We start from the raw sequence: 113,258 nt of genomic DNA, 5'->3' as shown, positions 1-113,258 counted from the left end.
CGCAAGATAGTTCTGACACATCGTTAAAAGTAAGAAGCTCATCCTGAGGTCGGTTGTGCCAGTAGGGTAATGGCTTAACAGAAGGACAGATTCAAGATGAGCTTCAGGTGAATTACATTGCCTGTGACATAAGCTAAAGGCAGTGATGAAACTTAGGGTAAAGTATGAATGAGCATGTGGTTCTAAAATTTCTTGATTAGCTGGATATATTTTTCGGTACATATCACATTCGGTAGTAAAGATGCATTTTTCTGCACACCTAGGATACCCAGACAGTCTTCAATAAATGAATGGGCTTATCATCATGATTTCTCATCTTGACCATCATGTTCTGACTACCCGCGCTCGGCAGGCTTGTGTCGAGTTCTATCGCGACGTGCTTGGTATGGAAGTGATTCTGTTCGGTGCAGACAGAACGGCACTTAAATTTGGGCAGCAGAAAATCAACATCCATGAATATGGCAGGGAAATCGAGCCAAAGGCACATCTGCCAGTGCCCAGATCTTTGGACTTATGCTTTATCGTCCGGTTACCAATGGCAGAACTGCTTACCCACCTCAGAACTCACAACGTTGCTATTGAAGAAGGGCCTTCAAGAAGAATTGGCGCGTGTTGGAGTATTGAGTCCGTGTATCCTCGCATAATGTGAAGCAGTTCACGCTCGTCTCGCCGCAGCAGATTATTACTGGTTGATAGCGAAACATTTATGACTCCTCGTAATGCGAAACGGTAACGTTTCTCGTGTCTCTGCAACAAGATTCCTGTGTGAGAAAACGAGGGTATCATGAATAAAAATTACTCTATGAGCTGCTTGTTCTTCCTGTTTTTCTTTATCGGCTGGGGCTGCTGCTACCCCTATCTGTCGCTGTGGCTGACCGAAACCATCGGTATCAGCTATACCGACGTTGGTCTGGTTTATTCGTTTACCGCCATCATCGCGGTTTGCGTGCAGCCGCTGTTCGGTTTTATCTCCGACAAGCTGGTCTACCGTAAACACCTGATGTGGATGCTGGCCATCATCATCACGCTGTTTGCCCCTTGGTGGATCTACGTTTTCGCCCCGCTGCTGAAGTACAACGTTATTCTCGGCGCGCTGGCGGGCGGGGTGTATATCGGGATGGCCTACGGCGCGGGCTGCGGTATCTGTGAAGCCTATATTGATAAAGTCAGCCGCGCCTCCGGCTTCGAGTTTGGCCGCGCGCGCATGTTTGGCGGTATTGGAGCAGCCATCGGCACTTTTGCCGCCGGCAAGCTCTACGGTATCGATCAGAACATGATTTTCTGGCTGGCCAGCGCCGCTGGCGCCTGCCTGCTGCTGATAGTCTGGAAAACCAAGGTGGATACCTCCGGCACAGCCGGTCAACAGCAAATGAAAACCACCCCCGTCACCTTTCACGACGCGGTGGCGCTGCTGAAGCTGAAAAAGTTCTGGTTTTTCGCCATCTATACGATCGGCGTCGGCGCGGTCTATGAAACCTACGACCAGCAGTTTGCCATCTACTACAGCCACTTCTTTGAGAGCAAAGCGCGCGGCGCGGAAGTCTTCGGCTATCTGACCACCGGGCAGATCTTCCTCGATGCGGTAGTCATGTTCTTCGCCCCGTGGTTCGTCAATAAAATCGGTCCGAAAAACGCCCTGCTGTACTGCGGCATGATCATGAGCCTGCGCATCATCGGCTCGGCCTGGGCGATTGGCCCGGTTTCCATCAGCCTGATCAAACTGCTGCACGGCTTCGAGAGTTCGGTGCTGCTGGTGGCCGCGCTGAAATATATCGCCGCCAACTTCAATCCGCTGCTTTCCGCCACCGTTTATCTGATTGGCTTCCAGTTCGCCAAGAGCTTTAGCTCTATTTTCCTCTCCACCGGGATTGGCCATATGTATCAGAGCATGGGTTTCACCAGCAGTTACATCGTGCTGGGCGGCATCGCCCTGTGCTTCACCCTGCTCTCCTTTATCACATTGGATAAGGCGCGATTTTTCGCCCTGCAGACCGCAACCACACACTAATGACACGAGGTAACCGCATGTCTGATTTATATTACGGTGTCGCTTATTACGACGAATATATGCCGGAGGATCGCCTTGCGCAGGACATCGCGTTGATGCGAGAGACAGGCATCAACGTGGTGCGCATCGCAGAATCTACCTGGAGTACGCTGGAGCCGCAGGAAGGCGAATATCATTTCTACCACATCGACCGCGTGCTGAACGCCATGCACCAGGCGGGGATCGCGGTGATTATCGGTACGCCGACCTACGCGGTACCGGCATGGCTGGTGGCGAAGCACCCTGACATTCTGGTGACCACAGCCGAAGGCCAGCAAAAGTACGGCCCGCGGCAGATTATGGACATCGTGAACCCCACTTTTCGCCGCTATGCAGAGAACATTCTCCGCACATTGATGGCCCATGTGCAGAATCATCCGGCGATTATCGGCTGGCAGTTGGATAACGAAACCAAGCACTACGACAACGTCGGGCGCTATATGCAGGAAGGCTTTGTGCGCAGCTTGCAGGAAAAATATCCCAGCCTCGATCGGTTGAACCGCGACTTCGGCCTCGACTACTGGAGCAACCGCATCGACAGCTGGGATGACTTCCCGCCGGTAGAAAACACCATCAATGCCAGCCTCGCCTGCGCGTTCTCGCGCTATCAGCGCCAGCAGGTCACTGAGTATCTGGCGTGGCAGGCAGAGATCGTGCGCGAGTACGCGCAACCGCACCAGTTCGTCACCCACAACTTTGATTTCGAATGGCGCGGCTATTCGTTTGGCGTCCAGCCGCGCGTGGACCACTTTGCTGCGGCCAAAGCGCTGGATATTGCTGGGGTCGATATTTATCACCCCAGCCAGAAGCATTTAACCGGACGAGAAATTGCCTTCGGCGGCGCCATTACCCGCGGGCTAAAAGGCGGCAATAACTACTTCGTGCTGGAAACCCAGGCGCAAGGCTTTGCCCAGTGGACGCCATTCCCCTGCCAGTTGCGGCTCCAGGCCTTTAGCCACGTGGCGTCGGGCGCGGCGATGGTCTCGTACTGGCACTGGCACTCTATCCACAATTCATTTGAAACCTACTGGAAGGGGCTGCTGAGCCATGACTTTTCCCGCAACGCGACCTGGCAGGAAGCGACCACCATCGGCGCTGATTTCGCCCGACTATCGCCTCAGCTAGCGGGGCTGCGCGCGGAAAACGACGTGGCGCTGCTGATTAACAATGAAGCCATGGATGCGCTCAATCAGTTCCGCCCCGGCGACGCGCAGGGCAACGTCTATAACGATATTTTCCGCCGCTTCCACGACGCGCTGTATGACCACAATATCGCACTGGATATCATCAACGACGTCACCGAGGTGACGTCGCGCTATAAAACACTAATCGTACCCGGCCTGTACGCCGCCGATGATGGTCTGCTCACGCGGATTAACCGCTACGTTGAGCAAGGAGGACGGGCGCTGATTGGCTTTAAGTCAGGCTTCAGCGATGAAAATGTGAAGGTGCGCAGCAGCGTGCAGCCGGGTATTCTGCACAGTGCATGTGGCGTCACCTACAGTCAGTTCACCCTGCCGGAGGACGTGACCGTTGCCGCCTGTACTTCGACCCTGGACTGCCGCGAACACAACGCCGCCGAGCTGTGGATGGAGCTGTTAACGCCTGCGCCGGGTACCCGCATGCTGCTGCGCTATCAGCATCCGGCCTGGAGCGAGTATGCGGCGGCGACCGAAGCGGACTACGGCAAAGGCCGGGCGCTGTACGTTGGCTTCCTGCCGCACAAGGCGCTGATTAGCCAGCTGTTTGACACCCTGACCGACGGGCTGGAACTCCGTTCGCGCTCGTCAGCCTACCGCTATCCGTTAATTACTAGGACCCTGCGTAACCGCGACGGCAAACGCATTCACTTCCTGTTTAACTACAGCGGCGATAGTCAAGAGATGCTCGCCGAAACCAGCGGCACCGAGCTGTTAAGCGGTAGAACGGTGACGCTCGGCGAGCCATTGCGTCTCAAAGGCTGGGAATTTAGTATCATTGAAAGTTAACGGCAACGGGCGGAGGAGTTATGGAGTTAGATATCAAAGCGTTTTTGCACTTCTCACCATTGATAAAAACCTTCACCTTCAACGCCTGGGTCGTCGCTGGCTTTACGCCTATTACTCGCGGTTCAAAGCTCGACTACTACATCAACCGCCCGCAGGGGATGAAGGGTTATATCATCAACCTGACCCTGCGCGGCCAGGCGCGCGCGAAGGCGGGAGAAGGGGCGCTGCTGTTTGGCGAAAACGAACTGCTGCTGTTTCCGCCTGGCGTGCCACACCACTACGGGCGCGATGAGCACAGCGAACATTGGGACCACCTGTGGATCTACTTTATTCCACGTCCTTACTGGGTCGACTGGCTGAAGTGGGACCACACTACCCATAGTATTGGCAAAACCACGGTCAACGATCCCCAGCAGCAGCAGGCGCTACGCGATCTTTTTTATGAGGTTATCCATCACCACAATGATACCGCCCCGCTCGCCGAAGCGCTGGCGATGAACGCGCTTGAGAGGCTCATTTTGAGCTGCTTCCAGCTACAGCCGATCAGCAACCGCCATGCCCACGACCCGCGCATCAACGCCATCTGTGATTACCTGAACGAAAATATTGCCCAGGAGATGAAAATTGAGACGCTGGCAGCGATGGTTTTCCTGTCGCCTTCCAGACTGGCGCACCTGTTTAAGAATGAGTTAGGGCAGACCATCTACGCCTGGCGCGAGATGCAGCGGGTGAGTCGGGCAAAGTGGCTACTGCAGACCACCACGCTGCCGCTGAATAAAGTAGCGCTGTCGGTCGGCTATAGCGACCCGGTCTACTTCACGAAGGTGTTCCGCAAACACAACGGCATTCCGCCGGGGGAGTACCGCAAGCGCTATGCGGCGATGAAGGGCTAAAAACATCAACGGCTCCCATTCGGAGCCATTTTTAATCCTGCCGCATCGTGTTCATTTTTTATAATAATGAATCATTGTTATGAAAAGTCTTGTGATCATAAATATTGATATCCGAAATGCATTGATGACGTGCTGCGGTGAGCGTTATAGTAATGAAATGCTGTTTGCCGCGTCGGTAAAACTTAATGACTTAGGTTTTAATGCAGCAGCACTTTCCAGCGCAGCGGCATATTCCGCCAGTGAACCTTTATTAATATCGAACAGACTTGCGTAAATGGCATTTATTTCCTCACTGGTGTACGTGACTCAACAAAGGCCTGACGGCTTGTCTCTTTACTGACCTGTACGGGTTATCTGTCAGGAGATTCAATTCTGTTTTCTCACAGGAGCTCTGTCATAGCTGAAAAAGTTAACTTCCGGAAAAACAAACCGGAACCGACTTAATCGTGGTGGTGTTCGCGCAGCCAATAGTGTCCTGTATATTATCGCGAAGGGTAGATTACGGAAAGACGCGAGAACACAGGAATATGTGGCAAAGCGGGTAGCAGAAGGTTATTCTAAAATGGAAGCACTGCGTTGCCATAAGCACTATATTTCGTGTGAAGTCTAAACGCTGCTGCTAAATCAAAATCGGAAGATCAACAGTACCCAAATAATGACTTCACTCTTAGAAGGGCGTCCAGGGCAGCCAGTACTGCTGCGACACTAGGCAATGGGTCTGTCGAGCCAATAATCTGGCACCGAGCATGAGCCGGCGTGGCAGCTACAAGAATAATGCTTTGGCTGAATCGTTCCTCAGTTCGCTGAAAAAAGAACGGATCAGAAAACGTATCTATAATACCCAAGATCTGGCCCGGACCGATATCTTCGATTATATTTAAGTCTTCTATAATCGATCCCGGCGCCTAAGTCATCTCATCGGCGTCAGCCCGGAGGCCTTCGAACAGGCCTCGTTGTGAGGACAGAATTTTTCTTTGGGGGTAAACCCACACTTATCACTGAATAGCCTGTTTTATTTCGCAAATGTCACAGGCACAGTTAGCATATCGATATCTTTCACTTCCGTGCTGTAGATGTGCTGCTTGCACGCCGGACAGCATCGAAAACCATAATATTCATACTGGCATAGTACGCAGAAATAATATTTTTTTGAGGGCTCAGCGGAGGCTGAATCATCACGTTCCAGCATTGCATTAACTGCCTGCTCAAAGGCTGATATCGGTTTGTCCTGAGAAATAACCCGGTATTCACAACGCATTAAATTGCGTTCGTCAGCATCTTCCATGTCATGTTCGAAATAACCGCCGCTATCATGCGTCCAGTGCAGACGCAGGGGATTGTTGCAGGAGCGGCAGTACTAGGGCCCCCTTGAACGCGGAGACAGGTCCCGGATGTAAGTGACTTCGCCCTTGTGGTCAAGGCCGGTACGAATGGTGCGAAATTGCATGGTGTCAATCCTGTAATGATGTCCAGATAGCAAGCGGCAGATAACGTAGGCTCATTCGGTGCAATGTTCGGTACTGTGCTCACCGGTACGGCAACTCAGGCAAAACCGTTCACCGTTGTAGTGGCTATTTCAGCCAGAACAATGCCATTCCGCCTTGCGCACCAGCGGTAAGACATCCGGCACATAGCGACACAGCATGCGCACCCGCCTGGCTTCCTTAGGCTTAGGGAGTACATACGGACAATGGTGGCGTCCGTTCTCCGTCAGGTCTTCCCATGTGTGTTCAAACCATGGGAGGTTAGTACTCCATTCAGGGTGGAATACCAGCGCACTGCCGCAGAGATGGCAGGTGTAGCGGTCGTAAGGATGAAGCTGTGCATTGACCGCGCCCGTGAGACGCTTATTACCATCAAGCGCGATAAAAGATTTGGCGTAAATCGTCATAATATTGGTTCTTTGGCGGATGACGCGCAGGGCTAAGCCGTCCCAAGAAGAGCATCAGTGCAGGTCATACGACTGATGAAGTTAAATCAGGTGGGAGATGTGATTGCGTTCGATAGATTACTGACGGGACTGCGCGATGCGTTGCTGTAGCCAGGCTTCCACTTCGCTCTGAAGCCAGCGGGAGCTTCTGCCCAGCTTAATGGGCTTTGGGAACTCACCCAATGAAATGAGCTTGTAGAACCACTTGTCCGTAAGTCCCGTTAGCTTCGTGATGAACCGCATATCCACCAGTTGGTCATCGAGCAAAGAAATTTGTTCTGTCATGGTGCTGTCTTCCATTGTGGGATTACCCTGAGCTGGTGGTTGATCGCTCGTTACCACCAGCCCTTCCACATCAATGGATTGATACGTAAAAAAGTGCAGAACGTGAGTTACAGCGTGCGAGGACGCCCCAGTCCGCTTGGCGGTGGTACTTCACTGGCTCCGTAGTGATAGTGACCGTGTTTTTGCTCTTCTTTGGTGAGATAGCTGATGATGTAGCGCAGGTTATCGATGGCTTCGGTATCATCGTAGTTCACTGGCTTATCAATACTGACGTCATAAGTGGACTTGTATTCGCAGCGGTTGTAATAGCCTTCTCGTTGCGTTATTTCCCGCCATATTGTTCCGACTCTCTCAGCTATTGGGTAGGTAGCCTGGTTAAGGTGCCTGTCGAGATAGAACACGATATGGGCATGGCAGCCGTGGTCTACAGAGTTCTCGAGTACCCAGAAATTCCCAGCCAGATTTGTGTGTTGCAGGGTGCGCTCAATCAGTACACGAACTTCTCGCTCTGTTTCGTTCCATGAATGACGTTTATAGCGCTCTGTACCTTTCTGATAGAACAGGTCGAGTCTGAGTGCCTGTATTCGGGAGTATCGGTTCAGTAGCTGATTCAGGTGGTCATTGAGTAGAGAAAGTAGAAACCAGTTCATCGTGTATCTGGAATTAAAAGGGTAGGGTGTGTGCATTGATTTATCCTTTGTCAGGTGGAGTACAAAGGATTGGGATGAGATGTAATTTTTAAGAGAAGTGGGGATACGGCAGATAAAGGGAACCGTGTATCCAGGGGAATACAGGCAGGGTTGCTTGTTGGAGAAGGTGCTATGAACAGGGTGGTATAGAAACAGGGAGTCCCCTTTAATTATACTAAAAACCCAAATGTTCATATCTGCTGTTGAGCGATTCTAATGAGGTGAACAGAGGGGATTCATAGAGTAAAAACCACAGGAATAACGCAGTAAAATGTCAGAGTGTTATCACAATAAAATCAGCAGGATATCAGTTAAAAATCAGTCATTCTTCAGGTCTGTGACTCGCCTCCATCTACCAAAAAGATGTCCATGTTAATCTCTTTTCGGAAGCCAGAATCAGAGGGATGAGACGATGTTGCATTACGATATGATCCGCTACGAGATAATGTACTTAAAAACGCTTGATGGGTTTTTAAATACTGATCACTCGTTACTGTGCAGTACTTATGATACGCCGGATCAGTTTCGACATTTGATCTCTCAGATACTTGAACGGCATTTTTCTGGCGATCAGGACAGAATCAAAGCTGCGCGGAAAACACTTAAAGAATGGGCCGACCTGCAACTGATTGATAAAGATTATTTTGATTGTTTCAAAGGTACACCAAGAGCATCGTGGTTTGCTCACCATTATATTTTTGAATATCCAGTATTACCTGCAGGGTTGACACTTGGTGGGTTGGGGAATGACGCCGGTTGTTCAGGTGGTTTTAATTCTCTTTTAATGGACGATAATATCTTCACCAATTTTGATTTCTCTAATTTGAATATCGATTTGGATGATATTGATTGGGATCTGATAACAAATCCACAGGCCACTGCTTCGAAAAAACCGAAACGCGTTTTCTCCCGATTTTATCTGAACGCGGGAGCTTGTACCGCTCTGTACAACCCCTCCCCGGTAACTGAGCGTGAACTCATCAATGGTGTGATGAGATACATTGATGAAGCTCCATGCTCACTTGGAGATAAGATCTCTTATTTCAAAAAACTGCATGAGCGCTGGCTTGAGCAATATGATTTTTTTCTGACAGATTTTGACTGGATGTCACGTGATGATGAAACTCAGTTAGTTTATCTCTGGGACTATCTCAAAGGAAAAGGACGAATAGCGGGTTATCTTCGCCCTTATAATACGTCTATGCGTTATGACATGATTATTGCGGCTATAGATGTGTGGAACGTCCAACCTGAAGAGAAGCTGGAGTTTATTGAGAAGATGAAACATGCCTGGCAAGCGGCGAAATCTTATCGGCGATCTGCTAAATAGCGTTGTGATCTCAGTGGTTTCTTCGTCTGATTTCTCAGTGCTGTTATGAATCTGAATCGACTAGGGTTCTCTAACTACTCCCTCTTGTCCCGTTACGTACAGAGTACATAGCTGAGGTATGAAAATTAGAACGATTAATTCTGGCTCGAAGCGTGCAGGCTAGCTGATCTGAAGGTCCGCAATGAGCGAAAAACGGACTTTCAAATCCGAACCGGTTCAATTGATTAACCTTGGTTGTCAGTTAAGCCATCGTTAACATGAATCCGATCGGAAATTCCTTATCGAATTTTTTACAAATACGCAGTGGCAAGAAAGATAGATTCTGGCTCATGACAAGCAGAGTGGTTCATTTGTATAAAGAGACTTCGCCTTCAGGACGCGTTTTGAACCTGCGATGCATCCACAGGTATTGCTCAGGGGCACGGAGAATTTCACGCTCGATGATCTTGTTCATATAAGCTGCTGCGGCGACCTTGTCTTCCCCTGGATAGCCTGACAACGGATTGCTGATATACATGTGATAACCTTTTTTATCGCTACGTCGAATCATGCTAAGTGTGATCAAGTGTGCACCAGCTAGTTTTGACAGAGCATACGTTCCGTTCGTCGTGGCTGCTTTTTTTACCGAGAAAAAAGGTGCAAAAACGCTTCCTTTAGACCCATAATCCTGGTCTGGTGCAAACCAAACGGCTTCACCTGCTTTTAGCGCATGAACAAAACCTGATAAATTACGTCGATTAATCATAGCCTTATTTGAACGCATACGCCCTTTTGTCTGTACCCATTCCATTAATGGATCATTGTGTGGGCGATACGTTGCCATCATAGGATGGCATAACCCCATTACTCTTCCACACAACTCAAGGGACATAAAATGAATCCCGACAACCATTACTCCTCTTGTCGCACCGGTCAGGTTTTCAAGCCCTTCGACATCAAACCATTTTTTGACTCTCGCATCGCTCCAGAACCAAGCCATTCCTGTTTCCATCAGTCCCAGCCCGAGAGAAACAAAGTTTTTATTGACCATCTGACTCCGGGCAAACGGTGTCATCTCGGGAAAGCACAGTTCGATATTTCTAATCGTAATTCCTTCCCGACGTTTCAGAAAGGGTCTGGATATTTTTCCAAGGCCAGAACCCAGAATATGTAAAACCGGGTAAGGAAGTTGAACGAGAAGCCACAGCAGACCCAAACCAGACCAGGTAAGCCAGTGGCGAGGATGAAGTAAATTATGAGTAAAAGTCTGTGCCATAAATTTCCTTAATGCTAATGAAGGTTATAACGCAAAAGGAAAACAATGAGGCAATTCGTCTTTGGCGATACATTTTGTTTGAGGCAATTTAAATTCATCTAAATTCAGAAAAAATAATTTTGCAATGACTGGTAAAGAATTTAAAGAGTCAGGAATGAATTGTAAGCCAGCAAAGTTATTCTATTATAAATCCATGATTTTATCATTGATACTCAAGAAATTGTCTTCTTGATTCATCATCATCAAGGTACTCAAAAGAAAGAAGGCGAATTTTGGTAAGTTTATAAAACCACTCACAATCGTTTCGTTGAATAATTTCGCCTGGTTTGAAACATATCCCGGATGCCACCCGGATAATCGCATATTTACCATTACTAAACCTGACCCGGTGAATACAGAAAGGTTGACCGGCCTGCCCGTGACAGCTGCTTGACAGGATATGTCCTTCAATAAAAACAGATTTTTTAGATTTCATTATCATACCCTCGACAACTGCAGTACAGGAGGAACGTTGTCATTTTCCGACATCACTGACGTTAAGTGGCAGAAGCTGATCAGCCGCCGATACACCAGCATTCTGAAGGTCTGAACAACAGTCCGCAGGCAGGGCACTCAAGAACCGCATCTTTTCTTAGTTTACCTGCTTTCTGATCGGCTCTGTGCGCGCATACCGGGCAGGCAACATGAACCGGTCTTTCTTTAAAATACCTGAGCCCATTTGTATAAGACATAAATAATTCTCTGAGGAATATAGTAGTTATTATACGCTTTAATATAAAAATAGCTGGCATGAGTTATGTTAAGTTGTGTCTGAATCAGGATATCAGATATTGAAAATTGAACGTCTCATTTATGGTATACTACCCTTCCGTGAGAAATTTAAGATGAAATCAGAAGACACCCTTGACTGGTATCCGGCACAACTACCGCCTGTGAAAATTATTCTTGGCGAAGCCGTGCTGGCTGTGGGTAAACAGGGCCGACCGATTAATACCCGCACCTTGCTGGAATACCTTCAGGTCATGCAGGACAAACAAAAAAGGCGGGATGACAAAATCGCCATGCAGACTGCGATTAATGTTCTCAGGGATAATCAGCGCATTAACGGCAGACGTTAACGCACCTCCGGGATCAGTGTCAGTTCTGAATGATCTCAACCGTGTGGTTTTGTCCATCATCCTTCAGCGGTATTCTGTCATCAGGGAGGAGAACACCATCCAGCGTCACGCAATATTCTGCATCGCCGCGTGAAACACTAATCTGATAATGGCTTTCACCATATTGATATGCCATAGAAAAAGACGACCACTCATCCGGTAACCTGGCATGAACACTAAAGTCAGTGCCGGAACGTTTTATCCCCAGTAATTCCTCGGTAAGTAAACGCCAGGCCCAGCCTGCGGAACCGGTATACCAGCTCCACCCTGCACGTCCGATATGGGGAGCGACGCTGTAGACATCAGCACTCATGACATAAGGCTCAGCTTTATAAATCCCGACAGAGTCCGCATTCAGGGTATGATTTATAGGGCTGAGCATTGACCAGAGTTGCCAGGCGCGTTCGGCATTCCCCATTCGGGCAAAGGCCATCACTGCCCAGATGGCGCCATGCGTATACTGCCCTCCGTTTTCCCGCACGCCGGGCAGGTACCCCTGTATGTAGCCCGGATTTGGACCGTGTCCGTCGAAAGGAGGCGTTAACAGTTTGATCAGCCCTCCTTCGTTATCCACAAGGTGCTTATCCAGCGCCTGCATGGCCTTTGCGCACCGTCCCGGGCTCGCGGCGCCGGACAATACAGACCAGCTCTGCGCAATCGCATCAATCCGGCAGTCCTGTGAGGTTTTCGATCCCAGGGGAGTACCATCGTCAAAATACCCGCGGCGGTACCATTCCCCATCCCAGGCGTGGGCTTCGAGATTACTTTGCAGGCGCAGAGCCTGTGAACGGCACATCGCGGCGACGCTTTCATCCAGCCTGCGCTCCGCCAGCGCTGCAAACCGCTGCAAAATGTCGTACAGGAAGAAGCCCAGCCAGACGCTTTCACCTTTGCCTTCGATACCCACCCGGTTCATCCCGTCATTCCAGTCACCAGCCCCCATCAGCGGCAGGCCATGCTCCCCGAAGCGAAGTCCATAGTGAATAGCTTTGACGCAGTGTAACCAGAGTGTCTCTTCGGTGCCGCTGATGACCGGCGTGTCATAGACAGACTCTTCACCAGGCTGAAGCGAGCGTCCCTCCAGATAAGGAATGCGTATTTCCAGTGCATCCATATCCCCCGTCGTTTCAACATAGTGGCAAACAGCAAGCGGCAGCCAAAGATAGTCATCGGAACAGCGGGTACGCACACCGTTGCCGTGTGGCGGGTGCCACCAGTGCTGCACATCTCCCTCGATAAACTGCCGTGATGCACAGAGTATTATCTGTTCACGCATCCGGTTCGGAGCAGCGTGGCTCAGAGCCAGCGTATCCTGCAGCTGATCGCGAAAACCAAATGCACCGCCAGACTGATAGTAGCCACTCCGGGCCATAAGACGGCAGGCGACCGTCTGATACAACAGCCAGCCATTAACCAGTAAATTTACGGACGTGTCGGGGGTGTTAACTACGATTTTATCGAGCACATTGTGCCAGTGATTATGAATCCGGTTCAGCTCCTGGCGGACCGTATCCTCGTTCATGTAGCGGGCCAGCGTCTCCTGAGCACAAACATCATTCTCCTCTGCGCCGAGGATAAAAATAAACGTCCTCTGGTCCCCGTCAATTAATGTAACCGCCGATTGCACCGCTCCGCAGGGATCCAGACCGGCCCCCGTCTTACCAGAAAGCTTTTGCAGTTTCATGGCCGAAGGGGCGTGAAGGGAACCATTACGGCCAATAAACTCCCGGCGGTCCCCTGTCAGAGAACAGTCATTACCGCTGACGGCAAAAAATGCAGTTCGGCCGCCACCATTATCACCATAAAAGTTATTCGCAAGCACCCCGCAGCCGGCGGGCGTTCTGGCCACATGTGTCACAATGTGAGGGGCTGAGCGCGTTCGTGTTTCTCCGAGCGTCCACTCTACATAGCCTGTGACGGAAAGTTGACGTGTCCGTCCCGAAGAGTTACTGAGCGTCAGGAGCACCAGTTTAACCGGATCTTCTTCAGCAACCAGGACCGTCAACTCGCTGTCTATACCACTCTCACGATGGGCAAAAACGCTGTAGCCAAAACCATGGCGGGTCAGGTAATCACCGTGTCCGCGAACAGGTAAAGCCGTCGGCGACCAGCACTCCCCGCTCTCTTCATCGCGCAGGTAAAATGCCTCGCCGCTGCGATCGCTCACCGGATCGTTCTCCCACGGCGTCAACCGGTATTCATGGGCATTCTCATACCAGGTATAGGCCTGCCCTGCCTCTGAGATCACGCTGCCAAAACGGGAATTTGCCAGTATGTTCGACCAGGGAGCCGGTGTAAGCGCATTTTCCCGAAGGACGATCTGATACTCCCGCCCATCCTGAGAAAATCCACCGTACCCATTGAAATGGCATAACTGACTGGTATCAGGGCTCCAGTCCGTATGTTGATTACGCTCGCGCACAGCACGCGGAATGAATGCCCTTGCCGGCGATTTCAGGGTATGAATACGCTGGTTAAGCTGCTCAATAATACCCCCTGCGCGGTCATCAAGATAAAGACAGGCCACGCTCATCAAAAGCAACTTATCCTCAGCGGAGAGATGCTCACCGTTGCGGACAAAAAGCCCGCCCTTTTTATCCAGCAGACTGGCTTCAGACCCGGCATAAATTAACTCCATAATCTGATTTTGTAATCCCTGCTGGTAGCCGCCGGGGCTGTTATTCAGGATAACCAAATCAACATTCAACCCTTTCTGTCTCCAGTAACGATGTGCCTGAATCAGTGTGGTCACTGAGGTGATACTTTCCTCGCTGGTTATACTCAGCAGCACTATCGGCAGATCCCCTGAAATTGCCCAGCCCCACAGTCCGGACTGGCCACGCCGGTTGCGGCCGATCGCCTGTCCTTCGGCGCGCAGCTCCTGGACAGGGTAAAGCACAGCGCTGGCGAGACAATTGAACAACGTGGCATCATCTTCACTGGCGTTCATCTGGCGCAATACCACCAGACTGTGAGACCAGGCCAGTTCAAAGACGCGATCGGCGATAGGGTAATCGCGATATTTCTCCAGCAACGCCAGGCTCTGCTGACGGGTCTCGCTGATGCCATAAATGATATCAATCGTAACCGGCTGCCCCGGCTGCAGAATGATGGCGTTGCGAATTGCCAGTATCGGATCCAGCACCGAGCCCGACGTGTTGCTTAGCATCCCTCCCGTCTCTATTGCCTGGGCATTCTCAGGGTTTCTGCCACGTCCAATAAACCTTGCCCTGTCCGTTTCAAACGACACGTTATGTCGGTTATCGCCATGCACCACCATCATGTGAAACAGGCAAGGGCCCGGTTCATCCGGTGAGCGCGGGCGCCGGTGGCAAAGAATAGCGTCACGCTCAGGAGCCAGCTCAGTCTGAATAAACAAATTGCTGAATGCCGGGTGTGCCAGATCGCTGGCATCAGGTGCCAGTACCACTTCAGCATAGGTTGTCAGCTCCAGAGAGCGAGGCTTGCGACCACGATGAATCAGTGTGAGCCGTCGCAATTCAACATCATCCTCCGGAGAGATCACCACCTGAGTTTTGACGCTGAGTCCCCCGAAGCTGCATCTGAATTCTGCCCCCGCATCGGTGAACAACACTTCCTCGTCTTGTCCGCTGGTGTAGCCTGTCGGTTGCCAGGTATTGCTCCACACATCTCCCGTCTGGGTATCGCGGATGTAGCAGAATGCTCCCCAGTTATCACGGGTGGTATCACTGCGCCAGCGCGTTAGTGCAATATCCTTCCAGCGACTGTAACCACCGCCCCCCGCAGTCAACATCAGATGATAATGGCCGTTGGACAGCAGTTGAATATCCGGGGCGGGAGTATCCACGCTATAGAAAATACGGGGTTCATAGCGGACGGGTTTGACCCTGCCCTCATGAGATTCAAAATGACGGCGCGGACTGTACAGATCGACCGCATCCGGCACGCGCTCCTGTAACAGCAGACTCGCTGACCGGAATACCGTGCTGGACATAAAGCGTTCAGTCATGGGGGCGTCAAGCAGCACATGAGCCAGCGCCTGAAATGCCATACCCTGGTGATGCGCCATCCAGGACTGTACCACCGCATAGAGCTGACCGGTTGCAAGACGTGAGGGGGTATAGTCCAGCGCTTCATAAAAACCGTATTCTCCGCGTGCACCATTTTTTTGCAGCCTGAACAGGTTCTCACAGGCTCTCTGTGGGGAAACCATCAGGGCCAGCAGCGTGGCGTAAGGAGCAACAACCATGTCATCGGCAAGTCCCCTGCGCAGACCGAGCCCCGGTACGCCAAATGCCTGATACTGATAATTATGCTGAACATCAAAAGCATGATAGCCAGACTCTGAAACACCCCATGGTACCCCGCGTTCTTTCCCCCAGTGAATCTGGCGCATAACCGCCGACTGACTCATTTCATCGAGCAAGCTGCCGGGCCAGGTGGGCATCACTAGATTCGGCATCAGATATTCAAACATGGATCCGCTCCATGACATCAGGGCAGTTTCATTATCAATCGTGGTAAACAATCGACCCAGCGCGTACCAGCTTTTAAGAGGCAGCTGATTAGTCGCAATGGCAAGAAAACTGGTCAGGCGGATTTCAGACGGCAGGAGATCGTAGTGGCTCTTGTCAGGCATATTGGTGTCACAGTTATAACCGACGCTGAGCAGACTGGTTGCTTCACTGTACAGAAAGGCGAAATCCATCCGGGCATGCTCATCCAGCCGCTGTTCCAGCTCGGTGATAATATTGAGTCGCATTCGGGCCTGCTCCGCCACTGACGCCGGAGCCATTCCTGTACCGGTTAATGTCGGACGGGCAAGCTCGCTCAGCGTCGGCAGCGTCTGTTCATTCCAGGATGCAGGCAACCAGCCAAGCAACAGAGACCACTCATGGCAAAGCTGAACCAGTTGATGCTCCAGATGTCCAGCCCAGCGCATCTGAAGAGGAGATCCCTGATGACATGCGCTGGTCAGATGGTTGCACTGGGTGCGCATGCTTTTCAGTTCGCTGAAAAGCGCCTGCGGAGAGAGCGACACCGCGTTCAGGCAATGCTTGCGCAGCAGTCTCAGGCTGTCAGGTGGGTTCTTACCCCACTGTTTTTCCAGAATATCCAGCGTATCGTTCAGTCCTGCCAGTATCTGTTGGTTGCTTAAAACAGGCTGATGACGCATGGCGGACAGACCTGCACGCAGGGTCAATAAATGCCCGGCCATATTGCCGCTGTCGACGCTGGAGATATAGCGTGGACTTAGGGGGACCAGCGTACGGGTGTCATACCAGTTGTAGAGATGGCCCCGGTAGTGCTCCATTTTATCCATCGTGTCGAGCGTGAGCGACACGCGCCGGAGCACCTCTCCGCCAGGCAGGTAGCCAAAGTCCCATGCCGTCAGGTTAGCCATAAGTGAAAGACCAATATTGGTAGGAGAAGTTCGGTGTGCCACCGTCGGTTGTGGTATTTCCTGATAATTATCAGGCGGAAGCCAGTTCTCTTTTGCTGTGGCAAATGTTTCAAAAAAAGCCCAGATTTCACGGCTTGTCTGGCGTAACAGCTGTTTTTGTTCCTGGTTAGGCGAAAAAACCTTACGCACGGGCTGGCGACTCAGCCAGCTCATCAGCAGTGGTGCCACACACCATACCAAACCGATCGGTAACGCAATCCCCAGCAGCTGTGGGGCAAATTGTCCGGTCAGTATTGTCAGCGCCACGCCACCGGCAACGTTCAGCCACATCGCCTGATAAAAACGTGCAACAGTGGGTCTGGCCTGACTGCTGTCCTGGCTGTGGCTGACCCACTGGCTGAGGTGACGCCTGTTTATCCCCAGTCGCCATAGCGTCACGGCGATCGCTTTCAGCGAATATCCGGCTTCGTGCGGCAGTATCGCAAAATTAAGGCTGATACCTGACAGACGCTTTAGCGCGCCCGCCCCCACCAGTAACAGATGCGGCTTCACGCGGCGACGCAGAGGTTTATGCAGAAGGTCGTGGCTAATGCAGAGGATGGTTGGCAACAGCCATATCAGCAACAGTATGCCCAGCCAGTAAACCGGATTGGGTACCCAAAGCAGAGTGAAGAACAGCAATACCAGTAAGGAGGGGGCGACCAGACTGCGACGTAGATTATCGAGTAATTTCCAGTAAGAAAGCGCGGTCAGCGGATTCCTGCCCCGGGTTCCATCGGCTTTTCTGACGCGTGGTTTCAGCCAGTTAAGTAGTTGCCAGTCACCCCGGATCCAGCGTGAACGTCGTGCAACATCCGACAGATAATTATTAGGATACTGTTCGTACAGTAATACCTCGCTCAGCAGACCCGAACGTGCATAGCATCCTTCAAGCAGATCGTGGCTGAGTACCAGATTTTCTGGGCAGATGTTGGTAGTGGCCTGCATAAAAATATCAACATCGTAAATCCCTTTGCCCACAAACGAGCCTTCCCCAAAGAGATCCTGATAGATATCCGAAGACATCATCGAATAAGGGTTATTGCCCGGTACGCTGCTGCGCAGGGCTGCGTAACGCCCCTGACCGTTGCGTGGTATCTCCTCCGCAAGACCGGGCTGTAAAATACCGAATCCTTTGACAACCCTCTGGCGTACCGGATCATACTCAGGCGTATTCAGCGGATGCGCCATCGTCGCGACGAGTTTGTGTGCCGTATCGCGCGGGAGCACCGTATCGCTGTCCAGGGTAATGACGTATTTTATGTGACCCGGTAAAAGGTGGGCAGGCATCTCTGCAACGCTGACGAATTGCGTTCCGGGATGGCGCAACCAGCTGTTCAGTAACGCCAGTTTTCCCCGCTTGCGTTCATAGCCCATCCACGCTCCTTCCGAGGGGTTCCATTCAGGCTGGCGATGTAACAGATAAAAACGTGGTCGGCCGGAGGGGTAGCGGCGATTAAGCGCCTGCGTATCGGCGATAGCCTGTCTGAGCAGCGCGTGACTTTCCGGCGAGGGTTCATTTTCAGAATCAGCAAAATCAGTGAGCAGCGCGAACCTGAGATTTTCGTTTTCATTCCCTAACCAGCAGACTTCAAGACTGGTGAGGAGCTGGCTGAAACTTTCGTGGCTGGTCAACATGCAGGGAATGACTAACATGGTGGCACTGTCAGCGGGAATCCCGGCTGAAAAATCCATCCCCGGCAAGGGTCGAGGAACGCGAAAACGGGTGGTTGCATCACTGAGTAAATCGCTCATTAACTGAGTCAAAGCGATAATCAGAGGCAATATCACCGCGATCAACAGCCAGTCTGTGCCCTGCATGGCGGTTTCGTGCAATATTGCTGCGGTCGCTGCGGTTGTCAGCAGCGTCAGGCTTCCAATCCATGACAGCAGGGTTATTCTGTTGAAACTGTGCCGCAAGCGTAGGAGCCTTGAGGCGTCTGCCAGGAGATGAATATCCAGCGCCTGTCGACCTTCGCCCGCAAGATAATAACCAACATGATGTTCCGGTGTATCGGGCGCTTTTTCCTCTGAAAACGCCAGCACTTTCTCTGCAACCTCAGGCTCGCTGAGACCGCTGTCTCTGGCCAGAACCTCCACTACGTGCCGGTAATGATCCCGGGTATTGAAGTGCATCCGGGGATAGATGCCGGCAGGATCATTGCGTAATGTCTGTTCGACAACGCTTATCGTTTCGGCGAAATCAGCCCAGTCCGTTTCACTCAATAATCGCAGGCCCGCAATGCTGTTACTTACGGACAGCTGGCTGGCGGCAAGCTGCTGATTGAAACTATGTATGAGAACGTCAGTGGTGATCCCCTGTTCCCGAAGGCACTGATCAACCCAGGTCAGAGGTAACGACAGCGCGTTGCCATGCCCCTGCAGGCGCCGCACCAGCTCTGCGACAAACGCACTGGTTAACGGAGGCCGGGAGCGCGCCATATCGGCAACCACCATGATTAAATCACCAGGCGCACTCTCTGCGCATTCGACAATCCTTGTTATCCACGTATCGGCAAGGTTTCTGTCTTGCTGCGCTTTTATCACTTCCATACTGATACGACGAAGATTTTCAATCAGCGCCAGGCGCAGCATTCCCGGTAACGCCCAGACTTCACCCAGCGTCAGCGGCGTCACCTGTTGATAGGCAGTGAGATAGCTGGTCAGGCTGGCGGCATCCCAGCGGCCATCGCCGTGAGCAATAGCCTCTGATGCAATATGATAAATTCGTGGGCAATTCAGCGGCGATACCAGCGACGGAAGACCTTTGCCAAAGCTTTTCGGCAGATGCTGGCGGACAGTGCGGATTTGTTCCTCAATCAGATAATAATTGTCCAGCAGCCATTCACCAGCGGGCATGATACTAGTCTTTTTACCCGCGTTAAGCTCATAGCAGTTTTGGGTAATGACGGCCTCATTGTCGCCAAGCCGTTTCAGAAGATAATAAGGATGCTTATCCGGTGATACTTTATGAGTCCGCGCCAGCTTCTGGCCGTAGCGTTCCATCTGGACGGTCGAAAAGAGTTCTGACCGCGGCGAGCTTTCACCGGCAGGATCGTTCGCCGAAAACGTTATGTTTTCGGCAGCATTCATCAGTATACGGGAGCGGTTAAACCACGCTCTGGGGATCATTTTCATAGCATTGCTCTGATGCGACGTTAGCGCGCAGGAGCAGTTGCGAAATCAGTTCAGAAACGTTCTCTCAGGATGGGCGTCAGGCATCAGGGATTTAACAGCTGCCGGAATCTAACATAAGTATAGGACATGAGCTCTGTTCTGCGGTTTTGGTCGAGCTAGCGTCGGGAGATAAACAGAGCCTTACATCCGGGGCAAAGCATGGTCTGGTTGAGCCGGATTTTTGACAACGGTTGTACTGATTTTAAGCCACAAACAGGACAGGCAGCTGTGGCAGTAGACGCACTGCTGAAGAATTTCATTGCGTAATTGATAACAGACATAACCATTAACCTTTCAATGAATGAGCTTCACCGTACCACATGTGGTTAAGTTTTAATCTATCTATTTTGACACACTGAAAATCAGGAAAGATAAATGTTCGCAGCCACAGGCCCCCTGAGACCGTTTATCCGGCAAAATTCTATGCGCCTTCCACGGATGAGTAATTCTGATTCGCGGGAGTTAACGGATGAAATGTGAAGCAGAACGTCTTTTCTTCCATCAGATGGGATGATGAGGCCTTTACCACTAAGAATGTCAAAGCTTTTGACAATTCCTGTCATTTTATGGGACAAGTCAATTCCTTATTAAAAACTCGTAAAGACTATACATTGAAAATGGCATTCAGCCATTTTTATTTTCCCAACAGGACCTCTGGACGGCTAAAATATAATTTTCTTATAACGATTCCTTGTGCCTTAATGAATCCCATCAGTTCGATGCACTAATGAAAGTTAGATATTTTCCGGGCAGTTCTCATTACCAGGCGCTATCGTTGATATCCCCTCTTTTTGAGTCCATACGTTTACTATCAATACAATGATGCATAACTGGAGTCAGTATGACCTATAGAATTACAGGCCTGGTAAAATGGTTTAACGAAGACAAAGGTTTTGGCTTCATCTCTCCTCTTGATGGCAGCAAAGATATCGTTGTCCATTTTCCTAAGCTTAATGTCGACAACTTTAAAACTTTATTTGAAGGACAGAAAGTTGAATTCGCCATTCAGATCGGAGACAAAGGTCCTGCTGCTGCAAACGTAATACTTTGCGATAAATAAATCAATGTGGGTTTGCGATAACGATGAAGGATTATCCCTGAGTAGACAGACCCATAACTTAAATCAGTGGAAAATCGTTTATTCTTAATATCTGATCAGCATACTTTTCACAATTATGAGTGCGCTGACCGATGTTATGAAGTGCAGGACTAATGCATAAAAATTTTAAAAGCACAAGCTAACCGCAAGTTAAATAAGAAGTGCGTAATGGCTTTGACCTTAATGGCATCTGCCAGTTAACACCCACAAGAGAACAGGGTAATAGAATATGATTAAAGTCCTTGTTTTCTTTAATGCTGAATCCTGTAAAGTCATGACCGTTCTGGAAGGTATATCCTCTATCAGGCAGGAATATCCAAACGGTGAAGATACACATCTTCGGATTATGTCTGCAGGTTTTCCTTCCTTAACTGGCGATCATGGCATTGTTTACGTGGCTACTGACAGGGAGTTAACGTCACAGGAGATATTTGATGCGGCCAGGAAATATTTATAGCATTTTTGTTATGCTCTCTGATTCACGTTTAATTGCATGCTTACCCTATTTATCAGAATCGAACAAAAAATGAGTTAAAAAAATTTATGGCCTGCTAACAGCAGGCTTTTTTTTTACATTTGAAAAAAATACAGGTGTCTATCCCCTGTGTGCCATCTTGCCATTTGTGAAAAAACTTACTAAGCGGCGGCGCTAATTCACTAAATGTCTCTCCTGATTTAAAACTCATCAGGTATGACTGAAGCAATAAGTTATGAGGGTATAAAAAGGCTCTTCGGATGACTCCTGGCATCATCGTTTTAAGTACCTTTAAAAATGCATGGACATTTCGTAGGGGTTAGAATTTAGTTCTTGCACATTCTTCTTGATTTTGTCTTGCGATAAGAGATTTATATCAGTAGTCTAAACCTCGTTAATAACAATATGTACCAATCGGATTAAAATGCTCAGTAAGAGAAATCGGGTTGATGAGCAACCGTCGATATTGGTATTTGCTGAACAACGAAAAAATTTTTAAAGGTCTCTTTATGTCAGATGCTCTTACACAGTTAAACAATATCCGTACCTTACGCTCTCAGACTCGTGAAATGTCATTAGATGTGCTGGAAGATATTCTGGAAAAGTTTAAAATTATTCTTATAGAACGACGAGAAGAAGAGACATTACGTCTTGCAAATGAAAGTCAGCGCCGCGATAAACTGGAAACACTTCGTCAGATGATGCTTGATGAGGGTATCGACCCCTCCGAACTTATGGCTGCTATTGGCTCTCCGGGTAAGTCTAAAAGGACGCGCTCCCCCCGCCCGGCGAAGTATCGATATACTGACGAAACTGGAGAGTCAAAAACATGGTCAGGTCAGGGGCGAATGCCGAAGCGGATCTCAAATCTGATTGCTGAAGGTGGGGAATTAAAAGATTTTGAAATCAGCTAAAAAAAGCCGGGTATAACCCGGCTCTTTTTTGTATAGGCCGCAAGTTGCCTTAGAGAATAGTCGAGAAACATTTAGTTCCGTCGATGTAGCCGAGGCGCTGTTTAAAATCACAGTGCTGCTTAAGGGACAAACCGGTTATCTTGCAGATCGTTACAGCGAGCGAAAAGAGAGCCATCAGGAGCTTTCATTCCGAGTCAATCAGGACAAAAAATAACGTATGTTCTTCGTGAATCCATACTGCATGAGCTTAACAACGTCCGTTATTGGCACTCAGCAGACATCTTTTAGTTCTGCGCTGCACAATTTCCTTTACGTGTTAATCTAAAATTCCAAATAATTTCAGATAGATATTATCTCCGTGAATCCCTGCCTTCCTGACTGGAAAGCGGGTTTTTTATTTTTCACGCTGAGACTACTGTATGAATAAACCTGACGGCCTTCAGGCCTTTGAACAACCGCTCGCGTCGCTTCCGCGCATGCTTCGCCAGCTTATTCTTGAACGTATCCAGAACCTGACCCATTACGAGCCGGTGATTGGCATCATGGGCAAAAGTGGTGCTGGTAAATCCTCTCTCTGCAACGAACTTTTCCGGGGCGAGGTGTCCCCGGTGAGTGACGTGAACGCCTGTACTCGCGACGTACTGCGCTTCCGATTGCGCAGCGGTCGTCACAGTCTGGTGATTGTCGATTTACCGGGGGTAGGTGAAAACGGACTACGGGATCAAGAATACCGTGCTCTGTACTGTCGTATGCTGCCGGAGCTGGACCTGGTGCTGTGGGTCATTAAGGCCGATGATCGGGCACTAACCGTGGACGAGCAGTTCTGGCACGGTGTGATGCAACCTTACAGGCAAAAGGTACTGTTTGTGATTAACCAGGCTGACAAAATCGAACCCTGTCATGAATGGGATACTCTCACCAGCAAGCCTTCACCGCACCAACTGGGAAATCTTAAAGCGAAGCAGGCTGCAATTATGGCAATGTTTAAACCGCATCATCCGGTCTGTGTGGTGTCCGCCAGGACTGGATGGGGCATTGAGGATATGGTGGCAAACATGATGTGTTGTCTGCCTGACCGCGCCGCCAGCCCGGTGGTGACACAACTGCAAGGGAGACTCTGCACAGAGCCGGTAAAGTCGCAGGCCCGTGACAGTTTCGGTGACGCTGTGGGCCGTGTTTTCGATACGGCTGAGTCATCGTCATTCCTGCCTGCGCCATTGAAAACGGTGATTCGTAGCGTGCGTGATGCGGTGGTGTCGGTCGCACGGGCCGTCTGGGACTGGATATTCTTCTGATATCGCAATTTTCTCTGCGAATGATGAACTGGTTGTTAATGATTTGTTGATTGTGGACATGTCCTTTCCAGTGCGTTTTATCATCAATTAAATCAGGCGAAGCATCATTGTCTGTCAGACGAGCGCCCACAAGGCTGGACTGCTCATAAAAAATAGTTCCGATGTTGTCCATACCCTGTCCACTCCTTCCTTTAAAGTAATCAGTATTAATTCAGAGAGTTAACTTCTCAGGAGAAATCTTTCATGACGCTTCAGGAGCGGCGACATGACCGGCTTGCTGTCAGGTTGTCGTTGATTATCAGCCGCCTGGTGTCCGGTGAAACTCTGTTTATTCGCAAACTGGCAACTGAATTTGGGGTGTCAGAGCGCACGCTGCGTCGTGACTTTCGGGAACGTCTGATGTATCTCGACCTGGATTATTACCAGGGGCAGTGCAGTCTGCGCTCGGATATTCACAGTACGCGGCAGGAAATAGATATTCTGACCTTTGCTCACCGCACGGGGCTGGCCGGGGTTTTCCCTGGCTTTGACCGGCGACTGATCAGCAGCCTGCTGGACTGTGATGATCGACCCTGTCTGGTATGGCATCAGGACAGACCTCATCCCCCGGCAGGAAAGCTCTGCTTCTACAGGCTGGTCAGAGCTATTTCGGGATGTCAGCGCATCACCGTTCTGACTGAAGGGGAGCGTCATGAGGCCATCGCACCTTACCGGCTAATCGCTCTTGACGGTTACTGGTATCTTGTCGCTGAACATAACAGGCAATTACGTGTCTTCCGGCTGGATGAGATTCATCTGGTAAGGCCATCGCGGGAAACATTTATTCGCAGTGAGCTTCTCTATCAGCTGTCGGAGGACAAACATTTTATCTCTGCCTTACCTCATTTCCGTTTTATTCAGCAGTCGCTGAATTCATTTTCTCCATCAGAAAGTCGGGGGCAATCCGGACAAAGTGATTAGAGATGGTCTCCACAATTGAATGTAAGGTTAATCTAATGAAAAAATTGAAATTAATGTCTTTACTGCCAGTCATGTTTTTTCCCTTACTTATCGCAGGTAATGCTCACGCAGCACGTCCTTATAGCGGGTTCCTGCCTGCGGCAGTGAATAATAAAAGTGGGAATATATTCTGGTGTGATGCCCACCGACAGGTCAGTAAACTGTGTACAGCGACGGAAGTGGATTCAATGGGATGGTTTATTGTTGTTCGCTCGAAACCTTCCAGAGATTGTCCGGGGGGAATATGGGGGTGGATCACTCCCAGTAAAGACGATGTGGCAACAGGGTATACCATTACGCCAGGTAAAGAATTCAATCTCACCATGAAGGATATGTGCAGTCCCGATATGAAAGTAACGTTCCGCCCGAATAAAAAGGACCCTCGTTATGACGATCTTGTCGGGATTTATGCCGGGAAAGAAGCGTTTCGCTACAAACAAATAAAATAATCCAACTGTTTTTTCATTACTTTATTGTTTTAAACAACAAAAGCTTTATTACATGATTTGAGGACAACATTATGCGACTGCCTTACGTAATATTTACATTAGCTATGCTGGCTTCTGTATCAACAGCACAGGCTATTCCCAATATGTGGACGAGTGGTTTTGGGATGGGCGTGACCGAATATATCATTACCAGCCCGGAGAAGGTGGTGTTTAATCTGAACTGTACTGGCAATCCGGATGCGCAGAATATTCTGCAACACGGTGTTGATCTCACTCTGCCTGATGGAACATCAGTAAGTTCTCATGACGACGGGACGGAAATAACGGTGGTCATGGATAACAGTCAGTTCTCATTACCTTCATCCCTCGGCTGGGGGAATGGCGATAATGCCTGGGTGTCATTTATTGACGCACTGGGGCAGGCAGCAAATTTCGATGTTTATGTCAGCGATAAAAAAGTAGGCACTTTCAGTCCGGGTCTGAAGAATACGCAAAAAGAGCTGTCTGACCTCAGTGAGTGCCGGACCACACACTACAGCGATTAGTTAATTACATTTCAGTCCTCTCCACCTCGCAACACACCAGCACCAGATAGCAACAGGCCATGCTCCTTCGGGAACATGGCCTTTTTGTTTTTATTTCATTATCAGATAAGGAGTTAGCTATGCGATTAGCCAGCCGCTTTGGTCGTATAAACCAGATACGCCGTGACCGGCCTCTGACCCACGAAGAGCTGATGAGTCATGTCCCCAGTGTGTTCGGGAGTGACAAGCATGAATCTCGTTCAGACAGGTACACCTACATCCCGACCATTACCATCCTCGAAAGCCTGCAGCGCGAAGGTTTTGAGCCGTTCTTTGCCTGCCAGACAAAGGTTCGCGACCAGAGCAAGCGGGAACACACCAAACACATGCTTCGCCTGCGTCGTGCCGGTCAACTGACCGGACATCAGGTGCCGGAAATCATTTTGCTCAACAGCCATGACGGCTCATCAAGCTACCAGATGCTGCCGGGGCTGTTTCGAGGCGTCTGTACCAACGGCCTGGTCTGCGGTCAGTCATTCGGAGAAGTGCGGGTACCGCATAAAGGGAATGTCGTCGAGAAGGTGATTGAAGGGGCTTACGAAGTGCTCGGTGTGTTTGACCGGGTTGAGGAGAAGCGCGATGCAATGCAGTCACTGGCACTGCCAGAACCAGCCCGTAACGCCCTGGCGAATGCCGCGCTGAAGTATCGCTTTGGTGAAGACCACCAGCCGGTCACGGTATCGCAGTTACTGACCCCTCGTCGCCGGGAGGACTACAGCGATGACCTGTGGACCGTATACCAGCGCGTGCAGGAGAACCTGATGAAAGGTGGATTGTCAGGGCGAACCGCTCAGGGGAAAAGCAGCCGCACCCGTGCTGTTACCGGTATTGATGGCGATGTGAAGCTCAATCGCGCCCTGTGGGTAATGGCAGAAAACATGCTCGATTTTTTCGGGCGTTAAACAACAGTTCCGGCATAAGGAGATAGTTTAATGAATACACATAACCTTCAGTTCGCTGAGCAGGCAGCAATTACTGCCTCAGTCGTCCCTGACGAGTTACGAATTGGTTTCTGGCCGCAGCACTTTGGCTCTATCCCGCAATGGATAACGCTTGAGCCTCAAATCTTTGCCTGGATGGACCGCCTGTGTATCGATTATCACGGCGGTATCTGGAACTTTTCGACGCTCAGTAACGGTGGCGCTTTTATGGCTCCCGAGTCAGAGCAAGATGAGAAGTGGACATTGTTCAACAGCATGAACGGCAATGGCGCAGAGCTTACCAGTGAAGCAGCAGGGATAGTCGCCTGCCTGATGGCATACAGCCACCATGCCTGTCGTACCGAATGCGACACGATGACTGAGCATTATTATCGCTTACGCGACTACGCGCTGAACCATCCGGAGTGCAGCGACATTATGCATCTTATCGACTGAGGAATACCTGACATGAATACCGCATTATCCCCGGTGTCATTACAGCCTGAACTTTTCCAACTGACGGTTATGGCCCAGCATGGTTTCCTGCTCCCCGCGACCTCCGGATTGACACCCTATGCCCAACGGACCATCCGCCGCGCTATCAACCTGCTGGATAAATATCTGCGCCAGCCTGGCATATCCTTTACCTCAAGTACGGCAGCACGTGACTGGCTTCGGTTACATCTGGCAGGACAAGAACGGGAAGTGTTTATGGTGCTCTATCTTGATAACCAGCACCGTTTATTGGAGAGTGAAACGCTATTTGCCGGTTCGATTAACCATGTCCAGGTCCATCCTCGAGAGGTAGTGAAGTCAGCGCTTCGCTTCAATGCTGCAGCTGTTGTGCTGGCGCATAACCATCCATCCGGTGATCCGGAGCCCAGTCAATGTGACCGCAACATTACGGGCAGGCTTGAAGAAGCGCTGGCACTGGTTGATGTGAACATACTCGATCATCTGGTTGTCGGTTCAGATGGCATTGTGTCGTTTGCAGAGCGAGGCTGGATATGAGGGCACTTCAATGAAATCTACTGATTCAGAGAACGATTCATTTCTCAAGTGGAGTCTGAATCGTAATGTGACACCTTGCTTTGGCGCTCGTCTGGTACAGGAGGGAAACCGACTGCACTATCTGGCTGACCGGGCCAGTATCACCGGTAAGTTCAGCGAAGCAGAATGTCTTAAGCTGGATTTGGCATTCCCGCATTTTATCAGCCAGATGGAATCGATGCTGACTACTGGTGAAATAAATCCTCGCCATGCCCACTGTGTCACCCTGTACCACAATGGTTTCACCTGCGAAGCCGATACCCTTGGCAGTTGCGGCTACGTATACATCGCCGTTTACCCCACTCATTGTTAACTACTTTCACAAGAGCAAATATGAAAACTCTACCTGCAACAACTCCGCAGGCGGCGACGCTATGTCTGTCGCCTGTGGCAGTCTGGCAAATGCTGCTTGCTCGCCTGCTGGAACAACATTATGGCCTGACGCTAAACGACACGCCGTTCAGTGATGAAAAGGTAATTCAGGAACATATCGATGCCGGTATATCTTTGGCCGATGCCGTTAATTTTCTGGTAGAAAAGTACGGGCTGGTTCGTATTGATCGCAGGGGATTCGACTGGCTAGAACAGTCCCCATATCTGCGGGCAGTCGATATTCTGCGGGCGCGACAGGCAACTGGTTTATTGAAAAGAAATCGTATTAGCGCGGCACGGTGAACATTGGGAATAGCCTTCCTGATTCACACTGCAGCTTTCCTTACTTATTTACTCATTCCAAAAAGCACCTGCCGATGCTGGTTGGTGCTTTTACTTATATGGACGAGATATCATGCAAATAGAAGCTGTAATTTTTACTGGGCACATTATCGCAAGTACAATCCGGGAATGCTGGGCCGTCGTTGTTGATGGTTTTGACGCATGCGGCGAACAAGCTTATGATCCAGCTTAATTTCTTTTCCTCATGAAGGGACGGGTATGGGCAACAGAATGTGGATGATCCGCGGTGACGGCGGCAAGCTCTATGACGATTTTCGCGATAAGCAAATTGTAGGCATCGGTTGGTCTCAGCTGGCTCCATTAGTCAAACCCGGCCTGTCCCGAGCTCAGTTACTCGCCTTATACCAGGAGGCAGATCCATTAGCAAAACTGGGAACTGCGCGTTCTGGTGCATCGCAGGTCTGGCGTTTTGTGAACGAAATCCAAAAGGGTGATTGGGTTATTACCTATTCGCCAGCCAACCGTACTTATTTGCTAGGCAAAGTTACTTCAGATTTCCAATATCATCCTGAATGGGTGGAAGAGGGGATGGGAATCGCTCGACAGGTTAAATGGAATACTCAAGAAATTGATCGCGATCGACTGTCTGTTGCTACCAAGAATACATTGGGTTCTACGCTGACGGTTTTCCAGCTTCCAGAATATGCGCTAGAAGAGCTTTTGCAGGATAAGAAACCCACTGTAGATGTGATTACACAGAATCCAATTGCGATGGATGAAGATGAGGTCGTTTCTGATCCGCTTCGCGATGTGGAGTCGTTGGCGCGTGAAGGTATTAAAGATCGAGTTAATGGACTCGATCCGAAGGAGATGGAGTATCTGGTTGCAGGAGTTTTACGCAGCATGGGATATAAAACACAGGTGTCTCCTGTGGGTCCAGATCGTGGGAAGGATATCATCGCATCACCTGATGGATTTGGATTTGAGAATCCACGTATCGTCGTTGAGGTAAAACATCGCAGGGAGCAAATGGGGAGTCAGCAGATTCGCAGCTTTATCGGCGGTCGCCATAAAGACGATCGCGGGCTTTATGTCAGTACGGGGGGCTTTACGAAAGATGCTCGCTATGAAGCCGATCGTTCGACGATACCTCTGACGCTCTGGACGCTTGATGATCTCGTCCGTGCGCTTATTGAGAACTATGAGCAAGTCGATATCGAGACCAAACTTTTGGTCCCTCTGAAGAAAACTTTCCTTCCTGCCTGAATCTTGCTTTGATAGCCATATCGGTGTTCTACTGGTATGGCTTTATAACCACTTGCAATGTCTATTTTTCGTACGGATTTTAACTTGTGGGTACAAGTGCGGGTATAACTATTTATTCCTGTTTATAAACAATATTGATATCAGTCTAATAGGTGTGCAATTCGAGTCCGGCCTTCGGCACCAAAAACGATTGTGATAATCGGAAAACCTACAACAATCAATACGTTGTACAATGAAGCTGGACGTTGACGGCAACTACAAAATGGCCGCATCTCCGGCTTTTTTTGTTTATAAAGCCTCGGGCCGGATCTTTTCACTCACTCCCTGTTTTGTCAATCTCTCTCCACGCAACTTCTGAGCATCTCGACATTGTGTTCAATATAGCTGAGCGTCACCTTAATATCGCGGTGGCCGAGTAGTTTCTGCGTGACATACAAATTTTGCTCCGGTTTCTGCATCAATTCTGTGGCCACGGTATGACGGTAGCGATGTGATGAAAACCGGCTGTGGCAGGCATCGCTGAGTTTGGCAAAGAAATAACTGACCTGATTTTCTGTCATCGGTTTACCCTGGCGCAGCGTCCGCCGACTGAAGCGGTTGATGTTGAACAACTGATCGTCAGCCCGTATTCCTCTTGTTTTAGCTTCTTCAAGCAGATGCTCCAGATAGGGTCGAAGCCGGGAGGCAATGGGAACGATATGTTCATCATGGCTTTTGCTGCCTTCGCTCTGAATAAACAGCGTGTCATGGACCAGATCGACATCCTTAATGCGCAGATGGATAAGCTGGTTCAGCCGGATAGCGGTGTAGTTGAAGGTTTCAACCACGGTCAACCAAAACCATGCAGGATACAAAGGTGAACGATAGCCGCGCTGCATTCTCTCCCGTTCGATAAACTGGTTCAGCACTTTGCGGGATGCGAGGATTTGCTCGCGGGTCAGGGTTTTCTTTTTCTTACGGGATTCCCGCAGTGATGTTTTCTGGAATGGATTGATGAACTGCTCCAGTAATCCCTGTTCAATCGCGAAGTTATACAAGGCCCGCATATGGCGCATATAGTGATTCCAGCTCACCGGCTTGATACATCGCACATTTAGCAGGTAATGACGCCACTCCAGCACCATATGCGGTGTGACTTCGGCGGGTAACACGTTGCGCCAGTGGGTAAACTGATTTACTGCCGTGCAATAGCAGCTCTGGGTATCAGGGCGTAGCAGGCGGGCAAAAAAATACTCTTCCAGGAGCTGTTCAAAGGTCATGGGTGTCTTCTCCTTCACTGAGCAAGAGATGAGGGTTATTAAAGGGAACGTCATCTCCAAAAAGCGGCGTGGGATCGTCAAGCAGATATCCCTTCAGACGTGAACAACGGCGTGGGCCGACAACGGCGCAGTGCCAGATGTTGAGGCCGTTTTTTTGTTTTCGGTGAAGATTCAGGTTCTGGAACTTCTTCTGTACCTCCCGCCAGTATTCTTCTGGGACATTCTGACCGCAGGTGCTAAGCCAGAGTTTGAAAATACCGGGCGTCACCAGAAACACCGACCCGGCGACGGTATGAATCCGGGCGTTAGGTTCATTGACTTCCAGATGTTGGGCCTGAACGTTACGCACCAGCCACTGCCAGAATGCTTCGCCTGAAAGTAGGGCATCGTTCTGTTCGGGTTGAGGGGATAGTTGTTCTACTACCGCGTCCGTTGCAATCACTGCTTCTGTCTCATTCTGGACTTCCGCTATTGGCGTAACAGTTCCACTGAATGTTGCGGGCCGCTGTTGTGGATCTTCCCAAATCAGCGAAGGAGAAAAGCGCAGCAGCGTAAGCTCACTGCTCCAGCCGCCGCTGGCCTCAATCCGGCAATGCCAGATGGCTTTATCCTCACAGGGAATAAGCAACTGGTGTGCCTGCATCTCGTCGAACAGCCGCACGTTATGTTGTGGTACGGCGTCAATCCCCTGGCGCAACAACCAGCCACGCACTGCATCGGCAGCGTTCTTGCTGACCAGCCACAGCGCCTCTTCCGTCAGCCAGCCGTCAGAACCGCCGTTCGGGTTGTTGAGCCGGAACTCATGCGCCAGCAGGTCGCGCAGGGCCGCGATGATTTGCTGCGGCAGCGAGGTTTGTGGACGATGGATAGCCTTAACTGGATCGCCGCCGAGATTAAATGCCACCGACGCCCGGTCGGCTTTCTGCACCAGTTCACCTGCCAGCCCGGCATACTGATATTGCCCGTTCAGGCAGTGAAGCAGGGTGGATAAGGCAACTGAATCAGCAGCGAGCCAGTCTAGGCTTTCCGGTGGGAGAAGTTGGGTAAGCAGAAGGGCTGCCGCAGCCGGATGGCGCAGATAATCACGTTGCGGCAGATAGCGAAACCGATAAGGCTGGGTTAGCGGGCCATGCCATGGAAACCAGCGTTGCCCGCTGGCATCTTCCACCTCAATATCGGTGATGAGTTTGCCTAGATCGTGCAGCAGCGCGGCGTAGATGATAACGGTGGTCCAGCGTTCGGACTGAGCAGCCTGATCTTCCGGCGCTGCATCAGGCGGAAAAAGATAACTCTGCCGCAGTCGTGCGGCATAACAGGCGGCTTCAAGGCTGTGATCGAGCAGACCGCCCGCGTGGGAATGGTGGTGGTTTTCCGAGGCCGGAAACAACTGCGCCAGTTCTGCGAAGCGGTGGACTGGTATCAGCCAGAAGCGTTCAAACAGTGAGGCGGGAAGGGCGGTGCTCTGCCGAATAAACTGGATCAACTGTTGGCGGGTAGTTTCAGCCAGTAGCGTTTGCGCGGATTCAGGATGCAGCCATCCCTCCGTGACGTCTGGTTCGCCAGTGGATGGTGTAGTGTTTTGCTTTTTGCGCGTCAGCCATATCCGCATAATGGCCTTTTCCCCTTTTTCGGGTAAGCCCGTTACCCCTTCACTCTCTTCCCCTTCACCCTTTGGATTTTGCCTTTTGGTGCCGTCAGATTTGGGGCGAAATTGTTTATTGGGCAGCGCAAATTTATTGAAGTGGAGAAAAACGGCAGAGCAGGATGCTCCGCCGTTGATATGAAGGTCATGCGCTCAGCGCTAACGGCTGCTGTGCCCGTTCAAGCAGATATTCACAGGCATTACGCGCTAATCCGCTGGCGCGGAAAATCGCTTTTTTGTCCTGCTGCAACACCTTCAGCCACGATGCGATGTAACTGTCATGTTGTAGCTTCGACTGGATGCCAACATGAGCACACAGGAAAGCCGCTCCCATTTCGGCGACCAGCTCTTCAAAACTGTACGTCGGATCGCCGAAGGTATGCTTTCCGGCAGTGATGCCATCCCGGTTCAGCCGTGAAGCGTGTCCGGTAGCGTGCGTCAGTTCATGCAGCAGCGTGCCGTAATAATCCTCACGTGAGGCGAACTGCTCAGGATGCGGCATGATGATGCAGTCGCGCCCCGGCGAGTAATACGCCCGGTTCTGGCGTCGGTGAGTGATCACCACCGCACTTTGCCGGGCAACCTGCTCAGCGGTGGCGATAGGATCATCGACCATCACGACAGGCTGTGAAAACGCCTCCGGCAGTCCTTCACATTGCTGAATATTGAACAGCCGGAACTCGCGTACTACGGCGTAGGATGTCAATTTAGGGTCGCCGTCAGCATCAAGAACCGTATTTCCGTTGCTGTCCACTACCTCGCGTTGCTGGGGCAGATAAAACACGGCCAGTGTGGATTTTTCGTTCTTGCGGATGTTTCCGCCTGCATTGCGAATTTGTGTGAAGGTCAGCCAGCGATCGCTCTCATATCCCTGTCGTTCTGCGCTGTTCCAGAGCAGAGGAATATTGATGCCGTGATAAAACCGCCCGGACAGGGCATTCATCGGCACCACCGGTTCCCCTTCCCGCCACGGGCGAACCCAGGGGATCACGCCTTTCTCTAGCGCGGCGATAATTTCATCGGTGACTTTCTGGTAAAGATCGTTGCTTCTGTTCATAAGCGTAACCTCATGATAAAGAAGCCGGGTACGACGCTCCCGATCGGGAATCGCCCGGCACGGGTAGTGAAGAATGCTGAGGTAATCAGCTGGTGTGAAGGGCAGTAACCAACAGGTGGTCATCTTCAATGATTAAGCGCAGCGGCGTCATCAGCGGTACATTGCTGCTGCCGTCTGCGGGCAAACAGTACAGACCGAAATTGATACTCTTACGGTCCGGGCCTGCGCTTTTGAATGTCAGTATGGTCGCGACAATCAGGTTTTCGAGGCGGTCATCTTCCTGAGAGGGATCGGGTGGAAAACTGACTACCTTTTCCCAGGCCTCAGATGAGATAGACAATGATAAGGAAGTTGCTTCAGTGATGGATGAAGTTGGCATAGTATTTCTCCAGTGATGAAAGCAGAGAAACACCGCCCGACAGGGAGGAATTCCCTGCATGGTGGGGTAGAGGATGTATCAGGCGCTAAGCGCTGTCCGCGAGGATGATACGGAGCGGACGAAAAGGCGAGCCTCACCGGGTAGGGTGGCAACCTTAAGGCTCTGGTTGCGGACAAATCAGTTTGAATTATGCACAACTTTGGTTATTGAGCAATAGGGTAATTTACTCGTGATTAAAGTGAACTATCTGGTTTTATTGAATATATTGTTACTACTGTAACAGATTATGATTGACGTCTTAGAATGTACACTCAGATGCGCTATACGGTAGAATTGTGTCTACAAATGCTCAAATGCGCTGAAAACCTGAAACATTTAACAGCAAAAGAATTTTGTAAGGGATAGATTTCTCGTGCGAACTTAAGAATCTCAGTCCCTTTGAGACTCTGTGTTACTTGGGCTGAAAGTAGCTGAGAAAACACAGATTTGATTTTAGAAAACTTGATAAATTTACAAGGTATTCAATACCATATGAATCTCTACTATAAAACAGAACTTGGAAAGCTTTATCTTGGGGACTCTCTTGATGTCCTTAATGACGAGGACATCAGTAAATACGTAGGGAAAGTAAACCTCATCGTTACATCACCACCTTTCCCATTGAATAATAAGAAAAAATATGGAAATGAGATAGGCGAAGCATACCGAGAATGGTTTAAAAAACTGACACCTATATTTAATCAACTCCTTGCTGATGATGGTTCACTTGTCATTGAGATAGGTAACGCTTGGGAACCGGAGAGGCCTGTGCAATCAACTTTGCACTTAGAATGTTTGTTTGAAATGACAAAACAGAAGAATTCTGAGCTCAGATTAATTCAGGAGTTTATTTGCTATAACCCTGCAAAATTGCCATCTCCTGCTCAATGGGTCACAGTTAATAGGTTGCGTACTGTTGATAGCTATACCCATGTTTGGTGGCTTGCTAAGACTGATTATCCGAAAGCAGACAATAAAAAAGTCTTACGGCCTTATAGTAAAAGTATGCGAAAACTATTAGAGCGCCAAACCTACAATGCTGGAATGCGACCATCTGAACACAAAATTAGTGAAAAAGGTTTTCTAAAGGATCATGGTGGAAGTATATCCCACAATTTTTTTGAACTTGAGCCTATAGATGAATCTCGAGAGGTTCGATTACCTCATAATGTAATGTCTTTTTCAAATGTATCATCTAATGATTTTTTTATTAGAAAATGCAAGGAAATGGGTATTAAACCTCATCCAGCACGAATGAATAAAGGTATAGTTAATTTCTTTATCGATTTTCTAACAGATGAAAACGATCTTATATTTGATCCTTTCGGTGGTAGTAATACAACGGGATTTTGTGCAGAATTAAAAAAAAGAAGATGGTTAGCAATAGAAGCGGATGAGAAATACGCAGAACAATCAAAAGTCAGATTTGAAGACCCTGAATTGAAAAAGGAAATAGTATGAATTTAAATGCGGCTTTATCAACAGATTTATTAAAAGAAGGTAGAAATAAGGAACAGTTTGTTGGTCGACCGTTCTATTTATCTTATGATATTGCTAGGCTGTTAGTTTGTGATGCCTGGAAAGCACAGGTTAAAGGGATACCAGCCGGTTGTTTTCTACTTGCATTTTACGATGGTGAAGACGGTGTTGAAGAGGCAGTATTGCTTAGGGCACTTTCTCAGACAAAACTCCCTACTGATAATGATGTAATATCATCAATGATAGAGTATTACAAGGATAACTTAGATATATCAGGGCGAGCTGGTAGTTTGAAAGGCGGGAAGTTAGATGAATTTACACGTTACGAATTTAGTTTTTCAGGTTTAGAATGTAGGGTTCTTGGAGTATTTTATAGAACACAGAAAGGTAATATAGAATTTGGTGCTGACCTTGAGAACTTTTATGCAGCTAATAATTACACTGTATACAAAGCCAATAGAGATGTTCTTGAGTTTATAGTAAACCAACGAGATGATGGCGGTTTAGTTGGTCAGGACTCTGAATTTAAAATTGGTAGCGTAAGATATTCATCTAGCCGTAGACATCAATCTCAAGAGGAAAATGTTAATGTATGGGTAAATCCTAAAGATTTTTTAGGAAAAAGGTCTGCTATGTTTGGGATGACCCGTACTGGTAAGTCGAATACTGTAAAGAAAGTGATAGAAGCAACAGAGGAAATTTCAAGAAAAGCTTTAATACTATTGGATTCAGCTTCTCCTGAAACATCTGAGTTTACATCTTCTGGAAGTCCAACATTTCCAGTAGGGCAGATTATATTTGATGTGAATGGTGAGTATGCAAATGCAAATAGACAGGATTCTGGAACAGCTATATATGATTTATATAAAGAAAAAGTTTATAGATATAGTGTATTAGAGAAAAATGATTTTAAAGTGATGAAAGTTAATTTCTTTAAAGACATTGAAAGTGGTTTTAGTCTTATATCTAGTTACTTTCAAGAGCAATCTTTAGGGGGCGACTATGTTAACAACTTTATTGCTGTTAGTTTTGAAAAACCTGAAAGCACAAATCTGAATGGTTCAGAATGGACAAGATATAATAGATTAGTTGCTGCCTATAAATGTTGTTTGTACAGAGCTGGTTTCAAGGCGCCAAATGGTGAAAAAATTAGATTTACTGGAGCGGCAGAAATTAATGGTGAAATCCTAGAGGGTAGAGTTTTGGATCCTAAACAAGGATTAACCCTTGAAGAGGCTTGTACATGGTTTGAAAGAGTATGGGAACAGTATGACGAGCTCAAGTTTTTTAAAGATTATATAAATAAGAAAGGATATGAATGGGCAAATGATGATTTAAAATCAATGATGGTATTTTTAACGACTTACAAATTACCGGGTAAAAAAAATCAAGTAAGTGGTTATAAGAAAATTCGTGTAAAACAATTGCATAATTTACACACTACAAGTATGGATGAATCGTTTGAAATAGAAATTCCTCGTCTGCTACAGCAAGGGAAAATTGTTATTGTTGACTTGTCACAGGGGGAACCGGTAGTTCAGCGATTATTCTCTGAGAAAATTTGCCGTTCTACATTTAACATCTCTATGGATCGCTTTATCAATAACCTTCCAAATAATTTTATCCAATTTTATTTTGAAGAGGCGCATAACTTATTTCCTAAAAAAGATGATAAAGATCTTAGTCAGATATATAACAGAATTGCAAAAGAAGGAGCTAAGCTACACTTAGGGATGATATATGCTACTCAAGAGGTTAGCTCTATTAGCTCGAATATATTAAAGAATACACAAAACTGGTTTATCGCACATCTAAATAATATTGATGAAACAAAAGAACTTGAGAAATATTATGATTTTAAAGATTTCACACATTCATTAGTTAATTTTTCTGCAACCAATGATAAAGGCTTTGTTAGGATGAAAACTTATACAAATCCTTTTATTGTTCCAGTCCAAATTGATCGTTTTTTAGCTAATAAGGGTATGTGATGAGCTATAATGCAAAAGGCAACCGCCCATTCGAGTGGGCTAGTAAATCACAGCATACTCATGTGATCAATGATCCTTCTGTTCAAAACTTGATGAAACGATGTAAATTCCCGTCTACCAATGAAGAGTCGAAAAAAGATGTCCTTGAGCATTCTATTGAAATAAATACAGGTGCATCTAGAGACGTAACGACCATCATAGCTGTCGATGGTGGTTATACTGAGGTAACTGTAAGGAAAAATTATCCGAGCTCGAAGGTTGCATTCTTTCAATTTGGTGGACTGGAATTTAGTTTGGATGACTTAAAACAGTTGGGGGATTATCCCTTTATCCATCCAGAAAAAATGGAAAAATTTAAAAAACTAGCAAGATTTAAACTTGCTATCCCTACAAAGGCAACGTCTTTAGATTCTCTTTCAATGGTTGATTCTGTCAGAATACCTATAATTGAATTTTTTAATGAGAGTAGGGACGGTAAAAAATATATAGATACACTTAAGTGGTTGGTATTTCATGAGTTTAAAAGGAAAAGCATTGATTGTGATTCATCTCTTCACCAAATAACATTTGGGAGTTTGCCTAAACGGAATGGTGAGATATTTAAAGATGTTGTTGTTAATAAATTTGATATAGATGGTCAAGGGTATTTTGTCTATGGTGGGGAGACATTTAATCTTATTGATATTTTAAGGTTTCATGAGGTTGTAGATGAGGAATTAGGGGCTAGCGGTATTTTAGGATACTTGACGAATGTGATTGAGCATATAATTATTGTTCATTGTATAAAAGAAATTGTAACTCGGAAACCTTCATTTTTGAAACGATTTCTTTTCATTAAAGATGGTCCTTTAGGCTTTTTTGGACAAACGGCGAAATTGCATAAAGATATGAGGGAGTTATGTAATTTATATATTGATGAGCATTCGCTAAAATTAGTCGGCTTAGAAAAATCAGGTTCTTTTGTTGAACATGCAGAGCAAATCTCTTCTGGAGATAGTGCTTGTTTGCTAAAAGGTCAAGCGCTGCCACTTTTTAATAATTATATTTATAAGCATATACTTCCTGGCCCTTCTACTGAAGAGGAATTAGATAAGGTTCCTCCATATGCCTCAACTTCCTATTACAGTGGAAAATTGATTTATCGTAGCAAATCGGATAGGGTTTGGGTTTTAACTATACCTATTAAAACCAGTGAAGAAATAAAAAAGTTAAATAGAAATTCATTTTCTAATTTAGATGAAATTCTTAATGTTGTTGAACATCTGAAGTGTGACATGTATGAGAATGCTATTGTCCCTATCGCGTTAGTTAATCAGCTAGTATCTCTTGCAAATCATCCATCTTCTAATATGTTAGAAAAATTTGCCATTCAATCAATGAATGAATAAGTGCACAAAACCTTAGGGATGAAGGTGAATTAATGTTCACCTTCATGCTCTGTTAAAATAACTAAGTGCATATAATTTTTTTCTTTAGATTATTAGGTATATTTATTAGAACTATTGTTTATTCACAATAATCATCCCCCCAGCCTTCCCCCCACTATCCTGCGCCACCTTAACCCCACCTGTCAGTGTTCCATTCACCGCCACGCCAACCCTCACTCCTGCCCAAGTCATAGCACCCAGCCAGAACGTCGGCAGCACCAGAAACATCGACCCCATCACCAGATTGATAATTACGTCATCCTGCGTATTCTGAATCCCGGCCAAATTTCAGCTACTGTGGGTATCGCTGTTGTAGAGTACATCCAGCAGCCAGCTATCGAGCCACCTCGCCAGTTCCCACCAGAAGGTGAGAAAGAACAGCGCAAACTGCACAAACGTTAGCGTCATCACCGCCTTCACATCCCATGCCGAACATAGTGTTACCAGTGGAATACAGATCACCAGCGCCATTTGCAGTAGCGCCTGTACCATCGGTAACGCCTGGCGCACGCTGTCGAATGCCGGGAACGCCGCTATGCTACCGAGGATATTTCCGGCGCTGGATGCCAGCCGGGTGGCTGCATTGGCGACAGTGCCATCAACATTACCTCCATAGCCTGGATAAACGCGCCCGTTCTGCGATACCTGCATATTGCGTTCACTGACCAGCGAGCGCAGCACAGCCTCTTCATATGCCGCTTGCGGCAGACCGATCTTTTTAAACGCTGTCCAGATATCCGGGGCCGGGAGTTGCAGGAGTCGGGCCTTCAGCCCAACGGTGTCGTCGCCCACCATTGTTTGCAGGTGGGGTAGCCGCCAGCGCCAGTGTCGGCCAGCCCGGCATCGCGTGATGCGCTATACGACCAGTCGCTATGTGGTGAAAGTGCATGATCGGTATCGTAGTAACCAGCCGTGTTGAGAAAGTACGATGATCCCACCCAGGCCGTATCGTCACTGGTGTCATCGTCCAGCTCTCCAGTGCGAAATTTCAGACGGGCGCGGGAAGGGGCATAACACTCCTCAACGAAATCCCGCAGTTCCTGAGCCAGAGCAGGATCCTTAATCCGGGTGTGCTGCACCTCAAAACGGATCTGGCGGAGGTCCGGCTGGCAGGGCAGGGTAGCAATCGTTGCGCTGGTGATGCCTTTGCTGATCACATGAATAAAGTACCACCAGACCGGGACGGCGGCGGTTTTACCGCCCAGCGAGTTAATAATCGGCTGATAGCCGGTATCGGCGGGTTGCGGTACTGACATCCCGCACTGCTTCGAGCGTGTGGTGTCATATTTGATGGTATCGAGGTCGATGTTCAACATTGGCACGCAGGTAAACATAATGACCAGCAACGAGGTGTACATCAGGTGCTCGGTCCATACCAAAGAAAGCGCGGCTTTATTGCCCTCATCCGCCCCCTGGCTTCTGGCCTGTAGCCACAGCGCCAGCAGCTTAATCAGAGCAGTGGCCGGGCGAATAACCCGGTAGCACTGATCGCATTCCATAGCCCGTTATTGACCACCAAGTCGAAAATATTCCAGCTAGCTGTAGGTCGCCACCTGAACACCTCCAGCACGATAAACCACTGTGCGATGCGGCGAGTCGCCGGGCGATACGGTGGGAATTGGTCATACAGACGCCAGCCCACGCAGGAAATCGTAGCGTACAGCGTTATACGCCAGAGTAACGGATCGCTGCGGTTAATCTGCGGCGAGTAACCTGAAGCCAGGTAAACTGTCGCTGTGATGCAAGCAGCAGGGAGCCGGACAGCATCATCCGTTTCATTGCGTATCCCCGCTAGTTGGTTTGCTGAGATCGTCCACCCGCTTGTTGGCGTCGTCTTCTACGCCGACGGCTTGGCCTTTGTTCTTCGCTAAAGTTGTCTGGCGCTCAGGGATGGTGAGCGCTGCGTTATTGGTCTACGCTCGGTGCCTCTTTCATACCACATGTACAAGCTAAAAATGCCTATTGACACAGAATGCCAAAATTTTCTAATGTATTAATAAGGTTCGCGCAGACCGGTCAGCCTGTAGACAAATTTGCCATCGCGCATATCTAACATCTAGCTTTATCAGAGCACTCTTTTCCAGCTCTGTGTTTACAGGCCGCAGGGTATTACATAAAGGAAATGATATGCTCTCAGAATTAGCATTCAATGATGATGTCATTGATCTCCCGCCTCCAGAGAAAGAACAGCTACGCAAACATGCTCGTTTTCTCAGAAATCACTGTAATGTTCCTCTTGGTCATGCTCAGGAAATGGTTGCCTGGTTTTACCATTTCAAAAGCTGGAGTGATCTGACCGCCCGGCATAGTCAAACGACAGATATTATCGCCGAGAATAAAATAGCAGAAGTGCGAGAATCTCTGCAATTGCATAGAAACAACATATCTGTTGCGGAGTTGGCAGAGCTTTCAGCTCTCAATGCGATGCCGGGAACGCTAACTGAAGCTGTGGTGAGCAATCGCATCGCTCAGCTTAACCAGCATGATCTCATTTTGCTTTACCGCTATATTTATGACGAAGAGTATTGGGGAACTGCCGTACCTGTATCCTGGTCTAAAGGTTTACGAAGAGCGGACCGTTGCCTAATTTTATTGGCTAAGACAATAGGCGAAAAAGGCAAGGCCAGCAGAATTAATCCACATCTATATTTCCCGTGGTTTGGCCTGCGTATGTATGGTTACTTAGAGGTTAATGGAGCCGAGCTAAATTATGATTGCACGGAGCTGGATAGCTACTTTTTCCCCACAATTGATCGACTCGATGCATTATTTCGTAGGGAATGGTTTGTACCATATTTTATTGGATTTGCTAGCTATCTCTTACAGACGTTGGAACTATCCGGCTATGTAGGCCGCTTGTCATTTGGAAGAGTTCATAATGAAGGTTTGATTGAAAAAGCGATCAGCGGAGTAAATGGTAAGCAATTTCATTACACAAGATACAGTCTTAATGGTAATGAATTAACTGACGGGCCGATTGAAAAATTGGTTGAAGAACTGCTTGCAATGGGAGGGCGTATCAACCCAACCCTGCAACGTATTGAATTTAGTTTTGGTAAGGAGGTTTGACAGTATGGATTTAAATCTCCTGACAGAACTAAAAAATGCCTCACCTTCCGCTTATGGTGTGCTTATCATTGCATTTGTACTTTGCACTCTAGCCCGGCAGGAGTGTTTGTCCCGTTTGTCATCCCGTCAATCCTTTTGTTTATTGATGACGGCAATTAGCCTCATTGGCATAAAATCGTTTCTGCTTTAATTAATAGATTATCGTTTATGATACAAAGTATATTCTTCGACTAAGCCATAAAGGCGCCTTGGGTGCCTTTCTCAAATAATTGATGTTAGCTCTTTCATTGCTATCCTAGAATTTTTATATCTAAAAAATGCCAACCAACTACCGTATGATTTCTGAATCCCACTCGCATTTTTTAAATTTACCCCACCAAAAAACGCTGTATTTATATTCAGCCCTGTATAATACACATCAGAAATTACGCCGAACGGCAAAGGAAGTATCAGAGAAATTTAAAGAGAGAATTCGCGATATGAAGGTGCTGCAACACCCCCATACCGCTAACCACAAGCAACTACTAAGGAGTTGAAAATGGCTGCGCCGAATTTTAAGCCAGAGTTTACGGTTTGCAAAACAGAATCAGACGCTTTCACCGGTATGATTGAAAACCGCGAGCTGGTACGCAAAAACAGCACCCGCCGACTTCACGGCAACCAGACCAGTGCCGCGCCCGTCCATCCCCGCGCAGAAACGCCGGAAGCAAGCTCCGCCTGCTGTGAACTCTATGCCCGGATAGATAATAAATATCTTCCGCTGGGGGGAGACTGGTTAACCCGGGCAGGGTTTATCAGCGGTATGCCGGTTAAAATCCGGGTGATGAAAGACTGTATTGTGATCACGCCGCAGCATACAAGAGAATTATGGGGATGCCTGGAAGGGATGAGTGTGGTGAATATCAATAAACAAAAAGTCGCTCAGTGGTTAAAAACATTTCCAGGGGCGTTAAATGATACGGGCGATATCCCGGTGATTAAACGCGGGTGAACGTGACGGAATCCGCGTTCATATTATTCTGAGCCGCCTTAATACCTGATGCGTGAAGGCGGTATAGTCGTTAAGGCTATACCGCCTGTTTCAGGCTATCGGGCAATCAACGCAAACACCCCCCAGCCAAAGTACTCTCGTGTGTAGGTGACGTGGCGTTTGGGCGCAATTGTCAGCTCCGCGCGAACTTCTTGTGCAAAGTCATCGTCAGGGTTTTCCGCCAGCCAGCGACGCAGGGTCATCCATTTCGCCGCTTCGTATCTGTCCCAGCCTTCCTGATCTGCCAGGACCATTTCCACCAGGTCATAGCCCTGTGCGTCGAACGAGGCGACCAGGTCGGGCAGGGTGAGAAAGTCTGCGATGGACGAGACGCCGCAGGCCTGGGCGATCTCATCGCTCGCAGGAACCTGACGCCAGTAAGGTTCACCGATGAGTATCATCCCGCCTGGCCGGAGGCTTTTTGCCAGTAGCGCCATTGTTCCGGCGACGCCGCTGGCAATCCAGGAGGCGCCTACGCAGGCCGCCACATCACATTTTTCATCTGCAATGTATCCGGCCGCGTCGTCATGAATAAAACGCACGTGATCGCTGACGCCGAGTTCGTCAGCACGGCGCGTTGCCTGTTCGGTGAAAAGTCGGCTCATGTCGATGCCGGTGCCGGTAATGCCATGATCGCGCGCCCAGGTGCAGAGCATCTCCCCCGAGCCGCTGCCGAGATCGAGAATGCGTGTGCCTGGCTTCATGCGTAACACGCGGCCCAGCGTGGCGTACTTTTCCGGGGTGAACGGGTTATGAATGCGGTGTTCGCTTTCGCTGACGGTAAAAATACGTGGGATATCCATCATCCTCTCCTTAACGATTATCTGGCTGGGCACGAACGCTGTTCAGCCCGGTCGTGTTAATGCGGTAGGGCTGACCGTTGACGGACTTGATCAGCTTTTTGGTTTTGAGTTTTTTGAAGACGGCGAGCGTGCAGTCGGCGAGCAACAGCCCTTCGCGGCTGTAGCATTCAACGGCGGTGACGCGGCCTGAGCTATCGCGGACGTGCGCAATACGTCCACCTTTGGCGAGAACGTGTAAGGTACGTTGTTCCTGACGGGATAAATTCATACTGGAAAACCTGTTTAATCATCATGTGCAAAACGTGCAAACACACCGCGGTGTCCGCATTCGATTTCGGCGCATTGATAATCAGTCCGGCCTGAAAGGTCGGGGAGCTGATTATCGGATGATGACATTCTCCAGCATCAAAGCCTCGGGTTGAGTTGAGAGGTATTTACGGGGTGAATAATATCACCTGTTTATTTTAAGGGAATGGTCGGGTGGGAAAAGTGTGATCCAGGTGGAAGCTCAGGCAGCGCCATCAACGGATCGTAGAACCGGATGGCGCGATGTAAATCAGCTGAGATCGTGCAGCGCTTTATCCATGGCCGGAGCGAGACTGAAATCACTAAACTCGACGGCTAAGCCGCTGCGTTCGGGCGTGCAGCACATGACACCGACTTTCACTGGCCCCAACGGAAAATGGCATAAACGCAACAAAGGCCACGACAGCCCGTCTGCTGAGTACTGTAACCGCAACGCGTCTCCCTTGCGGGTCAGGCGAAGCCAGAACTCCCGGGGGTTACCCGGGAAGATTCCGGTTGCCCAGTCGGAGGCCTGTAACGTCAGTACGCTGCCAATGGCCGGCGCGCCATCATTGTATTCAATCCCGGCCTTGAGCCAGTGTTGCTCGTCCGACATCAGCATGATCCCCGCCTGGTCATAGAGCGTGCTGAAATCAGCGCGGATGTTAGTCTGAAACGTGAAATCACCCGCCGCGTCAGTCGCGTAGATGTGGCCCGAGAAACGCTCGAATCCGTACCACGTATGGCGCCAGAAATCGGTGTGGTCGTCTGTCACGACCGATAACGTGTTGTTCTCGCTATGCCATTCGGCAGGTTCGTTTATCCAGTAAAATTCGTTTTGCATAATGTCCCCAGGTGACTGTCAAAAGGTCGTCGGTATGCGGCCTCTCTTGCTCAACAGGATTCGCGCCTGAGCCAGGGGCTCTCGACCAGCACCTTATCCCGGTGGGTGTCGCCATTGATAATGTGCAGGGTACTTAAGCGCCCAATCTCATAATGCGGCAGCTGGACCGTGGATAACGGGGGTAAAAACAAATTTCCGATGCCGACAAGATTATCGTAGCCAAGAACAGCAATATCCTGTGGGATTCGGACCCCCTGCGTTAACAGCGTCTGATACACCATGAAGGCAATACGGTCGTAAACTTACAGGGAGTCACGGTGATGCCACAGACGGTGCCGCTGTATGATCTTACTGAACTTTCACGGCTTTTCCGTCTACCCAGACACGGCTGATGTTATTTCGCCTGGCGTTAAAGATGATTTTTTGCAGTTTATCTTCAGGCTGGTCTTCAGCAGGATGAATATAAATATCGCTTCCTGCAGCCCGGGTATCGATAACGATGGCATCGAACTGGTATCCGACCTCCAGCTTTCCTACAGGCAGCTCAAGCACGCCACCCGCACCGGCTGTCGCCAACCAGAATGCTTCCTTGAAGCTGACTGCCGAGCCTGGTCTGCCGCGGTGTTCCGGTTTGATACGGGCATCGACGCCATCATTCAGGGCTTTACTGGCGGTGATGGCATGGCGACAGGCATCAAAAACCGAGGGGCTATGGCCACCGGCAATATCGGTGCCTAACCCGACGTTCAGACCACGGTCCAGCATTGCTCGCAGAGGGAATACTGCATTGGCAAAATAGAAATTTGAAAGGGGGCAGTGCGCGACGCCAGCCCCGGTTTTCTTAATCAGGTCAGCATCGTCATCTTCAATGTGGTTTGAATGCGCGAGGATGGTTTTTTGGGTCAACAGGCCAAAATCACGCAGCGCCACGGTGTCCGTTTTCCCCAGGCGTTCTTTGACGTAACCATGTTCCCAGTCACTTTCTGAGCAATGGGTTTGCACGTGGCAGCCTGTTTCTCTCGCCACTGTGCCCAGTCTTTTCAGCAGGTCGTCCGTGCAGGAGGGAATAAACCGCGGGGTGATAACCGGGAGCACACGTTTTGCCGTATTGCCGGGTAACTCTGCGACAGCGCGAATAAATGCACGCGTTTCCGCCTCGGCCGATGCCGCCGTTTCGTCCCGATAATAGTCAGGGCACTGAGAGGGATCGTCCATCGCGACGCGGCCCACCAGGGCGCGCTGCCCCTGGGCCAGGCATATGCGGGCCAACTCGACGCTGCTTTCAGTGTGCAGGGTGGCGAAGTAGACGGCGGTGGTGGTGCCGTTCGCCAACAACGCGCTGACCAGTTCCGTATAATTTCGGCGGGCAAAATCGACGTCGGCGTATCGGGCTTCCAGCGGGAACGTGTAGTCATTCAGCCACTTCTCAAGCGGTTTATCCAGCGCCTTGCCCATCTGAGGCCACTGCGGGGCGTGGACATGCAAATCGATCAGGCCGGGCAGAAGATACTGGTCAGAAGAGAGTTCAGTGAGCTTACCCGCTTTACGGGCGGCGTCACGTACGTGCCGGAACGCGTCATCGTTATGTTGAATAATATCCACAATGGTACCGCTACCGTCGATACAGAACAGCGTGTCGGTGAAGTGAATCACATTTTCCTTTGATTTCGCCGTATAGCCCTGCGCGCTAACAACCCGTTGCCAGGGGAATGCGTGGTAGGTATTCATCTGTTTGTCCTTTTTCACGATTATGCTGAAGGGAAAATATCCCGGATGGCAGTAGGATTTTTTCAGGTCGCAGGATCCTGAACTATCCAGACCCCCGTGTTCTGCCTGATATCCGGTTTAATGGCGCCCTGGCGCTGGTTGTAGACAAAGGTGCCGGTGCTGTCGCTAAGGCAGACGAGCGTGAGGGTAAACAGCGTCGTCTGGCCCTGAAAATCCTCCTCTGCTTCCAGAACGCCTACGCTGTGTGCCAGGCCTGTTTGGCTTTTAAAAACTTCATAACGGTATTTCCCTTGCACCTTATTGCCTGTGCGCAAGATATGGCTGGTATACGTATCGTCAGTGAACTCCAGCCGGAGCAGGCTATCGGCATTAGGGTTTTGCACAGACCATAGCGGACCCGTTTTATTGATAAAGATTTTGCCGGAGAGCGTCTCCGGTACGTTGCAGGTCGCCTGAGCAAATAGCGGAAGCGCCAGCAGTGCTGAAAGTAATGTTATCCTGAGTTTCATCTTATTTGTCCATATCTTTGCCGGAGGAGAGGTAGGGTATCTTCCGTGCATTCATTTTTTATTCGTTAAAAATCCTGGCACAAAAATGAAATACATCAATAAATCGAAAGGTTAATAAGATGGCGAAAGTTGAGGCTATTAAAAAGATAGCAATGATTTATTCCGCTGGGCATGCTTTATAAGCCGAAGGGTGGATGCGGTAATGTGTCTGGCAGGGCATGATTAAGCAAAATGGCGAAATGACTGTTGTCTTATTGTCGGTTTGAATAGCTTTTTTATCGCGGCATTTTTCATATACTTCGTGTTGTGGTGAATCCCCCTGTGCGGTGGGGCATAATTTATAGGTTAACGTCATTATGCGGGCTTTGCTCACCGGGAGGCACCCGGCACCACACTGTTCTATTAAACGTTTATAAAAGAAGGTAGATATAACATCGCCACGACCCATATGAATAAGCCAGGAATTTTCAAAGGCCACGGCTCAAGGATAGCTATGCAAGCAAATGCACCTACCACGAGCAGAGGGCCTGATAACACGTTCAGGATCCCACCTAAAGTAAGTATCTTTCCTGGCAGTAATCTATTGAGTACTAATGAAATAATGTAAGCACTCATAGTAATGATGGAAAAGGCGATTGTTTTATCATGCCATGTGTCGAATTCAATCCAGCAAAGACTATAGGCAAAAATTAAATATGAGCAAAGAAGCAGGTTTATAATTGGGATGGTAAACTTACTCATATGACCCTGCCGTAGTGTTTGTTTTTTGGTTTTTCTATTGTTATTTTCTCAGTCTTGCGTGTATATCTGTGTCCGTGTCAACGATACCATAAACCCGATATCCATAATCTTGCGGTGCAGATAGCCCTCCCTTTATAAGTCCAGTCACGGTATCAGACGAGGAGATTATATTATATAATCTCCTCGCTATATCTTCTACGTCAGCCATAGTATCTCTTTAAATCTGTTATAAAGAGTAATATCAATGTGATATTAATGAAATTAAAGCAATTTATATAATCTACACAAGAAATTAAGAATTATTAGGGGCATTAATATTATCTTAAATGAGACAATAAGCGGTTTCATGCCAATCCCACGCACTCCACCGCTCAAACTAACTTAACTAAACACCGGCACCCCCAGCCCAACCTTCACCTCCTTCAGCGTCTCCTGCGTCACCGCCTGCGCCCGTTCCGTGCCGCACTTCAGCATCGCCATCAACTCCCCTTTATCCTGCATGTACATCGCTCTGCGTTCCCGCATCGGTGCAATCAGCTCCTGCAGGCACGCTTCCAGCTCGTTCTTGCATGTCCGGTCACCCAGTCCGCCCGCCTGATAATGCGCCTTCATCGCTGCCACTTTGGCTTTGTCCGGATGAAACGCGTCGAGGTAGGTAAACACCACGTTTCCCTCAATCTGCCCCGGGTCGCTCACCTTCAGGTGGTTCGGGTCGGTGTACATGGCGCTGACCGCACGGTGAATCGTCTCTTCACTGGCAGAAAGGTGCAGGGTGTTGCCCAGTGATTTCGACATCTTGGCGCTGCCGTCGATGCCGGGCAGGCGGCCGGTGTCGCTGAGCATCGCTTTGCAGTGGCGCAGCACCGGGGCAGGCAACAGGCTGTTCATCTTGTGCACAATCTCATTGGTCTGCTCAATCATCGGCAGCTGGTCGTCGCCGACGGGGACGCACTCGGCTTTGAACGCAGTGATGTCCGCCGCCTGGCTGATGGGGTAGGCCATAAAACCGACCGGCAGCGAGCGGGCAAAGCCTTTCTGCGCAATCTCATTTTTCACCGTCGGGTTACGCTCGACGCGGGCGACGGTGACGATATTCATATACAACATTGTCAGCTCGGCGAGAGCGGGCAGGGCGGACTGCAGGCAGAGTGTCGTCAGGTTCGGGTCGATGCCGGCGGCGAGGTAGTCGGCGAGCACTTCAGGGATGTTGTCGCGAATTTTTTGTGGGTTGCTGCCGTTGTCGGTCAGCCCCTGCAGGTCGGCAATCAAGACATACTGGTTATGCGTCTGCTGTAGCGCCACGCGCTGGCGCAGCGAACCGACGAAATGGCCCAGGTGCAGCGGGCCGGTTGGGCGGTCGCCGGTGAGGATGGTTTGAACGTTCATAAAGACTCCTTAATGTGCAATTGCCGAAAGGGGTCTTAGAAATGTGAAAGCCGCCTTTCGGCGGCTATCTGAAAATGGGAAAAACTACTCCGTGCCGCCTTTAAGAAGGCAGCCACCAGCGGTTTACGGTGAGCACGGCGTGGTTTATGTTCATGAAGTTACCGTACCACGTCTGGCGCAAAAAACAAAAGGGCACGTCATGCTGCAATCACTCAACCATCTGACCCTCGCGGTCAGCGACCTGCAAAAAAGCGTTACCTTCTGGCACGAGTTGCTGGGGCTGACGCTGCACGCCCGCTGGAATACCGGGGCCTATCTTACCTGCGGCGATCTGTGGGTCTGCCTGTCGTACGACGAGGCGCGCCAGTATGTGCCGCCGCAGGAGAGCGACTATACCCATTACGCGTTTACCGTGGCGGAAGAGGATTTTGAACCGTTCTCGCACAAGCTTGAGCAGGCGGGCGTTACCGTCTGGAAGCAGAACAAAAGCGAGGGGGCATCGTTCTATTTTCTCGACCCGGACGGGCACAAGCTGGAACTGCACGTGGGCAGCCTCGCCGCGCGGCTGGCGGCGTGCCGGGAGAAACCCTATGCCGGAATGGTCTTCACCTCAGACGAGGCTTGATGTCCGTACCTTCAGCCTGCCCGCCAGCGTCACGTGGGTGGCGGCATCTTCCTGATTGCACAGGTACTCCACCGCCAGCCGTCCCAGTTCGCTGTAGGGGAGCTGGATACTGGTCAGCGGTGGGGTGAGTTGCTCGGAGATCTTCTGGTCGTCGTAGCCCGCCAGCAGCATATCCTGCGGGATGCGCACGCCGTTCACCGCCAGCGCCTGATAGCAGCCAATCGCCAGCCAGTCGCTGGCGCAGAAGATGGCGTCCGGGCGTTCGTCCAGCGCCAGCAGAGAGGTGGTGGCGGTAAAGGATTCGCTGAACTGCCAGTTGGTCTGGCGCACCAGACTTTCGTCACAGGCTAAACCGGCCTGCTGTAAGGCGGCCTGATAGCCGGCCAGCCGCTGGCGGGAGGCCTCCATCCAGCTCTCGCCGGTGATGTGAGCGATACGCGTTGCACCGCAGGCGATGAGGTGTTTGGTCACCTGGAAGGCGTTGGCGTAGTCGTCCGGAATAAACGACGGCAGCAGCGGCGAACCGGGGTCGCGCTGATTGAGCAGCACCAGTGGAATGCGGGTGCAGTCCTGAAAAGCGGTCATGTCGACAAGGGTGGTAACGGGGGAGGCGAGGATGATCCCCACGCAGTTACGCTTCTCCAGCTGGCGGATAATGTTCAGCGCCAGCTCTACGTCATCACCGTAGTCGTACACCGTCAGCAGCGCTTCGTTGCGCCATGCGGCTTCCCGCGCCTGACTGATGGCATCGATAAAGGGATCAAAGCTTTGCAGGGAACTGACCAGCAGGGCGATTTCCTCCTGGTTGCGCGGGGCGTGAATGGCAGGCAGGCGGTCATAACCGAGCTCGGTCGCCACGCCGATCACCCGCTGGCGGGTCTCGTCGCTGAGCTTGATGTTACGGGACTGGTTGAGCACCAGCGATACCGTCGCCTGCGACACCCCCGCCGCCCGCGCAATATCGTTCATCGTGACTTTTGTTTTTCGCTTCATCCGTCCTCTCCCTCTCGCGACACCGCATCATACCCTAACTGTTCGCTTACGCGCCGTCGATCACGTTTCTTATTCGCGCCTGCATGAACTTTGTGAAGGCTGTCGCTTTTCGGAGCGTCATGAATTGCGCATTTATCCCGCAACTAATATTTATTAGCTAAATATTATCAGTAAGAGGACGCGTAATGAAAGAGCAGTGGAGCAGGGAGCAGGCGCAGGCGTGGTATCAGCAAAAAGGCTGGCTGTGTGGGTTTAACTATTTACCGTCGACGGCGGTGAACTGGACCGATATCTGGCAGGAAGAGACCTTCGATGCCGATACCATTGACCGCGAACTGGGCTGGGCGGCGGAGGCGGGCTACAACACCCTGCGCATCAACCTGCCGTTTATTGTCTGGGAACACGACCGCGACGGCCTGATGGCGCGCATCGACACGTTTCTGGCGATGGCCTACAGCCACGGGTTCAGCACCATGCTGACCCTGATGGACGACTGCGGTTTCTCCGGCGATGAACCGTATCTGGGGCCGCAAAAGCCGCCGGTGCCGGGCAAGCACAACAGCCAGGCGGCAGCGAGCCCGGGGCGCGATAAAGTCTGCGATCCCGACTGCTGGCCGCAGATTGAGCGCTATATCCGCGACGTTATCCGCCAGTTCCGCGACGATGAGCGCGTACTGCTGTGGGATCTGTATAACGAGCCGGGCAACCGCGGCATTTTTGCGACCGGTACGCAGGAGGTGCAGTACGACGCGAAGCTGGAGACCTGCGCGCATGAGCTGATGAAGCTGGCGTTCCGGTGGGTGCGTGAAGAGGATCCCACTCAGCCGCTCACCGTCTGCGCGTGGCGTCTGCCGGCGGAAGAGGAGGGCGAGACGTTTTATCAGCATCCGCTGGATCAAACCGCGCTGGCGCTATCCGACGTGGTGAGCTTCCACGCTTACACCAACACCGGACGCATGACCGCGATTATCCAGCAGCTGCAGGCGCTTGGGCGGCCAATCTTCTGCACCGAATGGCTGGCCCGCCACGTGGGCAGCACCCTCGAGGAGCAGCTCCCGCTGATGTACACGGCGAAGGTCGCGCCGTATCAGTGGGGGCTGGTGCGCGGTAAAACCCAGACGTGGCTGCCGTGGCCGGTGGTGATGAAGGAGTCTACGGACTACTGCCGCCTCTGGTTTCACGACGTCTTTGAGGAGAACGGTATCCCGTTCTCGCGCAGTGAAATGGCCTTAATGAAGAAGCTCCGTAAGATCGCCCCGAAAGCGCAGGGCTAATAATATCGACCCGGAGGTCTGCCGCCGGGCAACCAGGTACGCACTATGGCAATGACAATGAAAATACCGTCTCGCGAGTTGTGGTCTTATTTTGGTTATGGATTAGGTCAGTGTTTTAGCTTTGGTTTAGTGGGTTCGTTTATTAACTATTTTTACACCGACGTGCTGGGGATTTCGGCGCTGGCGGCGAGTACCATCTTCCTGATTGCCCGCGCGTGGGATGCGGTTCACGACCCGCTATTTGCCAGCATAATGGACACCATTAACACCCGGTTCGGCAAGTTTCGCCACTTTTTGCTGATCGCCCCGTTACTCATTACCGGCGTCACGCTGCTGTCGTTCTATAAAATCGAAGCGGACATGACCACCAAAATTCTCTACGCCGGGGTGACGTACATTCTGTGGGGAACGCTGTACGCCATCTCTGATATCCCGTTCTGGTCGATGTCGTCGGTGATGACTAATGACTCCGGGCAGCGCACCCGCGCGGTGACGGCGGCCATGCTGGGGGTTAACGCCGGGATCGCCTGCGCCAACATTTTCTTCCCGAAACTGGCGGCGTTCTTCGCCCAGTACAGCAACGACAAAGGCTATTTTATGGCGGCACTGGTGATGATGCTGGTCGGCCTGCCGCTGATGCTCAACGGCTTTATGCAGATTAAGGAGCGTGTGCCGCCGAGTCCGGAAAAGGTGACGATACGTGACACTTTTCATAACCTGCGCCAGAACAAGCCGCTGTTTATCGTTCTGCTGTCGTTCTTCTTCTGCGTGTTCCATAACGTGGCCGGCGGCCTCTACATCTACTTCTTTATCAACAATATGGGTGACGGCAGCCTGCAGATGGCGATCGGTGTGATGGGGATTATGGCGGCGGTGGTGTGTCTCGTCGCCCCGATGCTGACGCGCAGAATGCAGAAGCGGAAGCTGTTTATGATCCTCTGCGGACTGGATGTCGCGGTACGCGTGGTGATGTGGTTTGTGGGCTATCAGCAGACGGCGATGCTGTTTATCCTGCTTGGCCTGAGTACGCTGTTTGTGATGATGTCCAACATTCTCACCTCGTCGATGATTGCCGACACCATCGAGTATGCGGAGTACCACACCCACAAGCGCTGTGCGGCGATCACCTTCTCCGGACAGACCTTTACCGGCAAGATGTCGGTGGCGGTCGGCGGTGGGTTAATCGGCGTGTTTCTGACGATGATCGGCTATGTCCCGCAGGCGCAAACCCAGAGTGACGGCGTGCTGTCGGGGCTGTTCTTTGGTATCTGTCTGCTGCCCGCCATCGGCTCGCTGATCCGGCTTGGGTTTATGTCGCGCTTTACCTTTACCGAGGAGAAGCATGCGGAGATTTGCCGGTTGCTGGCGGAACGTCAGCACGAGAAAGCGCAGCAACGTGAGGGCGAGGAAAATCTGGTGCGCCCGGCCACGGTGAATTAAACATTAACGCCTGCATGGCAGGCGTTATGTCTTTTACTCTCCTGTGAGCTCAATCCGGTTGCCGTCCGGGTCCGCAATCACCGCCTCATAAAACCCATCCCCGGTCATGCGGGGGGCGCTGAGCAGGGTGCCGTTTGACTGCGCCTGCGCCGCCATACGGTCCACCTCAGCCTGGCTGCCGACGTGAATGGCGATATGTGCCCAGCCAATAAACTCCGGATGAGCCGGGGCGTCGGGCAGGTCCGGAACCGTCATCAGTTCAAGGGTTGGACCGCCATCCAGGGTTATAAAGTGTGACGCAAAGCCCGGGCGATTTTTGCTGAGGTAGCGTTCATTACGGCGTCCGCCAAAAACCGTTTCCCAGAACTGTACCTGTGCATCAAGGTGTCGGGTCCAGAGTGCAACATGGGCAATGTTCATTGTTATCCTCGCGGTGAGTGCTGATTGACAGAGCACGCGCAGTGCAACATTATGCGCTTTGATGCTCGGTTTTGTTATTTTAAAGGACTTATAATGCTCGATTATGCTGCTTTTCCGGAGCAACGACAAGCGCTGATCCGTCAGATCCTTCAGGAGAGCGGAAGGGTGGTGTGCACCGAACTGGCGACACAAATGAAGGTCTCCGAGCACACCATTCGCCGTGATTTACATGAGCTTAGCAAAGAGGGCTTCTGTAAAAAGGTCTACGGTGGCGCGGTACTTCAGCTGCCGGATGCGGGGACATTTAGCCGCCGCGAGCAGGAAAACAGTGCACAAAAAGCCACAATCGCGCAGAAAGCGGCAACGCTGATCAAGGCAGGTGGCTGTATCTTTATGGATACGGGCACCACCAATCTGGCGCTGGCGAAAGCCCTTCCTGCCGAACTCAGCGTGACGGTGGTGACCAACTCCCCGGCCATCGCGACCACGCTGCTGCAACATCCGCTGTGCGAGGTGATCATCACCGGCGGGCAGATCCAGCGGGCGTCCGGCGCGACGGTGGGTGCCACGGCTGCAAGCCAGCTTGAGGGGATTATCTTTGATCAGGCCTTTATCGGTGGCTGTGCGATGGATCCTGAGATGGGGCTGACCGGCTTTGATTTTGCCGACTGTGCGTTCAAAAAAGCGGTGATCGCCCAGAGCAACCAGACCATCGTGGCGTTGACTGCTGACAAGCTTCCCGGCGTGGCGCGCTTTGTCGTGGCAAAGAGCCGGGACATTGATGTGCTGGTGGTGGACGCGAATATTAAACAGGACGTTATCGACGCGTTTGCGGCGCAGGATGTTCGCATTGTGCGCGCCTGAGGACTTTGACCGGTAAAACAGGCTACACTCTGGTTTTGAGCGCTAAATGCTGAGGACATAACAATGCACTACACACTGAAAGAAGGCGATAAGGATAAAGCGGAAGGGTCAAACGGCGCGGGCGCGCTGCAGCAAAAACTGCTCGAGTCCCGCTCGATTGTTATCTCCGGTGAGATCAACCAGGAACTGGCGCAAAAAGTCATTACCCAACTGATCCTGCTGCAAAGCGTGAGCAACGATCCGATCAAGCTGTACATCAACAGCCAGGGTGGCCACGTGGAAGCGGGTGATACCATCCATGACTTCATCAAGTTCATCCGTCCGGACGTACACATCATCGGCACCGGCTGGGTGGCGAGCGCCGGGATCACCATCTTCCTGGCGGCGAAAAAAGAACATCGCTACTCTCTGCCCAACACCCGCTTTATGATCCACCAGCCGCTGGGTGGCGTGCGTGGTCAGGCGACGGATATTGAGATTGAAGCGCGCGAGATCATCCGCATGCTGGATCGCGTGAACAAGCTGATCGCTGACGCCACCGGCCAGCCGCTGGAAAAAGTGAAAAAAGACACCGACCGCAACTTCTGGATGTCTCCGGCAGAAGCGCTGGACTACGGCATTGTGGGTAAACTGATTACGCATTATGACGATCTGAAGCTGGATTGATCCCTCAGGGCCGGACGTTTGCGCCGGCCTTCTCCTCTCGTTTGACCCATGACAAGTTCCCCCTTGACCGTCTCCCCTATAATCGCGCCTGTTTACCCTCTCACTGGTGCTACCCATGGCGTATCAACTGAACCTGAACTGGCCGGAATTTCTTGAAAAATACTGGCAGAAACAACCCGTAGTGCTGAAAAATGCCTTCCCTGATTTTGTCGACCCGATTACCCCTGACGAACTGGCAGGGCTGGCGATGGAGCCTGAAGTCGATAGCCGTCTGGTCAGCCATTCCAACGGTAAATGGCAGGCCAGCAATGGTCCGTTTGAGCACTTCGATGGCCTGGGCGAAACCGGCTGGTCGCTGCTGGCGCAGGCGGTGAACCACTGGCACATGCCCGCAGCGGAGCTGGTGCGCCCGTTCCGCGTCTTGCCAGACTGGCGTCTGGATGACCTGATGATCTCCTTCTCTGTCCCTGGCGGCGGCGTGGGCCCGCATATCGATCAGTACGATGTGTTTATCATTCAGGGGATGGGAAGCCGCCGCTGGCGCGTGGGTGACAAGCTGCCAATGCGCCAGTTCTGCCCGCATCCGGCACTGCTGCACGTTGATCCGTTTGAGCCGATCATCGACGAAGATCTGGCCCCGGGCGATATCCTCTACATTCCACCAGGCTTCCCGCACGACGGCTTTACCCACGAAACGGCGCTCAACTACTCCGTCGGTTTCCGTGGGCCGAACGGTCGCGATCTGATCAGCAGCTTTGCCGATTACGCGCTGGAAAACGATCTGGGCGGCGAGCACTACAGCGATCCGGATCTGACCTGCCGTGAACACCCTGGACGCGTGGAACAGTACGAGCTGGATCGTATTCGCCAGATGATGATCGACATGATCAGCAAGCCTGATGATTTCACGAAATGGTTCGGTAGCTTTGTCTCGACGCCGCGCCATGAGCTGGATATTGCCACCGCGGAACCGCCATACACGGCAGAAGAAGTGCTTGATGCATTGCAGGGGGGCGAAACGCTGTCTCGCCTGAGCGGTCTGCGCGTGTTGAATATCAACGGCAGCGTCTTCATCAACAGCGAACTGCTGGAAACGGTAGATGCGAAGGCTGCGGACGTGCTGTGTCGCTACACGGAACTCGGCCAGGCTGAGCTGGGCGAGGCGCTGAACAATCCGGCGTTTATTGACGAACTGACCGGACTGATTAACCAGGGCTACTGGTTTTTCGACGAGTAACGGCTGGCGGCGTTTAGCCAGGCTAAACGCCGCCTCGTTCAGACCAGCATATTACAGGCTTTCCAGTAATTCAGGAGCCGCTCATCGTCGCGCTCCTTCTCTGCTTTTGTTTTCATCGCCTGTGCCAGATTTTCACGTGACAGCTCGTGGCCTTTTTGCACAATGTCTAAAACCGCTTCACCAAGAGCCAGTGAAATTTCTGTACGATTATTACGAATATTACGAATCGTCATTAATGCCTCCTCGTTGGTTGCGATAATGTAATTATGAAATAAAAAATAAACGTCAAGAATAATTCATCTTATTCTTATTTTTTCATTATGTTTCGCTATGCCTCGCGGTAGTCATAATATCCTGTTGTGTCAATGATGTTTCAAAATGCTAATAAGCGTCCGTAAGCCAAATTTATGCGCTACAGTTAATTCCGTGCAACGGTCAAATAACCAAAACGGGAGAATTATTATGGTAGATAAAAACGCAATTATGGATCACGCTCAGGTTGTCGCCAGCTGCGGAACACACGTCGGTGTTGTGGACCATCTGGATGGTGAGCGCATCAAGCTTGCGAAAAGCGATCCGGAATCCGGTGGGAAGCACCACTTTATACCGCTCGGCTGGGTGGACAAAGTGGATGATAATAAAGTTGTCCTGACCAAAAACCATAAAGAGGTTTTTGCTGAGTGGCAGCAAGCATAAATATATCTCTTTAACTGAAATATATCTCTTCGCTCCGGCTCAGACCGGAGCGTAATACGTTTTATGCCCAGTGATTGCTGCCACCACCAATGAATGGTACTGTTTCGTTTGTCCTTTCCCCGATGCAGGCACCGTCATATGCTCCAGCGTGAAAATAGATCAGCGAAACGCCTGTTTTTTGTTGAGGATTTTCAGATATTCGGTGAGCGCTACGGCATCGACTACCGGTTCCCGCAGTTAAAAGATGCGCAGGTCAACAACCGCGCCGTGCTGCAGGGGAATGTGGAAGAGATGACGCTTTCATCCGGCATTTCACTGACCCACTCCAACGTTCGCGTTTTACAACCTTACGAAACCACCTCTCGCCATAGCAGCCCACTCTATATGCTGGTGGTGCTGGAAGGCGGCGTCACGATCGCGCTCAATGGCGTTGAATATGTCGTACGATCCGGCATGGCCTTCAGCTCCCGCCTGAGTGAAGAGCAGATAATGTGCGCGCGTCACGATGCCGACAGCACGCTGAAAACGCTCTCGTTTGGTCTATTCCCACACGATGCCAGGCGCGAGACCCTGCTTGAGTCGCTGCTCCAGGAATGGCAAAGCCTGAATGCGCCCACTCTGGTCTGGCACGTCCCTGAGTTTGTCCTTGCGGGGATCCAGCATGCTCAGCAGCAGGGTCTAAGCGCGTTATCCCGTCAGCTGTTGCTGGAAGGGCTGATGTATCAGCTTCTGGGCCAGGGTTTGGCGCAGCGCCAGCAATCCTTCCCGTGTCGGCCTGAGCATGCGCGTCTTGAACGCGTGCGCAGCAGGCTGGAACAGTCTCCGGAGCAGGATCATACTCTTGCGCAGCTGGCCGCCCTCGCCGCCATGAGCCCGAGCAGCCTGCGCAGCAAGTTTCGTCAACGCTACGGCTGCACCCTTTTCGATTACCTGCGCGAATGTCGGCTCGCGCTGGCGCGTTGCTATCTGCTTGAAGGCTATAGCGTGCAGCAGGCGGCGTGGATGTGTGGCTATCAGCACGCCACCAATTTCGCTACCGCGTTTCGTCGCCATTACGGTATTGCACCGGGCGACGTGCGCAAACGCCGCTAACCTACTTTCTCTCTTCGCGCGAACGCAACCCGTGCGGTTTAGCACCGCGCATACGTATCCTGGCGGCGCGCATAGCTGTTTGCTCTCTCAAAAAGGTAATAATTCTTATTAACAATAAGAAATACCTTTGGAGAGGGTTATGTTTGCTAAGTCACGTCTGGCACTGCTGGTGGGATGGGTTACCGGTAGCGTCGCTTTTCCTTTACTGGCGCAGGATGCCCAAAAAACGGACACCGTTGTGGTCACGTCGCAGATGCAATCTGCTGCCACCAAGCTTGAAACGCCGGATATAGAGACTCCGCAGTCGGTCTCTATCGTTACCCGCGAGCAGTTTGAAGAGCAGGGCGCGACCAGCGTGCGCCAGGCAGTGAGTTACACGCCGGGGGTTTACAGCAACCAGATTGGCGCGTCAAACCGCTTCGACTACATGGTGCTGCGCGGTTTCTCCGACGGCAGTCTGGATAACGTCTACCTCGACGGCCTGAAGATGATGGGAGACACCAACTCTCACAGCTCGCTGGTGGTGGATCCCTGGTTCCTCGACAATATCGAGGTGGTGCGTGGCCCGGCCTCCGTGCTGTACGGCCGTTCATCGCCGGGCGGTATCGTGGCGCTGACCTCCCGCAAGCCGTCGTTCGATCCGAGCGGGGAGATTAAGCTATTTGCCGGGAACAATAACCAGCGCGGGGCGATGTTCGACGTTACCGGTCCAGTCGATGATAACGACCGCGTGGCGGTGCGCCTCAGCGGGATGACCCGCTATGCCGATTCCCAGTTTGATCCGCTGAAGGAAGAGCGCTACGCGCTGATGCCGAGCCTGACCTGGCGCATCACTGATAACACGCGTCTGGATCTGATGGCCTACCTGCACCGCGATCCGGAAGGGGGGAGCCACTCCGGCCTGCCTTATGACGGCACCGTGGTGCCGCATAACGGTAAGAAAATCACCAACACCTTCTTTGAAGGTGAGGATGACTACGACAAGTACGATCGTCGGGAAAACATGGTGGGCTATAACATTGAGCACATGTTCGACAGCGGCTGGACGGTGCGCCAGAAGCTGCGCTATCTGCACACCAAAGTGGAGCTGAATCAGGTATATGCCGCGGGCTGGCTGAACGATACCGAGCTCAACCGCGGCTATTCCGGTTCTGACGAGAAGATGAATGCCATCACGCTGGATAACCAGGTCGACGGCAGTTTCGATACCGGGGCAGTTAACCACCGCGTGCTGATCGGCTTGGATTATCAGGACCGTACCAATAACGTGACCGGCTACTACGGCGGTTTCCCGCCCATCGACGCGTTCCACCCGGTTTACGGTGCGAAACCGGATTACATCACCCAGTACAGCAAGGAAAAACATAAGCTGCGCCAGACCGGATACTACCTGCAGGATCAGATGTCCATTGATCGCTGGCGCCTGACGCTGGGCGGGCGCTATGACCAGGTAAGCGTGTCGAACGTTGATAACGTTAACCATACCCGCAGCGACCTGGATAAGAACAACATCAGCAGCCGCGCGGCGCTGCTGTATCTGTTTGATAACGGTGTCGCGCCGTACGTCAGCTACTCCACGGCCTTTACGCCGACCAGCTTCGCCGATGAGCAGGGCAACATTCTGGACCCGATGAAAGGCAAGCAGTGGGAAGCGGGCGTGAAGTATGAACCCGAGGGGATGAACAGCCAGTTCAGCGCCTCGGTGTTCCGCATCAGCCAGAAGAATATCGCCACCAAAGAGGAGCCGACCGATCCGTACCGTTCCATCGGTGAAATCGAGTCCGAGGGCGTTGAGCTGGAAGCGGTGGGTCAACTGACAGACAGCCTGCGCATGCAGGCGGCGTACACCTATACCGACATTCGTTACAAGAAGAGCAGCCCGGAAGAGGAGGGCAAGCGCGCCGTCTATGCGCCGCGGAATATGGCCAGTGCCTGGCTCAGCTACGACGTGAAAACGGGCCCGCTGGACGGCCTGACCGTCGGCTCCGGCGTTCGTTACGTCAACGGCATTACCAGCGATCGCCAGAACACCCATACGCTGCCGTCGTATACGCTGGTGGATATGGTGGTGGGGTATGACCTGTCGAAGGTGGGGCTCACGGGCATGAGCGCGCAGCTGAACGTCAATAATCTGACCGATAAACGCTATGTGGCGGCGTGTAACTCGCTCTCCTACTGCTATTTCGGCGCGGAACGCAGTATCGTTGGCAGCGTTTCATGGACGTTTTGAGTCGGTGACAGTGCCGGGCGGCGGTGACGCCTTGCCCGGCCTGGTGGAGGAGGGCATCAGGCCGCACTACTCCTCCATCGCAATCACAATTGCCTCACCCATCTTCTTCAGCGCCTCACGATGCTTCTCCGTTGGCGGTAACGCAACGTTGATCCGCAGGCAGTTGCGGTACTTGCCGGACGCAGAGAACAGCGACCCGGCTGCCGCCTGGATCTTCAGCCGGCACAGCTGCTTGCTGACGCACACCATGTCGACGTTTTCCGGTAACTCCACCCACAGCAAAAAACTGCCCTGCGGACGCGTCACGCAGATCTCCGCCGGGAAGTACTGCCGCACCCAGCAGGTATAGGTTTCCATATTCTGCTGATAAATCTGGCGCATACGGCGAACGTGACGATGATAATGGCCGTCGCGAATAAACGCCGCCACCGCCATCTGCGTTCCCGGCACGTTAAAGCCGCCTGCAGCGTATTTCATGTGCATCACCCGGTCGTAATAGCGCCCAGGCACAATCCAGCCGACGCGCAGGCCCGGTGCCACGGTCTTGGTAAACGAGCTGCACAGGAGTACGCGGCCATCAATGTCCATGGAGTGAATGGTGCGCGGGCGCGGGTATTCCGCCGCCAGTTCGCCGTAAATATCATCCTCCACGATCACGATATCGTGCCGCTGGGCAAGAGCCAGCACCTGCTTCTTCCGCGCTTCCGGCATGATAAAACCCAGCGGGTTATTGCAGTTGGGCACCAGGATCACCGCTTTAATGGGCCACTGCTCCAGCGCCAGCTCTAACGCTTCAATGCTGATCCCGGTTTCGGGATCGGTGGGAATTTCGATGGCTTTGATGTTGAACCCGCGCAGCATCTGCATGGTGCCGTGAAACGACGGAGATTCCACGGCCACAATATCGCCCGGTTTGCATATCGAGAGCAGGGCAATCGACAGCGCGCCGTGGCAGCCATTGGTGATGACAATCTCATTCGCGGCCACGGTAGAGCCGCCGTCCAGCATCAGCCGTGCGATCTGCTCGCGCAGCTCGAGCCGACCGTCGAGCACGTCATAGCTCAGCATCTCGCCCGGATTGTGCTGCGCGATGCGGCTCATTTCACGCCACAGCGGTTTCAGGCTCGGTTGATTGACGTCCGGCGAGCCGCCGCCAAAGGAGATCATCTCTTTGTCGGCACGGGCATCCAGCAGCATCATCACTTCATCCCACTGGGTAACGTCTACCGGACGCTGCACCGGACGCGTCATTGCCGGTACGGGCGGCATGGCCTTACGTTGCGAGACAAAATAGCCGGAGCGTGGCTGAGGCGTGATCAGCTGCAGATTTTCGAGGATCTGGTAGGCCTGCTGTATGGTGCTGATGCTAACGCCATGCTCCTGGCTCAGCGCGCGCACCGACGGCAGACGTTCACCGCTGCGATACAGCCCTTGTTGAATGCGTTCCGCCAGAAGGTTGGCGAGATGTTGGTAGCGCGTCATGCTGTATCCTTTGTTTTCACCATACAGATTGTAAAACCAGTACAGATTGCCGCAAAAAACGGCATGCAGATACACTTTTAGCGGATCTGTATGTTAAACAAAAGATGTTTTTGAATCTGTATTGTACGACCTGAATTCCACGATGATAACGCTACTGGCACAGTGAGGAGAGCATCATGGAATTTTACGAGAACCGTTCAAAACGTCCGTTTGTTGTTTTTGTCTGGATCGGCAAAACGCTACGCAATTGGTACCGTATTCACCGCACACGTCGCATCCTGAGCAAGATGAGTGACGAGCAGCTTAAGGATGTCGGGTTGTCGCGCTATGATGTGTAAGCGGGCAGGGTCGGCGCTGGCCGGGTAAGGAGAAACCCCTACCCGGCGCAACGGAGAGATTATTCGACTGATTTCACCGCGGTGTTTTCAGCGATGCGGCGCAGATATTCGTTATTCTTAAACGCAACCATGATCAGTTCGAACGTCACGCGACAGCCGATCAGGCTGAAAATCATCCCGATAAATCCGGTGATCAGATGGTCGGTAAACATGGAATACACGCCGGCAATCAAAATCACCAGCATGACGATCCAGTAGAAGAAGACCAGCACGCGTGGCGTTAATAAGTAGTCAAATCCCAGAATGGCTTTCATTTTCTTTTCCTTAGAAATATAAAAAAGGCTCAAGATTGTATCTTTATCACGTTCTTTTATGGCGTGGATAGCTATCTGATTTCAGAGTAGTAATTCCAGCGTTTCTTGTTTTGGCCTTTCAAGTAGTGCCACCGCCTCCTGATACGTGCGCACGTTGTTATAGCCCATCACCAGTCCGTAACGCTTGCCGGAGCCGCGATACCACTCCGAGAGCGCGTTAACCTGCAGCTGCTGCGCTTGCCAGCAGTGCGCGATTTCCCGGTCACAACTCCCCTTCGAAAGGAATGCCACGATGTGCATCCCACCGTCGTTTTGCTCGGTGAAAAACAGGTCGCCATACACCTCCTGTAAAGCCTTAATCATCCACTCCCGCCGGGTCTGATACAGGGCCCGCATCTTCTTAAGATGTCGGAAAAAATGGCCTTCGTTGAGAAAGGCGGTGAGGATCTTTTGCGTCAGCACCGGCTGGCCGCTGGTGACGATGTCCGCGCAGTCGGTAAAGGCCCCGATGGTGCTGGCGGGCATCACCACGTAGCCCATGCGCAGCGACGGCATAATGGTTTTGCTGAAGGTGCCCATAAAAATGACCCGGTCGTGCCGGTCGAGGCTTTTTAGCGACGGCAGCACCTTGCGGGTGTAGTGAAATTCCCCGTCGTAGTCATCCTCAATAATCCAGGCCTCGTTCTGGCTCGCCCAGTCGAGAAGCTGTTGTTTACGCGGCAGAGAGAGGGTGACCGCCAGCGGGCTCTGGTGCGACGGGGTGACAATGGCGAAGCGGGCATCGCGATGGTGGCGCAGCAGGTATTCCGTATCGATCCCGGCGCGATCGATCGGCACGGTGTGCAGGCGCGGCACGATCCGCTTGAGCAACTGCTGGCCCATAAAGTAGCCCGGATCTTCAAACACTACCTTGTCGCTGCGGCTGGCCAGCGTATCGAGGATCAGGCGCAGGCTACCGCTGTAGCCGCTGGTGATCAGCACCTGCTCGGCGGTGCAGGCGAGCCCGCGTGAAATATTAAGGTAGCTGGCAATCGCTTGGCGCAGCGGATACCAGCCCAGCACGGGCGGATTCAGCATCTCTTCCTGGCGCATGGCGCGCGTCGCCTGGCCTGAAAGCAGCAGCCATTTTTTATAGGGAAAGCTGTCGAGGGAGGGAATGCCGGGGCGCAGAAAACCTGCCCGTTCGCGCTGGCCGATCAGCGAGGCCGGAAGCGTGCCGGTGGTCTGCTCCGCAGGGGCGTGCTGTGCAGGCAGTAACAGGTCCGGATTGACCCGCGTGCCGCGTGCCCCCTGGCTTACCAGATACCCTTCGCCCGTCAGGATGGCGTAGGCGGTTTCAACGGTTTTGCGCGCCACCTTCAGCTCTTCCGCCAGCACGCGAATGGCGGGGACTTTGTCGCCAGGCTTTAGCACGCCACGCGTGATGTTATCGCGATAGCGGGTATAAATAGCGTGATAGCCCGGCTTCATGTCCTACCTCGTTTGACGGTTTTTGTATCTTTTTACTATGTCATTATCCGCGTAGATTGTCCTCATCGCATGACATATGCCGCACAAAAAAGAGGAAAGACAATGAGCACTCGCGTAAACCACCATAAGATCACACCTGCCCTCGCCAACGCGCTGTCCAACCTGAGCATGGAAGTGGCGAAAACCTCTCTCGACCCGGCGCTGAAGCACCTGATCGACATTCGTGTCTCACAGCTGAACGGCTGTACCTTCTGCCTGGATATGCACTCGAAAGAGGCCAAAATCGCCGGAGAACGCGAGCTGCGCCTGTACCATCTGGCGGCATGGCGCGAGTCCCCGCTGTTCAGCGCCCGTGAGAAAGCGGCGCTGGCCTTCGCCGAAGCGCTGACGCAAATTAGCGTGCATGGCGTGAGCGATGCGCTCTACCGCAGCGTGGCGGAGCACTTCTCGGACGTGGAGATTTCAGAGCTGAACTTTGCCATTGTGGCGATCAACGCCTGGAACCGTCTGGGGATCACGTCCCGCATGGAGCCGGGCTCGCTGGACGCGGCTTACGGGCTGAACAAAGCTAACCTCGAATAACCCCGCGCTCACGGATCATCGCCACCAGCGCCCGTAACCCTGGCGGGACGTGGCGATGCCCCGGATAGTACAAACGCAGCCCGGCAAACGGCTGCGTCCAGTCGTTTAACACGCTCACCAGTTCCCCGCTTTCAAGCTCTTCCCGGATATACAGTTCCGGTAAAAACCCTATCCCTAATCCCGCCTTCACGGCCCGGATCGAGGCGAAAAGATCGGACGTGGCAAAGCGCGGCGGTACCGCCAGGGCGTACTGTTCTCCGTGACGCGCCAGCTCCCAGCGGTAGATCCCACCGTGTGCCATGCGCATACCGATCCCCTGATGTAAGAGCAGATCCTCCGGCGTGTGCGGCGTGCCGTGGCGGGCAAAGTAATCCGGCGTGGCGGTGACAAGCTGGCGGATCTCACCGGTCAGCGGCACGGCGATCATGTCCTGCGGCACGGATTCTTCAAGACGGATCCCAGCGTCGTAACCTTCTGCGACGATGTCGATCATTCGTGCTTCGCTTAGCGTCTCGACGCGTATTTTCGGGTAGCGGATCATAAAGTCGATCAGCAATTGATCCAAAAAGAGCGCACCGATATGGTTCGGTACGTTTAAGCGCAGGGTGCCGGCAGGTTCGCCGGTATCACTGTGGATCTCTTCGCTGGCCTGGCGTATCGCCTGCAGGGCCGGGCCGATACGCGCCACATAGCGCTGCCCGGCGTCGGTAAGCGCCACGCTGCGGGTCGTGCGGTTAAACAGGCGCGTCTCCAGGCGGCTCTCCAGCCCGGCGATAGCGTTACTTACCGCCGTAGCGGACATGCCCAGCTCCTGTGCCGCCCCGCGAAAACTGCCGCGCCGCACCACCGCCATGACCACTTCCAGCTCTGTCAGACCCGAACGATGCATAGATTATCCTGAAAATCGAAACAACCCTTGCAGCATAGCGTGGATTATCGCAACGGAGAAGCCGTGCCAGACTGTGTCCATACAGCCTGAGGAGGTTTATATGCACAACATCGAACAGATCTTTATCAACGGCGAATTTGTTACCCCGCACGGCACTGAACGTTTTGATTTATACAATCCGGCGACGGCGCGGGTGATTGGCCAGGTTCGCCTGGCCGATGAGGTAGACGCTGAGCATGCCATCGCGGCCGCGAAAGCGGCATTTCCGGCATGGTCGCAAACCCCCCGACAGGAACGCATTGCCGCGCTGAAACGCATGCATGCCGCCGTTGCCGCCCGTCATGACGCGCTGCTGGACGCGGTGATTGAAGAGTACGGCGCGCCAGCCTCGCGCTCGGCGTGGATGGCCCGCTACCCGGCAGATGTCATTGCCCAGGCCATCGAGGCGCTGGAAGCCTTTGAGTTTGTGACCACGGCGGGGGCGGCAACGGTGCAGATGACGCCGCTTGGTGTCGCCGGGCTTATTACCCCGTGGAACAGCGACGCGGGGTTTATCTGCGGCAAACTGGCGGCTGCGCTCGCGGCGGGCTGCACGGCGGTGATTAAACCGAGCGAGATGAGCGCGCTGCAAACCCGCATTGTCACCGAGGCGCTGCGCGATGCCGGGTTACCGCCGGGCGTGTTTAACATTGTCACCGGACGGGGTGATACGGTCGGTGAGACCCTCAGCCGCCATCCGGACGTGGCGAAAATTTCGTTTACCGGTTCGACCGTTACCGGCAAAGCGATACTGCGCAACGCGGCGCAGAGTGTTAAGCGGGTGACGCTGGAGTTAGGCGGTAAATCGCCGACGATCCTGCTTGATGATGTCGATTTGGCGCAGGCTATCCCGCTGGTGGTGCAGGCCGGGTTTATGAACAGCGGGCAGGCGTGCGTGGCCGGAACGCGCATTCTGGTACCGCAGTCGCGTAAGGCGGAAATCGAAACTGCGCTGGCGCAGGCCGTCGCGGCCGTGAAATCCGGCGATCCGCGGGATAACGCGACAGAAATTGGCCCGATGGTCAGTGAAAAACAGTGGCTGCGGGTGCAGGGCTATATCCGTAAAGGTCTCGACGAGGGGGCAAACCTGCTGGTGGGGGGCGAAGGGCGTCCGGAAGGCACGCAGGACGGCTGGTTTGTGCGCCCGACGCTGTTTGCTGACGTCACAAATCAGATGGCGATTGCCCGGGAAGAGATCTTCGGCCCGGTACTGTGTGTGATCGCTTATCAGGACGAGGCCGAAGCCGTCGCCATTGCCAACGACACCGAGTATGGCCTGAGTGCGATGGTGCTGGGCAGGGATGTCGAACGTGCGCGTCGCGTGGCGCAGCAGATTGTCGCGGGCCGCGTGCTGGTGAACACGCTGGCCCATGAGCCTAAAGCGCCGTTTGGCGGGTTCAGGCACTCCGGCGTGGGGCGTGAGATGGGCGAGTGGGGGATCCGCGCGTTTATGGAGCCGAAGTCGATTCTGGGATAACCGTTTGTCGCCCTCCCGGGAAGCGGGCGACAATACTTCGCCCTTCACCGAAGCATCCGCATTTTCTTTCCTGCATGCTCTCCGCACCCTCACAACGGAGAGACAACCATGATTGCAGTCCTTTTCGAAGCCCAGGCCGCGCCTGCCCACCAGGCGCGTTACCTGCAGCTCGCAGCCGAACTCAAACCCCTGCTGGCGGATATCGACGGGTTTATTGATATCGAGCGTTTCCAGAGCCTGACCACCGACGGCAAAATTCTCTCCCTCTCCTGGTGGCGGGACGAAGAAGCGGTCCGCCGCTGGAAGCAGAACGTCTTTCATCAGGCGGCGCAGAGGGAGGGGCGGGAGGCTATCTTTACGTACTACCGCATTCGGGTGGCGCAGGTGGTGCGGGAATACGCCTCAGAAACCGGGGGGCGTGCGGATGTATGACGTTCATGTGATTTTCGACGCTACGCCAGGGGAACTGGCGCGATTCGGCCAGCTGCTTGGGCGCAATGGTGTGGGGCTGGAGGGCGGTGGCGTGTTTGGTACGGAAGCCCATTTCCTGGTGGAAGAGGGCGAAAAAGCCCGTCGCGTGCTGCTTGAGGGCGGGTTTAACGTCCGGTCAGTCCGTAAACCGCTGATCAGAAAACTGCAGCAGGCGCGCCCCGGTGAGCTGGGCGAGATTGCCGCGGCGTTAGCGGCTCACGGTGTGTCTGTACTGACCCAGTACAGCGACCATGCGAATCACCTCATTCTGCTGACGGATAATGATAAGCTGGCGGCAGAGATCACCAGACCATGGGCAGTCCATGCTTAAGACTCGTTTACCCCCTGACAACAGCGCGCTGCTGGAACAGGCCATGGCGGCAGTTGCCGCCGCCATGGCGGATCCGTCGCGTGTGAAAATGCTCTGTGCGCTGATGGATGGCCGGGCATGGACCGCCACCGAGCTGAGCGCGGCGGCGGATATCGCCCCCTCCACTGCCAGCGGGCACCTGACCCGTCTGCTGGACGGAAAGCTGATTACCTGCCTGTCACAGGGGCGGCATCGCTATTACCGCCTGGCAGGACACGACGTGGCGGAACTGGTCGAGCAGATGATGGGGCTGTCGTGGAGCCGCATCACCCCGCCGGAAACCACCGCCCCGAAAGCCCTGCGTGAAGCCCGCACCTGTTACGACCATCTGGCAGGGACGGTGGCCGTTCAAATCTATGATTTTATGCAGGCGCAGGGCTGGCTGGAGACGGACGCGTCAGCCCTGACCGTGTATGGACGCGAACAGTTCCTGACGCTCGGTATTTCATTAAGCACCAATCCGCGCCGTAAGGCCTGCTGTGCCTGTCTTGACTGGAGCGAGCGGCGGTTTCACCTCGGGGGCGAGGCGGGCGCGGCGCTCCTCGCGTACCTGGACAGCAACGGCTGGATCCAGCGGGTGACGGGATATCGGGACGTGGTGGTCACCGCGTCGGGAAACGTTGCCATTAAAAAACGTTTTAGCCGCTAAATTCTCCGCGGTTTGATGCCCTTTCCCACCGGGAGAGGGCATTCGTCTTTCGCAATTCCTGCTCTTTTGTCTCTCGTTTCTTGATACTTACCCTGGTAACTATTATCTTGACCGCGTGTTACGAGAGGATATCCCATGCGTGAAGAAGAACTGTTTAGCCGCAGACCGATGGGGATGCGGATGGCCATGATCGTGCGTCAGTGGCGCGCCGTGATTGACGACGCCATTCTCGAGACCGGGTTAACCCAGTCGAGCTGGACGGTGATGATGCAGCTTCAACAGCTTGGGGATAACGTCTCGGTGAGTGAACTGGCGGAGGTGCAGGGTATTGAACTGCCGCCGCTGATACGCACGCTGACACAGCTGGAAAAACAGGGTTACCTGTTACGCACTGTATCGCCTTATGACAAGCGTATCCGGCTACTCACGCTGACGCCGGAGGGGAACGCCGTACTCAGGACGCTCTCCCGGGTGATCGAGACATTTCAGGCGCGCGTATCGCAAAACATCGCGCCGGAGCATCTCGATATTTTCAGCGCCACATTGAATCAAATCGCCTGCAATTTGCGGAAAATCCGCGAAGAAGATAACAAGACCGAAAAATAATGACTCCTGAACAAAAGTTTGCCCGCTGGGTAAGGGTAAGTATTGCCTCTTTCCTGCTGATGTTTGTCTACTTTGTCGTCGCGGACATCTGGATCCCGCTGACGCCGGACTCCACCGTCATGCGCGTGGTGACACCGGTTTCTCCGCGCGTTTCCGGCTACGTGGCGGCTGTCCATGTACACAACAACAGCCAGGTGAAGCGAGGCGACCTGCTGTTTGAGCTGGATGACACGCCGTTTCGCAATAAAGTGGAAGCAGCGCAAATCGCGCTGGAGCAGGCACGTCTTTCTAACGAACAGCTGGATGCGCAGATCGCAGCCGCACAGGCCAGCCTGAAAACCGCCGTGCTGACCGCGCGTAACGACAAGGTGACCTACGATCGTTATCAGAAACTCAGCACGCTGCAGAACGTGTCGCAGGCGGATCTGGATAAAGTCCGGACCACTTGGCAGAGCAGCGAGCAGTCCGTCAGTTCGCTGCAGGCGAACATCCGTAACCTGCGCATTCAGCGCGGTGAGCGGGAAGAACACCGCAACGTCACCCTGCAGAAATACCGCAACGCGCTGGATGAAGCGGAACTGAATCTTGGCTGGACGAAGGTTTACGCCCAGGCGGACGGCACGGTCAGTAACCTGCAGCTTAGCCCGGGCTATTACGCCTCCTCCGGCTCGGCCGCGCTGGCGCTGGTGAATAATCAGGCCGATATCGTGGCCGACTTCCGCGAGAAGAGCCTGCGCCATACCCATCAGGGAACCGATGCCGCCGTGGTGTTTGACGCCTTCCCGGGACACGTCTTCCGTGCGCATGTGACCAGCAGCGATGCGGGGATCCTCGCCGGACAGGAGGCGGTGAACGGCGAGCTGTCCGAGCCAGAAACCTCCAACCGGTGGGTTCGTGATGCGCAGCGTATGCGTATCCACGTGGCGCTGGACGAGGCGCTGCCGAAGCAACTTCCGACCGGTGCGCGTGCCACCGTGCAGCTCTATAACAGCGAAGGGCCGTTTGCGCGCTTCTTCTCCGGGATGCAGATCCACCTGGTGAGCCTGCTGCACTATGTCTATTAACACTCTGGCGCGGGTGTTTACCCCGCACGGCAACATCGTCTATACGGCAAACGACTTTCGCCAGACCCTGCGCATCGTCTTTGCCGGCATGATTGCGCTGAGCATTTCGAGTTTTTACAACACTCACTACGGCGTGTTTTTCGTGGTCTACCCCATCATGCTGCTGTCGCTGGTACCGGTCTTTAACCGTCACGTGGCGAAGCAATTTATCTTTAGCGCCTCGCTTAACTGCGTTGAAATGGTCATTATCATCGGCTATCTGTCGCAATGGCCGGTGATCATGACGGTAGTCGTGTTCGCCCTGTACGTCATGCGTTTTCGCTTTATGAGTAAGGGACCGCTGTTTCTGTTTGGTTCGATGGGCGTGGTCTGCCAGAGCGTGATGCTCAACTTTATGAGCTATCCCACCACCGACTGGCATACGCTGCTGTTTTCCAATATCGAAGCGAGCGTTATGGCGGTATGCCTGAGCGCGCTGATGAATTACCTGCTGCCGGACGTGGAGCCGCGCAAGCCGCCGCCGCTGATTGAAAAAGATGACGCCCGTGTGCGCCACGAGTCGCTGCTTTCCGGGACCGTTGCCACCCTGATTTTCGTCATCTTCCAGATAAGCGACCTGAGCGACTCACTTTCCGCGCTGATGGCCGGGGTATTGATTCTGTTTCCCATGCACTATCGCGGCGCGGTGATGAGTTCCCTCTGGCGCGTGGTCGGCGTGGTGCTGGGCTGCCTCTACATTCTGGTCGTCCAGCTTATTCTTTACGATCACAGCAGCCATATGCTGCTGATGATGCCGCTTATCGGCCTTGGGCTGGCATTTGGCGCGCGGCTGCACGTGATGGAGAAGGTCGGCGCCGGGGTCGGGTTTTCCAGCATCACCACCATCGGCATTATGTTCGGGCAGAACATGCACCCGGACAGCGACCTGGTGTTCAGCGATCTCTATCGCATTACCTCGGTGACCTTTGCGCTGGTGGCGACCCTGACAATGGTCTTCCTGGTGCATATGATCCTCAATCGCTTTGCCCCTACGCGCTATGTGATCGCGCCGCCTGAAGCGAATTAATGCGCGAGCACGGCAGGCAATTGCGAGAGTAAAAACAGGATCAGGCCAATCGTCCCGCCCACCAGCGTGCCGTTCACACGGATGAACTGCAGGTCTTTGCCGATGTTAAGCTCAATCTGGCGCGACATGTCTTTGGCATCCCAGCTCTTGACCGTGTCGCTGATATGCCGCGTGAGGAACGCGGCAAAATCCGGCGCTACGCGGTGCGCCGCCTGCTCAAGATGCTCGTTCAGCGATGCCTGCAGGCTGGCATCGTTCGACAGCGTTTCACCAAACCACAGTCCGGCGTTGGCGATGCGCTGCCTGACGCGCGAGTCCTCGCTTTGCATATCCGCTTTCAGCCACTGACGCAGGTCGGCCCACATCTCGCCCAGATAACGGTTAAACGCCTCGTCGTTCTTCAGGTAGTGCTTGATGTTATCGGCTTTGGCGGCCATTTCCGGATCGTTTTTCAGGTTGTCGATAAACTTCAGCGTGGCGCGGTCAAACGCCTGGCGGATCTGGTGCGTGCGGTCGTGGCTGATGTCATCCAGCAGCGTATTCACCGCATTCGACACCATCTCCGCACTCTGATCGCCGAGCCACTCGGTAGGCAGCACCATGGCCTTGCGCGGATGCTCGGTCTTCAGCCAGTGCACAATCTGGTCGGTGATAAAGTCCCGCGTGCTGTCACGCTGGATAAGTGCGATCAGGCGGTTAATGATGGCGTCCAGCAGCACCTGATGGCGATTGTTACGGGTCATGCTCTCCAGCATCACCGCGCTGGTTTCGGTGAAGTCGACCTTGTCGATGGCCTTGTGCACCGCCCGTTTGAGCAGCCGCTGAATGCGTCCGTCGTCGGTCAGTTCAAGAAAACCGCTCATTACCTGAATCAGATGCAGCCCGACGCGCCGGGCGTTGTCGGGCTGGCTGAACCAGGTGCCAATCATCTGTGCCGGTTCATAGCGGCGGATCAATGCCACCAGCGACTGGGTATCGAGAAACTTTTCCTGCACGAACTGACCCAGATTGTCGCCAATGCGGTCTTTGTTGCGCGGAATGATCGCCGTATGGCGTGAGATAAACGGAATGGGCACCCGGCGAAACAGCGCGACGACGGCAAACCAGTCCGCCAGTGCGCCGACCATCGCCGCCTCGGCAATGGCCTTTACGCCGCGCACCCAGAAGGTTTGCGGCAGGAACAGGGTGGTGATAAACGCCGCGGCGGCAATCAGCAGCAGCGACAGCGCCAGCAGCTTGGCACGTTTAAGTTCAGCTATTTTTTCCATGGCTTAAGAATAGAGGGAGGCGGGAAGAAAATGCAAAAAACGCCACACGACCCACCCACCAAACGCCATCAGCACCAAGCCAGCGGTTCGCTCAATCAGCCAGAGTGAACGGCTGAGCGTCCGCTGAACCACGGGCAAGCCCATCAGCGACACCAGCGCTAAATCCCAGACCAGCACCACCATTACCATCCAGACACCGCAGGTTGACTGCTGAAGCAGCGTGACACCCGGCCCTAACAGCGCCGTCATGAGCGCCAGATAAAAAAGCGCATTCTTCGGGTTTAACAGTGCCGAACCGAGCCCCAGCAGGATTTGCTTACGCAATGAGGGGCACCGCTGATGAGTCTCATTGAGCGCAAGCGTCTGCGGGCGGCTGCGCGCCAGCCGCGATCCAATCCAGAGCAGGTAGAGCGCGCCGGATAATTCGATAAGGGTGAACAGCCACGAAAACGTGCGCAGGGCGCTCCAGCCGATAATCACCAGCACAATATAGAGCGCGTTACCCGCGGCGATACCGAGGCACAACCCGGCACTGCCGCGCAGCCGGTAACGTGCGGCGTAACCGACCAGCAAAAAGAAATCCGGACCGGGGCTTAACAGGGCTACAAAATGCGCCAGCGCCAGGGCGAGAAAAGCGGAAGGGAAGAACAGTTCCATCGTGACCTCCAGAGCAAAAACGGAGATCACCTTACGGCGTTACGTATCCTGATTATTGTCTGATATTGATCGGCCCGTCGCGTACTGGCGAGGCGTGGCGGCCGTGTAGCTGACGAAGGTTTTATGGAAATGGCTCTGGTCGGCAAACCCGCTCTGGTAACCGACATCGGCGAGATCATCTCCCGCACGCAGTCGCGCTTTGGCGTATTCCACGCGAGAGATGCTGAGAAAGCGTCCTGGCGTCAGGCCGGTGTCCTGTTTAAAGGTGCGGATTAACGTCTCTTTGCGCAGTGAAAATCGCCGGGCAAGGTCGTCAAGGGAAGGCGGAGCGGTGAGGTTCGACAGAAACGCCTCTTGCACCTGCTGACTCAGTGAATGGGGCTTATCTGTGCGGCCTGTAGAGGGGGGAAGGGCGCAAAGCAGTGCGTTCAGGGAGGCCGCGGTCATGTTCTCAACCACTCCAAGATAGTGATTAAACAGCGTTTGGTCGCGAATGACCTGCAGTGCCAGCGAAAGGTCAGTGTCGATATACAGCATGTGGTAGCTGCGTGGCTGTCCCGCCACCGGGTTGCAGCTGTGGGGAGCATGCGCCGGGATGACGATGATGTCGCCAGGGGTCAGGATATACTCCCTGTCATGGACTGTGCAGCACGTCTGGCCTTCCAGGATCGCGCCAATAGAGAGCTGTGGGTGACAATGACGTTTATACGCCTGGGTGCTCTGCCAGGTGCTGCGCAGCTCGTGGCCGCAGGCGCGATGAAAGGTCTGGCGGATGTGTCGGGTCTCGGTCATGGGGGACTCCTGTCAGGAACGTTTTTTATACCATGCCCGCGCGACATGTTGCAGTACCACGCTAAGAACCTTCCGGATATACCCAACTTTACGTCCATCGCCAGTCATATTGTCTACCCTTAATACCCTAAGCGGTAAAACAAGGAGATTCGACATGGCTTACCAGACAGTAAATCCTGCCACAAACCAGCTCATCAAAGAATATCCCTCCCATACCGACGCGGATGTTGAAGCGGCGCTGAAGGCGGCCGATGCGCTTTACCATTCGGACTGGGCAAAAGGCGACATTAACCAGCGCCTGCCGGTACTGCGTAAACTTGCGGACCTCATCGACGAACGTACGGAGGATCTGGCCAGAATTGCCAGCAAGGAGATGGGTAAGCTCATTGAGCAGAGTCGCGGTGAAGTGAAACTGTGCGCGCAAATCGCCCGCTACTACGCGGATAATGCCCAACGGTTCCTCGCCCCGGTGAAGTACGACTCCGAACTCGGGGAAGCGTGGGTCGAGCACCACCCTATTGGCGTGCTGATGGCCGTTGAGCCGTGGAACTTCCCTTATTACCAGCTGATGCGTGTCCTCGCCCCGAACCTGGCGGCCGGTAACCCGGTGATCGCCAAACACGCCAGCATCGTGCCGCACTGTGCAGAGACGTTTGCACATATGGTGCGTGAGGCCGGTGCACCGGAAGGGGCATGGACCAACCTGTTTATTTCGTCGGATCAGGTGGCGAACATCATCGCCGACGATCGTGTACAGGGTGCCGCGCTGACCGGTTCCGAAAAAGCGGGTAGCGTGGTCGCGGCGCAGGCGGCGAAGCACATCAAAAAATCGACCCTGGAGCTGGGCGGTAATGACGTCTTTGTGGTGCTGGATGATGCCGATCTGGAGAAGGCCGTGAAGACGGGCGTGAATGCCCGACTCAATAACGCCGGCCAGGTCTGTACGGCGGCGAAGCGTTTCATCGTGCATGAGAAGATTGCGGATGCCTTCCTCGCGAAATTCACCGAGGCATTTAAGCAGGTGAAGATTGGCGATCCGCTGGACGAGAGCACCACCCTGGGGCCGCTGTCCTCTCAGGATGCGCTGGACACGTTGACCACACAGGTCAACGAGGCGGTGAAAAACGGCGCGACACTGCATTACGGTGGCAAACCGGTGCAGCGTGACGGGTGCTTCTTTGAGCCGACCATCCTGACGCATATCTCGCGCGACAACCCGGCCTACTTTGAGGAGTTCTTCGGCCCGGTGGCGCAGATCTATGTGGTGAAAAATGATGACGAAGCGGTCGCACTGGCGAACGATTCCCACTATGGTCTGGGCGGCGCGGTGTTCAGCAAGGATATCGAGCGGGCGAAGAAAATGGCGTCGCGTATTGAGACCGGGATGGTGTATATCAACTGGCTCACCGATACCGCGCCAGAGCTGCCGTTTGGCGGCGTGAAGCGATCCGGTTACGGACGCGAACTGTCGGACCTGGGGATCAAAGAGTTTGTGAACCAGAAGCTGGTGGTGGTGCGTAAGTAACTCCGCGAATAAAAAACCTGCCATTCGGCAGGTTTTTTTTGGGGTTATTGCACTTCAATCTTGTCCCAGCCGCTTTTGAACATGCAGCTGTCGACTAAGGTATCCCGGCGATATTCATTCGCGTCTTCAACCGTGTAGCTCGTGGAAATATCCTTTTTCTTTTTCGATTTGTCCATTTTTTCCGAGCTCGAACCGGTCACAACATTGTCCGGGGGCAGATCAATCAGGGCCTGTGCTTCGCATTCCGTGAGCTTTTTATTCATCTCAGCGTCACTGACTCCCGGTTTCACCCATTTATACTGGACGCAACCGGTGAGCAGAAGCGTGATGCTCAGAACGCAAAGCGCGGTAATGCGGTGTTTCATCAGAAGGTGACTCCACCGCCTACATATGCGCCGTCGATCAGCGTGTGGCCAGGACGACCGTCTTTGCCGTCAACGCTTACGTGACGATAACCCACTTTCAGCGTCACAGGCGTGATTGGCGTCCAGCTCACACCGCCGTTGGCTTCCACGTAGTTTTTCACGCTGTTGTTCAGACCTTCTGGTGCGGCATACCCTTCGCCAAACACGTGGATGCTGTCCGTCAGCGCAACGTTAATACCGCCACCGATGGGGAATGCCACGCCGTTATCGCCTTTTTTCGGGCCAAGGTAGATTGCTTTAGCACCGGCATTCAGCATCACCGGGCCCACTTCCAGGTTGTAACCGGCGCCAACGCCACCTGTTTGCGTGCCGTCGTCGGTGTTTTTGAGCCAGTTGCTTTCAAGGTACACACCGGATGAGGATTTACCCATTTCCAGATTAAGGTTAGTAAAGTTTTTACCTTGCTCAATCGTGCCGCCCATAGCCAGTGCGGAACCCGACAGGACGGTCAGAGCAGAAAGAAGAAGAACATTCAATTTTTTCATGTTTTATGCCTCGTCATTAATTTCATCTGAGGCCACCTTAACAAGCGATGTTTATGACTGCAAATGTGATTAAGGTCGTGTTTTTATGCTGTTTTTGTTAATGGCTGGCTTTTGAAATGTTGCTTTCATGTTTAGTTATCGCCGGGTCAATATGTATTGCCTGGACGTTTAGGACAGGTTTAGTTTTTTGACTAAATAGACACTGAACGAGACAGAGGATAACCGTTTGAGATGAATTAATTGGCTTTCTAATAATTTCCAGAAACATTTCAAATTTTACACTTTGTGGTTTAGTTTTACATTTCTGGCGGTTCATGCGCCTGCAATTGCCTGGCCGCGTGTCTCTGCGGTGTCATTTTCCTGACACGTTTGTTCTTTACGTTGTTGGCTTCACTTTCTGGATACTAACAATATGAAAAGAAAAATTATTCCTGTGCTTATCGGTTGTGCGCTCTCTTTCTCTGGCCTGGCGGCGCAGCCCACGGCCGAACACTATGTTGTCAGCTTCCCCGAAGGCACGCGCGTGAGCTACAGCGGCGCGTTTGCCGGTGCGTTCCCGAAGGGGCTCCCGGTCGGGATTGGCTCTGGCCTGCTGTTTACCGGTAAACAGGGCGATACCCTGACGTTTGCGACCGTGACCGATCGCGGTCCGAATGCGGATTCGCCGAAAGTGGGGAAAGACGAAGCCAAAATCTTTGTCACGCCTGATTTCGCTCCGCTGCTGATGACGATTCGCGTACAAAATGGCAAAGCGGAGGCCGTCGATGCACGCCCTCTGCATGACGATAAAGGCGAGATCAACGGTCTGCCGCTGCAAAGCGGCGTGATTGGCTCGACCAATGAAGTGGCGTTCAGTGACACATTAAAGGTGCTGAAGGGCGACAATCGCGGGCTGGATACGGAAGGTATCACGCCGGACGGTAAAGGCGGTTACTGGCTGTGCGACGAGTACGGTCCGTTCCTGATTAACGTCGACAGCAAAGGCAAGATCCTGGCGATTCACGGTCCGCAGGCGGCGGAAGGCGAGAAATCCATCGCGGGCGGCTTGCCGAATATTATTAAATGGCGTCAACCAAACCGGGGCTTTGAAGGCCTGACCCGTATGCCGGACGGGCGTATCATTGCCGCGGTGCAAAGCACGCTGGATATCGACGGCAAAAGCAAAAAACAGGCGCTGTTTACCCGCCTGGTGAGTTTCGACCCGGCGACCGGGAAAACCGCGATGTACGGTTATCCCATCGACAGCGCGGCCTACAGCAAAAACAGTGACGCCAAAATTGGCGATATTGTGGCGCTTGATAACCAGCAGCTGCTGCTGATTGAGCAGGGCAGCGATAAAAACGATGGCATGCGCAACCTCATCTACAAGGTGGACCTCAGCAAGGCGAGCGATCTGACACGCTTCGATAAGCCGGGCGAATACCCGGAGTTTGATGACGAGAAGACGCTGGCCCAGCGCGGCATTACGCTGGCGGCTAAAACCCAGGTCGTGGATTTGCGCGCGCTTGGCTGGCAGCAGGAAAAGGCCGAAGGGTTAGCGCTGATTGACAACAAAACGCTGGCGGTCGCGAACGATAACGACTTTGGCGTGAAGGTGGCGATGGAAAATCCGGTCGAGGGCAAGAAGCTCAAGGATTATCGGGTGAATTCGCAAGGTGCACTCACGATTGATGATAAACCGGTTGCGACCACCCTCGCCGTGAAGCCGCTGGCGAAGCCGGCGTCAGAAAGCGAACTGTGGATTGTGACGCTGCCCGACGCGCTGAAATAATCTCACAGCCCTCTCCTCAACTGCGGAGAGGGCTGCGTTCGTACGGTTATTTGCGCAGTGCTGCAAACGCTGTCCGGATCTCGTCTTCCGGCAGCTGTAGCCCAATAAACACCATGACGCTTCGCGGCGTTTCATCTCCCCACGGTCTGTCCCAGTCCGCGCTGTACAGCCGCTGTACGCCCTGGAACAGCAGGCGGTTCGGTTCGCCATCAATCCACAGCATCCCTTTGTAGCGCAACAGCCTGTCGGCAAAAGAGAGCAGCAGGTTTTCCATGACGCGGGAGACGTCGCTGATATCCACCGGGTAATCCAGCTCGACCACAATCGACGAGACGTCGTTTTGCTTATCTGCCATAAAGTGGAAGCGCGGCGTTGAGGTGACATGCTCTTCCAGCATAAAGCCGTTGGTGTTGAACAGCTGCGAGAGGTCGATATCACCGTGCGTCGCGATGTAAATCGGCGCCCGCGAGTTGATACGCGTCAGGCGCTCGCGCAGTTTTTCGCTGTCGCCCGCCACGTCGGTTTTGGTCAGCAGGATGCGATCGGCGTAGCCCACCTGCGACTGGGCGAGGGTGAACTGGTTCATCTGTTCGTCGGCATGAACCGCGTCGACCAGCGCAATGACGCCATCCAGCAGGTAGCGCTGGCAGAGGATCTCATGGGCGAAAAAGGTCTGAATAATCGGGCCGGGGTCAGCCATACCGGTGCATTCAATCACCAGGCGGTCAAAATCGATTTCACCGCGATCGCGGCTGTCGAGCAGATCCAGCAGGGCGTCTTCTAATTCATTTGAGCGGGTGCAGCAGATGCAGCCGTTAGTCAGGGTTTTGATCTGCGTGGCGCGATCGCCAATCAGCTGATCGTCGACCGAGACTTCGCCGAATTCGTTTTCGATCACGGCGATTTTGAAGCCGTGCTGCGCGTTCAGAATGTGGCGCAGCAGGGTGGTTTTACCGGCGCCAAGGAAACCGGTCAGCAGGGTGACGGCAATCGGGGTCATGGTCTCTCCTTTAGCAGCAGCGTACGCCGCCTTCTCCACTCCCGCCGTAGCGCGCTTCCTGACGCTCGCGGAAGAATTCGGTATAGGTCATGTACGGTTTATCCGGATGGTTGGTCTTCATATGCTCAACGTAGTTGTCATAGTCCGGAATGCCAATCAGCATTTTCGCCGCCTGACCGAGGTATTTTTTCGCTTCGCCTAAGTTACCAAACATTGTGCCTTCCAGATAGAAAAAGCCCGGCAGGGGCTGCCGGGCGTTGTTTCCCTTCACCCTAACCCTCTCCCGCAGGGAGAGGGATGCGAGGGCGGATTAGTGGTGTGAAGAGGTCTTCACGCCGCCTTCCGGTACCGGGACATACGGGGTTTCTTTATCCGTACGACCCTCGGCGTTACGCACGTTCAGCCAGGTTTTGATGCCGTAGAAGATGATGCTGTACACCACCACCAGGAACAGAATGCTCAAACCTGCGTTGGTGTAGTTGTTCACCACGATGTGGTTCATGTTGGCAATCTGCTGGGCAGTGAGGTCCGCGCCGCCTGCGGCAATTTTCTCTTTGTACTGGTTAGCCATGAAGAAGAAGCCTTCCAGCTGCGGATTGGCGCTGAACAGTTTCAGACCAAGCGCCCAGGTGGTGCAGAGCAGCAGCCACAGCGCAGGGATCACGGTGACCCAGATGTATTTGGTGCGTTTCATCTTCACCAGTACAACGGTGCCAAGAACCAGGGCGACAGCGGCCAGCATCTGGTTAGAGATACCGAACAGCGGCCACAGGCTCTTCACGCCGCCCAGCGGGTCGACAACGCCCTGATACAGCAGGTAACCCCACAGACCCACGCAGCCTGCGGTTCCCAGAATACCCGCCACCAGAGAGTCGGTTTTTTTCAGGAACGGCACGAAGTTACCCAGCAGGTCCTGCAGCATAAAGCGTCCCGCACGGGTACCGGCGTCCAGCGCGGTGAGGATGAACAGCGCTTCAAAGAGAATACCGAAGTGGTACCAGAAGCCCATGTCCGCCCACGGCAGCACTTTGTGGAACACGTGTGCGATACCCACTGCCAGCGTCGGTGCGCCACCGGCGCGGTTCAGGACTGACGGTTCGCCAATGTCTTTCGCGGTCTGCATGATCTGCTCAGGCGAAATCACGAAGCCCCAGGAGCTGACGGTTGCGGCAGCATGTGCGCTCGCATCTTTCAGCTGCGCCATGATCAGCGCCGCGTTATCACCGCCCATCTCATGCAGGTTTGGCATGGTAATGCCCAGGCCTGCCGGAGGGGTGTTCATCGCGAAGTAGAGACCCGGTTCGATGATGGACGCGGCAACCAGCGCCATGATCGCCACGAAAGACTCCATCAGCATTGCGCCGTAGCCAATCAGACGCGCGTCTTTTTCGTTAGCCAGCAGCTTCGGTGTGGTACCAGAAGCAATCAGGGCGTGGAAGCCAGAGACCGCACCGCAGGCGATGGTGATAAACAGGAACGGGAACAGCGCACCTTTCCACAGAGGACCGGTACCGTCGATGTACTGGGTCACTGCCGGCATTTTCAGATCCGGGTTAATCACCAGGATGCCGATCGCCAGACCGACGATAACGCCGATTTTCAGGAAGGTCGCCAGGTAGTCACGCGGTGCCAGGATCAGCCAGACCGGCAGCAGAGCGGAGACAAACGCATACCCAATCAGCGCGAAGGTGATGGTGGTGTCCTTGAAGGTCAGCGCCGGGCCCCAGTACGGGTCGTGCGCAATCACGCCACCGAAGTAGATGGATGCAACCAGCAGCACAATACCAATCACCGACACTTCACCCACGCGACCCGGGCGGATAAAGCGCATGTAGATACCCATGAACAGCGCAATCGGCACGGTAGAGCAGACGGTGAAGACCCCCCACGGACTTTCGGCCAGCGCTTTCACCACGATTAACGCCAGCACCGCGAGGATGATGATCATAATCAGGAAGCAGCCGAACAGTGCGATGGTCCCCGGCACGCGGCCCATCTCCTCTTTCACCATCTCACCCAGAGAGGCGCCGTTACGGCGAGAAGAGATAAACAGCACCATAAAGTCCTGCACCGCCCCGGCCAGCACTACGCCCGCGAGCAGCCACAGGGTACCAGGCAGGTAGCCCATCTGCGCGGCCAGAACCGGGCCGACCAGCGGACCCGCACCGGCGATAGCGGCAAAGTGGTGACCAAACAACACGTAGCGGTTGGTGGGCACGTAGTTGAGACCGTCATTATTAATGACCGCCGGAGTGGCACGCGTCGGGTCGAGTTTCATGACCTTCTGCGCGATGTATAAGCTGTAGTAGCGATAAGCAACAAGATAGACGGAGACAGACGCAACGACGATCCACAGGGCGCTTACGTGTTCGCCCCGGCGTAGTGCGACAACCGCCAGACAAAAAGCGCCGAGGATCCCGAGTAACGCCCAGGGCACGTGCTTCAGTAGTTTTTTCGTATCCATAGTAAGACCTGGTTTTTTATGTAATGAAAAAGGGTCAGGGTTCGTTATGAGGAGGTATTGATTAATGCTGGAGCGATCGTGCCAGAACCACGCGCGTGTAAAGACAGGTAAATGAATGAGCGGTTGAAAGGGCCAGGTGAGCGGTCAAAGAGGGCGGCGAGTGGTTCCGTCTCGCCGCCGCCGGGAGAAATTATGTGATTGAGATCACGTGGTTATCTGCTGTGCGCTCTACCGCCAGATAATTTTCCAGCGTTTTAAGCAGCTTCTCTTTTAGCCAGTTGGGCTCCAGGATTTGAATGTTCGGCAGCCAGTAGAACAGCAGCGGCAGGATCTGGTTCTCGTGTGCCGCCTGACAGCGCAGCGTGACGCCGTTGTGCTGCTCACCGACAAGCTCTTGCTCCGGCAGCAGGTCGCGGCGCATAAAGTAATGTGAAATAGTATCTTTAATGAATATTTTCACTTCGAAAGTGTCTTCCGACACCCACGGATCGCGGCTTTTTTCCAGCAGCCCGAGCGCATTTTCTTCCGGCGTGAAGGTTTTTTGTTGAATATCAAACCAGCTAATCTGACTCAACGAGAAGGATTTTAGCCGGCTATTCTCGGTGGCTTGTAAATACCATATATTTTTATTGTTAATGAGTTTATAGGGATTAATCAGGCGGGTTTTACCCTTATAAACGATCTGGCATACATTACGATTCTTAATCGATTTCTCGATTTTCGATAAATAGCGACGAATATCACGTTCTACCGTGTGCTCTGCGTCGTTGCCAAGAATAAGAATATGATTTTCGTCAACGCGTGTTTCAAGTTTCTGCCAGAATTCCGTATTTCTTTCCGGGAAAAAGCTATCGGCATTCAGGAAGTTAGCAATCGTGTGATGTAATCCTTGTCCACCGGGAGATTGTGCGGAGTGGATCAGACGATACAGTCCGTTACCGGTATGTTCCACAATAGGTGAAAGCGCATTTAAATCCCGGTAGACGGTGCGCTCGGTAATTTTAAATTTTTCCATGAGCGCACTGCGGTTTACCACACCATTTAAATGTAACTCAACCAGAATATCGACCAGACGTTCAGCCGAGCGGCTCCGCGTCGATTTAGCCATAAGGTCTTCCTGTATATTAGGGTATGCGCTGAATGATGCGGGTAGCACTGACATGTATTGTCAGTATTCAGACACAGAAAATTTCTCTTATGGCTATATAACGGCGTGATTAAGCGGAAACCTTAGGAATTTTTGTGGAAATTGGCGCTGGCCGGGAAACGGCCAGCGCAGGAGGGGGTCACACTGCGGCTTCAGCCTCCATCATGACGGGGTGGAAACGGCGTTTAAAATAGATCAGGCCGTGTCCCGCTTCGCTCAGAATGATGTTTTTAATTTCAACGAGATAAACCAGATGGGTGCCGATGGTTTGCACCTGGCTAATCTCGCCTTCAAGGCTTGCCAGCGCGCCCTTCAGCACCGGTTGCCCCTGCGGACCTTTCTGCCAGCAGGAGAGGGCAAAGCGATCGTCCATTACCATGCCGGTCATCCCGGCGAAGTGGCGGGCCATGATCTCCTGCTCATGGTTCAGCACGTTGACGCACAGCTTACCGTTACCCTGGAAAACCGGGTTCATGGCGCTGTTGGCATTGATGCAGACCATCAGCGATGGCGGGGTGTCCGTGACTGAACAGACGGCGGTGGCGGTGATACCGCAGCGTCCTGCATCGCCCTCGGTGGTGACAACGTTAACCGCCGCCGACAGGCTGGCCATCGCATCGCGAAAACGCAGGCGTTGTTCTGTATGCATTGAAACCTCCCGCTGCGTTATTTCAGCAGCTTATCCAGCATGTTGATATCGGAATTATTGTGCAGGTGCGGCACCGTCCAGCCATGCTGGTCGTACTCGGACATGCAGCGGTCGACCATTGCCATCATTTTGTCCATGTTGCCAGAGCTCTGTGCCTGACGCAGACACTGCAGACGGATTTCGTCCTGGCTGCCGGAGTAGTTGATCTCATACAGCTCGTGACGACCACCAAACTCGCTGCCGATGGCATCCCACATCAGTTTCAAAATCTTAATGCGTTCCACGTGATCCATGCCGTTGGAGCCGCGCACGTATTTCGCCAGATACTGGTCGATCTGCGGATTGTTCAGGTCTCGCGCGCTGGACGGCAGATAGATCAGGCCGCTGGTGACGTTACGCTCGATGATGTTCTTGATCTTCGCATAGGCCATCGGGGCCATGACGCGGTAGGTCTGCAGCGCCGCGTGATCCGGCAGGTACGCACCATTCACCCACGGCGTGGCTTCAGAACACATGGAGTCGCTCAGCGCCCAGAACATGTTGCGCCAGGCCACCACTTCCCCGAGATCCGCCTGCACGCCGCGGAACTCCAGGGTGCCGGTACACTCCAGCGATTTCTTCAGCAGCGCGGTAATGAAATCGAGCTTCACCGCCAGACGTACGCAGGCCTGCAGCGGGTACATGCGGGCAAAACCGCCTTCCATGGTCCAGCGACGGCAGCGATCGAAATCGCGGTAGATCAGCACGTTTTCCCAGGGGATCAGCACATGATCCATCACCAGGATCGCGTCGTTTTCGTCGAAACGGCTGGAGAGCGGGTAGTCGTACGGAGAGCCGGTCGCGCCTGCCACCATTTCGTAAGAGGCGCGAGAGATCAGCTTCACGCCTTCGGCGTCCATTGGCGCAACGAACATCAGCGCGAAGTCCGGGTTTTCGCCCATCACCTGCGCGGAGCCAAAACCGATCATGTTGTAGTGAGTCAGCGCCGAGTTGGTTGCCACCACTTTTGCGCCGCTAACGATGATCCCGGCGTCGGTCTCTTTTTCCAGCTTGATGTAGACGTCTTTTACTTCGTCCGCCGGTTTGTGACGGTCGATGGGGGGGTTAACGATGGCGTGGTTGAAGTAAAGCCCGGTTTCCTGAATACGGGTGTACCAGTTACGGGCGTTCTGTTCGAACTGGCCGTAGAACGCCGGATTGGCACCGAGCGCGCAGCCAAACGCCGCCTTGTAGTCCGGGGTGCGGCCCATCCAGCCGTAGCTCAGGCGCGACCACTCGGCGATGGCGTCACGCTGTTGACGCAGGTCGTCGGCGCTTTTCGCCACGCGGAAAAACTTATGGGTGTAGCCGCCGCTGCCGGTATCGGTGCCCCAGCACAGCGTGTCCTGCATGTCAGGCTTGTGCAGCGCATCGTACATCTGCGCGATGGAGGCTGCCGCATTGCGAAACGCCGGATGAGTGGTCACGTCTTTGACGCGCTCGCCGTAGATATAAATCTCGCGGCCATCCTGCAGGCTTTTTAAATACTCTTCACCGGTTAACGGACGTTTGGCATCAGCGCGGAAATCTTCAGGCTTCATAGGGACCTCGTATCGGAACAGTGATGTTAAATTTATGTTTTGTTTTTGTTGTTTAATTGAAGCCTGAGCGGGGGTGAACGTGAAGGGACGATTGGGACAACGGCTGGTACTTTTCGCATATGATCGCAGAGTGTGATTTCCCTCACCCTGAACCCGGGAGAGGGTCAGGGCTGGGGTGGGGTAACAGACGACACCGGTACTTTTTGTGCCCGATACGCGCTCGGCGAACACCCCACTAACCGATTAAAAAACCGGGCAAAATAGGCCGGGTCTTTAAACCCCAGCTGCCAGGCGATTTCGCTGACCGCACTGTCGGAGAAGAGCAGCATCCGCCTCGCTTCACGCAGCTGACGGTCAAAAATCAGCCGCTTCGGCGGGCGGTTGGCGAAGCGCCGGCAGATATCGGTCAGACGCGATTCGGTCAGGTGCAGTTCGCTGGCATATTCCGGCACCGTCCAGTGCTCATGAAAATGGACGTCAATCAACTGGGTAAAGCGCTGGAACAGTTTCAGCTCGCCGCGCATGCCGCTGGCGGCGTGATCGTCGAGCTTCGCGTTGCGCAGCAGCAGGGTGAACACCGCCTGGGCTAACAGAACCAGCGTGTGTTCGCGCCCGGGCAGTTGCGCCGTCGATTCCCGGGCAATCAGCGGCCAGTAGTGCTTCAGTGCCGCCAGTTCGTCCGGCTTATCGGCCAGCGACAGGCAGATCCCCGGCAGGCCAAAGGCTTCCCGCGTGCCGGGGTAGAGCACTTCCAGCAGCGGCCAGATCAGATCCTCGCGCACCGTCAGAACGTGCCCGTCGCTGTCGGATTCGGTAATAAACGCGTGCGGCACCGACGGGGGGGTCAGCACAAACAGCGGAGCCTGCACCGAGTAGCGGTGATCGTCGAGCTGCAGTTCGATCTGTCCGGTATCCAGAAAGTGCATCTGAAAATACTGGTCGTGACGGTGAGCCTGCATGTCGCGGCCAAAAAAGGCCGCCATGCGGGCGAACGACTGATAGTGAACATCATCCGTTCCCAGACTTTCGTCGTACTCTTTGCTGATGTCGATATTCGCGATCGGGTTCTGGCACATAGCCGCTCCTTACGGGATTTTCTGCGCCGCCATACCCGGCTCGTGCTCAAGGCTCTCCCGCTGCGTCATCGGGATACGTGTCAGCACCAGCGCGCCGACCACCAGCAAGCCGGCAACAAACCACAACCCGGAGCTGAAGCTGCCGGTGCTGTCACGCAGAATGCCGATCAACAGCGGGCTGACGGCGGATCCGACGTTACCGATGGCATTGATCACCGCCAGTGCGACCGCCCGCGACTGCAGGCTAATAACCCGATCCGGCGTGGTCCAGAAGATCGCCATGGCGGTAAACGATCCGGTTGAGGCCATGATGATGCCAAGCAGCTGGATCAGGCTGTGGTGGGTCGCCGAGGCCAGTAACCATCCTGCCGCCGCAAAGAGATACGGCAGAATGGTGTGCTTTTTTCGCTCTTTCAGCCTGTCGGAGCGGCGGCTCCACCAGATCATCCCGAGGATGGTGCAAAACTGCGGGATCGCCGCCAGCAGGCCAATCACAATGTTGCTGCTGCCGGTGTTGAAGCTCTGCAGGATCTGCGGCGTCCAGATATTTATCGCGCTCAGGGTATTTGTGAGGCAGAAATAGGCCAGGGTATAGAGCAGCACGGCCGGGGTAAACACTTCGCGCAGCGTCGAACGCGGCGTGACGGGGCGGGCGATGGCCGACTCCTGCTCGCGGGCGATCATTGTTTTAAGCGCCTGCTTTTCGTCGTCATCCAGCCAGCTGGCCTGATCCGGCGTGTCGTTCAGGTAGAACCACGTCACAACGCCGAGCACCACGGACGGTAGCCCCTCCAGCAGGAACAGCCACTGCCAGCCTTTCAGGTTCCACAACCCGTCCATGGCCAGAATATAACCGGAGAGGATCGAGCCGAGCATCATGGTCACCGGCATGGCGATCATAAACAACGCATTGGCGCGGGCGCGGTGGTAGGCAGGGAACCACCAGGTGAGATAGACGAGGATCCCCGGCAGGAATCCAGCCTCGGCAATGCCCACCAGCATGCGCAGCACATAGAGCGTGTGCGGGCTGGTGGCGAACATGGTGCAGGTGGAAGCGATGCCCCACACCACCATGATCCCGGCGATCCAGCGACGGGCGCCGACCTTCGCCAGCATGATGTTGCTGGGGATCCCACATATCACGTAGGTGACGTAAAACAGGGTGGCGGCCAGGCCAAACATGGTCGAGGTGAGGCCCAGATCTTTGCCCATCGTCAGCCCGGCAAAGCCGATGTTAATGCGGTCAAGAAACGAGAAGACAAACAGGATAAAGAGAAACACGATCAAACGACGAAACAGCTTCTGAATAACGCGGTGTTCTACAGCTTTATTATCATGGGTTTGCAGGGTAGAGGTCGTCATGTTGCGCTCCACATCGTACGTTTAGTAGACGGATTTATTGTTATTTACTGACGTAACCGGGATATCGATAAAACGTGCTGCCAGCGCCTCGGCGCTGCGTGCAAGCAGGGTGGTGTCGACCCCGACAGCGACAAACAGCGCGCCAAGCTCGAGGTAGCGTTTTGCCAGCGGCTCGTTAGCCATCAGGATGCCGGGCGCTTTGCCTGCCGCACGGATCTGCGCAATGGCCTTCTCGATGGCGGCCTGGACTTCCGGGTGCTGCGGATTTCCGGCAAAGCCCATGTCGGCGCTCAGATCCGCCGGGCCAATAAACACCCCGTCCACGCCTTCCACGTCGAGGATGTGCGGCAGATTTTTCAGCGCCTCGCGCGTTTCAATCTGCACCAGCACGCACATGGCATCGTTAGCGCGCTGCAGGTAATCAGGCGTGCGGTTCCAGCGCGAGGCGCGAGCCAGCGCGCTGCCCACGCCGCGGATCCCCGCCGGTGGATAACGCGTGGCGCGCACCGCCAGCCGGGCTTCATCGGCGTTTTGTACCATCGGCACCAGCAGGGTTTGCGCCCCGACGTCCAGCAGCTGTTTGATCTGGACCGGATCGTTCCACGACGGGCGTACCACCGGCTGGCTGGCGTAAGGCGCGATCGCCTGCAGCTGGGTCAGGACGGTTTGCACGTTATTGGGCGCGTGCTCTGCGTCGATCAGCAGCCAGTCGAAACCCGCACCGGCCAGCAGCTCGGCGCTGTAACTGCTGGTCAGCCCCAGCCACAGGCCGATTTGCGGTTTTCCGGCGCTGAGCGCCGCTTTGAATCTGTTTTCCATGGTGGTCTCCTAAACAAAACGGCAGCTGATGGAGCCCATCTTGCCGTAGTCCACGTGGAAGGTATCGCCCTTGCTGGCCGGCACCGGGCGGGTAAATGAACCGCCGAGGATGATTTGGCCAGGCTCCAGCTGAACGTCGTACGGCGCGAGTTTATTGGCAAGCCATGCCACACCGTTGGCCGGGTGGTTGAGCACGCCCGCGGCGACCCCGGTCTCTTCAATGACGCCGTTGCGGTAGAGCAGGGCGGAGATCCAGCGCAGATCCAGCTCGTCGGGCTTAATCGGGCGACCGCCAAGGATCACACCTGCGTTGGCGGCGTTATCGGAGATGGTGTCGAACACCTTGCGTGGACGCTGGGTCTCGGGATCGATGTTGTGGCAGCGGGCGTCGATCAGCTCCAGCGCGGGGATGACGTAATCCGTGGCGTTGTAGACGTCGAACAGGGTGCAGTTTGGGCCGCGCAGGGGTTTTGCCAGCACGAAGGCCAGCTCCACTTCGATGCGCGGGACGATAAAGCGGTCGGCAGGGATATCACTGCCGTCGTGGAAGAACATGTCGTCGAGCAGAGCACCGTAGTCCGGCTCGCTAATCTGCGAGCTGGCCTGCATCGCTTTGGAGGTGAGGCCAATCTTGTGGCCTTTCAGCACGCGACCTTCGGCGATTTTCAGGCTCACCCATTCGCGCTGTACGGCGTAGGCGTCATCAAGGGTGATCGTCGGGTAGTCGAGCGAGATCTGGCGGATCTGCTCCCGGGACTGCTCCGCCTGATGCAGACGATGGGCGATCAGGGTATGGGTGTGTTTATCGAGCATGGCGATTTCCTGTTGTTGCCGGGTGGCGTGCTGCTCACCCGGCTTGCGTTCAAAGCCGTTGTCGGCCCGGTAAGGGCGCTACTTAAACAAAGCGTGCACGTTGTTCTGCTTGTAATTGAGCGTCGGGTGCAGCTCGTCTATTTCAAAAGAGAGCGCCAGATAGCGCGATGCCATCAGGTCGGCGAAGTGGGTTTTAATCAGCTCAAACAGTGCCTTTCCCACCGCCTCCCGGCTCTCCAGACTGCGCCCGGCGCCAATCTTCAGCGTCATATGCACAAAGGCGTAATCATGCTTACCGTCGGCCATCTGCCAGGTGTCCAGCCAGTGCGCGCGGCTACGGATACCGCCGAGTGGGAAGATTCCCGTGGCGGCAAGCGCGTCGTTCACTTTGGCGAACAGTGCTGGCAGGTCCGCCTGCTCGCGGATGTTGTCAGTGCATTCAGCAATAAAGTGCGGCATGGTGGCTCCTTACGCGGACGCGGGCAGGGGGAAAACGGCGTTAACCTGGCCGGTGCCGGAGCTGGGGAACAGCTCGGTGAGGAACTCCACCTTGCCGTCGTATGTGTCCCAGCCGAGCATCCCCAGCAGCATCACCGTGTCGTGCATGTTGCCCTCGCCGTAGCAGTAGTGGGCATACTCCGGCAGCATGCTGCAGAACTCCCTGAACTTGCCTTCACGCCACAGCTTCACCACGCGTTCGTCCATCTGACGGTCGAACTCGCGGGTGTAGCTGTTCATTCCCTCTTCGGCGCGCTGGTCGTCGATAAAACGGTGCGACAGCGAACCGCTGGCGAGCACCGCCACGGTGCCGTCATATTTCTGAATCGCGCTGACGATGGCCTCGCCCAGCCTGCGGCTGTCGGCGAAGTCATGGACGGTGCAGAACGCGGCGATAGAGATCACTTTGAAGTGCTTATCGCTGTTCATGTAGCGCATCGGTACCAGCGTGCCGTACTCCAGCTTGAGGCTCGGGATGTTGTGCGCTTTGGCACGTACGCCGAGTTTCACCGCTTCGTCGGCGATAAGCTGGCCGAGCGCCGGGTTACCGTCGTAGTCGTAGGTCATGTCGCGGATAAAATGCGGCAGCTCGTTGCTGGTGTAGATGCCGGAGAAATGATCCGCGCAGTTGATGTGGTAGGCGCTGTTCACCAGCCAGTGGGTATCGAACACAATAATGGTATCGACGCCCAGCTCCCGACAACGCTTGCTGATTTCTTTATGTCCGTCGATGGCGGACTGGCGGCAGCCGTGGTTTTTTCCCGGCAGTTCAGAGAGGTACATTGACGGAACGTGGGTAATTTTTGCCGCTAACGCTAACTTGCCCATACTCAGATCCCCCATTTTGGAATCGGATGGTCGCCCATGGAGATGCAGACGTTTTTCATTTCAGCGAACACCTCGAAGCTGTATTCGCCCCCTTCGCGCCCGGTACCGGAAGCCTTCACGCCGCCAAACGGCTGACGCAGGTCGCGCACGTTCTGGGTGTTTACAAACACCATTCCGGCTTCGATATTGCGCGCCAGGCGCAGCACTTTGCTGACGTCCTGGGTCCAGATGTATGACGCCAGGCCGTACTCTACGTCGTTAGCCAGACGCAGCCCTTCGGCTTCGTCCTTAAACGGCAGCAGGCAGGCAACCGGCCCGAAGATCTCTTCCTGGGCCACGCGCATCCGGTTGTCGACGTCTGCCAGCACAGTCGGGCGCAGGAAGTTGCCGTTTTTCAGGTGAGCAGGGAGATCGGTGGGTTTGTCAGGGCCGCCCGCCAGCAGGGTCGCGCCTTCTTCAATGCCAAGACGGATATAGCCGGAGACTTTTTCCCAGTGCTGCTGGCTGATCAGCGCGCCAACCTGAGTGTTCGGATCGGTCGGGTCACCCACGCGCAGACGGTTCGCGCGCTCGGCAAAGCGCCTGACGAATTCCGGGTAGATGCTCTGCTGAATGAAAATGCGTGAGCCAGCGGTGCAACGCTCGCCGTTGATGGAGAAGATGGTGAACAGGGCGGCATCCAGCGCGCGTTCGATATCCGCATCTTCAAAAATCAGCACCGGAGATTTCCCTCCCAGCTCCATGGAGTATTTCTTCAGTCCGGCGTTTTTCATGATGTTGCGTCCGGTGGCGGTGCCGCCGGTAAAGGAGACGGCGCGCACGTCGTGGTGACGTACCAGCGCATCGCCCGCCGTTGCGCCATAGCCCTGTACCACGTTCAGCACGCCCGCCGGAATACCGGCCTCCAGCGCCAGCTCGCCCAGACGGTCGGCGGTCAGCGGGGAGAGCTCAGACATCTTCAGCACCGCAGTGTTGCCCAGCGCCAGGCACGGCGCAACCTTCCAGGTGGCGGTCATAAACGGCACGTTCCACGGCGACACCAGCGCGCAGACCCCCACCGGCTGCACCAGGGTGTAGTTGAGCATCTTGTCGTCGACCGGGTAGGTTTTACCGTTCATCTGCTGGCACACTTCGGCGAAGAACGCGAAGTTGTGCGACGCGCGTGGAATAAGCACGTTTTTGGTCTGGTGGATCGGCAGGCCGGTGTCGGCGGTCTCGAGGGCCGCAATCTCCGGAACGTGTTGATCGATAAGATCTCCGAGGCGACGCATCAGGCGTGCGCGCTCTTTCATCGGCAGGTTAGCCCACGTCGGGAATGCCTCTTTGGCCGCCGCCACGGCCTGATGAATTTCAGCCTCACCGCCGGACGCGACCTCCGCCAGCACCTCTCCGGTGGCCGGGTTAGTGGTGTGGAAGTAATCACTTCCTGCGACGTTTTTACCGTTAATCCAATGGTTTATTTTTTTCATTTTGCAGTCTCCTCACTGACAATGCGGTTCACCAGGCGGCCCACGCCCTCCACTTCCACGACCACTTCGTCGCCTGGCTGTACGTCAGACAGACCCTTTGGCGTGCCGGTGGCAATCATGTCGCCGGGCTGCAGGGTCATAAACTCGCTGAGATAGGCAATCAGGAACGGGATGCTGAAGATCAGATCGGCAGTGGTCCCTTGCTGGCGCAATTCTCCGTTCACGAAGGTACGCAGGGTTAAGTTATGCGGGTCGGGAATGGCCTCTTTCGGCACGATATGCGGGCTGAGGGGGGTTAACCCGTCGCGGCTTTTCACCCGCAGGTTCGGGCGGTAGTAGTTTTCCAGGTAGTCACGGATGGCGTAATCGTTGCAGACGGTATAGCCCGCGACATAGTCCATCGCCTCGCGCTCACTGACCTTGTGCGCCGTTTTGCCGATGACCACCACCAGCTCCGCCTCGTAGTGCATGTACTCAATGTTGTTCGGGCGGACCGAGGTCTGGTTATCGCCGGTCACGGTGTTGGGGGCTTTGATAAACACCAGCGGTTCCGTTGGTGGCGTAAACGCCAGCTCACTGGCGTGATCGGCGTAGTTCAGACCAAGCGCGAACAGCGTGGCGTGCGGATGTGGGCCTTGCGCATGGGCGACCTCGCGTTCATCAACCACCGGGTTTTCCAGGGACGGGAAGCCTTTCGCCAGAATGCGTACGCGATCGCCCGGCTGCAGCGGGACGCGCGAGTGTGGGGTGCCGAGCAGAATGGCATCGCCCGGACTGAGGGTGGCGAACTCGCTCAGGGCGCTCAGCAGTTCGGCGGCATTGCGCTGCAGGTCAGCGGTGTTCCAGTGGTCCGCTTCCCGGCCGTTAATTTCGGTGACGATGGTCAGGTTATCAACGTGGTCGACGGCGACCAGCTCTCCCAGCGGACAAAAGCCGTCGCGGCATTTGGCCTTGATCGCCGGGCGATAAAAACTCTCTTCCGGCAGGCTCACTTCGTTGGCAAGCGCGTAACCGGCGATGTACTCCGCCGCCTCGTCCACGGGAACGTTACGCGCCGTTTTACCCACAACCAGCGCTACCGTGGCACCGCTTAACACGGTTTCTCCCTGCGGGAAGGGAATGGGGTCGCCCGTGCGGATCACGGTGTTATGCGGTTTGATAAACCACACGGCGGTTTTTGGCGGCGTGTGGTAGGGGGCTTTTTCAAACGCGTTGCGCCAGGCATCGCGCTGGCTCTGGTGGTTCAGCGCTACGGCAAAAACAGTACCTTTCATTCACTTACTCCTCAGGCCGGACGTCCGGCCTGTGATTTCATTAATATGTTAATGATCTGGTTGTATGCCTTTGCTGTTTATTTCGCAACCAGAAGTGAATAATTTGTGATATGAATAACAGTAAATTTACATAAAGAGATTAAAGGCTATATTTATCATTGTGTTAATAAATCAGGCTTGTTTCTGTTAGACTTTTTGTCGTAAAACGCGTTGTTTGTAAAACCAGCAGAACTGAATTGTTCATGTGTTAATGATTACCGGGAGAGGCTATGCATGATTCATTAACTATCGCCCTGTTACAGGCGCGGGAAGCGGCGATGTCTTACTTCCGCCCGATTGTGAAAAGGCATAACCTGACCGAGCAGCAGTGGCGCATCGTGCGCGTACTGGCCGAACATCCGTCGATGGATTTTCACGATCTGGCGTTTCGCACCTGTATCTTGCGTCCCAGTCTGACGGGCATTCTGACGCGCATGGAGCGTGACGGTCTGGTGCTGCGCCTTAAGCCCGTAAACGATCAGCGAAAGTTGTATGTGTCGCTGACCAAAGAGGGGAACAGGCTATACGAGCGTGCCCAGGCGCAGGTGGAAGAGGCGTATCAGCAAATCGAGGCCGAATATACGCCAGCGAAGATGCAACAGCTGACAGCGCTGCTGGAAGAGTTTATTGAACTGGGGAACCGGCATATCACAGCGCGCGAAGAAGAGTAAAAACCACAAATTTAAGGATGATTTTCGTAAAGTTTTCCCTTTCCAGGCCGAAAATCCTGTTATCTGTCTGATGGAAAGCGAAAACATGTTAAACCGTATCAAGATTGTCACCAGCTTAATGCTGGTATTAGCGATATTTGGCCTTTTACAACTCACATCCGGTGGTCTTTTCTTCAATGCCCTCAAGCATGACAAAGAGAATTTCACCGTCCTGCAAACCATTCGCCAGCAACAGTCCACGCTGAACGCCAGCTGGGTTGCCCTGCTGCAAACCCGTAATACCCTGAACCGTGCGGGTATTCGCTACATGATGGATCAGAGCAATATCGGCAGCGGCGCGACCGTGAACGATCTGATGCAAATTGCGGCGGCTTCTCTGAAACAGGCAGAAAAAAACTGGGCTGAATACGAAGCCCTGCCACGCGATCCGCGTCAAAACGACGCCGACGCGACGGAGATAAAACGTAACTACGATATCTACCACGGTGCACTGGCGGAGCTGATCCAGCTGCTGGGCGCGGGCAAAATCAACGCCTTCTTCGATCAACCTACCCAGAGCTATCAGGATGGTTTTGAGAAGCAGTACGTGAACTATCTGCAGCAGAACGACAAGCTGTATCAGATGGCGGTGGAAAACAGCAATAGCTCCTACAGCCAGGCAATCTGGGTGCTGATTAGCGTACTGATTGCGGTGCTGGTGGTGATCGTGGCCGTGTGGCTGGGTATCAAGCAGGCGCTGATTTCGCCACTTACCCGTCTTATCGACAACATTCGTCATATCGCCAGCGGCGATCTGGTGAAGCGCATCGAGGTGCAGGGCGCTAACGAGATGGGTGAACTGGCCGACTCGCTGCGTCATATGCAGGGCGAGCTGGTCCGTACCGTTGGCGATGTGCGTAACGGTGCTAATGCCATCTACAGCGGCGCGAGCGAAATCGCGATGGGTAACAACGATCTCTCTTCCCGTACGGAACAGCAGGCCGCATCCCTGGAAGAGACCGCTGCCAGCATGGAGCAGCTGACGGCGACCGTTAAGCAGAACGCCGAGAACGCCCGTCAGGCGAGCAACCTGGCGCTGAGCGCGTCTGAAACCGCGCAGAAGGGCGGTAAAGTGGTGGATAACGTGGTGCAAACCATGCGTGACATCGCGGGCAGTTCGCAGAAAATTGCCGACATTATCAGTGTGATCGACGGCATCGCGTTCCAGACCAACATCCTGGCACTGAACGCTGCAGTAGAAGCGGCACGTGCGGGCGAGCAGGGCCGCGGATTTGCCGTTGTTGCGGGTGAAGTCCGTAACCTGGCACAGCGCAGCGCCCAGGCAGCACGTGAGATCAAGAGCCTGATTGAAGACTCTGTTGGCCGCGTGGAAGTCGGATCTACCCTGGTAGAAAGCGCCGGCGAAACCATGGGCGAAATCGTTAATGCGGTAACCCGCGTGACGGACATCATGGGTGAAATCGCCTCTGCGTCTGATGAGCAGAGCCGCGGTATCGATCAGGTGGGTCTGGCGGTGGCTGAGATGGATCGCGTGACCCAGCAGAACGCCTCGCTGGTGGAAGAGTCTGCCGCGGCGGCAGCGGCACTGGAAGAGCAGGCGAGCCGTCTGACTCAGGCCGTGGCCGTGTTCCGCATTCAGCAGGAGCAGATGAAAGCCCGCGAGCAGGCCTCAGCGAAAACCGCTGCAGCCCCTATGATGGCGCGTAAAGCCGCGACCACCGATGCGGGCGAAAACTGGGAAACGTTTTAATCCTGCCACAGTGCCGGGGGGCGGCTACGCCTGACCCGGCCTGTAATGGGGCGTTTTGCAGGCCGATATCACAGAGGCAGGCGCATGGCACAGCGGGAGTCATACGCGAAACCGTGCGCCGCTTCTTCCTCTCTTTTCTGACGCAGTTCAGGCGTTAGCATCGTCACCGTTTCAAACCCGAGTCGCGCATAAAACGGCGCATTCCATGGCACCTCGCAAAAGGTGGTCAGCGTCAGCGATGTCAGCCCCAGCGTGCGGGCATGGTCTGCGACGCAGGCGATAAGTCGCCGACCTATTCCTCTTCCCTGCCACTCCCGATGAACCGAGAGTTCGACAATAAACAGCGATGACGGATGGGCTTCTGCAAGGATAAACCCGACGGGCAGGCCGTTTGCCAGCGCCAGCCAGCTTAACCCGCGTTTCGCGTAATCAAGATGATGTTCCGCGCAAATGACGTCGCCGTCTGCAAGCCAGGCCAGTTCGGGGACGTCCCGAAAACGCTCGCCTGCCGCGCGCTCGATGGCGGGCAGGGCTGCAACATCTTTGGGCGTCGTCGGTCGAAAGAGAATGTTCATGGCGGAAAGTATACCCCGACCAGCCGTGCCTATTCTGAACAAATCAGGACTGGCGCATAGAAATTGCTGATCACCAGCGCGTCTTCCGGCGTGCGTTCAATCTTCAGGAGTCTTTTGTTCCCCGGCGTCAGGCCGGCAACATACTTTTCAAAGATCCCCGGTGGCAGGGTGTCATGGCTAAAGCGCGCCACGCTTTGTATGAATATTTCATAGAGTGAACCCTCAACGTGCCGCCACGTAAACATCTCCTGGCGGGAAACATCCCAGTGATGTGGCTCGTTAACCACGTCGCCGTTAAGCGTAAGGTACCCTGTGTTGTCGGGCTGAAAGCGCAGCGTAACCTCCCCTTCAAAGGAGAAATCATGATCGTCATGTCGGGCTGAAAATGTCAGGTTTCCTGCACAGGTTCCGGACAGCGGAGGCGTGTAGACGTACCACGCCAGCGTCACGCCAATCAGCAACAGATTGAGCGCCAGAATAAGCCACACTTTTTTTTGTTTCATATCACCACTCGTAAAAGTAAAGCGTTCGGCAGGCGCTGGCTTTACCGTCCGTGAGAGAACACTGTGAAAGGACCAGCCGCCCTTCGTGGCCGTAGAAAAGTGTTCTCTGGATGTGCATATAGAAAATAGAGTTTTTCAGGCAGGGCAGATTACCTTCGCGCTGAAGCGTCTGCGCCAGCGCCATGGCCTTAGTGTGAAACACATCTGCCAGCGGGGCAAAGGTGTAGACCGGACAGGTGCCAATGTGGGTGAGCAGATGAGTGTCACTGTACTGGTGCGCCTGTTTCGTCAAACAGGCGCCGATGCACAGCGCCACGACCATCAGCGTGAGTACACCGCAGAATAGCCATTCTGGCTGAATGCGTCGTGAGGCCGGGACCGACTCCACGACGGGAAAATCGTCCTCCAGGGGCGTTACCGCGATATCAGCACTGAGCATAAAGCCCGTTTTCGGTACGGTGACGATAAACAGGGTGTCGGGCAGCAGGCTCGACAGCATTTTGCGCACAATACTGATGTATTGATTTAACGAATTGTTGGACCCCTGGAGCCCACGTTGATCCCAGACATCACTCAGAAAGGTGTCACGTTCGACGACGTTGCCGTGATGCTGAACCAGCAGCTTCATGATGGCGTTGGCGGTACAGGTGAGGATTTGTCTGTCCAGATCGGGTGCATTGATAAGAGAAACAGAACCGTCTTCGTCGTTATAGACGATGGCGTCAGCAAGCAGGTATTTCATAAGTTATTGTAATACAGAAAAAATAACAAAAAAGAAGATAAGGCTGTGCCTTGTCGGACATAACACGCTGGCTATTTTAGCGCCATTGTTACCGATAACATTGATCCAGACAAGATTTAAAGCAATTTACTCGTGCAGTCGGATTACCACGTCATCCCAACGTGGCGGGAAGGGCATAGCGAGACAGCAGCGCCAGCATCAACAGCCAGAGAATGAGACAGGGAAGATGACGCCGCATGATCTTATTTCCCGACGTGATTAGCCGTGCAGTTACAAACACGATGCCGGGTAGTCGAGCAGGAAGAGTTTGCGATGGAATTCCGCCAGGTTCTGGCAGTGAAATTTGTTCATCGCGTTACGCTTGTGGGTGTAGATCGTTTTCGGGGATTTATTCAGGATCTGCGCGATGCGAACCGGGCTGAACCCGTTGCGGAACAGCATGCAAACCCGAAGCTCCTGGCAGGTGAGCGTGGCGTTTTTTACGCTTGCGAACGGCGTGTTCTGAAAACAGCGGCTGAGCTGCGCGAGTGACAGGTTTCCCGCCACCACGTGGACACGCTCACCCCCCAGAATGATGTTGATATCGTTGACGCGGGACGCATCGGTGAACACCAGCCACCCTTTTTTGACGCGGATATTCAACATCAGTTGCCGCAGGGGCAGGATCCCCTCAGGGCTCACGTCGTTAATCCAGAAAATTTCAGGACAGGGGTCCACACTCTGCGAGATGAACGTCTTCAGGCCCAGCCACAAGAAGGCATTGCCGCTTAAAACGATGACCTTATAGTCGGCATTCAGTGTCTGCGGCATCAGGGTTTTTTCCCCTGGTAGCGCTGGTCGTACTCCGCTGCGCTGTGCCAGGGTGGATTCGAACGTATGGCCGGTTAGCATGATAAAAAGTGGGTAACTCTCTCAGGATGTAAGAAGTTACACATTCTGAGATATGATTTCTTTCTGGTGAATTTATAAATAAAAATGAAAGATATATGGTATCTCTGTCTTATTTTTAATGGTTTTATAGGATTATATATTTACATAAAGCGCCCGGCAGAACGCCGGGCGCAGAAGGGATCAGCTCTCTTTACTGACAATTTTAATCTCTACCATCCCGATGCCGAGCTCGCGCGGTGAATGGCCAAGAATATTTCCCTCATTCGTCGGCTGCGGGTCCGGCGGAACAATCACCAGCGTATTGCTGCGGGAAGGATTATCAAAATGCAGCGTGGTGGTGGTGACGTCATTTCCCAGCGTCAGCGTTTGCTCTTTATCGCCCACACGCACCGGGATGGGACGGTTCGCGTTTGGACCATAGGCCCGGGCGGTGATCACCAGGTCGAATTTTTCCGGCAGAGGATGCGCGTACTCAATCTTCACTTCACTGCCCAGCTGCGCATTAGACCAGCGCCCCCAGAATTCCGGACGCGAGATGCCGCTGAACTGTTTGACCTCTTCCGGTGCCCCGGCCACGTTGAAGATAAAGCTGTCTGCTTTATAGCGAATATCGTTATCCACGATCTTCAGCATGTCGACATTTCGCTGATAGCGCGCGGTATCGATGACCGTATCGTTGAATGCGGTTTTGCCTTTCCACTGCGCTTTATCGACATGCTGCACGGTTTGCTCCCCGCCAAGCTGTCCCTGAGAAACGCACCAGTCGGTTGAGAGCGCCAGTGGCTGGGACCAGAGCTGGCCCATTTTGTAGCACCTGTCGACCCAGACAAAATTATCGCGAGGGGCGAAGTCGGCCAGTTGGAAACGCAGCGGCGCAGAGTATTCGCTTTCCGGCAGCGGTTCGACGCGCGTATCCGACACGCGCAGCAGCAGCGGCAGACGGAAATGGCTGCCGGAGAAGGCAATCGTGTTTTTATCCTGATCGATGGTGAAGTCTTTCATCTCTTTCGGGAAGTTCCACAGGCGGATGATGTCCGGCTTCCACGCAAGGATTTTCTCCTTCATGTTGAGGAACACTTCCGACAGTGACTGCCCCGAGAGCGTACTGCGGCCAAGGCCAATAAAGTTATCCCCGCCCAGAATGTCCAGCACGGTTGCGCCGTTATCCATGGCGTTGCGTTTGGTGGCGATCACGTCCTGTTGTGGCTGGTCGCCGCGCAGAATGAAGAACAGATTGCCGCGATCCTGTTTGCTGAGCTGATCCCAGGCGCTGTTTTTCATCGCCAGATGGTCAGATGAGACGACGATGACCGTGTTTTTAAAATACGGCGAGGCTTTGATTTTCTCGACCAGAGCGGCGATATGCTCCTGGCTGCAGGTTACCGCGCTGAACGATGTGTTGTTTTTGCCGTCAATCTCATAGCGTTTGCGCTTACAGGTGCGCGAGACAAACCCGTCCGGATGGTGGGTATCTACCGTCAGGGCAAAGAGGGAGAAACGCTTGCCGGCGCGGGACAGTTCCTCGAACTTTTTCCAGGTTTCGTCCAGTACCGTGTCATCGTAAAAGCCCCAGTCGTTGCGGTAATGCGGGTCGGCAACGGTCGTTTTTAACTCTTCTGAGCCATACAGATGGTCAAAACCGTGGGATTTCAGGAACACATCTTTTCCGGCAAAGCGCAGGTTGGCCCCCTGCACGAAGTAGTTTTCGTAGCCGGAGTTTTTCAGGATATCGCCGAGGCAAACGTTCTGCGGGAAGAAGCTCGACATTGAGGCCGAGGCATTACCCTCAAAGGGGGCGAAGAGCGGGATACCGCACTGCGAGGCAACCATCCCGGCGATGGTGTAATCCGTACCGGGCAGCTGCGCGGTATGGCTGAAATCAAGACTTTCGTTTTTCAGCGCGCCCAGCTCCGGCGTCAGGTTCGGGAAGGCATTGTTATCAAACCAGGTGCGTTCCAGACTCTCGCCGTAGATATACACCAGGTTAAGCTTCGGGTTGGCTATTTTTTTGGACGGCTCTTTATACCAGGCCATGAAATCCGGGTCGCCGTCGCGCGACTGTGACTTTACCAGCTCGGTTATCTGATGAAATGCCGGGCTGGCATCCACGGACGCCAGCGCCAGACAGAGTGCCAGCAGGCTGTAGCCGCCATGATGCGGAAGATGTCGACGGCGGCGCAGCACCCAGGCCAGGGCACCAAAAATAATCACCAGCGCCGCAATCAGCCCAAGCCCGGGAAGAATGTATTTACCCACGCCCGCGCCCGTCAGGCTATTCGTCAGCGTGTAGAGCACCGCATCGTTAATGCCGTCACCGGTAAAGTAATCGCTGGCGTATAAGGTAATGTTTAAAATAATAAAAATGCCGAGCACCACCAGCGTGGCGATAAACCACCAGGTGTTACGGCCCGCTTTGCAGGCGTAAACGCCGACAGAGGCCAGAAAAAGGACAAGGGACATTAACTCTGACAACAGTCTATCCTCATGACGCCAGGCGCTTAGCTGGCTAACTGATTATTTTTTGGGTTATACAATGTAATTGCGTTGTCGTGTAGCTGCAATTTTAGTGTCACGAAAGTGTGCTGTTGTTAGGATTTGGTTTAGAAAATCGTTTTTTTGAAGGGGGTCGCATCCTGACATACGGACGCTCAGACGGTGGCAAGCAGGAAAAAGACGGCTTTAACGCCGCGTTAAAAGAGTAACGTCTTAAACGCGGCGTGTAATGGCAATACAGGCGGGGATCAGGAGATGAAATTAACGCCTTGTTTCAGCACCAGATCGCAGGCTTTGGTTTTCACCTGTTTCGCCAGCGAGGAGTTGCCGATGGTGCTCAGGTTGAGCTGTTGACCGTTTTGCGCATTCAGCAGGCCCTGAATACCATCCATATAGTTGGTGTCCTGTTTCTGCTCCTGTGTATCCAGACCGAGTTTGCCCAGCACCTGATTTTTCACGTTTTGCGCGTCGGTCACGGAGGCCAGTTTTTGCTTCGCGCAATATTCCAGAATCCCCGCGGCGTTGTTCATTGTGCCTGCGCTCAGGCTCTGGGTGCTGTTACCCAGCAGGCCGGTAAGGGAAGAGGCTGACAGCCCGCCCTGGGTGCTGCTGCTCTCTTTGGTCAGTTCGCTCGCTGCGCTGGACAGCGAATCCTGCCAGGATGCGGCCTGTGCCGCGCCGGTAACCAGCAGGGCGCCTAATACGGTGCTGAAAAGAAACTGTTTTTTCATAATGGCTTACTCAAAAAAGGTCCGTTTTGGGGCGAAAGTGGAGTCAGTATATACCTCCGGGCCACCGGTCTTTCCTGGAAATATCTTAATACTCTTTACCGGTGACACGGCTGCGGTAACTTTCCCAGTCGAAGATGACATACAGACTGTTCCCGAGCTTCATGCGATCCATGACGCGTTCGCCCAGCAAGCGGGTCATTTCGTCGATGTTGTGGTTAGTCAGCATGCCGGTGGGGCGTTTGGAGGAAGAGCGGCGATCGACAATCTGGTTAATGATCACTTTTTCATAGCGGGATTCGGTCTGGACGCCAATCTCATCAATAACCAGTAAATCGACATTACTCAGGTCGTTAAGCAGTTGCTCTTCGCTGGTTTCGCGGTTGCTGAAGGTGTCTTTCATGGCGGACATGATATCGGCCACGGTGATGATCAGCACCGATTTCCCGCGCAGCAGCAGCTCGTTACAGATAGCGGCCGCCAGGTGGTTTTTCCCCGTACCAGGCTTGCCGCTAAAGATGAAGCTGGCGATATTACCGTCGAATTCATCCACGTACTGACGCGCGGCAGCGAGTGCATTCATCTGCCCGTTGGTCTCAATTTTATAGTTATCAAATGAGCAGTTCTGGTGCAGGGGGCGAATACCGGAACGGTTAAAGGTGCGCTGCATTTTCATCGCCCGGTTTTCGCGGGCCAGCGCGGCGGCGCGGATCTTACCCTGCTCTTTTTGCCACGCCAGGAGTTCTTCACCCGTCGTGAAGGCGGGCTTCACGTTGGCTGGCATCATCTTTTGCAGACGTTTCATCAGGTCGCCGACGTTCTTCATTTCGCACCTCGGAATCCATTTGGGATCTGTTTATCCGGTTCGGAAAACGCGTTGATATCACGTTTTGGCTGGCCGTTATTGCTGGCGCGATTAATTTGCAGATGACGCGCGAGCTTCTGTTGCCACTGAATATGAGTGAATACTTTGCCTTCCGCCTGCCACCACGCGGTAAACGCGGCCAGCTCTTCGGGGGTAGCCGGTTGCGTTAACGCTATGCCCCACAATGCCGCCTGCCGTTGAAAATCAGCATCAGGTTGCCAGCCCGCATACAGGGCAAATTTTCCCATGGGAACGGCCATGGGGACGTTAACCGGCTCGTCAAAGAACTGGTTATCGAGGGTTACGTCGCTCGCCGGGCGGGACAACTGCGCTTCAATCTCCAGAAGCTGTGCCAGACGTTCCGGTGTGATGGCATAAAACGCCGGAGCGTTGTCAGCAAATACCGCAACCGTGCCGCCTTCGGCGTGGGTCAGCACACCGCGGGGATCGCGCATAAAGGCATCAATACCAGCAATGCTGGTGGTCAGAATTCTGGAGGACATAACGCTTACTCTACTGATAACTACGGGCGTGATATGGGCTTATGGTAGCACAGAGAGCGGGAAGGGAAGGAGGGGTTTTCCCCGGCGGCGCGATGCCTGCCGGGGCGACAACGGCTGGCCTGATAAGCGTAACGCTATCAGGCAGTTATCAGGCGATAATGTTCAGCGTTACGTCGATGTTACCGCGGGTCGCGTTAGAGTACGGACACACAATGTGTGCTGCATCGACCAGTTTTTTGGCTTCTGCAGGATCCATACCTTCAACGTGGATGTTCAGTTTTGCTTCGATACCAAAACCGGTTGGCAGCGGCCCAATCCCCACTTCGCCTTCAATAAAGGCCTCTTTTGGCAGGGTAAATTTGTCGCGAGCGGCTACAAACTTCATGGCACCCAGGAAGCAGGCAGAGTAGCCGGCAGCAAACAGCTGCTCAGGGTTGGTGACGTCACCGCCCATGCCGCCCATCTCTTTTGGCACGCCGAGTTTAACGTCCAGTACGCCGTCGGAAGAGGTCGCACGGCCATCACGGCCTCCGGTTGCTTTTGCTTTGGCAGTGTAGACAACTTTTTCTAAAGACATGGCAGATTCCTCATCTTACATTAATGTGCGCTATTAAATAGCGTGCGATATATATGGGTAAATAAATACGCGTAAAGTATAGCCTTACGCGCGTTGGATCTGTTGTCGCAAACGTTCCAGCTGCTGCTTAAGTGACAGCATGGTCTCAGTATCACACTGGGCGGCGCATCCCACTGCATGGGGGATCCCGGAAGCCTGCTGCTGGAGATGACGTCCCGCATCGCTCAGGGTGACGGCGACCTGACGCTCGTCTTTACGTGAGCGGTGGCGGTTTATCAGCCCCGCGCTTTCCAGACGCTTCAACAGCGGCGTCAGCGTGGCAGAGTCAAGGAACAACCGTTCACCGATGTCCGACACCGTAATGTCATCCTGCTCCCACAGCACCAGCATCACCAGGTATTGCGGGTAAGTCAGGTTCAGCGGTGCCAGCAGTTGCCGGTACAGCTTGTTCAGCGCCAGATTTGCTGAATAGAGAGCAAAGCAGAGCTGGTTATCCAGCAGGAGCGCAGCGGTCGTGTCGTTCGTTTTCGCGTTCATGAGATGAATATAGATAGTGTACGATTTAATTGCAAGCTATTTTATGGGCAAGTATAACGGAGCGCCACCTGGACGGCCATTTTGCGGTAGTGCTGGCGCTGTGCCTGTTCGTCCGCACCCTCTTCAAACAGCAGGGTGAAGGTGTAGCTGTTGGCAACGTAGTGGAAGCTGAAACTGCTGATCAAACGATGCAGATCGCGGGCTTCAACCGTCTGATTGAACAACTGCTTTTCTTTCCCGCGACGGAGGATCGCTTCCAGCAGATCAAGTGCGCTGCGGTTGACCTGGCGGAGGTAGCTGGACTGCTGCATAAAACGGCCACGCTGCATGTTTTCCATGCAGATAATGCGGATGTAATCCGGGTGGTCGGCATGGTAGTCAAAGGTGGCTTCAACCAGATGAACCAGCGCTTCGACAGGGGGCATTCCCGCCAGGCTGAGCGCCTGTTCACTGGCGCGGATCTGGGTGTAAACATACTCCAGTACGAGAAGATACAGGTTCTCTTTGTTTTTGAAGTGGTAAACAACCATGCGTTTGGTGGTGCCGGCTTTCTCCGCAATTTGTTCCATGCGGGCACCGTTCAACCCGTATTCGGCAAACAGCGTGATAGCGCTCTGAAAGATTTTCTCTTTCAGGCTGGATTCTTCATTGTGCTCGGGGAGTTCGCTGCCTGGGTTAGCCACATCCTTTCCTTATCGTCACCAAACGGATTGGAGTGATTATCCTCACGGCAGCGTAATAACACAAATCTCAAACCCGTGGACGTTTGCGGTACAGCCACAGTCCGGGGATCGACAGTCCGATAGAGAGCGCACCGACAATGGACGAGGCCTTAAGAAAGTTGCTCAGAAGGAGGATCATTTGCGGTTCGGTGTAGCCGAAATGGCTGATTTTCACCGCGGAAATCATGGCCGTATAGGCAGATATGCCGGGGAACATCGGGATAACGGCGGCGACGGTGAACACCTTGGGATGCGCCAGATACCAGCGCGACCACTGAATTCCGATGCTACCGACCAGCATTGAGGCCATAAATGTTGACCATTCAATGTTGAATCCCGCCGTCATCATCACCATTCGCGAGCCATGACCAATAGCACCCAACAGCGCGCACCACGGTAGCGCGCGTTGCGGAACGTTAAAGACCATCGCAAAACCGACGGCAGGGATCGCGGCCAGCAGCATATCCTGCGCCAGCGCCAGCAGAAAATCGATCACGCCCATCCGCGTAACCCCCAGAGTGTCATGGCCATTACCACACCAATGCAGGTTGCAAGCGTCAGCAGGCTGGCAATCGCCCAGCGTGCCAGACCGGTATTGATGTGACCCTTAAACATATCGGCTACGGCGTTAATCAACGGGAAGCCGGGCACCAGCAGAAGCACGCTGGCCGCCATGGCAATCGTCGGCGTGTTGGCAAACTGCGGCAGACGAAGCAGCAGGCCAGAAACCGTGGTGGCGACAAAAGCGGTAATGCAGAAATTAATTTGCGGGTGGAGTTGGCGGTGCGTCAGGAGCTGGCGCACGTACATGGCGATGCTGCTGGCGAAAAAGGTGATGACCGCGCCGTCCCAGCCGCCTTTGTTGAGCTTACAAAAACAGGCGCAGGACAGCCCGACCATTAACACCACCAGCCAGCGGGGATAACGTAAGGGCTTAATCTGGTTGAACCGTTTTTCAATGTCGTGCAGGTCGAGAAGCTTATGCTCAGCAAGAATGACAATATGCTGGACCTCGGTTACAACGTGCATATTGATGCCGCGGTCGTGGTTTTTGCGGGTGGAGGTCAGGCACTGACCGTCTTTTATGGTGGTCAACACGATAGCATTGGATGAAATGGCGCTCTCAACGCTATCCATACCCAGCGCCAGCCCCAACCGGGTGGAAAGTTCCTCGACCAGCGCGCTTTCCGCCCCGTGCTGGAGCAGAAAAAGACCGCACTGAATACAGAGCCGCGTGATGGCACGCTGCGTTGATCGATCTGCCTGCATGTCATGTCCTGAAGAGAAGGTGAATAGCTTGCCTGTTGGCCCGTCATGCTTACTTTTAGCACAAACTGCAGTGCCTCTAGTTGTGGGTCAGATCAAGATTTATGCAAACAGTTGCGGGCTGTCTGGCGGCGGGATGCGGCTTTGGGTCATAAATATGATGAATTATTAATTGAGAAATATAAGATATTTATATTTAGTTTTACTAAGTTTATATTTTAATTATTTTAAGGCCTTTATAATTAAATTTATCTGTGCTTTGTGAGATATTACCGCTGTTTTAGGCATTTCTTAAATGAAGCACACATCTCATCTTCTGCTTGTATTAATCAGTTTTACACTCAGGGACGAATACACTTATACCTTGATGCGTTTTAACGTTACTCATCATATGAAAATGGACACGGAGGGTCTATGTCGTCATTGAATGGTAAACATGGCGTCGTCATTAGCAGAATACCCGTAATGCAAAACGGGTTGGGGGGCGTGATGACACGCCATTTTGCCGATTTTGATTTAACGTTTTGCCGTTCGCTGCAGGAATTAACCCTGCTGCAGTTACGGCGTGCAGACGTCATTATCGCTGATATTTCAGGTGAATACAGGAATCCTCGGGGCACGCTCGAAGAATATTACGGTTTATTAAATCAATATCGGGATATTCACTGGATTTTTTTAGTCTCCCGGCCGCTTTACCCTATTGCCGTTGAGCTGCTTATGCGTCCGGAAAGCACGTTGCTTTCTGATATGGAGCCGATAGAAGGCGTAATTAACGCCATCCGTGCAGGCAGTGAACGGGCAGAGCGGATAAGCCAGACGTTATTAACGCCCGAGCCTGCCTGTAATGATGATGAAGACGACCGCGTCATTGCGCTCACCCACTCTGAACGCAAGGTATTGCGTCTGTTAGGCAAGGGCTGGGGGATTAACCAAATTGCCGCTTTGCTCAAGAAGAGCAATAAAACGATCAGTGCACAGAAAAACAGTGCGATGCGACGGTTGTCATTACGGAGTAATGCCGATCTGTACGCCTGGATCAACAGTACTCAGGGATTGAGAGAGCTGAGTTTAATGTCAGCCTATGGAGAGTTCGAGGAATGGATAAAACCGGTTCAACAAGACATATTGCCGTCATCGAAAATTGCGCGATGAGTGCCGTCGGGCTGGAGCACCTGTTTGCACTGCCCACGCTCAGCCATTATCAACTGCACATGTTCAGTGAATTTGACAGCTTTAAGAAGGCGCTTCCTCATGTCTCTTTTTTCTCGCTGATCTATTCACTTTCTGATGCGCGAGAAGAGCGTCGAAACTGCCTGGCATCCCTGCGGGATCTCGCATTTACGCATAATCATATTCAGCGCATCATCCTGGCGGCAGATGAAATGGAAGCGCGGTTAATCAGCCATCTTTCCCCTTCACGCCTTCACGGTGTCGTCAGTAAATCGGTGTCGCTCGACCGCCTGCAGGAGGAACTGCTGGTGTTGCTGAGTGAAACGCTGCACATCAATGACAATATGCTCAACCACTGGTACAAGAGTCAAAACAGGATGTTAAGTCCAACGGAGCGGGCGATTTTGCGGTATATGTCCTGCGGGTTTTCTATTCCTGAAATCGCCGCGCAGCTTGAGCGCAATATTAAGACCATCCGGGCGCACAAGTTTAATGCGATGGTGAAGCTTGGGGTCAATTCTGACGTGGGGCTGCTTGATGCGGCAGATATTCTGACTCATCTCCCGGCCCGGGATCCGCGAACATCAGTATTAAGCCAGCCGACATTTTTATAAGCTGATATCTGTGCGCCAGACAGGCTCTGGCGCCTCATTCAGATGCACACATCCACCCATTTTGCGGACGTCAGTTCTGCCATTCTGTCTGGTGAAATACGCACGGCACTGTGAATTGCACCCGCGGCCGGCAGCACTTCAGCATACTGCTTCAGTGAAATATCGCAATAAACCGCGAGCGGATTTTCCAGCCCAAACGGGCACACGCCGCCAACAGGATGACCCGTGATGGTCACCACTTCATCACAACTGAGCATGCGTGCTTTTGCGCCAAACGTGTCTTTCAGTTTTTTATTATCCAGACGCGCATCACCTTTCGCGACCACCAGAATGACGTCATTTTTAACCTTCAACGACAGCGTTTTGGCGATTTGTCCCGGCTCAACACGATGGGCGGCAGCAGCCAACGCAACGGTTGCGGTACTCTGGCTAAGTTCAATAACCTCTATATCCGGAGCGTTGTCGGCAAAAAACTGCTGTACAGACTGCAAACTCATTGTTTCCTCCTGACAAATATCCCGCGTAATCTGTCATAAGAATTTATGCTCTGTAAATATCTCTTCAGTAACAAATATCCCACACGGCCGATTTCTGGATCGCCTTCACATTCACAGAAACCGGTTACAGTAACCGGTTGCAGACCGTGAGTGAGAGATTAATACTGACTGTGTAACGTCCCCTGTATCCAATAATAAGAGCTAAATATGAAACCATTCCGTCTGAGCAGTACCGCTGGTAAACGCGCCGGCAAGGTTGTGAAGGTGATGTATGGACCAACGTATGGCGTGTATGCGCCCGTCATAAACGTCTGAAAGGAGATCAGCTATGTCTGCCAACCATGTTGCGTTTAATCTGATATTTCGTTTTGTAGAAAATTACGTCAGCCCGATTGCCGGGCGGATCTCCTCCCAGCGTCATGTTATGGCTATTCGTGATGGCTTTATCTCCGCGATGCCGTTCATGATTGTGGGTTCATTTTTACTCGTCTTCGCGTATCCACCGTTTTCGCCTGATACCACCTGGGGTTTCGCGCGCGCCTGGCTGGACATGGCGAAGCAATTTGAAGGTCAGATCCTCACGCCGTTTGATATGACCATGGGCGTTATGTCCCTGTATATCTGCGCGGCCATTGCCTATAACCTTGGCAAACACTATGTCAAATCGCATCAGTTAGACCCGTTTATGTGCGCCATGCTGTCGCTGATGGCGTTTCTGCTGGTCGCGGCGCCGAAAACCAAAGGCACGCTTCCGGTCGACAGCCTCGGCGGGACAGGCATTTTTACCGCGATTCTGGTGGCTATCTACTGCGTTGAGATGATGCGTTTTCTCAAAGCGCATAACATCGGGATCCGTCTGCCGGACCAGGTTCCGCCGATGATCAAAAACTCCTTTGATCTGTTGATCCCGGTGCTGGTGGTGGTGTTGACGCTTTACCCGCTGAGTCTGGTGATTCAGTCTGAGTTTGGCATGCTGATCCCGCAGGCGATTATGTCTGTCTTCAAACCGCTGGTTTCCGCCGCAGACTCCCTGCCGGCAATCCTGCTGGCGGTGTTGATTGGGCATTTGCTGTGGTTCGCCGGGATCCACGGTGCCGCGATTGTCTCCGGGATGTTGCAGATGTTCTGGCTGACCAACCTGGGCGCTAACCAGACCGCGCTGGCCGCCAGCCAGCCGCTGCCGCATATTTTTATGGAAGCGTTCTGGACGTTCTTTATCGTCATCGGGGGGTCAGGTGCCACGATGGGGCTGGTGTTCTGCTACCTGCGCAGCCGCTCCGCTCATCTGCGTTCTATCGGCCGTCTGAGCGTGGTGCCAAGCCTCTTTAACATCAACGAACCCGTTATTTTCGGTACGCCGATTGTCATGAACCCGGTGTTCTTTATTCCGTTCCTGCTGGCACCCATGGTTAACGCCGTGCTGGCCTGGTCGGCGATGAAGTTCGATCTGATTGGCCGCGTGATCTCCGTTGTGCCGTGGACGGCACCTGCACCAGTAGGTGCCGCATGGGCGCTGGGCTGGGATTTCCGTGCAGCCATTCTGGTGGTGGTCCTTGCGTGCGTATCGGCCATCATCTACTTCCCGTTCTTTAAAGTGTACGAGAAGCAACTGCTGGAGCAGGAAGCGGAAGAAGCGCAACGTAATGCGGAAGAGGAAAATCAGCAGGTAGCGTGAGAAACGGATGCCGGGTCAGCGTTAATGCGGCCCGGCAACACCTGACCTTACTTGAGCGTACAATCTCCACACTGTTGAACGTCCGGCAGGCGATAACGCTGGCAGCAGGTGCGACGAACCAGAAGCCCGTCACGAAGGACCACGGTGCGGAATAACGGGTTATCGCGGCCATCGGAAAGCTGTTTTGCAAAGAAACAGGACTGGCGCAGGGCCTCGACCTTCTCATCACCGAGCAGAGGTTTCATTTCCGTCAAATACCAGTGGATTAAATACCCGGTATTGCTCCAGATAAGCTTCCCGTTGATTTCCCCCGTCTCTTCCAGCGCATCCACTACCGGGATCAGGGCGCGAGTTATGAGCTGCTCCATACGTTCCTGAGCAGAGAGGTGCTCCGCGTTCTGGTCTTCGTGGAGATCAATCCAGAAACAGGCCGCACGGCCGGTCTCGTGGAACTCGACATGAAAATATTCCGGGGAGAGTTCCAGCATGCCCTTTTGAGTGAGCAGCGCCAGCATGAGTGGGGGCACCATCAGCCCGATATACCACTGCGCCCAGAGGGAGAGCAGGGGTTTGTTTTCCCGCGGAAGGGTCGGTTGATTGCGATAGATATGGTCGGAATAGGTGGCCAGCAACGACTGCAGTGTCGACGGCTGTCGCCACTCTTCCAGCGTCATGGCGTGGTGCGGGTGCGCTTCATCCAGCCTGATAAAGTCCAGCAGGTGGGCGCGAGTTTTAGCGATCTTATCCCTGATGGCATCCGCAAGCGAAACATTCCCGGTGGGGAGGCGGGCTCTCCAGAGAAGGGGTTCAACGATTTGTGCGGTATGAGTGGCCATAGTAGAGATACAAATCTAAATGATAATGATTGCCAATCCTAACTATTGCTCATACCGATGGCAAGACTTTTGTCCGCGTTATATGACGCCGCGCTTACGCGGTCTGAAGCTCTTCGCTCAGCAGGATGTTATTGCGCCCCATATGCTTTGCTTCGTAGAGGGCTTTGTCCGCTTTCTCCAGTGCGCCTTCGGCGTCTTCATCCTCAAAAATGGCAATTCCAATGCTGATGGTGACGTTTGTCGCCACGCTTTCATTGAACATATGCGGGATTTTTAAATCGTAGACTTTCTGGCGGATCCGCTCTGCCGTCTGGCGGGCATGCTCGAGAGAAATATTGGTCAGCAGAACCATAAATTCTTCCCCGCCGAAGCGCGCCACAATATCACGTGAACGCACGGCATCACGGATGGCAGCAGAGACCCGGATCAGCGCCTGGTCGCCCATCATATGGCCGTAGTGGTCGTTGTAGGCTTTAAAGTGGTCGATATCCATCAGCAGGACAAAGTGCTCGCCGTTCTCCACTGCCGGAAGATTCTCCAGCCGGCTTTGCAGTCCGCGACGGTTATAAAGGCCGGTAAGCGGGTCCATCATGCTCAGATCGGTGAGGGTCTCACGCTCCTCCAGCAAACGGGAGAGCAGTTCCTGCGCGAAGCGATCGTTACGTCTTTGCAAAATGTTATGAATCGCAATTGCTACCACAGGAAGTGCGAAAGAATAGGTCATTCTTAGCCATATATCATGATTACTTAACCACAGGCAGACAATAAAGGTGGGGAAGGAGTGTAGCGTAAATGCTTTGATATTACTGGCGAAGGCCAGCGTACCAATAAACAGTACCGTTAATAACGCCATGATCAAATAGGTCGCCTGATCGTGGGTAATTAACGAAAATTTCGAGGCCACCTGCCACGCCCATAAAATACCGAAGATCGCTGAAACGGCAGGAATATTTACCTTGCGGGTTCTCTTTTTCCAGTGCCAGACGAGTAGCCCGATGCTGATAACAAAAATAGAAATCAGGGGGACTGATAACAGGCGAATAGAATAGAGCGGGTTTGTTACCGAGAACACAGCTGAGGTCGCGTTCAGAAATAAAAATAAACGTAACGATAATTGATATTTACTGTGGACCAAAGACCGCCAGGATTGTGATGTCATAGTAGTGCGTTTTTATTAATATTTAATTAAAACAGGTAAATAGGTGTTGTTTCGCAATGAAAGATGCAAAAAACTCAAAGAGTAATTATCAGAAAATCTTTAGGTCTAGTTAACAGGTGAGCAATTTATCACCTTAGGCATTTCCTGTCATTACAGGAAAGGTAAAGGGGGAGAGTTTTTGATTAATCGTGCTGACAAATGATAATTGATATCATATGATATTGGTTATCATTATCAGTGTGAGAGGGCGAACCATGTTGAACAGGGCGCTGGGAAGTGGTTGGGGAGTGTTACTGCCGGGGGCGATTCTTGGCGGTCTGATGTTTGCCGATCTCTCCATTGATGTCTGGAAAGCGCTCATTGTGTCAGGACTGTTAGTGACGTCAGGGATGATCTGGCATAAACAGCTGCGCCACTTTGTGTTACTGCCGTCATGCGTAGCACTGGTCAGTGGAATTCTGGTGATACTGATGAGTTTGAAATAAGCGGAAAGCGAGAAGAACGTCAGAAAGGATGTAAGATAATTGGTGCGAGGGGGGGGACTTGAACCCCCACGTCCGTAAGGACACTAACACCTGAAGCTAGCGCGTCTACCAATTCCGCCACCTTCGCACAGTCA

General features: G+C 53.1%; 111 protein-coding genes, 1 tRNA gene and 9 pseudogenes. 53 read left to right on the top strand and 68 right to left on the bottom strand.

What is annotated here, in order from left to right:
- Nucleotides 1-784: 784 nt before the first annotated feature.
- The 6 genes and pseudogenes from L466_RS01455 to L466_RS23395 form a co-directional block, all read left to right on the top strand.
- Nucleotides 785-2,008 (top strand): oligosaccharide MFS transporter, encoded by a 1,224-nt coding sequence (locus tag L466_RS01455; RefSeq protein ID WP_032681790.1) that lies wholly within the window; start codon nt 785-787, stop codon nt 2,006-2,008.
- A 17-nt stretch (nt 2,009-2,025) separates the two neighbouring features.
- On the top strand, nt 2,026-4,035 hold the full coding sequence (locus tag L466_RS01460; protein WP_032681789.1) for a beta-galactosidase: 2,010 nt from the start codon (nt 2,026-2,028) through the stop codon (nt 4,033-4,035).
- Between the two features lie 20 nt (nt 4,036-4,055).
- Complete coding sequence (gene araC, locus L466_RS01465; protein WP_032681788.1) at nt 4,056-4,928, top strand: arabinose operon transcriptional regulator AraC; 873 nt, start codon at nt 4,056-4,058, stop codon at nt 4,926-4,928.
- A 79-nt stretch (nt 4,929-5,007) separates the two neighbouring features.
- Nucleotides 5,008-5,202: a hypothetical protein gene (locus tag L466_RS23775; protein ID WP_140418745.1), complete on the top strand. Its 195-nt coding sequence runs from the start codon at nt 5,008-5,010 to the stop codon at nt 5,200-5,202.
- A 135-nt stretch (nt 5,203-5,337) separates the two neighbouring features.
- A pseudogene (locus L466_RS23400) lies at nt 5,338-5,538 on the top strand (IS110 family transposase); the annotation flags it as partial.
- 70 nt (nt 5,539-5,608) lie between these two features.
- Nucleotides 5,609-5,887: pseudogene (locus tag L466_RS23395) on the top strand (IS3 family transposase); the annotation flags it as partial.
- A gap of 53 nt (nt 5,888-5,940) precedes the next feature.
- On the opposite strand, the pseudogene L466_RS0122700 reads toward L466_RS23395, so the two are convergent.
- The 4 genes and pseudogenes from L466_RS0122700 to L466_RS01475 form a co-directional block, all read right to left on the bottom strand.
- Nucleotides 5,941-6,270: pseudogene (locus L466_RS0122700) on the bottom strand (putative zinc ribbon protein); the annotation flags it as partial.
- 156 nt (nt 6,271-6,426) lie between these two features.
- Nucleotides 6,427-6,819, bottom strand: a pseudogene (locus tag L466_RS23390) (putative zinc ribbon protein).
- Nucleotides 6,820-6,936: 117 nt separating this feature from the next.
- Complete coding sequence (locus L466_RS01470; protein ID WP_032682063.1) at nt 6,937-7,143, bottom strand: helix-turn-helix transcriptional regulator; 207 nt, start codon at nt 7,141-7,143, stop codon at nt 6,937-6,939.
- A 107-nt stretch (nt 7,144-7,250) separates the two neighbouring features.
- Complete coding sequence (locus L466_RS01475) at nt 7,251-7,829, bottom strand: YagK/YfjJ domain-containing protein (RefSeq protein ID WP_032681784.1); 579 nt, start codon at nt 7,827-7,829, stop codon at nt 7,251-7,253.
- Nucleotides 7,830-8,244: 415 nt separating this feature from the next.
- Between L466_RS01475 and L466_RS01480 the strand changes: the two genes are divergently transcribed.
- Nucleotides 8,245-9,162: a hypothetical protein gene (locus L466_RS01480; protein WP_032681782.1), complete on the top strand. Its 918-nt coding sequence runs from the start codon at nt 8,245-8,247 to the stop codon at nt 9,160-9,162.
- A gap of 346 nt (nt 9,163-9,508) precedes the next feature.
- Here L466_RS01480 and lpxP read toward each other — a convergent pair whose 3' ends face one another.
- The 3 genes from lpxP to L466_RS24170 form a co-directional block, all read right to left on the bottom strand.
- The gene (gene lpxP / locus L466_RS01485; RefSeq protein ID WP_016239703.1) at nt 9,509-10,417 is read right to left on the bottom strand and encodes a kdo(2)-lipid IV(A) palmitoleoyltransferase; all 909 of its coding nucleotides are present in this window, start codon (nt 10,415-10,417) and stop codon (nt 9,509-9,511) included.
- Nucleotides 10,418-10,619: 202 nt separating this feature from the next.
- A complete protein-coding gene (locus tag L466_RS23845) occupies nt 10,620-10,892 on the bottom strand; it encodes a hypothetical protein (protein ID WP_176399547.1) in 273 nt (90 codons plus the stop codon).
- 79 nt (nt 10,893-10,971) lie between these two features.
- The gene (locus tag L466_RS24170; RefSeq protein ID WP_213076229.1) at nt 10,972-11,148 is read right to left on the bottom strand and encodes a YnfU family zinc-binding protein; all 177 of its coding nucleotides are present in this window, start codon (nt 11,146-11,148) and stop codon (nt 10,972-10,974) included.
- 153 nt (nt 11,149-11,301) lie between these two features.
- Between L466_RS24170 and L466_RS01490 the strand changes: the two genes are divergently transcribed.
- On the top strand, nt 11,302-11,535 hold the full coding sequence (locus L466_RS01490; protein ID WP_032682062.1) for a hypothetical protein: 234 nt from the start codon (nt 11,302-11,304) through the stop codon (nt 11,533-11,535).
- 19 nt (nt 11,536-11,554) lie between these two features.
- On the opposite strand, the gene L466_RS01495 is transcribed toward L466_RS01490, so the two are convergent.
- The 3 genes from L466_RS01495 to cspF form a co-directional block, all read right to left on the bottom strand.
- Nucleotides 11,555-20,137, bottom strand: a complete 8,583-nt coding sequence (locus tag L466_RS01495) for a GH36-type glycosyl hydrolase domain-containing protein (protein ID WP_032681779.1) — start codon at nt 20,135-20,137, stop codon at nt 11,555-11,557.
- Nucleotides 20,138-20,292: 155 nt separating this feature from the next.
- Nucleotides 20,293-20,457: a YnfU family zinc-binding protein gene (locus L466_RS23880; protein ID WP_213076230.1), complete on the bottom strand. Its 165-nt coding sequence runs from the start codon at nt 20,455-20,457 to the stop codon at nt 20,293-20,295.
- Nucleotides 20,458-20,538: 81 nt separating this feature from the next.
- On the bottom strand, nt 20,539-20,751 hold the full coding sequence (gene cspF / locus L466_RS23385) for a cold shock-like protein CspF (RefSeq protein WP_071993114.1): 213 nt from the start codon (nt 20,749-20,751) through the stop codon (nt 20,539-20,541).
- Nucleotides 20,752-21,017: 266 nt separating this feature from the next.
- On the opposite strand from cspF, the gene L466_RS01500 reads away from it, so the two are divergent.
- The 14 genes and pseudogenes from L466_RS01500 to L466_RS01560 all read left to right on the top strand — a co-directional run bounded on the left by L466_RS01500 (nt 21,018) and on the right by L466_RS01560 (nt 29,902).
- Nucleotides 21,018-21,236, top strand: a complete 219-nt coding sequence (locus tag L466_RS01500; protein WP_032681777.1) for a cold shock domain-containing protein — start codon at nt 21,018-21,020, stop codon at nt 21,234-21,236.
- A 268-nt stretch (nt 21,237-21,504) separates the two neighbouring features.
- Nucleotides 21,505-21,732 carry a hypothetical protein gene (locus tag L466_RS01505; protein WP_032681776.1) on the top strand — a complete coding sequence of 76 codons (228 nt, stop codon included), beginning with the start codon at nt 21,505-21,507 and terminating at the stop codon, nt 21,730-21,732.
- A gap of 527 nt (nt 21,733-22,259) precedes the next feature.
- Nucleotides 22,260-22,664 carry an H-NS family histone-like protein gene (locus L466_RS01510; protein WP_024195748.1) on the top strand — a complete coding sequence of 135 codons (405 nt, stop codon included), beginning with the start codon at nt 22,260-22,262 and terminating at the stop codon, nt 22,662-22,664.
- Nucleotides 22,665-22,716: 52 nt separating this feature from the next.
- A pseudogene (locus L466_RS23380) lies at nt 22,717-22,878 on the top strand (arsenical resistance protein ArsH); the annotation flags it as partial.
- Between the two features lie 205 nt (nt 22,879-23,083).
- The gene (locus L466_RS01515; RefSeq protein WP_032681774.1) at nt 23,084-23,959 is read left to right on the top strand and encodes a GTPase family protein; all 876 of its coding nucleotides are present in this window, start codon (nt 23,084-23,086) and stop codon (nt 23,957-23,959) included.
- 243 nt (nt 23,960-24,202) lie between these two features.
- A complete protein-coding gene (locus L466_RS01520) occupies nt 24,203-24,919 on the top strand; it encodes a helix-turn-helix transcriptional regulator (protein ID WP_032681773.1) in 717 nt (238 codons plus the stop codon).
- A gap of 35 nt (nt 24,920-24,954) precedes the next feature.
- A complete protein-coding gene (locus tag L466_RS01525) occupies nt 24,955-25,407 on the top strand; it encodes a hypothetical protein (protein ID WP_032682060.1) in 453 nt (150 codons plus the stop codon).
- A 71-nt stretch (nt 25,408-25,478) separates the two neighbouring features.
- A complete protein-coding gene (locus tag L466_RS01530; protein ID WP_032681772.1) occupies nt 25,479-25,952 on the top strand; it encodes a hypothetical protein in 474 nt (157 codons plus the stop codon).
- Nucleotides 25,953-26,071: 119 nt separating this feature from the next.
- The gene (locus tag L466_RS01535) at nt 26,072-26,893 is read left to right on the top strand and encodes a DUF932 domain-containing protein (RefSeq protein ID WP_021571974.1); all 822 of its coding nucleotides are present in this window, start codon (nt 26,072-26,074) and stop codon (nt 26,891-26,893) included.
- A 30-nt stretch (nt 26,894-26,923) separates the two neighbouring features.
- Nucleotides 26,924-27,367, top strand: coding sequence for an antirestriction protein (locus tag L466_RS01540; protein ID WP_032681771.1), 444 nt, complete (start codon nt 26,924-26,926; stop codon nt 27,365-27,367).
- Between the two features lie 12 nt (nt 27,368-27,379).
- Complete coding sequence (gene radC, locus L466_RS01545) at nt 27,380-27,922, top strand: RadC family protein (protein ID WP_040018523.1); 543 nt, start codon at nt 27,380-27,382, stop codon at nt 27,920-27,922.
- 10 nt (nt 27,923-27,932) lie between these two features.
- On the top strand, nt 27,933-28,274 hold the full coding sequence (locus tag L466_RS01550) for a type IV toxin-antitoxin system YeeU family antitoxin (RefSeq protein ID WP_032681770.1): 342 nt from the start codon (nt 27,933-27,935) through the stop codon (nt 28,272-28,274).
- Between the two features lie 20 nt (nt 28,275-28,294).
- Entirely contained in the window at nt 28,295-28,636 is a 342-nt protein-coding gene (locus tag L466_RS01555; protein WP_032681769.1) for a TA system toxin CbtA family protein, read from the top strand.
- Nucleotides 28,637-28,894: 258 nt separating this feature from the next.
- The gene (locus L466_RS01560; protein WP_032681768.1) at nt 28,895-29,902 is read left to right on the top strand and encodes a restriction endonuclease; all 1,008 of its coding nucleotides are present in this window, start codon (nt 28,895-28,897) and stop codon (nt 29,900-29,902) included.
- A gap of 332 nt (nt 29,903-30,234) precedes the next feature.
- On the opposite strand, the gene L466_RS01565 is transcribed toward L466_RS01560, so the two are convergent.
- From L466_RS01565 to L466_RS01580, 4 genes are all read right to left on the bottom strand, one after another.
- Complete coding sequence (locus tag L466_RS01565) at nt 30,235-31,161, bottom strand: tyrosine-type recombinase/integrase (protein ID WP_032681767.1); 927 nt, start codon at nt 31,159-31,161, stop codon at nt 30,235-30,237.
- On the bottom strand, nt 31,151-32,770 hold the full coding sequence (gene mobH, locus L466_RS01570) for a MobH family relaxase (RefSeq protein WP_032681766.1): 1,620 nt from the start codon (nt 32,768-32,770) through the stop codon (nt 31,151-31,153). The genes L466_RS01565 and mobH overlap by 11 nt, the downstream gene beginning before the upstream one ends.
- Before the next feature lie 178 nt (nt 32,771-32,948).
- A complete protein-coding gene (locus tag L466_RS01575; RefSeq protein ID WP_032681765.1) occupies nt 32,949-33,860 on the bottom strand; it encodes an ArdC family protein in 912 nt (303 codons plus the stop codon).
- 85 nt (nt 33,861-33,945) lie between these two features.
- Nucleotides 33,946-34,239, bottom strand: a complete 294-nt coding sequence (locus L466_RS01580) for a hypothetical protein (protein WP_032681764.1) — start codon at nt 34,237-34,239, stop codon at nt 33,946-33,948.
- Between the two features lie 531 nt (nt 34,240-34,770).
- Here L466_RS01580 and L466_RS01585 point away from each other — a divergent pair.
- Genes L466_RS01585 through L466_RS01595 form a run of 3 tightly spaced genes read left to right on the top strand, consistent with a single transcriptional unit; the run spans nt 34,771 to nt 39,136 of the window.
- Nucleotides 34,771-35,739: a DNA-methyltransferase gene (locus tag L466_RS01585; protein ID WP_032681763.1), complete on the top strand. Its 969-nt coding sequence runs from the start codon at nt 34,771-34,773 to the stop codon at nt 35,737-35,739.
- The gene (locus tag L466_RS01590) at nt 35,736-37,748 is read left to right on the top strand and encodes an ATP-binding protein (protein ID WP_032681762.1); all 2,013 of its coding nucleotides are present in this window, start codon (nt 35,736-35,738) and stop codon (nt 37,746-37,748) included. Before L466_RS01585 ends, L466_RS01590 begins: the two co-directional genes overlap by 4 nt.
- Nucleotides 37,748-39,136, top strand: a complete 1,389-nt coding sequence (locus L466_RS01595) for a hypothetical protein (protein WP_032681761.1) — start codon at nt 37,748-37,750, stop codon at nt 39,134-39,136. The genes L466_RS01590 and L466_RS01595 overlap by 1 nt, the downstream gene beginning before the upstream one ends.
- Nucleotides 39,137-39,247: 111 nt before the next feature.
- Here L466_RS01595 and L466_RS22765 read toward each other — a convergent pair.
- A pseudogene (locus tag L466_RS22765) lies at nt 39,248-40,736 on the bottom strand (conjugal transfer protein TraG N-terminal domain-containing protein).
- Nucleotides 40,734-40,954 (bottom strand): annotated as a pseudogene (locus L466_RS24075) (hypothetical protein); the annotation flags it as partial. The pseudogenes L466_RS22765 and L466_RS24075, both read right to left, overlap by 3 nt.
- Nucleotides 40,955-41,302: 348 nt before the next feature.
- Between L466_RS24075 and L466_RS01605 the strand changes: the two are divergent.
- The gene (locus L466_RS01605) at nt 41,303-42,244 is read left to right on the top strand and encodes a hypothetical protein (protein WP_032681757.1); all 942 of its coding nucleotides are present in this window, start codon (nt 41,303-41,305) and stop codon (nt 42,242-42,244) included.
- Nucleotides 42,245-42,782: 538 nt separating this feature from the next.
- Nucleotides 42,783-43,235, top strand: coding sequence for a SymE family type I addiction module toxin (locus tag L466_RS23520; protein WP_081750653.1), 453 nt, complete (start codon nt 42,783-42,785; stop codon nt 43,233-43,235).
- 95 nt (nt 43,236-43,330) lie between these two features.
- Here the strand turns inward: L466_RS23520 and L466_RS01610 are convergent, their stop codons facing one another.
- The 9 genes and pseudogenes from L466_RS01610 to trpS all read right to left on the bottom strand — a co-directional run bounded on the left by L466_RS01610 (nt 43,331) and on the right by trpS (nt 49,570).
- Nucleotides 43,331-44,077, bottom strand: coding sequence for an SAM-dependent methyltransferase (locus L466_RS01610; protein ID WP_032681756.1), 747 nt, complete (start codon nt 44,075-44,077; stop codon nt 43,331-43,333).
- 10 nt (nt 44,078-44,087) lie between these two features.
- Nucleotides 44,088-44,345, bottom strand: coding sequence for a YjhX family toxin (locus tag L466_RS01615; protein ID WP_014168433.1), 258 nt, complete (start codon nt 44,343-44,345; stop codon nt 44,088-44,090).
- A 288-nt stretch (nt 44,346-44,633) separates the two neighbouring features.
- Entirely contained in the window at nt 44,634-45,206 is a 573-nt protein-coding gene (locus tag L466_RS01620) for a DUF1349 domain-containing protein (RefSeq protein WP_032681752.1), read from the bottom strand.
- Nucleotides 45,207-45,256: 50 nt separating this feature from the next.
- Nucleotides 45,257-45,502: pseudogene (locus L466_RS01625) on the bottom strand (substrate-binding domain-containing protein); the annotation flags it as partial.
- Nucleotides 45,503-45,554: 52 nt separating this feature from the next.
- On the bottom strand, nt 45,555-46,934 hold the full coding sequence (guaD, locus tag L466_RS01630) for a guanine deaminase (RefSeq protein ID WP_025205687.1): 1,380 nt from the start codon (nt 46,932-46,934) through the stop codon (nt 45,555-45,557).
- Between the two features lie 62 nt (nt 46,935-46,996).
- Entirely contained in the window at nt 46,997-47,443 is a 447-nt protein-coding gene (locus L466_RS01635; protein WP_025205686.1) for a hypothetical protein, read from the bottom strand.
- A gap of 402 nt (nt 47,444-47,845) precedes the next feature.
- A complete protein-coding gene (locus tag L466_RS24165; RefSeq protein ID WP_032681749.1) occupies nt 47,846-48,184 on the bottom strand; it encodes a hypothetical protein in 339 nt (112 codons plus the stop codon).
- A 41-nt stretch (nt 48,185-48,225) separates the two neighbouring features.
- A pseudogene (locus L466_RS24160) lies at nt 48,226-48,392 on the bottom strand (hypothetical protein); the annotation flags it as partial.
- Nucleotides 48,393-48,565: 173 nt separating this feature from the next.
- Nucleotides 48,566-49,570, bottom strand: coding sequence for a tryptophan--tRNA ligase (gene trpS, locus L466_RS01645; RefSeq protein ID WP_032681748.1), 1,005 nt, complete (start codon nt 49,568-49,570; stop codon nt 48,566-48,568).
- A gap of 199 nt (nt 49,571-49,769) precedes the next feature.
- Here trpS and fosA point away from each other — a divergent pair, with 199 nt between their 5' ends.
- Entirely contained in the window at nt 49,770-50,195 is a 426-nt protein-coding gene (gene fosA, locus L466_RS01650; protein WP_032682056.1) for a FosA/FosA2 family fosfomycin resistance glutathione transferase, read from the top strand.
- On the opposite strand, the gene L466_RS01655 is transcribed toward fosA, so the two are convergent.
- On the bottom strand, nt 50,181-51,188 hold the full coding sequence (locus tag L466_RS01655; RefSeq protein ID WP_014168446.1) for a LacI family DNA-binding transcriptional regulator: 1,008 nt from the start codon (nt 51,186-51,188) through the stop codon (nt 50,181-50,183). The two genes, fosA and L466_RS01655, sit on opposite strands and share 15 nt — an antisense overlap.
- A 185-nt stretch (nt 51,189-51,373) precedes the next feature.
- Here L466_RS01655 and L466_RS01660 point away from each other — a divergent pair, with 185 nt between their 5' ends.
- Together L466_RS01660 and L466_RS01665 are read left to right on the top strand one after the other, a co-directional pair.
- Nucleotides 51,374-52,462, top strand: coding sequence for a cellulase family glycosylhydrolase (locus L466_RS01660; protein ID WP_032681746.1), 1,089 nt, complete (start codon nt 51,374-51,376; stop codon nt 52,460-52,462).
- A 45-nt stretch (nt 52,463-52,507) separates the two neighbouring features.
- A complete protein-coding gene (locus L466_RS01665) occupies nt 52,508-53,902 on the top strand; it encodes an MFS transporter (RefSeq protein WP_032681744.1) in 1,395 nt (464 codons plus the stop codon).
- Nucleotides 53,903-53,935: 33 nt separating this feature from the next.
- Here L466_RS01665 and L466_RS01670 read toward each other — a convergent pair whose 3' ends face one another.
- Nucleotides 53,936-54,322, bottom strand: coding sequence for a VOC family protein (locus L466_RS01670; protein ID WP_032681743.1), 387 nt, complete (start codon nt 54,320-54,322; stop codon nt 53,936-53,938).
- Between the two features lie 93 nt (nt 54,323-54,415).
- Between L466_RS01670 and L466_RS01675 the strand changes: the two genes are divergently transcribed.
- From L466_RS01675 to L466_RS01685, 3 genes are all read left to right on the top strand, one after another.
- Nucleotides 54,416-55,186 (top strand): DeoR/GlpR family DNA-binding transcription regulator, encoded by a 771-nt coding sequence (locus L466_RS01675; protein ID WP_032681742.1) that lies wholly within the window; start codon nt 54,416-54,418, stop codon nt 55,184-55,186.
- A 63-nt stretch (nt 55,187-55,249) separates the two neighbouring features.
- Nucleotides 55,250-55,852, top strand: coding sequence for an ATP-dependent Clp protease proteolytic subunit (locus L466_RS01680; protein WP_014168451.1), 603 nt, complete (start codon nt 55,250-55,252; stop codon nt 55,850-55,852).
- A 115-nt stretch (nt 55,853-55,967) separates the two neighbouring features.
- Nucleotides 55,968-57,089, top strand: a complete 1,122-nt coding sequence (locus L466_RS01685; RefSeq protein ID WP_025205676.1) for a ribosomal protein uL16 3-hydroxylase — start codon at nt 55,968-55,970, stop codon at nt 57,087-57,089.
- Nucleotides 57,090-57,127: 38 nt separating this feature from the next.
- Here the strand turns inward: L466_RS01685 and L466_RS01690 are convergent, their stop codons facing one another.
- Nucleotides 57,128-57,322 (bottom strand): DUF2767 family protein, encoded by a 195-nt coding sequence (locus L466_RS01690; RefSeq protein ID WP_020885335.1) that lies wholly within the window; start codon nt 57,320-57,322, stop codon nt 57,128-57,130.
- Nucleotides 57,323-57,551: 229 nt separating this feature from the next.
- Here L466_RS01690 and L466_RS01695 point away from each other — a divergent pair, with 229 nt between their 5' ends.
- The 3 genes from L466_RS01695 to foxA all read left to right on the top strand — a co-directional run bounded on the left by L466_RS01695 (nt 57,552) and on the right by foxA (nt 61,107).
- The gene (locus tag L466_RS01695; protein ID WP_020885334.1) at nt 57,552-57,785 is read left to right on the top strand and encodes a DUF2171 domain-containing protein; all 234 of its coding nucleotides are present in this window, start codon (nt 57,552-57,554) and stop codon (nt 57,783-57,785) included.
- A 138-nt stretch (nt 57,786-57,923) separates the two neighbouring features.
- Complete coding sequence (locus L466_RS01700; protein ID WP_032681739.1) at nt 57,924-58,877, top strand: AraC family transcriptional regulator; 954 nt, start codon at nt 57,924-57,926, stop codon at nt 58,875-58,877.
- 121 nt (nt 58,878-58,998) lie between these two features.
- On the top strand, nt 58,999-61,107 hold the full coding sequence (gene foxA / locus L466_RS01705) for a ferrioxamine B receptor FoxA (RefSeq protein WP_155962786.1): 2,109 nt from the start codon (nt 58,999-59,001) through the stop codon (nt 61,105-61,107).
- A gap of 66 nt (nt 61,108-61,173) precedes the next feature.
- On the opposite strand, the gene L466_RS01710 is transcribed toward foxA, so the two are convergent.
- Nucleotides 61,174-62,589, bottom strand: coding sequence for an aminotransferase-like domain-containing protein (locus tag L466_RS01710; protein WP_014168456.1), 1,416 nt, complete (start codon nt 62,587-62,589; stop codon nt 61,174-61,176).
- 176 nt (nt 62,590-62,765) lie between these two features.
- Here L466_RS01710 and L466_RS01715 point away from each other — a divergent pair, with 176 nt between their 5' ends.
- The gene (locus L466_RS01715) at nt 62,766-62,927 is read left to right on the top strand and encodes a DUF1127 domain-containing protein (RefSeq protein WP_032681737.1); all 162 of its coding nucleotides are present in this window, start codon (nt 62,766-62,768) and stop codon (nt 62,925-62,927) included.
- Nucleotides 62,928-62,986: 59 nt separating this feature from the next.
- Here the strand turns inward: L466_RS01715 and L466_RS01720 are convergent, their stop codons facing one another.
- Both L466_RS01720 and L466_RS01725 read right to left on the bottom strand, forming a co-directional pair.
- A complete protein-coding gene (locus L466_RS01720) occupies nt 62,987-63,241 on the bottom strand; it encodes a DUF4282 domain-containing protein (protein ID WP_020885330.1) in 255 nt (84 codons plus the stop codon).
- Nucleotides 63,242-63,322: 81 nt separating this feature from the next.
- A complete protein-coding gene (locus L466_RS01725) occupies nt 63,323-64,711 on the bottom strand; it encodes a MocR-like pyridoxine biosynthesis transcription factor PdxR (RefSeq protein ID WP_032681736.1) in 1,389 nt (462 codons plus the stop codon).
- Between the two features lie 102 nt (nt 64,712-64,813).
- On the opposite strand from L466_RS01725, the gene L466_RS01730 reads away from it, so the two are divergent.
- Nucleotides 64,814-65,293, top strand: coding sequence for a carboxymuconolactone decarboxylase family protein (locus L466_RS01730; RefSeq protein WP_020885328.1), 480 nt, complete (start codon nt 64,814-64,816; stop codon nt 65,291-65,293).
- Here L466_RS01730 and L466_RS01735 read toward each other — a convergent pair.
- The gene (locus tag L466_RS01735) at nt 65,280-66,182 is read right to left on the bottom strand and encodes a LysR family transcriptional regulator (RefSeq protein ID WP_032681734.1); all 903 of its coding nucleotides are present in this window, start codon (nt 66,180-66,182) and stop codon (nt 65,280-65,282) included. The genes L466_RS01730 and L466_RS01735 overlap by 14 nt on opposite strands.
- A 100-nt stretch (nt 66,183-66,282) precedes the next feature.
- Here L466_RS01735 and L466_RS01740 point away from each other — a divergent pair, with 100 nt between their 5' ends.
- The 7 genes from L466_RS01740 (at nt 66,283) to L466_RS01770 (ending at nt 71,924) form a co-directional block, all read left to right on the top strand.
- A complete protein-coding gene (locus L466_RS01740) occupies nt 66,283-67,698 on the top strand; it encodes an aldehyde dehydrogenase family protein (protein WP_032681732.1) in 1,416 nt (471 codons plus the stop codon).
- 108 nt (nt 67,699-67,806) lie between these two features.
- Complete coding sequence (locus L466_RS01745; RefSeq protein ID WP_032681731.1) at nt 67,807-68,130, top strand: antibiotic biosynthesis monooxygenase family protein; 324 nt, start codon at nt 67,807-67,809, stop codon at nt 68,128-68,130.
- Nucleotides 68,123-68,500, top strand: a complete 378-nt coding sequence (locus tag L466_RS01750) for a hypothetical protein (RefSeq protein WP_032679564.1) — start codon at nt 68,123-68,125, stop codon at nt 68,498-68,500. Before L466_RS01745 ends, L466_RS01750 begins: the two co-directional genes overlap by 8 nt.
- Nucleotides 68,493-69,188 (top strand): ArsR/SmtB family transcription factor, encoded by a 696-nt coding sequence (locus L466_RS01755; RefSeq protein WP_032681730.1) that lies wholly within the window; start codon nt 68,493-68,495, stop codon nt 69,186-69,188. The genes L466_RS01750 and L466_RS01755 overlap by 8 nt, the downstream gene beginning before the upstream one ends.
- Before the next feature lie 135 nt (nt 69,189-69,323).
- Nucleotides 69,324-69,794, top strand: a complete 471-nt coding sequence (locus L466_RS01760) for a MarR family winged helix-turn-helix transcriptional regulator (RefSeq protein ID WP_032681729.1) — start codon at nt 69,324-69,326, stop codon at nt 69,792-69,794.
- Entirely contained in the window at nt 69,791-70,858 is a 1,068-nt protein-coding gene (locus L466_RS01765) for an HlyD family secretion protein (protein WP_086533213.1), read from the top strand. Before L466_RS01760 ends, L466_RS01765 begins: the two co-directional genes overlap by 4 nt.
- The gene (locus L466_RS01770) at nt 70,848-71,924 is read left to right on the top strand and encodes a DUF2955 domain-containing protein (RefSeq protein WP_032681728.1); all 1,077 of its coding nucleotides are present in this window, start codon (nt 70,848-70,850) and stop codon (nt 71,922-71,924) included. Before L466_RS01765 ends, L466_RS01770 begins: the two co-directional genes overlap by 11 nt.
- On the opposite strand, the gene L466_RS01775 is transcribed toward L466_RS01770, so the two are convergent.
- From L466_RS01775 to L466_RS01785, 3 genes are read right to left on the bottom strand one after another with little or no spacing between them, the layout of a single operon-like run.
- Nucleotides 71,921-73,192, bottom strand: a complete 1,272-nt coding sequence (locus tag L466_RS01775; RefSeq protein WP_032681727.1) for a DUF445 domain-containing protein — start codon at nt 73,190-73,192, stop codon at nt 71,921-71,923. The two genes, L466_RS01770 and L466_RS01775, sit on opposite strands and share 4 nt — an antisense overlap.
- 3 nt (nt 73,193-73,195) lie before the next feature.
- Nucleotides 73,196-73,849 carry a LysE family translocator gene (locus tag L466_RS01780; RefSeq protein ID WP_032681725.1) on the bottom strand — a complete coding sequence of 218 codons (654 nt, stop codon included), beginning with the start codon at nt 73,847-73,849 and terminating at the stop codon, nt 73,196-73,198.
- A 39-nt stretch (nt 73,850-73,888) separates the two neighbouring features.
- Nucleotides 73,889-74,641 (bottom strand): AraC family transcriptional regulator, encoded by a 753-nt coding sequence (locus tag L466_RS01785; protein ID WP_032681723.1) that lies wholly within the window; start codon nt 74,639-74,641, stop codon nt 73,889-73,891.
- Between the two features lie 154 nt (nt 74,642-74,795).
- On the opposite strand from L466_RS01785, the gene L466_RS01790 reads away from it, so the two are divergent.
- Nucleotides 74,796-76,166: an NAD-dependent succinate-semialdehyde dehydrogenase gene (locus tag L466_RS01790; protein WP_032681722.1), complete on the top strand. Its 1,371-nt coding sequence runs from the start codon at nt 74,796-74,798 to the stop codon at nt 76,164-76,166.
- 44 nt (nt 76,167-76,210) lie between these two features.
- Here L466_RS01790 and L466_RS01795 read toward each other — a convergent pair whose 3' ends face one another.
- A complete protein-coding gene (locus tag L466_RS01795) occupies nt 76,211-76,531 on the bottom strand; it encodes a hypothetical protein (RefSeq protein WP_020885318.1) in 321 nt (106 codons plus the stop codon).
- The gene (locus tag L466_RS01800) at nt 76,531-77,076 is read right to left on the bottom strand and encodes a YfaZ family outer membrane protein (RefSeq protein WP_014168475.1); all 546 of its coding nucleotides are present in this window, start codon (nt 77,074-77,076) and stop codon (nt 76,531-76,533) included. Before L466_RS01800 ends, L466_RS01795 begins: the two co-directional genes overlap by 1 nt.
- Nucleotides 77,077-77,488: 412 nt before the next feature.
- Between L466_RS01800 and L466_RS01805 the strand changes: the two genes are divergently transcribed.
- Complete coding sequence (locus L466_RS01805) at nt 77,489-78,847, top strand: esterase-like activity of phytase family protein (RefSeq protein WP_032681720.1); 1,359 nt, start codon at nt 77,489-77,491, stop codon at nt 78,845-78,847.
- 46 nt (nt 78,848-78,893) lie between these two features.
- Here L466_RS01805 and yjiA read toward each other — a convergent pair whose 3' ends face one another.
- The 14 genes from yjiA to hpaG form a co-directional block, all read right to left on the bottom strand.
- On the bottom strand, nt 78,894-79,847 hold the full coding sequence (gene yjiA / locus L466_RS01810) for a GTPase (protein ID WP_020885316.1): 954 nt from the start codon (nt 79,845-79,847) through the stop codon (nt 78,894-78,896).
- A 10-nt stretch (nt 79,848-79,857) separates the two neighbouring features.
- On the bottom strand, nt 79,858-80,061 hold the full coding sequence (locus tag L466_RS0122680; protein ID WP_003856610.1) for a YbdD/YjiX family protein: 204 nt from the start codon (nt 80,059-80,061) through the stop codon (nt 79,858-79,860).
- A 96-nt stretch (nt 80,062-80,157) separates the two neighbouring features.
- A complete protein-coding gene (locus L466_RS01815; RefSeq protein ID WP_020885314.1) occupies nt 80,158-82,311 on the bottom strand; it encodes a carbon starvation CstA family protein in 2,154 nt (717 codons plus the stop codon).
- Between the two features lie 190 nt (nt 82,312-82,501).
- A complete protein-coding gene (locus L466_RS01820) occupies nt 82,502-83,419 on the bottom strand; it encodes a helix-turn-helix transcriptional regulator (RefSeq protein ID WP_032681719.1) in 918 nt (305 codons plus the stop codon).
- Between the two features lie 178 nt (nt 83,420-83,597).
- Nucleotides 83,598-84,107 (bottom strand): 4-hydroxyphenylacetate 3-monooxygenase reductase subunit, encoded by a 510-nt coding sequence (locus tag L466_RS01825; protein ID WP_032681717.1) that lies wholly within the window; start codon nt 84,105-84,107, stop codon nt 83,598-83,600.
- A gap of 17 nt (nt 84,108-84,124) precedes the next feature.
- Entirely contained in the window at nt 84,125-85,687 is a 1,563-nt protein-coding gene (gene hpaB, locus L466_RS01830) for a 4-hydroxyphenylacetate 3-monooxygenase, oxygenase component (RefSeq protein WP_014168483.1), read from the bottom strand.
- A gap of 164 nt (nt 85,688-85,851) precedes the next feature.
- Nucleotides 85,852-86,763, bottom strand: a complete 912-nt coding sequence (gene hpaA, locus L466_RS01835) for a 4-hydroxyphenylacetate catabolism regulatory protein HpaA (protein ID WP_032681716.1) — start codon at nt 86,761-86,763, stop codon at nt 85,852-85,854.
- A gap of 9 nt (nt 86,764-86,772) precedes the next feature.
- On the bottom strand, nt 86,773-88,125 hold the full coding sequence (gene hpaX / locus L466_RS01840; RefSeq protein ID WP_020885310.1) for a 4-hydroxyphenylacetate permease: 1,353 nt from the start codon (nt 88,123-88,125) through the stop codon (nt 86,773-86,775).
- A gap of 21 nt (nt 88,126-88,146) precedes the next feature.
- The gene (gene hpaI, locus L466_RS01845) at nt 88,147-88,944 is read right to left on the bottom strand and encodes a 4-hydroxy-2-oxoheptanedioate aldolase (protein WP_032681713.1); all 798 of its coding nucleotides are present in this window, start codon (nt 88,942-88,944) and stop codon (nt 88,147-88,149) included.
- 9 nt (nt 88,945-88,953) lie between these two features.
- Complete coding sequence (gene hpaH, locus L466_RS01850; protein WP_014168488.1) at nt 88,954-89,757, bottom strand: 2-oxo-hept-4-ene-1,7-dioate hydratase; 804 nt, start codon at nt 89,755-89,757, stop codon at nt 88,954-88,956.
- A 78-nt stretch (nt 89,758-89,835) separates the two neighbouring features.
- The gene (locus L466_RS01855; RefSeq protein WP_020885308.1) at nt 89,836-90,216 is read right to left on the bottom strand and encodes a 5-carboxymethyl-2-hydroxymuconate Delta-isomerase; all 381 of its coding nucleotides are present in this window, start codon (nt 90,214-90,216) and stop codon (nt 89,836-89,838) included.
- Between the two features lie 9 nt (nt 90,217-90,225).
- Complete coding sequence (gene hpaD, locus L466_RS01860) at nt 90,226-91,083, bottom strand: 3,4-dihydroxyphenylacetate 2,3-dioxygenase (RefSeq protein ID WP_020885307.1); 858 nt, start codon at nt 91,081-91,083, stop codon at nt 90,226-90,228.
- Nucleotides 91,084-91,085: 2 nt separating this feature from the next.
- Nucleotides 91,086-92,552: a 5-carboxymethyl-2-hydroxymuconate semialdehyde dehydrogenase gene (gene hpaE / locus L466_RS01865; RefSeq protein ID WP_014168491.1), complete on the bottom strand. Its 1,467-nt coding sequence runs from the start codon at nt 92,550-92,552 to the stop codon at nt 91,086-91,088.
- Nucleotides 92,549-93,826: a 4-hydroxyphenylacetate degradation bifunctional isomerase/decarboxylase gene (hpaG, locus tag L466_RS01870; protein ID WP_032681712.1), complete on the bottom strand. Its 1,278-nt coding sequence runs from the start codon at nt 93,824-93,826 to the stop codon at nt 92,549-92,551. The genes hpaE and hpaG overlap by 4 nt, the downstream gene beginning before the upstream one ends.
- Before the next feature lie 269 nt (nt 93,827-94,095).
- Between hpaG and hpaR the strand changes: the two genes are divergently transcribed.
- Complete coding sequence (hpaR, locus tag L466_RS01875) at nt 94,096-94,536, top strand: homoprotocatechuate degradation operon regulator HpaR (RefSeq protein WP_014168494.1); 441 nt, start codon at nt 94,096-94,098, stop codon at nt 94,534-94,536.
- A gap of 85 nt (nt 94,537-94,621) precedes the next feature.
- Nucleotides 94,622-96,286 carry a methyl-accepting chemotaxis protein gene (gene tsr, locus L466_RS01880; RefSeq protein WP_032682055.1) on the top strand — a complete coding sequence of 555 codons (1,665 nt, stop codon included), beginning with the start codon at nt 94,622-94,624 and terminating at the stop codon, nt 96,284-96,286.
- Nucleotides 96,287-96,354: 68 nt separating this feature from the next.
- On the opposite strand, the gene L466_RS01885 is transcribed toward tsr, so the two are convergent.
- The 13 genes from L466_RS01885 to L466_RS01945 all read right to left on the bottom strand — a co-directional run bounded on the left by L466_RS01885 (nt 96,355) and on the right by L466_RS01945 (nt 106,691).
- Nucleotides 96,355-96,861 (bottom strand): GNAT family N-acetyltransferase, encoded by a 507-nt coding sequence (locus L466_RS01885; RefSeq protein WP_032681711.1) that lies wholly within the window; start codon nt 96,859-96,861, stop codon nt 96,355-96,357.
- 29 nt (nt 96,862-96,890) lie between these two features.
- The gene (locus L466_RS01890; protein WP_032681710.1) at nt 96,891-97,364 is read right to left on the bottom strand and encodes a hypothetical protein; all 474 of its coding nucleotides are present in this window, start codon (nt 97,362-97,364) and stop codon (nt 96,891-96,893) included.
- Between the two features lies 1 nt (nt 97,365).
- Nucleotides 97,366-98,106 (bottom strand): winged helix-turn-helix domain-containing protein, encoded by a 741-nt coding sequence (locus L466_RS01895; protein WP_032679574.1) that lies wholly within the window; start codon nt 98,104-98,106, stop codon nt 97,366-97,368.
- A gap of 270 nt (nt 98,107-98,376) precedes the next feature.
- Nucleotides 98,377-98,916 carry a helix-turn-helix transcriptional regulator gene (locus L466_RS01900; protein WP_020885300.1) on the bottom strand — a complete coding sequence of 180 codons (540 nt, stop codon included), beginning with the start codon at nt 98,914-98,916 and terminating at the stop codon, nt 98,377-98,379.
- Nucleotides 98,917-99,177: 261 nt separating this feature from the next.
- Nucleotides 99,178-101,469: a phosphatidylglycerol--membrane-oligosaccharide glycerophosphotransferase gene (gene opgB / locus L466_RS01905; RefSeq protein WP_032681709.1), complete on the bottom strand. Its 2,292-nt coding sequence runs from the start codon at nt 101,467-101,469 to the stop codon at nt 99,178-99,180.
- Between the two features lie 269 nt (nt 101,470-101,738).
- Nucleotides 101,739-102,221, bottom strand: a complete 483-nt coding sequence (locus L466_RS01910; RefSeq protein ID WP_020885299.1) for a YjjA family protein — start codon at nt 102,219-102,221, stop codon at nt 101,739-101,741.
- A gap of 85 nt (nt 102,222-102,306) precedes the next feature.
- Nucleotides 102,307-103,044, bottom strand: coding sequence for a DNA replication protein DnaC (gene dnaC / locus L466_RS01915; protein WP_014168503.1), 738 nt, complete (start codon nt 103,042-103,044; stop codon nt 102,307-102,309).
- A complete protein-coding gene (gene dnaT, locus L466_RS01920; RefSeq protein ID WP_025205613.1) occupies nt 103,041-103,586 on the bottom strand; it encodes a primosomal protein DnaT in 546 nt (181 codons plus the stop codon). Before dnaT ends, dnaC begins: the two co-directional genes overlap by 4 nt.
- Before the next feature lie 148 nt (nt 103,587-103,734).
- Entirely contained in the window at nt 103,735-104,163 is a 429-nt protein-coding gene (locus L466_RS01925; RefSeq protein ID WP_006174091.1) for an organic hydroperoxide resistance protein, read from the bottom strand.
- An 84-nt stretch (nt 104,164-104,247) separates the two neighbouring features.
- Nucleotides 104,248-104,700 (bottom strand): MarR family winged helix-turn-helix transcriptional regulator, encoded by a 453-nt coding sequence (locus tag L466_RS01930; RefSeq protein ID WP_014168505.1) that lies wholly within the window; start codon nt 104,698-104,700, stop codon nt 104,248-104,250.
- 41 nt (nt 104,701-104,741) lie between these two features.
- Nucleotides 104,742-105,383, bottom strand: coding sequence for a TetR/AcrR family transcriptional regulator (locus L466_RS01935; RefSeq protein WP_020885296.1), 642 nt, complete (start codon nt 105,381-105,383; stop codon nt 104,742-104,744).
- 67 nt (nt 105,384-105,450) lie between these two features.
- Nucleotides 105,451-105,924 (bottom strand): threonine/serine exporter, encoded by a 474-nt coding sequence (locus L466_RS01940; RefSeq protein ID WP_020885295.1) that lies wholly within the window; start codon nt 105,922-105,924, stop codon nt 105,451-105,453.
- Complete coding sequence (locus L466_RS01945; RefSeq protein ID WP_014168508.1) at nt 105,915-106,691, bottom strand: threonine/serine exporter family protein; 777 nt, start codon at nt 106,689-106,691, stop codon at nt 105,915-105,917. The genes L466_RS01940 and L466_RS01945 overlap by 10 nt, the downstream gene beginning before the upstream one ends.
- A gap of 411 nt (nt 106,692-107,102) precedes the next feature.
- Here L466_RS01945 and L466_RS01950 point away from each other — a divergent pair, with 411 nt between their 5' ends.
- Nucleotides 107,103-107,840: a helix-turn-helix transcriptional regulator gene (locus L466_RS01950; RefSeq protein WP_032681708.1), complete on the top strand. Its 738-nt coding sequence runs from the start codon at nt 107,103-107,105 to the stop codon at nt 107,838-107,840.
- Nucleotides 107,837-108,472, top strand: a complete 636-nt coding sequence (gene bglJ / locus L466_RS01955) for a DNA-binding transcriptional activator BglJ (RefSeq protein WP_032681707.1) — start codon at nt 107,837-107,839, stop codon at nt 108,470-108,472. The genes L466_RS01950 and bglJ overlap by 4 nt, the downstream gene beginning before the upstream one ends.
- Nucleotides 108,473-108,510: 38 nt before the next feature.
- Here the strand turns inward: bglJ and L466_RS01960 are convergent, their stop codons facing one another.
- Nucleotides 108,511-108,969, bottom strand: coding sequence for a YbaK/EbsC family protein (locus L466_RS01960; RefSeq protein ID WP_014168511.1), 459 nt, complete (start codon nt 108,967-108,969; stop codon nt 108,511-108,513).
- A gap of 328 nt (nt 108,970-109,297) precedes the next feature.
- Between L466_RS01960 and L466_RS01965 the strand changes: the two genes are divergently transcribed.
- Nucleotides 109,298-110,644 (top strand): PTS sugar transporter subunit IIC, encoded by a 1,347-nt coding sequence (locus L466_RS01965; RefSeq protein ID WP_032681705.1) that lies wholly within the window; start codon nt 109,298-109,300, stop codon nt 110,642-110,644.
- Nucleotides 110,645-110,691: 47 nt separating this feature from the next.
- Here L466_RS01965 and fhuF read toward each other — a convergent pair whose 3' ends face one another.
- Together fhuF and L466_RS01975 are read right to left on the bottom strand one after the other, a co-directional pair.
- Nucleotides 110,692-111,480, bottom strand: a complete 789-nt coding sequence (gene fhuF, locus L466_RS01970) for a siderophore-iron reductase FhuF (RefSeq protein WP_025205609.1) — start codon at nt 111,478-111,480, stop codon at nt 110,692-110,694.
- Nucleotides 111,481-111,574: 94 nt separating this feature from the next.
- Complete coding sequence (locus L466_RS01975; RefSeq protein WP_020885291.1) at nt 111,575-112,639, bottom strand: GGDEF domain-containing protein; 1,065 nt, start codon at nt 112,637-112,639, stop codon at nt 111,575-111,577.
- A 215-nt stretch (nt 112,640-112,854) separates the two neighbouring features.
- Between L466_RS01975 and L466_RS01980 the strand changes: the two genes are divergently transcribed.
- The gene (locus tag L466_RS01980) at nt 112,855-113,124 is read left to right on the top strand and encodes a DUF1435 domain-containing protein (RefSeq protein ID WP_062777987.1); all 270 of its coding nucleotides are present in this window, start codon (nt 112,855-112,857) and stop codon (nt 113,122-113,124) included.
- A 40-nt stretch (nt 113,125-113,164) separates the two neighbouring features.
- Here the strand turns inward: L466_RS01980 and L466_RS01985 are convergent.
- Nucleotides 113,165-113,251: transfer RNA gene (locus tag L466_RS01985), tRNA-Leu, on the bottom strand.
- Nucleotides 113,252-113,258 lie beyond the last annotated feature (7 nt).

The organism is Enterobacter sp. BIDMC 30 (assembly GCF_000534355.1).
In the GTDB taxonomy this organism is placed as follows: domain Bacteria; phylum Pseudomonadota; class Gammaproteobacteria; order Enterobacterales; family Enterobacteriaceae; genus Enterobacter; species Enterobacter ludwigii.
Note: the sequence above shows the minus strand (reverse complement) of the source record. Positions and strands in the feature narration are given on the sequence as shown.

Excerpts from the sequence above, each read along its gene's own strand:
- L466_RS01455 (WP_032681790.1), top strand. The coding sequence starts at position 785 with ATGAATAAAAATTACTCTATGAGCTGCTTGTTCTTCCTGTTTTTCTTT.
- L466_RS01460 (WP_032681789.1), top strand. The coding sequence starts at position 2,026 with ATGTCTGATTTATATTACGGTGTCGCTTATTACGACGAATATATGCCG.
- araC (WP_032681788.1), top strand. The coding sequence starts at position 4,056 with ATGGAGTTAGATATCAAAGCGTTTTTGCACTTCTCACCATTGATAAAA.
- L466_RS23775 (WP_140418745.1), top strand. The coding sequence starts at position 5,008 with ATGAAAAGTCTTGTGATCATAAATATTGATATCCGAAATGCATTGATG.
- L466_RS01470 (WP_032682063.1), bottom strand. The coding sequence starts at position 7,143 with ATGACAGAACAAATTTCTTTGCTCGATGACCAACTGGTGGATATGCGG.
- L466_RS01475 (WP_032681784.1), bottom strand. The coding sequence starts at position 7,829 with ATGCACACACCCTACCCTTTTAATTCCAGATACACGATGAACTGGTTT.
- L466_RS01480 (WP_032681782.1), top strand. The coding sequence starts at position 8,245 with ATGTTGCATTACGATATGATCCGCTACGAGATAATGTACTTAAAAACG.
- lpxP (WP_016239703.1), bottom strand. The coding sequence starts at position 10,417 with ATGGCACAGACTTTTACTCATAATTTACTTCATCCTCGCCACTGGCTT.
- L466_RS23845 (WP_176399547.1), bottom strand. The coding sequence starts at position 10,892 with ATGAAATCTAAAAAATCTGTTTTTATTGAAGGACATATCCTGTCAAGC.
- L466_RS24170 (WP_213076229.1), bottom strand. The coding sequence starts at position 11,148 with ATGTCTTATACAAATGGGCTCAGGTATTTTAAAGAAAGACCGGTTCAT.
- L466_RS01490 (WP_032682062.1), top strand. The coding sequence starts at position 11,302 with ATGAAATCAGAAGACACCCTTGACTGGTATCCGGCACAACTACCGCCT.
- L466_RS01495 (WP_032681779.1), bottom strand. The coding sequence starts at position 20,137 with ATGAAAATGATCCCCAGAGCGTGGTTTAACCGCTCCCGTATACTGATG.
- L466_RS23880 (WP_213076230.1), bottom strand. The coding sequence starts at position 20,457 with ATGTCTGTTATCAATTACGCAATGAAATTCTTCAGCAGTGCGTCTACT.
- L466_RS01500 (WP_032681777.1), top strand. The coding sequence starts at position 21,018 with ATGACCTATAGAATTACAGGCCTGGTAAAATGGTTTAACGAAGACAAA.
- L466_RS01505 (WP_032681776.1), top strand. The coding sequence starts at position 21,505 with ATGATTAAAGTCCTTGTTTTCTTTAATGCTGAATCCTGTAAAGTCATG.
- L466_RS01510 (WP_024195748.1), top strand. The coding sequence starts at position 22,260 with ATGTCAGATGCTCTTACACAGTTAAACAATATCCGTACCTTACGCTCT.
- L466_RS01515 (WP_032681774.1), top strand. The coding sequence starts at position 23,084 with ATGAATAAACCTGACGGCCTTCAGGCCTTTGAACAACCGCTCGCGTCG.
- L466_RS01520 (WP_032681773.1), top strand. The coding sequence starts at position 24,203 with ATGACGCTTCAGGAGCGGCGACATGACCGGCTTGCTGTCAGGTTGTCG.
- L466_RS01525 (WP_032682060.1), top strand. The coding sequence starts at position 24,955 with ATGAAAAAATTGAAATTAATGTCTTTACTGCCAGTCATGTTTTTTCCC.
- L466_RS01530 (WP_032681772.1), top strand. The coding sequence starts at position 25,479 with ATGCGACTGCCTTACGTAATATTTACATTAGCTATGCTGGCTTCTGTA.
- L466_RS01535 (WP_021571974.1), top strand. The coding sequence starts at position 26,072 with ATGCGATTAGCCAGCCGCTTTGGTCGTATAAACCAGATACGCCGTGAC.
- L466_RS01540 (WP_032681771.1), top strand. The coding sequence starts at position 26,924 with ATGAATACACATAACCTTCAGTTCGCTGAGCAGGCAGCAATTACTGCC.
- radC (WP_040018523.1), top strand. The coding sequence starts at position 27,380 with ATGAATACCGCATTATCCCCGGTGTCATTACAGCCTGAACTTTTCCAA.
- L466_RS01550 (WP_032681770.1), top strand. The coding sequence starts at position 27,933 with ATGAAATCTACTGATTCAGAGAACGATTCATTTCTCAAGTGGAGTCTG.
- L466_RS01555 (WP_032681769.1), top strand. The coding sequence starts at position 28,295 with ATGAAAACTCTACCTGCAACAACTCCGCAGGCGGCGACGCTATGTCTG.
- L466_RS01560 (WP_032681768.1), top strand. The coding sequence starts at position 28,895 with ATGGGCAACAGAATGTGGATGATCCGCGGTGACGGCGGCAAGCTCTAT.
- L466_RS01565 (WP_032681767.1), bottom strand. The coding sequence starts at position 31,161 with ATGACCTTTGAACAGCTCCTGGAAGAGTATTTTTTTGCCCGCCTGCTA.
- mobH (WP_032681766.1), bottom strand. The coding sequence starts at position 32,770 with ATGCGGATATGGCTGACGCGCAAAAAGCAAAACACTACACCATCCACT.
- L466_RS01575 (WP_032681765.1), bottom strand. The coding sequence starts at position 33,860 with ATGAACAGAAGCAACGATCTTTACCAGAAAGTCACCGATGAAATTATC.
- L466_RS01580 (WP_032681764.1), bottom strand. The coding sequence starts at position 34,239 with ATGCCAACTTCATCCATCACTGAAGCAACTTCCTTATCATTGTCTATC.
- L466_RS01585 (WP_032681763.1), top strand. The coding sequence starts at position 34,771 with ATGAATCTCTACTATAAAACAGAACTTGGAAAGCTTTATCTTGGGGAC.
- L466_RS01590 (WP_032681762.1), top strand. The coding sequence starts at position 35,736 with ATGAATTTAAATGCGGCTTTATCAACAGATTTATTAAAAGAAGGTAGA.
- L466_RS01595 (WP_032681761.1), top strand. The coding sequence starts at position 37,748 with ATGAGCTATAATGCAAAAGGCAACCGCCCATTCGAGTGGGCTAGTAAA.
- L466_RS01605 (WP_032681757.1), top strand. The coding sequence starts at position 41,303 with ATGCTCTCAGAATTAGCATTCAATGATGATGTCATTGATCTCCCGCCT.
- L466_RS23520 (WP_081750653.1), top strand. The coding sequence starts at position 42,783 with ATGGCTGCGCCGAATTTTAAGCCAGAGTTTACGGTTTGCAAAACAGAA.
- L466_RS01610 (WP_032681756.1), bottom strand. The coding sequence starts at position 44,077 with ATGGATATCCCACGTATTTTTACCGTCAGCGAAAGCGAACACCGCATT.
- L466_RS01615 (WP_014168433.1), bottom strand. The coding sequence starts at position 44,345 with ATGAATTTATCCCGTCAGGAACAACGTACCTTACACGTTCTCGCCAAA.
- L466_RS01620 (WP_032681752.1), bottom strand. The coding sequence starts at position 45,206 with ATGCAAAACGAATTTTACTGGATAAACGAACCTGCCGAATGGCATAGC.
- guaD (WP_025205687.1), bottom strand. The coding sequence starts at position 46,934 with ATGAATACCTACCACGCATTCCCCTGGCAACGGGTTGTTAGCGCGCAG.
- L466_RS01635 (WP_025205686.1), bottom strand. The coding sequence starts at position 47,443 with ATGAAACTCAGGATAACATTACTTTCAGCACTGCTGGCGCTTCCGCTA.
- L466_RS24165 (WP_032681749.1), bottom strand. The coding sequence starts at position 48,184 with ATGAGTAAGTTTACCATCCCAATTATAAACCTGCTTCTTTGCTCATAT.
- trpS (WP_032681748.1), bottom strand. The coding sequence starts at position 49,570 with ATGAACGTTCAAACCATCCTCACCGGCGACCGCCCAACCGGCCCGCTG.
- fosA (WP_032682056.1), top strand. The coding sequence starts at position 49,770 with ATGCTGCAATCACTCAACCATCTGACCCTCGCGGTCAGCGACCTGCAA.
- L466_RS01655 (WP_014168446.1), bottom strand. The coding sequence starts at position 51,188 with ATGAAGCGAAAAACAAAAGTCACGATGAACGATATTGCGCGGGCGGCG.
- L466_RS01660 (WP_032681746.1), top strand. The coding sequence starts at position 51,374 with ATGAAAGAGCAGTGGAGCAGGGAGCAGGCGCAGGCGTGGTATCAGCAA.
- L466_RS01665 (WP_032681744.1), top strand. The coding sequence starts at position 52,508 with ATGGCAATGACAATGAAAATACCGTCTCGCGAGTTGTGGTCTTATTTT.
- L466_RS01670 (WP_032681743.1), bottom strand. The coding sequence starts at position 54,322 with ATGAACATTGCCCATGTTGCACTCTGGACCCGACACCTTGATGCACAG.
- L466_RS01675 (WP_032681742.1), top strand. The coding sequence starts at position 54,416 with ATGCTCGATTATGCTGCTTTTCCGGAGCAACGACAAGCGCTGATCCGT.
- L466_RS01680 (WP_014168451.1), top strand. The coding sequence starts at position 55,250 with ATGCACTACACACTGAAAGAAGGCGATAAGGATAAAGCGGAAGGGTCA.
- L466_RS01685 (WP_025205676.1), top strand. The coding sequence starts at position 55,968 with ATGGCGTATCAACTGAACCTGAACTGGCCGGAATTTCTTGAAAAATAC.
- L466_RS01690 (WP_020885335.1), bottom strand. The coding sequence starts at position 57,322 with ATGACGATTCGTAATATTCGTAATAATCGTACAGAAATTTCACTGGCT.
- L466_RS01695 (WP_020885334.1), top strand. The coding sequence starts at position 57,552 with ATGGTAGATAAAAACGCAATTATGGATCACGCTCAGGTTGTCGCCAGC.
- L466_RS01700 (WP_032681739.1), top strand. The coding sequence starts at position 57,924 with ATGCTCCAGCGTGAAAATAGATCAGCGAAACGCCTGTTTTTTGTTGAG.
- L466_RS01710 (WP_014168456.1), bottom strand. The coding sequence starts at position 62,589 with ATGACGCGCTACCAACATCTCGCCAACCTTCTGGCGGAACGCATTCAA.
- L466_RS01715 (WP_032681737.1), top strand. The coding sequence starts at position 62,766 with ATGGAATTTTACGAGAACCGTTCAAAACGTCCGTTTGTTGTTTTTGTC.
- L466_RS01720 (WP_020885330.1), bottom strand. The coding sequence starts at position 63,241 with ATGAAAGCCATTCTGGGATTTGACTACTTATTAACGCCACGCGTGCTG.
- L466_RS01725 (WP_032681736.1), bottom strand. The coding sequence starts at position 64,711 with ATGAAGCCGGGCTATCACGCTATTTATACCCGCTATCGCGATAACATC.
- L466_RS01730 (WP_020885328.1), top strand. The coding sequence starts at position 64,814 with ATGAGCACTCGCGTAAACCACCATAAGATCACACCTGCCCTCGCCAAC.
- L466_RS01735 (WP_032681734.1), bottom strand. The coding sequence starts at position 66,182 with ATGCATCGTTCGGGTCTGACAGAGCTGGAAGTGGTCATGGCGGTGGTG.
- L466_RS01740 (WP_032681732.1), top strand. The coding sequence starts at position 66,283 with ATGCACAACATCGAACAGATCTTTATCAACGGCGAATTTGTTACCCCG.
- L466_RS01745 (WP_032681731.1), top strand. The coding sequence starts at position 67,807 with ATGATTGCAGTCCTTTTCGAAGCCCAGGCCGCGCCTGCCCACCAGGCG.
- L466_RS01750 (WP_032679564.1), top strand. The coding sequence starts at position 68,123 with ATGTATGACGTTCATGTGATTTTCGACGCTACGCCAGGGGAACTGGCG.
- L466_RS01755 (WP_032681730.1), top strand. The coding sequence starts at position 68,493 with ATGCTTAAGACTCGTTTACCCCCTGACAACAGCGCGCTGCTGGAACAG.
- L466_RS01760 (WP_032681729.1), top strand. The coding sequence starts at position 69,324 with ATGCGTGAAGAAGAACTGTTTAGCCGCAGACCGATGGGGATGCGGATG.
- L466_RS01770 (WP_032681728.1), top strand. The coding sequence starts at position 70,848 with ATGTCTATTAACACTCTGGCGCGGGTGTTTACCCCGCACGGCAACATC.
- L466_RS01775 (WP_032681727.1), bottom strand. The coding sequence starts at position 73,192 with ATGGAAAAAATAGCTGAACTTAAACGTGCCAAGCTGCTGGCGCTGTCG.
- L466_RS01780 (WP_032681725.1), bottom strand. The coding sequence starts at position 73,849 with ATGGAACTGTTCTTCCCTTCCGCTTTTCTCGCCCTGGCGCTGGCGCAT.
- L466_RS01785 (WP_032681723.1), bottom strand. The coding sequence starts at position 74,641 with ATGACCGAGACCCGACACATCCGCCAGACCTTTCATCGCGCCTGCGGC.
- L466_RS01790 (WP_032681722.1), top strand. The coding sequence starts at position 74,796 with ATGGCTTACCAGACAGTAAATCCTGCCACAAACCAGCTCATCAAAGAA.
- L466_RS01795 (WP_020885318.1), bottom strand. The coding sequence starts at position 76,531 with ATGAAACACCGCATTACCGCGCTTTGCGTTCTGAGCATCACGCTTCTG.
- L466_RS01800 (WP_014168475.1), bottom strand. The coding sequence starts at position 77,076 with ATGAAAAAATTGAATGTTCTTCTTCTTTCTGCTCTGACCGTCCTGTCG.
- L466_RS01805 (WP_032681720.1), top strand. The coding sequence starts at position 77,489 with ATGAAAAGAAAAATTATTCCTGTGCTTATCGGTTGTGCGCTCTCTTTC.
- yjiA (WP_020885316.1), bottom strand. The coding sequence starts at position 79,847 with ATGACCCCGATTGCCGTCACCCTGCTGACCGGTTTCCTTGGCGCCGGT.
- L466_RS0122680 (WP_003856610.1), bottom strand. The coding sequence starts at position 80,061 with ATGTTTGGTAACTTAGGCGAAGCGAAAAAATACCTCGGTCAGGCGGCG.
- L466_RS01815 (WP_020885314.1), bottom strand. The coding sequence starts at position 82,311 with ATGGATACGAAAAAACTACTGAAGCACGTGCCCTGGGCGTTACTCGGG.
- L466_RS01820 (WP_032681719.1), bottom strand. The coding sequence starts at position 83,419 with ATGGCTAAATCGACGCGGAGCCGCTCGGCTGAACGTCTGGTCGATATT.
- L466_RS01825 (WP_032681717.1), bottom strand. The coding sequence starts at position 84,107 with ATGCATACAGAACAACGCCTGCGTTTTCGCGATGCGATGGCCAGCCTG.
- hpaB (WP_014168483.1), bottom strand. The coding sequence starts at position 85,687 with ATGAAGCCTGAAGATTTCCGCGCTGATGCCAAACGTCCGTTAACCGGT.
- hpaA (WP_032681716.1), bottom strand. The coding sequence starts at position 86,763 with ATGTGCCAGAACCCGATCGCGAATATCGACATCAGCAAAGAGTACGAC.
- hpaX (WP_020885310.1), bottom strand. The coding sequence starts at position 88,125 with ATGACGACCTCTACCCTGCAAACCCATGATAATAAAGCTGTAGAACAC.
- hpaI (WP_032681713.1), bottom strand. The coding sequence starts at position 88,944 with ATGGAAAACAGATTCAAAGCGGCGCTCAGCGCCGGAAAACCGCAAATC.
- hpaH (WP_014168488.1), bottom strand. The coding sequence starts at position 89,757 with ATGCTCGATAAACACACCCATACCCTGATCGCCCATCGTCTGCATCAG.
- L466_RS01855 (WP_020885308.1), bottom strand. The coding sequence starts at position 90,216 with ATGCCGCACTTTATTGCTGAATGCACTGACAACATCCGCGAGCAGGCG.
- hpaD (WP_020885307.1), bottom strand. The coding sequence starts at position 91,083 with ATGGGCAAGTTAGCGTTAGCGGCAAAAATTACCCACGTTCCGTCAATG.
- hpaE (WP_014168491.1), bottom strand. The coding sequence starts at position 92,552 with ATGAAAAAAATAAACCATTGGATTAACGGTAAAAACGTCGCAGGAAGT.
- hpaG (WP_032681712.1), bottom strand. The coding sequence starts at position 93,826 with ATGAAAGGTACTGTTTTTGCCGTAGCGCTGAACCACCAGAGCCAGCGC.
- hpaR (WP_014168494.1), top strand. The coding sequence starts at position 94,096 with ATGCATGATTCATTAACTATCGCCCTGTTACAGGCGCGGGAAGCGGCG.
- tsr (WP_032682055.1), top strand. The coding sequence starts at position 94,622 with ATGTTAAACCGTATCAAGATTGTCACCAGCTTAATGCTGGTATTAGCG.
- L466_RS01885 (WP_032681711.1), bottom strand. The coding sequence starts at position 96,861 with ATGAACATTCTCTTTCGACCGACGACGCCCAAAGATGTTGCAGCCCTG.
- L466_RS01890 (WP_032681710.1), bottom strand. The coding sequence starts at position 97,364 with ATGAAACAAAAAAAAGTGTGGCTTATTCTGGCGCTCAATCTGTTGCTG.
- L466_RS01895 (WP_032679574.1), bottom strand. The coding sequence starts at position 98,106 with ATGAAATACCTGCTTGCTGACGCCATCGTCTATAACGACGAAGACGGT.
- L466_RS01900 (WP_020885300.1), bottom strand. The coding sequence starts at position 98,916 with ATGCCGCAGACACTGAATGCCGACTATAAGGTCATCGTTTTAAGCGGC.
- L466_RS01910 (WP_020885299.1), bottom strand. The coding sequence starts at position 102,221 with ATGAAAAAACAGTTTCTTTTCAGCACCGTATTAGGCGCCCTGCTGGTT.
- dnaC (WP_014168503.1), bottom strand. The coding sequence starts at position 103,044 with ATGAAGAACGTCGGCGACCTGATGAAACGTCTGCAAAAGATGATGCCA.
- dnaT (WP_025205613.1), bottom strand. The coding sequence starts at position 103,586 with ATGTCCTCCAGAATTCTGACCACCAGCATTGCTGGTATTGATGCCTTT.
- L466_RS01925 (WP_006174091.1), bottom strand. The coding sequence starts at position 104,163 with ATGTCTTTAGAAAAAGTTGTCTACACTGCCAAAGCAAAAGCAACCGGA.
- L466_RS01930 (WP_014168505.1), bottom strand. The coding sequence starts at position 104,700 with ATGAACGCGAAAACGAACGACACGACCGCTGCGCTCCTGCTGGATAAC.
- L466_RS01940 (WP_020885295.1), bottom strand. The coding sequence starts at position 105,924 with ATGGGCGTGATCGATTTTCTGCTGGCGCTGGCGCAGGATATGCTGCTG.
- L466_RS01945 (WP_014168508.1), bottom strand. The coding sequence starts at position 106,691 with ATGCAGGCAGATCGATCAACGCAGCGTGCCATCACGCGGCTCTGTATT.
- L466_RS01950 (WP_032681708.1), top strand. The coding sequence starts at position 107,103 with ATGTCGTCATTGAATGGTAAACATGGCGTCGTCATTAGCAGAATACCC.
- bglJ (WP_032681707.1), top strand. The coding sequence starts at position 107,837 with ATGAGTGCCGTCGGGCTGGAGCACCTGTTTGCACTGCCCACGCTCAGC.
- L466_RS01960 (WP_014168511.1), bottom strand. The coding sequence starts at position 108,969 with ATGAGTTTGCAGTCTGTACAGCAGTTTTTTGCCGACAACGCTCCGGAT.
- L466_RS01965 (WP_032681705.1), top strand. The coding sequence starts at position 109,298 with ATGTCTGCCAACCATGTTGCGTTTAATCTGATATTTCGTTTTGTAGAA.
- fhuF (WP_025205609.1), bottom strand. The coding sequence starts at position 111,480 with ATGGCCACTCATACCGCACAAATCGTTGAACCCCTTCTCTGGAGAGCC.
- L466_RS01975 (WP_020885291.1), bottom strand. The coding sequence starts at position 112,639 with ATGACATCACAATCCTGGCGGTCTTTGGTCCACAGTAAATATCAATTA.
- L466_RS01980 (WP_062777987.1), top strand. The coding sequence starts at position 112,855 with ATGATATTGGTTATCATTATCAGTGTGAGAGGGCGAACCATGTTGAAC.